105 protein-coding genes and 1 tRNA gene (2 of these 106 only partly in view) are annotated in these 113,385 nt (G+C 65.0%); 48 read left to right on the forward strand and 58 right to left on the reverse strand.

The annotated features are described in order from the left end of the window. On the reverse strand, positions 1 to 78 hold the 5' end (the start) of the coding sequence (locus tag HNE04_RS00820) for a selenium-binding protein SBP56-related protein (protein ID WP_172215864.1). The gene continues 1,329 nt to the left of window position 1, outside the view; 78 of the gene's 1,407 nt are visible here — the first part of the coding sequence; it begins with the start codon at positions 76 to 78; its stop codon lies off the left edge, out of view. 233 nt (positions 79 to 311) lie between these two features. Here HNE04_RS00820 and rimP point away from each other — a divergent pair, with 233 nt between their 5' ends. Genes rimP through HNE04_RS00860 form a run of 8 tightly spaced genes read left to right on the forward strand, consistent with a single transcriptional unit; the run spans position 312 to position 10,377 of the window. Next, positions 312 to 878, forward strand: coding sequence for a ribosome maturation factor RimP (gene rimP, locus HNE04_RS00825; protein ID WP_172215865.1), 567 nt, complete (start codon positions 312 to 314; stop codon positions 876 to 878). A 1-nt stretch (position 879) separates the two neighbouring features. Continuing rightward, the gene (gene nusA / locus HNE04_RS00830; protein ID WP_172215866.1) at positions 880 to 2,376 is read left to right on the forward strand and encodes a transcription termination factor NusA; all 1,497 of its coding nucleotides are present in this window, start codon (positions 880 to 882) and stop codon (positions 2,374 to 2,376) included. A gap of 23 nt (positions 2,377 to 2,399) precedes the next feature. Then, entirely contained in the window at positions 2,400 to 5,264 is a 2,865-nt protein-coding gene (infB, locus tag HNE04_RS00835) for a translation initiation factor IF-2 (RefSeq protein ID WP_172215868.1), read from the forward strand. Between the two features lie 18 nt (positions 5,265 to 5,282). After that, complete coding sequence (gene rbfA, locus HNE04_RS00840; protein ID WP_172215870.1) at positions 5,283 to 5,654, forward strand: 30S ribosome-binding factor RbfA; 372 nt, start codon at positions 5,283 to 5,285, stop codon at positions 5,652 to 5,654. Positions 5,655 to 5,656: 2 nt separating this feature from the next. Continuing rightward, entirely contained in the window at positions 5,657 to 6,601 is a 945-nt protein-coding gene (gene truB / locus HNE04_RS00845; RefSeq protein WP_172215872.1) for a tRNA pseudouridine(55) synthase TruB, read from the forward strand. Continuing rightward, positions 6,598 to 8,427, forward strand: coding sequence for a translational GTPase TypA (gene typA / locus HNE04_RS00850; RefSeq protein WP_172215874.1), 1,830 nt, complete (start codon positions 6,598 to 6,600; stop codon positions 8,425 to 8,427). The genes truB and typA overlap by 4 nt, the downstream gene beginning before the upstream one ends. Before the next feature lie 16 nt (positions 8,428 to 8,443). Then, a complete protein-coding gene (locus HNE04_RS00855; RefSeq protein WP_172215876.1) occupies positions 8,444 to 9,316 on the forward strand; it encodes a DMT family transporter in 873 nt (290 codons plus the stop codon). Next, a complete protein-coding gene (locus HNE04_RS00860) occupies positions 9,313 to 10,377 on the forward strand; it encodes an enoyl-CoA hydratase/isomerase family protein (RefSeq protein WP_172215878.1) in 1,065 nt (354 codons plus the stop codon). Before HNE04_RS00855 ends, HNE04_RS00860 begins: the two co-directional genes overlap by 4 nt. On the opposite strand, the gene smpB is transcribed toward HNE04_RS00860, so the two are convergent. Next, entirely contained in the window at positions 10,374 to 10,847 is a 474-nt protein-coding gene (smpB, locus tag HNE04_RS00865) for an SsrA-binding protein SmpB (RefSeq protein ID WP_172215880.1), read from the reverse strand. The two genes, HNE04_RS00860 and smpB, sit on opposite strands and share 4 nt — an antisense overlap. 59 nt (positions 10,848 to 10,906) lie before the next feature. Here smpB and HNE04_RS00870 point away from each other — a divergent pair, with 59 nt between their 5' ends. Further along, positions 10,907 to 11,347, forward strand: a complete 441-nt coding sequence (locus HNE04_RS00870; protein ID WP_172215882.1) for a type II toxin-antitoxin system RatA family toxin — start codon at positions 10,907 to 10,909, stop codon at positions 11,345 to 11,347. Then, complete coding sequence (locus HNE04_RS00875) at positions 11,340 to 11,666, forward strand: RnfH family protein (protein ID WP_172215884.1); 327 nt, start codon at positions 11,340 to 11,342, stop codon at positions 11,664 to 11,666. Before HNE04_RS00870 ends, HNE04_RS00875 begins: the two co-directional genes overlap by 8 nt. On the opposite strand, the gene HNE04_RS00880 is transcribed toward HNE04_RS00875, so the two are convergent. Further along, positions 11,663 to 12,166, reverse strand: a complete 504-nt coding sequence (locus tag HNE04_RS00880; RefSeq protein ID WP_172215886.1) for a DUF4124 domain-containing protein — start codon at positions 12,164 to 12,166, stop codon at positions 11,663 to 11,665. The two genes, HNE04_RS00875 and HNE04_RS00880, sit on opposite strands and share 4 nt — an antisense overlap. A gap of 141 nt (positions 12,167 to 12,307) precedes the next feature. On the opposite strand from HNE04_RS00880, the gene guaB reads away from it, so the two are divergent. The 6 genes from guaB to HNE04_RS00910 are packed head-to-tail and all read left to right on the forward strand — an operon-like array spanning position 12,308 to position 18,589. Further along, on the forward strand, positions 12,308 to 13,777 hold the full coding sequence (guaB, locus tag HNE04_RS00885) for an IMP dehydrogenase (RefSeq protein ID WP_172215888.1): 1,470 nt from the start codon (positions 12,308 to 12,310) through the stop codon (positions 13,775 to 13,777). Between the two features lie 13 nt (positions 13,778 to 13,790). Beyond that, positions 13,791 to 15,413 carry a glutamine-hydrolyzing GMP synthase gene (guaA, locus tag HNE04_RS00890; RefSeq protein ID WP_172215890.1) on the forward strand — a complete coding sequence of 541 codons (1,623 nt, stop codon included), beginning with the start codon at positions 13,791 to 13,793 and terminating at the stop codon, positions 15,411 to 15,413. Between the two features lie 33 nt (positions 15,414 to 15,446). Continuing rightward, a complete protein-coding gene (locus tag HNE04_RS00895; RefSeq protein ID WP_172215892.1) occupies positions 15,447 to 16,073 on the forward strand; it encodes an FMN-binding negative transcriptional regulator in 627 nt (208 codons plus the stop codon). 1 nt (position 16,074) lies between these two features. Then, on the forward strand, positions 16,075 to 16,305 hold the full coding sequence (locus tag HNE04_RS00900) for a hypothetical protein (protein ID WP_172215894.1): 231 nt from the start codon (positions 16,075 to 16,077) through the stop codon (positions 16,303 to 16,305). 14 nt (positions 16,306 to 16,319) lie between these two features. Continuing rightward, positions 16,320 to 17,675 (forward strand): tRNA adenosine(34) deaminase TadA, encoded by a 1,356-nt coding sequence (tadA, locus tag HNE04_RS00905; RefSeq protein WP_207717411.1) that lies wholly within the window; start codon positions 16,320 to 16,322, stop codon positions 17,673 to 17,675. Further along, complete coding sequence (locus tag HNE04_RS00910; RefSeq protein WP_328700237.1) at positions 17,672 to 18,589, forward strand: LD-carboxypeptidase; 918 nt, start codon at positions 17,672 to 17,674, stop codon at positions 18,587 to 18,589. Before tadA ends, HNE04_RS00910 begins: the two co-directional genes overlap by 4 nt. A gap of 13 nt (positions 18,590 to 18,602) precedes the next feature. On the opposite strand, the gene HNE04_RS00915 is transcribed toward HNE04_RS00910, so the two are convergent. The 7 genes from HNE04_RS00915 to mltG all read right to left on the reverse strand — a co-directional run bounded on the left by HNE04_RS00915 (position 18,603) and on the right by mltG (position 23,728). Then, entirely contained in the window at positions 18,603 to 18,947 is a 345-nt protein-coding gene (locus HNE04_RS00915; protein ID WP_172215898.1) for a hypothetical protein, read from the reverse strand. 227 nt (positions 18,948 to 19,174) lie between these two features. Further along, positions 19,175 to 19,834 carry an ankyrin repeat domain-containing protein gene (locus tag HNE04_RS00920; RefSeq protein ID WP_172215900.1) on the reverse strand — a complete coding sequence of 220 codons (660 nt, stop codon included), beginning with the start codon at positions 19,832 to 19,834 and terminating at the stop codon, positions 19,175 to 19,177. Continuing rightward, on the reverse strand, positions 19,831 to 20,637 hold the full coding sequence (locus HNE04_RS00925) for a TatD family hydrolase (RefSeq protein WP_172215902.1): 807 nt from the start codon (positions 20,635 to 20,637) through the stop codon (positions 19,831 to 19,833). The genes HNE04_RS00920 and HNE04_RS00925 overlap by 4 nt, the downstream gene beginning before the upstream one ends. A gap of 18 nt (positions 20,638 to 20,655) precedes the next feature. Then, positions 20,656 to 21,018 (reverse strand): PilZ domain-containing protein, encoded by a 363-nt coding sequence (locus tag HNE04_RS00930; protein ID WP_172215904.1) that lies wholly within the window; start codon positions 21,016 to 21,018, stop codon positions 20,656 to 20,658. Between the two features lie 13 nt (positions 21,019 to 21,031). Continuing rightward, entirely contained in the window at positions 21,032 to 22,027 is a 996-nt protein-coding gene (locus HNE04_RS00935; RefSeq protein ID WP_172215906.1) for a DNA polymerase III subunit delta', read from the reverse strand. Next, positions 22,024 to 22,662, reverse strand: coding sequence for a dTMP kinase (gene tmk / locus HNE04_RS00940; RefSeq protein ID WP_172215908.1), 639 nt, complete (start codon positions 22,660 to 22,662; stop codon positions 22,024 to 22,026). The genes HNE04_RS00935 and tmk overlap by 4 nt, the downstream gene beginning before the upstream one ends. Positions 22,663 to 22,732: 70 nt before the next feature. Then, positions 22,733 to 23,728: an endolytic transglycosylase MltG gene (gene mltG / locus HNE04_RS00945; protein WP_172215910.1), complete on the reverse strand. Its 996-nt coding sequence runs from the start codon at positions 23,726 to 23,728 to the stop codon at positions 22,733 to 22,735. A gap of 55 nt (positions 23,729 to 23,783) precedes the next feature. On the opposite strand from mltG, the gene ygfZ reads away from it, so the two are divergent. Then, positions 23,784 to 24,701, forward strand: coding sequence for a CAF17-like 4Fe-4S cluster assembly/insertion protein YgfZ (gene ygfZ, locus HNE04_RS00950; protein ID WP_172215912.1), 918 nt, complete (start codon positions 23,784 to 23,786; stop codon positions 24,699 to 24,701). Here ygfZ and HNE04_RS00955 read toward each other — a convergent pair. The 3 genes from HNE04_RS00955 to HNE04_RS00965 all read right to left on the reverse strand — a co-directional run bounded on the left by HNE04_RS00955 (position 24,677) and on the right by HNE04_RS00965 (position 28,725). Next, positions 24,677 to 26,875 carry an O-antigen ligase family protein gene (locus HNE04_RS00955; protein ID WP_172215914.1) on the reverse strand — a complete coding sequence of 733 codons (2,199 nt, stop codon included), beginning with the start codon at positions 26,873 to 26,875 and terminating at the stop codon, positions 24,677 to 24,679. The two genes, ygfZ and HNE04_RS00955, sit on opposite strands and share 25 nt — an antisense overlap. Positions 26,876 to 26,946: 71 nt before the next feature. Beyond that, positions 26,947 to 27,810: a YbgC/FadM family acyl-CoA thioesterase gene (locus tag HNE04_RS00960; RefSeq protein ID WP_172215916.1), complete on the reverse strand. Its 864-nt coding sequence runs from the start codon at positions 27,808 to 27,810 to the stop codon at positions 26,947 to 26,949. 3 nt (positions 27,811 to 27,813) lie between these two features. Next, positions 27,814 to 28,725, reverse strand: a complete 912-nt coding sequence (locus HNE04_RS00965; protein WP_172215918.1) for an alpha/beta hydrolase — start codon at positions 28,723 to 28,725, stop codon at positions 27,814 to 27,816. 93 nt (positions 28,726 to 28,818) lie between these two features. Here HNE04_RS00965 and HNE04_RS00970 point away from each other — a divergent pair, with 93 nt between their 5' ends. Next, positions 28,819 to 29,955: an iron-containing alcohol dehydrogenase gene (locus HNE04_RS00970; RefSeq protein ID WP_172215920.1), complete on the forward strand. Its 1,137-nt coding sequence runs from the start codon at positions 28,819 to 28,821 to the stop codon at positions 29,953 to 29,955. 33 nt (positions 29,956 to 29,988) lie between these two features. Here the strand turns inward: HNE04_RS00970 and HNE04_RS00975 are convergent, their stop codons facing one another. Continuing rightward, positions 29,989 to 32,310 (reverse strand): Tex family protein, encoded by a 2,322-nt coding sequence (locus HNE04_RS00975; RefSeq protein ID WP_172215922.1) that lies wholly within the window; start codon positions 32,308 to 32,310, stop codon positions 29,989 to 29,991. A 133-nt stretch (positions 32,311 to 32,443) separates the two neighbouring features. Here HNE04_RS00975 and HNE04_RS00980 point away from each other — a divergent pair, with 133 nt between their 5' ends. Further along, positions 32,444 to 32,989 (forward strand): LapA family protein, encoded by a 546-nt coding sequence (locus tag HNE04_RS00980; protein WP_172215924.1) that lies wholly within the window; start codon positions 32,444 to 32,446, stop codon positions 32,987 to 32,989. A 58-nt stretch (positions 32,990 to 33,047) separates the two neighbouring features. Beyond that, positions 33,048 to 33,545 carry a hypothetical protein gene (locus HNE04_RS00985; protein ID WP_172215926.1) on the forward strand — a complete coding sequence of 166 codons (498 nt, stop codon included), beginning with the start codon at positions 33,048 to 33,050 and terminating at the stop codon, positions 33,543 to 33,545. On the opposite strand, the gene HNE04_RS00990 is transcribed toward HNE04_RS00985, so the two are convergent. The 17 genes from HNE04_RS00990 to HNE04_RS01070 all read right to left on the reverse strand — a co-directional run bounded on the left by HNE04_RS00990 (position 33,542) and on the right by HNE04_RS01070 (position 53,123). Further along, complete coding sequence (locus tag HNE04_RS00990; RefSeq protein WP_172215928.1) at positions 33,542 to 34,087, reverse strand: methylated-DNA--[protein]-cysteine S-methyltransferase; 546 nt, start codon at positions 34,085 to 34,087, stop codon at positions 33,542 to 33,544. The genes HNE04_RS00985 and HNE04_RS00990 overlap by 4 nt on opposite strands. 18 nt (positions 34,088 to 34,105) lie before the next feature. Then, the gene (locus HNE04_RS00995) at positions 34,106 to 35,059 is read right to left on the reverse strand and encodes a glutathione S-transferase family protein (RefSeq protein WP_172215930.1); all 954 of its coding nucleotides are present in this window, start codon (positions 35,057 to 35,059) and stop codon (positions 34,106 to 34,108) included. An 18-nt stretch (positions 35,060 to 35,077) separates the two neighbouring features. Continuing rightward, positions 35,078 to 36,718, reverse strand: a complete 1,641-nt coding sequence (locus tag HNE04_RS01000; RefSeq protein ID WP_172215932.1) for an isovaleryl-CoA dehydrogenase — start codon at positions 36,716 to 36,718, stop codon at positions 35,078 to 35,080. Positions 36,719 to 36,738: 20 nt separating this feature from the next. Continuing rightward, positions 36,739 to 37,755: an NADP-dependent oxidoreductase gene (locus HNE04_RS01005; protein WP_172215934.1), complete on the reverse strand. Its 1,017-nt coding sequence runs from the start codon at positions 37,753 to 37,755 to the stop codon at positions 36,739 to 36,741. Positions 37,756 to 37,764: 9 nt separating this feature from the next. Further along, entirely contained in the window at positions 37,765 to 38,193 is a 429-nt protein-coding gene (locus HNE04_RS01010) for a PaaI family thioesterase (protein WP_172215936.1), read from the reverse strand. A gap of 12 nt (positions 38,194 to 38,205) precedes the next feature. Continuing rightward, positions 38,206 to 38,997: an SDR family oxidoreductase gene (locus HNE04_RS01015; protein ID WP_172215938.1), complete on the reverse strand. Its 792-nt coding sequence runs from the start codon at positions 38,995 to 38,997 to the stop codon at positions 38,206 to 38,208. A gap of 85 nt (positions 38,998 to 39,082) precedes the next feature. Beyond that, positions 39,083 to 39,286, reverse strand: coding sequence for a hypothetical protein (locus tag HNE04_RS01020; protein WP_172215940.1), 204 nt, complete (start codon positions 39,284 to 39,286; stop codon positions 39,083 to 39,085). After that, positions 39,286 to 41,109, reverse strand: coding sequence for an acyl-CoA dehydrogenase (locus tag HNE04_RS01025; protein ID WP_172215942.1), 1,824 nt, complete (start codon positions 41,107 to 41,109; stop codon positions 39,286 to 39,288). The genes HNE04_RS01020 and HNE04_RS01025 overlap by 1 nt, the downstream gene beginning before the upstream one ends. Positions 41,110 to 41,123: 14 nt before the next feature. Then, positions 41,124 to 42,299, reverse strand: a complete 1,176-nt coding sequence (locus HNE04_RS01030) for an acetyl-CoA C-acyltransferase (RefSeq protein WP_172215944.1) — start codon at positions 42,297 to 42,299, stop codon at positions 41,124 to 41,126. A gap of 24 nt (positions 42,300 to 42,323) precedes the next feature. Further along, positions 42,324 to 43,895 (reverse strand): M20 family peptidase, encoded by a 1,572-nt coding sequence (locus HNE04_RS01035; protein ID WP_328700250.1) that lies wholly within the window; start codon positions 43,893 to 43,895, stop codon positions 42,324 to 42,326. Continuing rightward, a complete protein-coding gene (locus HNE04_RS01040) occupies positions 43,891 to 45,990 on the reverse strand; it encodes a 3-hydroxyacyl-CoA dehydrogenase NAD-binding domain-containing protein (protein ID WP_172215948.1) in 2,100 nt (699 codons plus the stop codon). The genes HNE04_RS01035 and HNE04_RS01040 overlap by 5 nt, the downstream gene beginning before the upstream one ends. A gap of 148 nt (positions 45,991 to 46,138) precedes the next feature. Next, positions 46,139 to 46,834, reverse strand: a complete 696-nt coding sequence (locus tag HNE04_RS01045) for an ABC transporter ATP-binding protein (RefSeq protein WP_172215950.1) — start codon at positions 46,832 to 46,834, stop codon at positions 46,139 to 46,141. 1 nt (position 46,835) lies between these two features. Then, positions 46,836 to 47,690: an ABC transporter ATP-binding protein gene (locus tag HNE04_RS01050; RefSeq protein WP_172215952.1), complete on the reverse strand. Its 855-nt coding sequence runs from the start codon at positions 47,688 to 47,690 to the stop codon at positions 46,836 to 46,838. Next, positions 47,687 to 49,084, reverse strand: coding sequence for a branched-chain amino acid ABC transporter permease (locus HNE04_RS01055; RefSeq protein WP_407926577.1), 1,398 nt, complete (start codon positions 49,082 to 49,084; stop codon positions 47,687 to 47,689). The genes HNE04_RS01050 and HNE04_RS01055 overlap by 4 nt, the downstream gene beginning before the upstream one ends. A gap of 4 nt (positions 49,085 to 49,088) precedes the next feature. Beyond that, a complete protein-coding gene (locus HNE04_RS01060; protein WP_172215954.1) occupies positions 49,089 to 50,036 on the reverse strand; it encodes a branched-chain amino acid ABC transporter permease in 948 nt (315 codons plus the stop codon). Between the two features lie 87 nt (positions 50,037 to 50,123). Beyond that, complete coding sequence (locus HNE04_RS01065) at positions 50,124 to 51,365, reverse strand: branched-chain amino acid ABC transporter substrate-binding protein (protein ID WP_172215956.1); 1,242 nt, start codon at positions 51,363 to 51,365, stop codon at positions 50,124 to 50,126. A 129-nt stretch (positions 51,366 to 51,494) separates the two neighbouring features. Then, positions 51,495 to 53,123 carry a 3-(methylthio)propionyl-CoA ligase gene (locus HNE04_RS01070; protein WP_172215958.1) on the reverse strand — a complete coding sequence of 543 codons (1,629 nt, stop codon included), beginning with the start codon at positions 53,121 to 53,123 and terminating at the stop codon, positions 51,495 to 51,497. A 179-nt stretch (positions 53,124 to 53,302) separates the two neighbouring features. Between HNE04_RS01070 and HNE04_RS01075 the strand changes: the two genes are divergently transcribed. Further along, complete coding sequence (locus HNE04_RS01075; protein ID WP_235964697.1) at positions 53,303 to 54,328, forward strand: AraC family transcriptional regulator; 1,026 nt, start codon at positions 53,303 to 53,305, stop codon at positions 54,326 to 54,328. Positions 54,329 to 54,357: 29 nt separating this feature from the next. Then, complete coding sequence (locus HNE04_RS01080; protein ID WP_172215960.1) at positions 54,358 to 55,059, forward strand: Crp/Fnr family transcriptional regulator; 702 nt, start codon at positions 54,358 to 54,360, stop codon at positions 55,057 to 55,059. Here the strand turns inward: HNE04_RS01080 and HNE04_RS01085 are convergent. The 4 genes from HNE04_RS01085 to HNE04_RS01100 are packed head-to-tail and all read right to left on the reverse strand — an operon-like array spanning position 55,025 to position 59,413. Then, positions 55,025 to 56,200: a hybrid sensor histidine kinase/response regulator gene (locus HNE04_RS01085; protein WP_172215962.1), complete on the reverse strand. Its 1,176-nt coding sequence runs from the start codon at positions 56,198 to 56,200 to the stop codon at positions 55,025 to 55,027. The two genes, HNE04_RS01080 and HNE04_RS01085, sit on opposite strands and share 35 nt — an antisense overlap. Before the next feature lie 14 nt (positions 56,201 to 56,214). Further along, positions 56,215 to 58,710 carry a hybrid sensor histidine kinase/response regulator gene (locus HNE04_RS01090; protein ID WP_172215964.1) on the reverse strand — a complete coding sequence of 832 codons (2,496 nt, stop codon included), beginning with the start codon at positions 58,708 to 58,710 and terminating at the stop codon, positions 56,215 to 56,217. Then, a complete protein-coding gene (locus HNE04_RS01095) occupies positions 58,707 to 59,144 on the reverse strand; it encodes an N-acyl amino acid synthase FeeM domain-containing protein (RefSeq protein ID WP_407926578.1) in 438 nt (145 codons plus the stop codon). The genes HNE04_RS01090 and HNE04_RS01095 overlap by 4 nt, the downstream gene beginning before the upstream one ends. After that, on the reverse strand, positions 59,084 to 59,413 hold the full coding sequence (locus HNE04_RS01100; RefSeq protein WP_172215968.1) for a hypothetical protein: 330 nt from the start codon (positions 59,411 to 59,413) through the stop codon (positions 59,084 to 59,086). Before HNE04_RS01100 ends, HNE04_RS01095 begins: the two co-directional genes overlap by 61 nt. Positions 59,414 to 59,539: 126 nt before the next feature. Here HNE04_RS01100 and HNE04_RS01105 point away from each other — a divergent pair, with 126 nt between their 5' ends. The 5 genes from HNE04_RS01105 to HNE04_RS01125 are packed head-to-tail and all read left to right on the forward strand — an operon-like array spanning position 59,540 to position 63,086. Beyond that, on the forward strand, positions 59,540 to 61,030 hold the full coding sequence (locus HNE04_RS01105) for a protein adenylyltransferase SelO (protein WP_172215970.1): 1,491 nt from the start codon (positions 59,540 to 59,542) through the stop codon (positions 61,028 to 61,030). After that, positions 61,027 to 61,443, forward strand: a complete 417-nt coding sequence (gene msrB, locus HNE04_RS01110; protein ID WP_172215972.1) for a peptide-methionine (R)-S-oxide reductase MsrB — start codon at positions 61,027 to 61,029, stop codon at positions 61,441 to 61,443. The genes HNE04_RS01105 and msrB overlap by 4 nt, the downstream gene beginning before the upstream one ends. Positions 61,444 to 61,452: 9 nt before the next feature. Beyond that, positions 61,453 to 61,998, forward strand: coding sequence for a septation protein A (locus tag HNE04_RS01115; RefSeq protein ID WP_172215974.1), 546 nt, complete (start codon positions 61,453 to 61,455; stop codon positions 61,996 to 61,998). Between the two features lie 10 nt (positions 61,999 to 62,008). Then, positions 62,009 to 62,275, forward strand: coding sequence for a BolA family protein (locus HNE04_RS01120; RefSeq protein WP_172215976.1), 267 nt, complete (start codon positions 62,009 to 62,011; stop codon positions 62,273 to 62,275). 31 nt (positions 62,276 to 62,306) lie between these two features. Continuing rightward, the gene (locus HNE04_RS01125) at positions 62,307 to 63,086 is read left to right on the forward strand and encodes a peptidylprolyl isomerase (protein ID WP_172215978.1); all 780 of its coding nucleotides are present in this window, start codon (positions 62,307 to 62,309) and stop codon (positions 63,084 to 63,086) included. Between the two features lie 61 nt (positions 63,087 to 63,147). On the opposite strand, the gene HNE04_RS01130 is transcribed toward HNE04_RS01125, so the two are convergent. Continuing rightward, positions 63,148 to 65,577 (reverse strand): catalase, encoded by a 2,430-nt coding sequence (locus tag HNE04_RS01130; protein WP_172215980.1) that lies wholly within the window; start codon positions 65,575 to 65,577, stop codon positions 63,148 to 63,150. 111 nt (positions 65,578 to 65,688) lie between these two features. Continuing rightward, on the reverse strand, positions 65,689 to 66,414 hold the full coding sequence (locus tag HNE04_RS01135) for a heparan-alpha-glucosaminide N-acetyltransferase (RefSeq protein WP_172215982.1): 726 nt from the start codon (positions 66,412 to 66,414) through the stop codon (positions 65,689 to 65,691). 99 nt (positions 66,415 to 66,513) lie between these two features. Between HNE04_RS01135 and HNE04_RS01140 the strand changes: the two genes are divergently transcribed. After that, complete coding sequence (locus HNE04_RS01140; protein WP_235964699.1) at positions 66,514 to 67,335, forward strand: metal-dependent hydrolase; 822 nt, start codon at positions 66,514 to 66,516, stop codon at positions 67,333 to 67,335. A gap of 59 nt (positions 67,336 to 67,394) precedes the next feature. Further along, positions 67,395 to 67,778 carry a ribosomal protein L7/L12 gene (locus tag HNE04_RS01145; protein WP_172215986.1) on the forward strand — a complete coding sequence of 128 codons (384 nt, stop codon included), beginning with the start codon at positions 67,395 to 67,397 and terminating at the stop codon, positions 67,776 to 67,778. On the opposite strand, the gene purL is transcribed toward HNE04_RS01145, so the two are convergent. Beyond that, complete coding sequence (gene purL, locus HNE04_RS01150) at positions 67,775 to 71,755, reverse strand: phosphoribosylformylglycinamidine synthase (protein ID WP_172215988.1); 3,981 nt, start codon at positions 71,753 to 71,755, stop codon at positions 67,775 to 67,777. The genes HNE04_RS01145 and purL overlap by 4 nt on opposite strands. Before the next feature lie 72 nt (positions 71,756 to 71,827). On the opposite strand from purL, the gene map reads away from it, so the two are divergent. The 7 genes from map to HNE04_RS01185 all read left to right on the forward strand — a co-directional run bounded on the left by map (position 71,828) and on the right by HNE04_RS01185 (position 79,572). Further along, complete coding sequence (gene map, locus HNE04_RS01155) at positions 71,828 to 72,631, forward strand: type I methionyl aminopeptidase (RefSeq protein WP_172215990.1); 804 nt, start codon at positions 71,828 to 71,830, stop codon at positions 72,629 to 72,631. Beyond that, a complete protein-coding gene (locus HNE04_RS01160; protein ID WP_207717394.1) occupies positions 72,628 to 75,252 on the forward strand; it encodes a [protein-PII] uridylyltransferase in 2,625 nt (874 codons plus the stop codon). The genes map and HNE04_RS01160 overlap by 4 nt, the downstream gene beginning before the upstream one ends. Before the next feature lie 320 nt (positions 75,253 to 75,572). Then, a complete protein-coding gene (locus HNE04_RS01165) occupies positions 75,573 to 76,427 on the forward strand; it encodes a phosphate/phosphite/phosphonate ABC transporter substrate-binding protein (protein WP_172215992.1) in 855 nt (284 codons plus the stop codon). Between the two features lie 3 nt (positions 76,428 to 76,430). Beyond that, on the forward strand, positions 76,431 to 77,534 hold the full coding sequence (locus tag HNE04_RS01170; protein ID WP_207717395.1) for a hypothetical protein: 1,104 nt from the start codon (positions 76,431 to 76,433) through the stop codon (positions 77,532 to 77,534). A 4-nt stretch (positions 77,535 to 77,538) separates the two neighbouring features. After that, positions 77,539 to 78,390 (forward strand): phosphate/phosphite/phosphonate ABC transporter substrate-binding protein, encoded by an 852-nt coding sequence (locus HNE04_RS01175; protein ID WP_172215994.1) that lies wholly within the window; start codon positions 77,539 to 77,541, stop codon positions 78,388 to 78,390. A gap of 8 nt (positions 78,391 to 78,398) precedes the next feature. Continuing rightward, positions 78,399 to 78,842 carry a c-type cytochrome gene (locus HNE04_RS01180; protein WP_172215996.1) on the forward strand — a complete coding sequence of 148 codons (444 nt, stop codon included), beginning with the start codon at positions 78,399 to 78,401 and terminating at the stop codon, positions 78,840 to 78,842. Further along, positions 78,820 to 79,572 (forward strand): cytochrome b/b6 domain-containing protein, encoded by a 753-nt coding sequence (locus tag HNE04_RS01185; protein ID WP_328700238.1) that lies wholly within the window; start codon positions 78,820 to 78,822, stop codon positions 79,570 to 79,572. Before HNE04_RS01180 ends, HNE04_RS01185 begins: the two co-directional genes overlap by 23 nt. Before the next feature lie 15 nt (positions 79,573 to 79,587). Here HNE04_RS01185 and def read toward each other — a convergent pair whose 3' ends face one another. From def to HNE04_RS01210, 5 genes are all read right to left on the reverse strand, one after another. Next, positions 79,588 to 80,127, reverse strand: a complete 540-nt coding sequence (gene def, locus HNE04_RS01190; RefSeq protein ID WP_172215998.1) for a peptide deformylase — start codon at positions 80,125 to 80,127, stop codon at positions 79,588 to 79,590. Next, the gene (ligA, locus tag HNE04_RS01195; RefSeq protein WP_172216000.1) at positions 80,114 to 82,180 is read right to left on the reverse strand and encodes an NAD-dependent DNA ligase LigA; all 2,067 of its coding nucleotides are present in this window, start codon (positions 82,178 to 82,180) and stop codon (positions 80,114 to 80,116) included. The genes def and ligA overlap by 14 nt, the downstream gene beginning before the upstream one ends. Positions 82,181 to 82,183: 3 nt before the next feature. Beyond that, positions 82,184 to 83,209 carry a cell division protein FtsZ gene (locus HNE04_RS01200; protein ID WP_172216002.1) on the reverse strand — a complete coding sequence of 342 codons (1,026 nt, stop codon included), beginning with the start codon at positions 83,207 to 83,209 and terminating at the stop codon, positions 82,184 to 82,186. Further along, positions 83,206 to 86,721 carry a chromosome segregation protein SMC gene (gene smc, locus HNE04_RS01205; protein ID WP_172216004.1) on the reverse strand — a complete coding sequence of 1,172 codons (3,516 nt, stop codon included), beginning with the start codon at positions 86,719 to 86,721 and terminating at the stop codon, positions 83,206 to 83,208. The genes HNE04_RS01200 and smc overlap by 4 nt, the downstream gene beginning before the upstream one ends. A gap of 166 nt (positions 86,722 to 86,887) precedes the next feature. Then, entirely contained in the window at positions 86,888 to 87,343 is a 456-nt protein-coding gene (locus HNE04_RS01210; protein ID WP_172216006.1) for a hypothetical protein, read from the reverse strand. A gap of 147 nt (positions 87,344 to 87,490) precedes the next feature. Between HNE04_RS01210 and dapC the strand changes: the two genes are divergently transcribed. From dapC to HNE04_RS01255, 9 genes are read left to right on the forward strand one after another with little or no spacing between them, the layout of a single operon-like run. Beyond that, positions 87,491 to 88,684, forward strand: a complete 1,194-nt coding sequence (gene dapC / locus HNE04_RS01215) for a succinyldiaminopimelate transaminase (protein ID WP_172216008.1) — start codon at positions 87,491 to 87,493, stop codon at positions 88,682 to 88,684. Positions 88,685 to 88,688: 4 nt separating this feature from the next. Beyond that, the gene (gene dapD, locus HNE04_RS01220; RefSeq protein ID WP_172216009.1) at positions 88,689 to 89,513 is read left to right on the forward strand and encodes a 2,3,4,5-tetrahydropyridine-2,6-dicarboxylate N-succinyltransferase; all 825 of its coding nucleotides are present in this window, start codon (positions 88,689 to 88,691) and stop codon (positions 89,511 to 89,513) included. A gap of 10 nt (positions 89,514 to 89,523) precedes the next feature. After that, positions 89,524 to 90,681, forward strand: a complete 1,158-nt coding sequence (locus tag HNE04_RS01225) for a PilT/PilU family type 4a pilus ATPase (RefSeq protein WP_172216010.1) — start codon at positions 89,524 to 89,526, stop codon at positions 90,679 to 90,681. A 6-nt stretch (positions 90,682 to 90,687) separates the two neighbouring features. Then, positions 90,688 to 91,857 carry a succinyl-diaminopimelate desuccinylase gene (gene dapE / locus HNE04_RS01230; protein WP_172216011.1) on the forward strand — a complete coding sequence of 390 codons (1,170 nt, stop codon included), beginning with the start codon at positions 90,688 to 90,690 and terminating at the stop codon, positions 91,855 to 91,857. Beyond that, entirely contained in the window at positions 91,857 to 92,729 is an 873-nt protein-coding gene (gene prmB / locus HNE04_RS01235; protein WP_172216012.1) for a 50S ribosomal protein L3 N(5)-glutamine methyltransferase, read from the forward strand. The genes dapE and prmB overlap by 1 nt, the downstream gene beginning before the upstream one ends. A gap of 52 nt (positions 92,730 to 92,781) precedes the next feature. After that, positions 92,782 to 94,026: a cystathionine gamma-synthase family protein gene (locus HNE04_RS01240; RefSeq protein WP_172216013.1), complete on the forward strand. Its 1,245-nt coding sequence runs from the start codon at positions 92,782 to 92,784 to the stop codon at positions 94,024 to 94,026. A gap of 33 nt (positions 94,027 to 94,059) precedes the next feature. After that, on the forward strand, positions 94,060 to 95,178 hold the full coding sequence (locus tag HNE04_RS01245) for an AIR synthase related protein (protein ID WP_172216014.1): 1,119 nt from the start codon (positions 94,060 to 94,062) through the stop codon (positions 95,176 to 95,178). A gap of 4 nt (positions 95,179 to 95,182) precedes the next feature. After that, a complete protein-coding gene (locus HNE04_RS01250; RefSeq protein ID WP_172216015.1) occupies positions 95,183 to 97,129 on the forward strand; it encodes an ABC-F family ATP-binding cassette domain-containing protein in 1,947 nt (648 codons plus the stop codon). A 24-nt stretch (positions 97,130 to 97,153) separates the two neighbouring features. Beyond that, the gene (locus HNE04_RS01255) at positions 97,154 to 97,693 is read left to right on the forward strand and encodes a hypothetical protein (protein WP_172216016.1); all 540 of its coding nucleotides are present in this window, start codon (positions 97,154 to 97,156) and stop codon (positions 97,691 to 97,693) included. 2 nt (positions 97,694 to 97,695) lie between these two features. On the opposite strand, the gene HNE04_RS01260 is transcribed toward HNE04_RS01255, so the two are convergent. The 8 genes from HNE04_RS01260 to HNE04_RS01295 all read right to left on the reverse strand — a co-directional run bounded on the left by HNE04_RS01260 (position 97,696) and on the right by HNE04_RS01295 (position 103,525). Next, positions 97,696 to 98,346, reverse strand: coding sequence for a hypothetical protein (locus HNE04_RS01260; protein WP_172216018.1), 651 nt, complete (start codon positions 98,344 to 98,346; stop codon positions 97,696 to 97,698). Between the two features lie 52 nt (positions 98,347 to 98,398). Then, positions 98,399 to 98,474: transfer RNA gene (locus tag HNE04_RS01265), tRNA-Lys, on the reverse strand. A 13-nt stretch (positions 98,475 to 98,487) separates the two neighbouring features. Next, the gene (locus tag HNE04_RS01270; RefSeq protein WP_172216020.1) at positions 98,488 to 99,276 is read right to left on the reverse strand and encodes a tRNA threonylcarbamoyladenosine dehydratase; all 789 of its coding nucleotides are present in this window, start codon (positions 99,274 to 99,276) and stop codon (positions 98,488 to 98,490) included. Continuing rightward, a complete protein-coding gene (gene ybgF / locus HNE04_RS01275; RefSeq protein ID WP_172216021.1) occupies positions 99,277 to 100,068 on the reverse strand; it encodes a tol-pal system protein YbgF in 792 nt (263 codons plus the stop codon). It lies immediately after the preceding gene. Next, a complete protein-coding gene (gene pal, locus HNE04_RS01280; RefSeq protein WP_172216023.1) occupies positions 100,068 to 100,598 on the reverse strand; it encodes a peptidoglycan-associated lipoprotein Pal in 531 nt (176 codons plus the stop codon). The genes ybgF and pal overlap by 1 nt, the downstream gene beginning before the upstream one ends. Before the next feature lie 31 nt (positions 100,599 to 100,629). Further along, positions 100,630 to 101,880, reverse strand: coding sequence for a Tol-Pal system beta propeller repeat protein TolB (gene tolB / locus HNE04_RS01285; protein WP_235964741.1), 1,251 nt, complete (start codon positions 101,878 to 101,880; stop codon positions 100,630 to 100,632). Positions 101,881 to 101,930: 50 nt separating this feature from the next. After that, complete coding sequence (locus tag HNE04_RS01290) at positions 101,931 to 102,776, reverse strand: glycosyltransferase (RefSeq protein WP_172216027.1); 846 nt, start codon at positions 102,774 to 102,776, stop codon at positions 101,931 to 101,933. After that, positions 102,773 to 103,525, reverse strand: a complete 753-nt coding sequence (locus HNE04_RS01295; RefSeq protein ID WP_172216029.1) for a glycosyltransferase family 2 protein — start codon at positions 103,523 to 103,525, stop codon at positions 102,773 to 102,775. The genes HNE04_RS01290 and HNE04_RS01295 overlap by 4 nt, the downstream gene beginning before the upstream one ends. Before the next feature lie 60 nt (positions 103,526 to 103,585). On the opposite strand from HNE04_RS01295, the gene msbA reads away from it, so the two are divergent. Both msbA and HNE04_RS01305 read left to right on the forward strand, forming a co-directional pair. After that, positions 103,586 to 105,319 carry a lipid A export permease/ATP-binding protein MsbA gene (gene msbA / locus HNE04_RS01300; RefSeq protein WP_235964702.1) on the forward strand — a complete coding sequence of 578 codons (1,734 nt, stop codon included), beginning with the start codon at positions 103,586 to 103,588 and terminating at the stop codon, positions 105,317 to 105,319. Continuing rightward, a complete protein-coding gene (locus HNE04_RS01305) occupies positions 105,316 to 107,601 on the forward strand; it encodes a glycosyltransferase family 9 protein (protein ID WP_172216030.1) in 2,286 nt (761 codons plus the stop codon). The genes msbA and HNE04_RS01305 overlap by 4 nt, the downstream gene beginning before the upstream one ends. Here the strand turns inward: HNE04_RS01305 and rng are convergent. Together rng and HNE04_RS01315 are read right to left on the reverse strand one after the other, a co-directional pair. After that, entirely contained in the window at positions 107,598 to 109,073 is a 1,476-nt protein-coding gene (gene rng, locus HNE04_RS01310) for a ribonuclease G (RefSeq protein ID WP_172216032.1), read from the reverse strand. The genes HNE04_RS01305 and rng overlap by 4 nt on opposite strands. Before the next feature lie 7 nt (positions 109,074 to 109,080). Next, positions 109,081 to 109,683, reverse strand: coding sequence for a Maf family protein (locus tag HNE04_RS01315; RefSeq protein WP_172216744.1), 603 nt, complete (start codon positions 109,681 to 109,683; stop codon positions 109,081 to 109,083). Positions 109,684 to 109,774: 91 nt separating this feature from the next. Between HNE04_RS01315 and HNE04_RS01320 the strand changes: the two genes are divergently transcribed. Then, on the forward strand, positions 109,775 to 110,608 hold the full coding sequence (locus HNE04_RS01320; RefSeq protein WP_172216034.1) for a phosphate ABC transporter substrate-binding protein: 834 nt from the start codon (positions 109,775 to 109,777) through the stop codon (positions 110,606 to 110,608). Positions 110,609 to 110,614: 6 nt separating this feature from the next. Here HNE04_RS01320 and rlmH read toward each other — a convergent pair whose 3' ends face one another. The 5 genes in view from rlmH to purD are tightly spaced (at most 7 nt apart) and all read right to left on the reverse strand, a layout consistent with a single transcriptional unit that may run on beyond the window. Further along, the gene (gene rlmH / locus HNE04_RS01325) at positions 110,615 to 111,082 is read right to left on the reverse strand and encodes a 23S rRNA (pseudouridine(1915)-N(3))-methyltransferase RlmH (RefSeq protein WP_172216036.1); all 468 of its coding nucleotides are present in this window, start codon (positions 111,080 to 111,082) and stop codon (positions 110,615 to 110,617) included. Further along, positions 111,079 to 111,714 (reverse strand): ribosome silencing factor, encoded by a 636-nt coding sequence (gene rsfS / locus HNE04_RS01330; RefSeq protein WP_172216038.1) that lies wholly within the window; start codon positions 111,712 to 111,714, stop codon positions 111,079 to 111,081. Before rsfS ends, rlmH begins: the two co-directional genes overlap by 4 nt. Beyond that, positions 111,714 to 112,322, reverse strand: coding sequence for a nicotinate-nucleotide adenylyltransferase (gene nadD, locus HNE04_RS01335; RefSeq protein WP_235964703.1), 609 nt, complete (start codon positions 112,320 to 112,322; stop codon positions 111,714 to 111,716). Before nadD ends, rsfS begins: the two co-directional genes overlap by 1 nt. Continuing rightward, a complete protein-coding gene (gene hemF, locus HNE04_RS01340; RefSeq protein WP_172216040.1) occupies positions 112,319 to 113,233 on the reverse strand; it encodes an oxygen-dependent coproporphyrinogen oxidase in 915 nt (304 codons plus the stop codon). Before hemF ends, nadD begins: the two co-directional genes overlap by 4 nt. Positions 113,234 to 113,240: 7 nt before the next feature. After that, positions 113,241 to 113,385 carry the 3' end of a phosphoribosylamine--glycine ligase gene (purD, locus tag HNE04_RS01345; protein WP_172216042.1) on the reverse strand. The gene runs 1,151 nt beyond the window's last position, so the window shows 145 of its 1,296 coding nt (coding positions 1,152-1,296); its start codon lies off the right edge, out of view; it ends in the stop codon at positions 113,241 to 113,243.

The following is a 113,385-nucleotide window of genomic DNA, read 5'->3' on the forward strand; positions in this document are numbered from 1 at the left end:
GATATGTTCGGCTTCGGCCTCCATCGCCAAGCGTGGCGAGGGGTGGAACGTGGGATCCGGGCGCAATGTTTCCAACATGGCAGTTACCTCCCCAAGCCAGGACGCTATGGACCTTTGATAATGGTTCGAGGCCGCCCGCTGTCAAGCTTTTTTGCCCGTGCGGAGCTCGGCAGTTCTACTGCCAACAGAGGGGCGTAATGCCTTGCAGAACAATGCGTTACGCGGTACAATCCTTGCTTCACGACCAAACGGGCGGGTAATCACCGCCCGTTTTTTTTGGTCGATCGCATTTCAAGGGATACCGCACAACAGTGGCGCTGCAGGACATCGTAGAGCAAACAGTAGCCGGCCTCGGTTACGAATTGGTGGAGATCGAGCGCTCCGCCGGGGGCCTGCTGCGCATCACGATCGACCTGCCGTGGAACCCGGGCGAGGAGCAGTTTGTCAATGTAGAAGACTGCGAGAAGGTGACGCGGCAGTTGCAGTTCGCCCTGGAGGTCGAGGGCGCCGAGTACAAGCGGCTGGAAGTGTCGTCGCCGGGCATAGACCGGCCGTTACGTAGCGACAAGGATTTCGAGCGTTTTGCCGGCCAGATGGTCGACATCACGCTCAAGGCGCCGATGGGCGCCGCGGCGGACGGCCAGGTGGCCGCCAACCGCAAGAAGTTTCGCGGCACGCTGGAGCGCGCTGACGCAGGTGGCTGGCAGATCGTCTGGAGCGATGAGCCAACCGTCAAGCCGGGCCAGAAGGTGAGCAAGAAGAGGGAGCCCGCGCCCCTGCGGGCATTGGGTTTTGCGCTGGACGAGCTGAAGGAAGCCCGGCTGGCACCGGTTGTTGATTTCAAGGGCAGAAAGCCCAAGGCAGTAGGAGAGTCGTGAAATGAATCGCGAATTGTTGATGCTGGTCGAAGCGATCTCGCGCGAGAAGAACGTCGAACGCGACGTGGTTTTCGGCGCGGTGGAATCGGCGCTGGCCCAGGCTACCAAGAAGCTGTACGAAGGCGACGTGGACATCCGCGTGGCGATCGACCGCGATAGCGGCAACTACGAAACCTTCCGCCGCTGGCACGTCGTTCCGGACGAGGCCGGCCTGCAGCTGCCCGACCAGGAAATCCTGCTGTTCGAAGCCAAGGAGCAAATCGCCGACATCGACGTGGACGACTACATCGAGGAATCGGTGGATTCGGTCCCGATCGGCCGCATCGGCGCGATGGCCGCCAAGCAGGTGATCCTGCAGAAGATCCGCGACGCCGAGCGCGAGATGCTGCTCAACGACTTCATGTCGCGCGGCGACAAGATCTTCGTGGGCACCGTCAAGCGCATGGACAAGGGAGACATCATTGTCGAATCGGGCCGCGTCGAAGGGCGCCTGCGCCGCGGCGAGATGATCCCCAAGGAAAACCTGCGCAACGGCGACCGCGTCCGCGCCATGATCATGGAAGTGGACCTGACGCTGCGCGGCGCGCCCATCATCCTGTCGCGCTCCGCCCCGGAATTCATGATCGAGCTGTTCCGCCAGGAAGTGCCCGAAATCGAGCAGGGCCTGCTGGAGATCAAGAGCTGCGCCCGCGACCCCGGTTCGCGCGCCAAGATCGCCGTGCTCTCGCACGACAAGCGCGTCGACCCGATCGGCACCTGCGTCGGTGTCCGAGGCACGCGTGTCAATGCCGTCACCAATGAACTGGCCGGCGAGCGCGTCGACATCGTGCTGTGGAGCGAAGATCCGGCGCAGTTCGTGATCGGTGCGCTGGCCCCGGCCAACGTTTCTTCCATCGTCGTGGACGAAGAGAAGCACGCCATGGACGTGGTGGTCGACGAGGAAAACCTCGCGATCGCCATCGGCCGCGGCGGCCAGAACGTGCGCCTGGCCTCCGACCTGACGGGCTGGAAGATCAACATCATGGATGCGAACGAATCGGCGCAGAAGCAGGCCGAGGAGACCGACACGATCCGCAAGCTCTTCATGGAAAAGCTCGACGTCGACCAGGAAATCGCCGACATCCTGTTCTCCGAAGGCTTCACCAGCCTGGAGGAAGTGGCCTACGTGCCGATCCAGGAAATGCTGGAGATCGAATCCTTCGACGAAGACACCGTGAACGAGCTGCGTTCACGCGCCAAGGATGCGCTGCTGACGATGGAGATCGCCCGCGAAGAGAGCGTCGAGGAAGTCTCGCAGGACCTGCGCGACCTCGAAGGCCTGAGCCCGCAACTGATCGCCAAGCTGGCCGAGGCCGGCGTCCACACCCGCGACGACCTGGCCGACCTGGCCGTCGATGAACTTACCGAAATCACCGGCCAGTCCGCGGACGAGGCCAAGACCCTGATCATGAAAGCGCGCGAGCACTGGTTCACCAGCGCCACCGCCGCTCACGAGTAATGTGATGGAAGGCACCACAACACATGTCAAGTACCACCGTCGCCGAGTTTGCCGCCGAACTCAAGAAATCTCCGGACACGCTGCTTGAACAGCTTCGCAGCGCCGGCGTGGCCAAATCCGCCACGACCGATGCCCTCAGCGAAGCCGACAAGCAGAAGCTGCTGGGTTACCTGCAAGCCAGTCACGGCACTGCCGCGCCTGAACGCAAGAAGATCACCCTGGTGAAGAAATCCACCAGCGAGATCAAGCAGGCCGACTCGTCCGGCAAGGCCCGCACCATCCAGGTGGAAGTGCGCAAGAAGCGCACCTTCGTCAAGCGCGACGAGGGCGGCGACACGGCCGTGATCGAGGCGCCCGAACCCGAGGTGCAAGCCCCGGCGCCTTCGCGTGCCGAAGATGCCGAACTCGCCCGCCGCGAGGAAGAAGCACGGCGTCAGGCCGAGCTGATCCGCAGGCAGGAAGAGGACCTGGCGGAAAAGCGCCGCCAGCGCGAAGAAACCGAAAGGCGCGAACGCGAAGCCGAAGAGCGCGCCGCGAACTACGCCGCCAACGAAGACCAGAAGAAGGTCCAGGCCAGCACCGAGAAGGCCGAGGCCAACCAGGAAGCCGCTGACGCAGCTGCTGCACGCGTTGCAGCCCAGGCCGAGGCGCGTGAGAAGGCTGCCGCTGAGTCCAAGGCGCGTGCCGACGAGGAAGCCGCCCGCGCGGCCGACCTCGGCGATCGCCGCCGCAAGGCCGAGGCCGAGGCTGCCGCTATCCGTTCGATGATGTCCGCACCCAAGAAGGTGCTGGTCGCGCACAAGCCGCCCGAAAAGATCGTGGTCAAGGCCGAGCCGGCCAAGCCCGCCGCCAAAGGCACGCTGCACAAGCCGGCCGTCGGCACCGGCACCGGCCGTCCCGCCACGGGCGCTCCGGCACCGGCCGGTGGACCGGGCGCAGGCAAGGAAGTCAAATCGGCCAAGCTGTCGTCCAGCTGGGCCGGCGATCCTTCCAAGAAGAAGGCCATTCCGACCCGTGGCGACGCCACCGGCGGCGTGGGCCGCAACAGCTGGCGCGGAGGCCCGCGTGGCCGCCGTGGCAACGAGCGCGATCATCGCGACGACCATGTGCAAGCCGCACCGGTCGAAGCACGCGTGATCGAAGTGCACGTGCCCGAAACCATCACGGTCGCCGAACTGGCGCACAAGATGGCCGTCAAGGCCTCCGAGGTGATCAAGCACCTGATGAAGCTGGGCCAGATGGTCACCATCAACCAGCCGCTGGACCAGGACACGGCCATGATCGTGGTCGAGGAAATGGGCCACAAGGCCGTCACGGCCGCGCTGGACGACCCGGAAGCCTTCACCGAAGAAGACGTCGGAGCAACCGAGGGCGAAGCCCTTCCGCGCGCCCCGGTGGTCACCGTCATGGGCCACGTCGACCACGGCAAGACTTCACTGCTGGACTACATCCGCCGCGCCAAGGTGGCGGCGGGCGAAGCCGGCGGCATCACCCAGCATATCGGCGCGTATCACGTACAGACCGAGCGCGGGATGATCTCCTTCCTGGACACCCCGGGCCACGAAGCGTTCACCGCCATGCGTGCCCGTGGTGCGCAAGCCACCGACATCGTGATCCTGGTGGTCGCGGCCGACGACGGCGTGATGCCTCAGACCAAGGAAGCCATCAAGCACGCGAAGGCGGCCGGTGTGCCCATCGTGGTCGCGATCAACAAGATCGACAAGCCAGATGCCAACGCGGACCGCGTGAAGCAGGAACTGGTGACCGAAGAGGTCGTGCCGGAAGAGTACGGCGGCGAATCGCCGTTCGTGGCGGTGTCGGCCAAAACCGGCGAGGGCATCGATGCCCTGCTGGAGCAGGTTCTGCTGCAAGCCGAAGTGCTGGAACTGAAGGCGCCGGTCGAAGCCATGGCCAAGGGCCTGGTCATCGAAGCCCAGCTGGACCGGGGCCGCGGTCCCGTGGCCACCGTGCTGGTGCAGTCCGGTACGCTCAAGACCGGTGACGTGGTGCTGGCCGGCCAGACCTATGGCCGCGTGCGAGCCATGCTGGACGAGGACGGCAAGCCGATCAAGACGGCCGGTCCGTCGATCCCGGTGGAAATCCAGGGCCTGACCGAAGTGCCGCAAGCCGGCGACGAATTCATGGTGATGACCGACGAGCGGCGCGCCCGCGAAATCGCGACCTACCGTGCCGGCAAGTTCCGCAACACCAAGCTGGCCCGCCAGCAGGCCTCCAAGCTGGAGAACATGTTCACCGACATGACCGCCGGCGAAGTGAAGATGGTTCCCATCATCATCAAGGCCGACGTGCAGGGTTCGCAGGAAGCGCTGGGCCAGTCGCTGCTGAAACTTTCCACCGACGAGGTGAAGGTGCAGCTGGTGTACTCGGCTGTGGGCGCCGTCAGCGAATCGGACGTCAACCTGGCTATTGCTTCGAAGGCCGTGATCATCGGCTTCAACGTGCGCGCCGATGCGGGCGCACGCAAGCTGGCCGAAGGCAACGGCGTGGACATCCGCTACTACAGCATCATTTACGACGCGGTGGACGAGCTCAAGGTCGCCATGTCGGGCATGCTAACGCCGGACAAGAAGGAAGAAGTCATCGGTACGGCCGAGATTCGCCAGGTGTTCAAGGTCAGCAAGATCGGCTCTATCGCCGGCTGTATGGTCACCTCCGGCGTGGTTCGCCGCTCGGCGCGCCTGCGCCTGCTGCGCGACAACGTGGTGGTGTTCACCGGCGAGCTGGAGTCGCTCAAGCGCTTCAAGGACGATGCCAAGGAAGTCAAGGAAGGTTTCGAGTGCGGCCTGAACATCAAGGGCTACAACGACATCTCCGAAGGCGACCAGCTGGAGTTCTTCGAGATCAAGGAAATCGCCCGCACGCTGTAAAGCGTGTGGCCTGGTGCCATGCCCGCGAAGAAGTCATCCACGCCCAACCGCAGCTTCAAGGTTGCCGATCAGATCCAGCGCGATCTGACGGAGCTGATCGCGCGCGAGCTGAAGGATCCGCGGGTGGGCATGGTCACCATCCAGGCCGTCGAGGTGACACCCGATTACGCCCACGCGAAGATCTTCTTCAGTGTGCTGGTCGGCGACCCGAAGGAATGTGAAGAAGCGCTCAACCAGGCGGCAGGATTTCTGCGCAACGGCCTGTTCAAGCGCCTGCACATCCACACGGTGCCCACGCTGCACTTCCAGTTCGACCGCACGACCGAGCGTGCGGCGGACATGAACGCCTTGATCGCCAAGGCCGTTTCCTCGCGCGCAAAAGAAGACTAGCCATGAACGCGCCACGCACCAGGGTGCAGCGGCGCCCTGTGCATGGGGTGTTGCTGCTCGACAAACCGCTGGGTCTTTCCAGCAACAACGCTTTGCAGAAGTGCAAATGGCTGCTGCGCGCCGAAAAGGCCGGCCACACCGGCACGCTCGATCCGCTGGCCACCGGCGTCCTGCCCCTGTGCTTCGGCGCTGCGACCAAGTTCAGCCAGCTGCAACTCGATGCCGACAAGACCTATGAGGCTACCGTGCGGCTGGGGGTCAAAACCTCCACCGGCGACGCCGAAGGCGAAGTCATCGAAGAACGTCCGGTCCCGACGATCACCGCCGAGCGCCTGGCCGAGGTGGTTGCGCAGTTCACCGGCGCAATGCGCCAGATGCCTCCCATGCACAGCGCGTTGAAGAAGGACGGAAAGGCCCTGTACGAGTACGCGCGGGCGGGCGAAGAAGTCGAGCGCGAAGCGCGCGACGTAGTCGTCTGGTCGCTGGAACTGGCCTTCGGCGAGACCCCGGACACCCTCAAGCTGCTGGCCAAGGTCAGCAAGGGAACCTACATCAGAACACTCGGCGAGGACATCGGCGAAGCCCTGGGCTGCGGCGGGCATCTCACGTCGCTGCGCCGGATCGCCACCGGTCATTTCGATTTGTCGGGGTGCATCACGCTGGACCGCCTGGAAGCCTTGAGCGAACAGGAACGGCTGTCCTGCCTCAGACCCGTCGATTCCCTGTTGCCCGACCACACGCCCGTCACATTGGACGCGGACAATGCGGGCCGGTTCCTGAGCGGCTTGCGCCGGCGCGGAAACTGGCAGGACAACGAACACATCGCCGTTTTCGGCGAACAACCCCGGGCATTGCTCGGCACGGCCCACATCAAGGGCGGCGAACTCATTCCCGGTCGGCTGCTGAGCCCGCCGGAAGTCGCACAGATTTTGGAAAGCAACCTATGACCAACAAGCAAATCCGCAATATCGCCATCATCGCCCACGTTGACCACGGCAAGACGACCATGGTCGACCAATTGCTGCGCCAGTCCGGCACCTTTGCCGAGCACGAGAAAGTCGTCGACACGGTGATGGACAACAACGCGATCGAACGAGAGCGCGGCATCACGATTCTGGCCAAGAACTGCGCCGTGAGCTGGAAGGGCATGCATATCAACATCGTGGACACGCCCGGCCACGCCGACTTCGGCGGTGAAGTGGAGCGTGCCCTGTCGATGGTGGATGGCGTGGTGCTGCTGATCGATGCGCAGGAAGGCCCCATGCCCCAGACGCGCTTCGTGACCAAGAAGGCGCTGGCCCTCGGCCTGCGGCCCATCCTGGTGGTCAACAAGGTCGACAAGCCGGGCGCTCGGCCCCAGCACGTGGTCAACGCCGCCTTCGACCTGTTCGACAAGCTGGGCGCCACCGACGACCAACTGGATTTCCCCGTGGTCTACGCCTCGGGCATCAACGGATGGACCTCGATGGAAGAGGGCGAGCCGGGCGAGCAGTGGGGTCCCGACATGTCGGCCCTGTTCGATACCGTCCTGAAGCATGTGCCTCCCCATGAAGGCGACCCGGAAGCGCCGCTGCAGCTGCAGATTTCCGCTATCGACTTTTCGAGCTTCGTGGGCCGCATCGGTGTTGGCCGCATCAATGCCGGCACCGTCAAGCCCATGATGGACGTCGTGGTGATGGAAGGCCCGGACGGCAAATCCATCAAAGGCCGGGTGAACCAGGTGCTCACGTTCCAGGGCCTGGACCGCGTGCAGGTGACCGAAGCCGGCCCAGGCGACATCGTGCTGATCAACGGCATTGCCGACATCGGCATCGGCGTCACCATTACCGACCCGATCAATCCGGCGCCGCTGCCCATGCTCAAGGTCGATGAGCCGACCCTGACCATGAACTTCTGCGTGAACACCTCGCCGCTGGCCGGCCGCGAGGGCAAGTACGTCACCAGCCGCCAGATCTGGGACCGCCTGCAAAAAGAACTGCAGTCGAACGTGGCGCTGCGCGTCAAGGAAACCGACGAAGAAGGCATCTTCGAAGTCATGGGCCGCGGCGAATTGCACCTCACCATCCTGCTGGAAAACATGCGCCGTGAAGGCTATGAGCTGGCGGTGTCCAAGCCGCGCGTGGTGTTCAAGGACGTGGGTGGCGCCCGCCACGAACCCATCGAGCTGGTCACTGCCGACATCGAAGACCAGCACCAGGGCGGCGTCATGCAGGCACTGGGCGAGCGCAAGGGCGAACTGGTCAACATGGAACCGGACGGCCGCGGCCGTGTGCGCCTGGAATACCGCATCCCGGCACGTGGCCTGATCGGATTCACCAACGAATTCCTGAACTTGACGCGCGGCTCGGGCCTGATCTCGAACATCTTCGACAGCTACGAGGCCTACAAGGGCGAGATCGCGAGCCGGAAGAACGGCGTGCTGATTTCCATGGATGATGGCGAAATCTTCACCTACGCGCTGGGCAAGCTGGACGACCGCGGCCGCATGTTCGTCCGGGCGAACGACCCGGTCTACGAAGGCATGATCGTCGGCATCCACAGCCGTGACAACGATCTCGTGGTCAACGCCACGCGCACCAAGCAGCTGACCAACTTCCGCGTTTCCGGCAAGGAAGACGCGATCAAGATCACGCCGCCGATCGAGCTCACGCTGGAATACGGGGTGGAGTTCATCGAGGACGACGAACTGGTCGAAATCACGCCCAAGAGCGTGCGCCTGCGCAAGCGCTTCCTGAAGGAGCACGAGCGCAAGCGCTCGTTGCGCGCCGCCTAGGAATGCCTCGCGAGGCATGAAGCTCACCCACACCAAGGCGGTCTTCCTGATGGTGGCCGTGACCCTGATGTGGTCGATCGCTGGCGTGATCACGCGCCAGCTGGAGCATGCGCGCAGCTTCGAGATCACCTTCTGGCGCAGTTTCTTCACCGTACTGTCGCTCTTGGTGATCCTGCCGTTCTTCCAGGGACGCCAGGTCTTCGCCAAGATCCGCAGCGGCGGCCGGGCGCTCTGGATATCGGGGGTTTGCTGGAGCGTGATGTTCACCGCCTTCATGGTGGCGCTCACGCTCACCAGCGTGGCCAATGTGCTGGTCACCATGTCGGTGGGCCCCTTCCTCACGGCCCTGATGGCCCGCGTTTTCATCGGCTACCGCATTCCCATGCGCACCTGGATCGCGATCCTGGTGGCCGGCTGCGGCATCGCCTACATGTACGCGGCGCAAATGTCGGGCGGACAGCTCGCCGGCACCCTGGTGGCGCTTTGCGTGCCTCTGGCCGGCGCCGTGAACTGGACTGTGGTGCAGCGCTCCCAAGCCCGGGGGCTGAACATTGACCTGGTTCCTGCAGTGCTGGTCGGGGCGGTGATTTCGTGCCTGACCACGCTGCCGTTGGCCATGCCGTTCCAGGCCTCGGGCCACGATATCGGGCTGTTGGCCCTGCTGGGCCTGGTCCAGCTGGCGATTCCCTGCGCGTTGTCGGTGATGTGCGCCCGCGTGCTCAAGGCGCCCGAGATTGCGCTGCTGGCGTCGCTGGAAGTGATTTTCGGGATCTTGTTGGCCTGGGTCGGCGCTGACGAAGTGCCGAGCCACACGGTCCTGGCAGGCGGGGCGCTGGTGATCGGCGCCCTGGTGGTCAATGAACTGGTGAGCTGGAGATTAAGGGCATGAGCGACATCCTCTTCGAAATTCGTGCCGGCGTGGGCCTGATCACGCTGAATCGACCCAAGGCGCTGAATGCGCTGACGCTTTCCATGATCCGCGAGCTCACGGCCACGCTGCTGGCGTGGCGCGATGACGCGGCTGTCCAGGCGGTAGCGATTCGGGGCCAAGGCAAGGAAGGGCCGTTCGGCGCATTCTGCGCCGGCGGCGATATCCGCTTCTTCCACCAGGCGGCGCTGGCAGGCGATCCCCGGCTGGAGGACTTCTTCACCGAGGAATACAGCCTCAATCACCTGATCCACCAGTACCCCAAGCCCTATGTGGCCTTCCTGGATGGCATCGTGATGGGCGGTGGGATGGGGATCTCGCAGGGGGCCAGGCTGCGCGTCGTCACCGAGCGCACGAAGATGGCCATGCCGGAAACCAACATCGGCCTGTTCCCGGATGTCGGCGGCGGGTACTTCCTGTCGCGCTGTCCCGGCCGCCTGGGCGAATACCTGGCGCTGACCGGCCACATGATCAGCGGTGCCGATGCAGTGGCTGCGGGGCTCGCTGACGTCTTCGTCGCATCAAGCGACCTTCCTGGCTGGTGGGACCGGCTGGCGGCCCAGGGCGCGACGGCCGAGCCGGCTGGGCAGGCGCAAGCGGGCCAAAGCCAGTTGGCGCTGGCGCGGGGCCAGATCGATGCCGTGTTTGGCCTGGCTAGTGTGACCCAGATCGTTGCGGCACTCGAAGCCGACATGTCGCCCTGGGCGGTCGAAACGGTCGCCGCGCTGCGCAAACGCTCACCGCTGATGCTGCACGTCGTGCTGGAACAGGTGCGGCGTGGCCGCCAGATGAGCTTGGCCGACGACCTGCGCATGGAACGCGACATGGTGCGGCATTGTTTTCACCTGCGACCGGGTGCCGCGAGCGAAACGGTGGAGGGCGTCCGGGCGCTGGCCATCGACAAAGACCACAGCCCCCGATGGAATCCGGCGCGGATCGAAGAGGTCCCGCCGGAACTGGTGCAGGCCTTCTTCGACAGCCCCTGGCCGGCGCACGCGCACCCGCTGCGCGACCTGCGCTAGCGATTGCGGCTCTTCATGGCGCGCTCGACCTCGCGCTTGCCTTCCCGATCCTTGATGGTGTCGCGCTTGTCGTGCTCGGCCTTGCCCTTGGCCAGGGCGATCTCGCACTTGACCTTGCCCTCTTTCCAGTGCAGGTTGAGCGGGACCAGGGTGTAGCCCTTCTGCTCGACCTTGCCAATGAGGCGCCGGATTTCTTCCTTGTGCAGCAGCAGTTTCTTGGTCCGCACGGCATCGGGGCTCACGTGGGTGGACGCCGTCTTGAGCGGATTGATCTGGCAGCCGATCACGTACAGCTCCCCGCCCTTGACCACGACGTAACCGTCAGTCAGCTGCACCTTCCCCTCACGGAGGGCCTTGACTTCCCAGCCCTGCAGCACCATGCCGGCTTCGAACCTCTCCTCGAAGAAGTAGTTGTACGCCGCTTTCTTGTTGTCGGCGATGCGGCTTGCAGTTTCGGGTTTCTTGGCCATGGGCTTACAAATGGGGTGCGTGGCCGTATCTACAATGCCTCGCGGGCTCCGCATTCTCTATGAAAACTGTTCACAAGTCCGTTCTCATCTGGTACAGCGCCGAGGAAATGTTCTCCCTGGTCGTCGATGTCGCCCGTTATCCCGAGTTTCTGCCATGGTGCGACCATGCGGCGGTCCTGGCGCAGGACGAGCATGGCATGAAGGCCGAAATAGGGATTTCCTTCAGCGGGATCCGCCAGGTTTTCCGGACTCGCAACGAACATGTGCCGGGGCGCCAAGTGACGATGAAACTGGTCGACGGGCCGTTTTCCCGGCTGGACGGCCAGTGGAAATTCATTCCCCTGGGCGGGGATAAGCAGCGTGCCTGCAAAGTGGAGCTGGAACTGCACTACGGCTTCGAGAACGCGGCCCTGGGCGCGCTGGTGGGGCCGGTTTTCGACAAGATTGCGGGCAGCTTGGTCGATGCGTTCGTGAAGCGGGCGGAGCAGGTCTATGGCTGAAGGCGGGGTTTCGCGCGTGAGCGTGCTGTACTCGCCGGCACCGCGTGAAGTGCTCGAATGGGAAGTCGTGCTTGCCCCCGGTGCCACCGTCTTGCAGGCCCTGCAGGGCAGTGGCCTGCCGATGGCCTTTCCGGATCTGGATTTGCGCGAGGTTGCCGTGGGTATCTGGGGCCGCAAGGCCCGGCTGGAGCACCTGGTTCGCGACCGTGACCGCATCGAGGTTTACCGGCCGCTCAAGGTGGACCCGAAGCTCGCTCGCCGCGAGCGCTTCCGCCGCCAGGGTGTGCGCGCGGCGGGCCTTTTCGCCCGAAAGCCTTAGCCGCCGGCCGGTTTGCAGTCGCTGGCGACAATCCCGCCGATCCGCTTGGATTCGACAGCCCGCGCGGCGTCGTCCATGATTTCCCGCTCACCCTTGTCGTTCATCCGCGCGATGCGGATGCCGGAGTCCATTTCGGCCTTCGCACGCTTGGCGCGCGTGCAATTATCGGCACGGACCTTCGCCAGCTGTTCTTCCTCGGCCTTCTTTTTCTCGGCCTCGGCCGCGTCGGCCTGCTTTTTCTTTTCTTCCAGCTGCTTGTCCTTGCCCGTGATCTTGGGCGCGTTCGCCTGCACCTTCACGGGTTCAGCTGCCGCCTCGGCCGCAACCGGCGTGCCCTTCACGCCCGGTTGGCGCAGGATGTTCTTGGCCGGGATATCAGCGGGCGGGGACTGGTCGCTGAAGACCTTGCGGCCACCGTTGTCGATCCATTGCCACTGCGCCAGGCAGACAGCGGGGAGGGTGCATGCGAGGCCAAGCAGGGTTACGCGGAGCAGTTTCATTTCGCCAGTGTAGCGCTGCAGTATCGAGGCACGCCAGCCTCCTTTTCCTGCGCGTTGGAACTACGTCACGAACCTGTACTTGCCCCGGCACAGGGTAAGTACCGAGGGCCACGGGTACAATCCGTCTTTTGGAGCTTAGACATGCGCCTCTTAGGAAAAGCGCTCACCTTCGACGATGTGTTGCTGGTGCCGGCGTTCTCCCAGGTCCTGCCCAAGGACACCTCGCTCGCGACCCGCCTCTCCCGAAACATCACCTTGAACCTTCCACTGGTGTCCGCCGCCATGGATACGGTGACCGAGGCGCGCCTGGCGATTGCCATCGCGCAGGAGGGGGGCATGGGGATCGTCCATAAGAACCTCACGGCCAAGCAGCAGGCAGCCGAAGTAGCGCGGGTCAAGCGCTACGAGTCGGGCGTGCTGCGCGATCCGGTCGTCATCACGCCCACCCACACCGTGCGGCAGGTGATCGCCATGCAGGAGCAGCTGGGCATCTCCGGCTTTCCAGTGATCGATGGCGGCAAGGTAGTGGGGATCGTCACGGGCCGCGACCTGCGCTTCGAGACACGCTACGAAGTGCCGGTGAGCCAGATCATGACGCCTCGCGAAAAGCTGATCACGGTCAGGGAGGGCACCAGCCCTGTCGAGGCCAAGGCTCTGCTGAACAAGTACAAGCTCGAACGCTTGCTGGTGATCAACGACTCCTTCGAGCTCAAGGGCCTCATCACGGTCAAGGACATCACCAAGCAGACCAGCTTCCCGAACGCGGCGCGTGACCCCGCGGGCCGCCTGCGCGTGGGCGCGGCGGTGGGTGTCGGCGAGGGCACCGAGGAGCGTGTCGAGGCGCTGGTCAAGGCGGGCGTCGATGCGATCGTGGTCGACACCGCACACGGTCACAGCAAGGGCGTGATCGAGCGCGTGCGCTGGGTCAAGCAAAACTATCCGCAGGTCGACGTGATCGGCGGCAACATCGCCACCGGCGCGGCGGCGCTGGCGCTGGTCGAAGCGGGCGCGGACGCGGTCAAGGTCGGCATCGGCCCCGGCTCGATCTGCACGACGCGCATCGTGGCGGGCGTGGGCGTGCCCCAGATCATGGCCATCGACAATGTGGCGACGGCGCTACAAGGCACCGGCGTGCCGTTGATTGCCGACGGCGGCATCCGCTACTCGGGCGATATCTCCAAGGCCATCGCGGCCGGCGCGCACACGGTGATGATGGGCGGCATGTTCGCCGGCACCGAGGAAGCGCCGGGCGAGATCGTTCTGTACCAGGGCCGTAGCTACAAGAGCTACCGCGGCATGGGGTCGATCGGCGCGATGCAGCAGGGCAGTGCGGACCGCTATTTCCAGGAAGCCACCACTGGCAACCCGAACGCGGACAAGCTGGTGCCCGAGGGCATCGAAGGGCGTGTGCCCTACAAGGGTTCGCTGGTTTCCATCGTGTTCCAGATGGCCGGCGGCCTGCGTGCCAGCATGGGCTATTGCGGTTGCGCCACCATCGAGGAACTGCGCAGCAAGGCCGAGTTCGTGGAAATCACGGCAGCGGGCATCCGCGAAAGCCACGTCCACGACGTCCAGATCACCAAAGAAGCGCCGAACTACCGCGCAGACTGACCCTTAGCCGCCGATGCAACACGACAAGATCCTCATCCTCGATTTCGGCTCCCAGGTCACCCAGCTCATTGCGCGGCGCGTGCGCGAGGCCCATGTGTTCTGCGAGGTCCATCCTTGCGACATGTCGGACGAGTGGGTTCGCGAGTACGCCAAGGATGGCAAGCTCAAGGGCGTCATCCTCTCGGGCAGCCACGCCAGCTTGTGGGAAGACGATACGCTGCGCGCGCCTCGCGCCGTGTTCGAACTGGGCGTCCCGGTGCTGGGAATCTGCTTTGGCATGTACGCCCTGGCGGAGGCCCTGGGCGGCAAGGTGGAGGGCGGCCACAAGCGCGAATTCGGCTATGCCGAAGTGCGGGCGCGCGGCCACACCCGCCTGTTCGACGGCATCCAGGATTACGCCACGCCCGAGGGCCACGGCATGCTGCATGTCTGGATGAGCCACGGCGACAACGTCACCGAAATGCCGCCCGGCTTCAAGCTGATGGCATCCACCGAATCGTGCCCCATTGCCGGCATGGCGGATGAGGAGCGCGGCTACTACGGCGTGCAGTTCCATCCGGAAGTCACGCACACCACACAGGGTAAGGCGATCCTCGATCGCTTCGTGCTGGATATCTGCGGTGCCCGCCCCGACTGGGTGATGCGGGACCATGTGGCCGAAGCGGTGGAAGCGATTCGCAAGCAGGTGGGCGATGAAGAAGTCATCCTCGGCCTGTCCGGCGGTGTCGACTCCTCGGTAGCTGCGGCCCTGATCCATCGCGCCATCGGTGACCAGCTCACTTGCGTGTTCGTCGATCACGGCCTGCTGCGCCTGAACGAGGGCGACATGGTCATGGAGATGTTCGCCGGCAAGTTGCACGCCAAGGTGATCCGGGTGGATGCCAGCGAGGTGTTCCTGGGGAAACTTGCGGGCGTTAGCGATCCGGAAGCCAAGCGCAAGATCATCGGCCGCGAATTCGTCGAGGTGTTCAAGGCGGAAGCCGCGCGACTGAAAGCCGGGCTGGACGGAGCGCATAAAGGCGCAAAGTGGCTGGCGCAAGGCACCATCTATCCCGACGTGATCGAGTCGGGCGGCGCCAAGAGCAAGAAAGCCGTCACCATCAAGAGCCACCACAATGTCGGCGGCTTGCCCGAGCAGCTGGGGTTGAAGCTGCTGGAGCCGCTGCGCGACCTGTTCAAGGATGAAGTCAGGGAACTGGGCGTGGCCCTGGGCCTGCCGCCGGAGATGGTCTATCGCCATCCGTTCCCCGGCCCCGGCCTGGGCGTGCGGATCCTCGGCGAGGTGAAGAAGGAGTACGCGGACCTGCTGCGCCGCGCCGACGCGATCTTCATCGAGGAGCTGCGCAACTTCAAGGACCCGTCCACCGGCAAGAGCTGGTATGACCTCACCAGCCAGGCGTTCACGGTGTTCCTGCCGGTCAAGAGCGTGGGCGTGATGGGCGATGGCCGGACCTACGACTACGTGGTGGCCTTGCGGGCCGTGCAGACCAGCGACTTCATGACGGCGGACTGGGCCGAGCTGCCCTACGCCCTGCTGAAGAAAGTTTCCAGCCGCATCATCAACGAGGTGCGCGGTATCAACCGCGTGACCTACGACGTGAGCAGCAAGCCGCCCGCCACCATCGAGTGGGAATAGGGGGGAGGGCGCGGGCGGGGCACAATCTGTACTATGTACCAGCCTCCCCAATTCAGGTCGACTGACCGCGCGCTGGCGGCGCGGTTGATGCGAGAGCACCCCTTTGCCAGCCTGATCTCCAACGACGACAACGGGCTGCCGTTCGTCTCGCACCTGCCCTTGCATCTGGAGGATAGGGGCGACGCCTTCGTCCTGCTGGGCCACTGCGCGCGGCCCAACCCGCATTGGCGCTATCTGGAGGCGCGGCCCACCGCAGTGGTGACCTTCCTGGGCCCCCATGCCTACCAGTCGCCCAAGATTTATCCCGACCTCGCCCGCGTGCCCAGCTGGAACTACCTGGCGGTCCACTGCACCGTGTCTGCCACGCTGATCGAGGATCCGGTGGCCAAGGACGGGCTACTGAAGAAACTCATAGGCGACCATGAGCCGCCGTACGCGGAACAATGGCGCGGACTGGGCGAGGACTTTGCGCGCAAGCTGCTGGCGGGCATCATGGCCTTCGAGCTCGAGGTGGTGGACCTGCAGTGCAAGCTCAAGCTGAATCAGCACCGTCCCGAATCCCACGCGGCCCTCAAGGCCGGCTACGCGCAAGGCAACGAGCAAGAGCGCGAACTCGCCCGATGGATGGACAGCCTGGGAATGGGCGTAGAGGAGAAATAGGATGCGAATGGTATTGGGCGTATTGAGCCTGCTCTTCGTCGTGGCAGTCATTGGAGTTCTGGCCAAGAAGCAGCTGGGTGGGGCCGCCATCGTGGCCGCGCCTGCCACTTCGGCGGCGCCGGCAGGCACGATGGCGCCGCCCACGGGTACGCCCGCCCAGCAGGTGCAGCAGTTCAAGCAAGCGGTCGAGAGCACCATGCATCAGGCCCGGCCCATGCCCGACGAAAAGTGAACGACGCGCAATTCATGGGCCTGGCCCTGGAGCAGGCCCGCCTGGCCGCCGCGGCGGGCGAGGTGCCTGTTGGTGCCGTAGTGGTGAAAGACGGGAAGGTCGTTGGGGTCGGGCGCAATGCACCGGTCGGCAGCAGCGACCCGACCGCTCACGCCGAAATTGCCGCCTTGCGGGCAGCCGCCGAAGTGCTGGGCAATTACCGCCTGGATGGTTGTGAGCTGTTCGTGACGCTGGAGCCCTGCGCCATGTGCAGCGGCGCCATGCTGCACGCGCGGCTGGCGCGAGTGGTGTTTGGCGCAGCAGACCCCAAGACCGGCGCTGCCGGCTCCGTCGTCGATCTTTTCGGCCAGCCGCAGCTCAATCACCGCACGCAACTGCAGGGCGGCGTCCTGGCGCCGGAATGCGGGGCGCTTCTGACCGAATTCTTCAAGACCCGCAGGCAGCAGTCGCGCATGGGCAGCCATCCCTTGCGCGAGGATGCATTGCGCACCGCGGACGAGCGGTTCACCGGCTTGCCAGGCTATCCCTGGGAACCCCGCTATCTCAGCGATTTGCCGTCTCTGGACGGCTTTCGCATGCACTACCTCGACGAAGGCCCGGCCGATGCCCCGTTGACCTGGTTATGCCTGCATGGCAACCCGGCGTGGAGCTACCTGTACCGCAAGATGATCCCCATCTTCCTGGCCGCCGGCCATCGGGTGGTGGCACCCGACCTGGTGGGCTTTGGCAAGAGCGACAAGCCCAAGAAGGAAAGCGCCCACAGCTTCAGCTGGCACCGCGAGGTGCTGCTCGAATTTGTCGAACGGCTCGACTTGCGCAATGTGGTGCTGGCCGTGCAGGACTGGGGCGGCCTGCTTGGCTTGACCCTGCCCATGGCGGCGCCCGAGCGCTACCGGGGCTTGCTGGTGATGAACACCGCGCTCGCCACTGGTGATACACCCCTCAGCCCGGGTTTCCTGGCATGGCGCGAGATGTGCGCCAAGACCCCGGACTTCGATGTGGCCCGCCTTTTTGCCCGAGGCAACCCGCACATGGGCGCGGACGAGTGCGCCGCCTACAACGCCCCATTCCCGGATCGCGGCCATCGCGCGGCACTGCGGGCGTTTCCGCCCATGGTCCCCGAGACGACCGAGCAGGATGGAGCTTCGGTGTCGCGAGCGGCCCGCGATTTTTGGTCCGAGCAATGGACCGGCCAGACCTTGATGGCGGTCGGCGCACAAGACCCTGTGCTGGGCCTTCCGGTGATGCGTGGGTTACGCCAGATCATTCGCGGCTGCCCCGAGCCCATCGTGCTCGATCAAGCGGGCCACTTCGTACAGGAGCACGGCGAGTCGATAGCGCGCGCGGCGGTGGGATACTTCCGCCCGTGACAAAAAAACATATCTACATCTATTCGCCCTCCAGTGCCGTGCGCAACAAGTCCGTGATCCGGCGCGGCGTGGCCCGGCTCGAGGCCCTGGGTTACGAAGTCGAACTCGATGAAGCGGTTTTTGCCAGGCACATGCGATTCGCCGGCGACGACGAAACCCGCCTGGCGGCGATCCACCGCGCAGCGGACAGCGGCGCCGACATTGCGCTCATCACGCGCGGCGGCTATGGCTTGACGCGCCTCTTGCCTGGCATCCGCTACAAGGCGGTGGCCAAGGCGATCGGCAAGGGCATGCACTTCGTCGGCCTGAGCGATTTCACCGCCTTCCAGAATGCCGTGCTCGCGCAAACCGGCGCCGTGACCTGGTCAGGCCCGGCCCTTGAAGAGGACTTCGGCGTGAAGGGTGAGCCCGACGACATCATGCAGGCGTGCTTCGAGGATCTGGCAAGCGGGCAGGGGGAGGGGACCGGCTGGCAGTTGCCGCGGCTGGAGGGCGCCGGCGAGGCCATGGAACTCAAGGGCGAGCTGTGGGGCGGCAATCTGGCTGTCCTCACCACGCTGGTGGGTACCCCGTGGATGCCGAACATCAAGAACGGCATCCTGTTTCTTGAGGACGTGCACGAGCATCCGTACCGCGTCGAGCGGATGCTGACGCAGCTGTTGTACGCGGGCGTGCTTGGCCGGCAAAAGGCCATCCTGCTGGGGCACTTCACGAACTACAAGCCCTATCCGCATGACAAGGGCTACCGGCTGCAGACCGTCGTCGATTGGCTGAGGCGCCAGATCAAGGCGCCCGTCTTCACCAACCTGCCTTTTGGCCATGTGGCGACCAAGGTAGCGCTGCCGGTGGGCGCCAAGGTTCACCTGGCGGTGGAAGGCCGGGATGCGTTCGTGCTTTGGGGCCACCGCCACTAGGCGGCTGGCGGGGTCAGCCCACCAGGGGGCTGGGACGCGAATTGAGTCCGTTGGGCAGCAGGCCCTGGAACTGGCGCGTTATGGAAGAGACCTTCTCGCGGGCCGCCATCTCGCCATGGATGGCGGCCAAAGCTCCCATGAGGTCGCCCCGCAGGTACCACAGGGCCTGGATGTCACTCGCATAGCGGATGCGGCGGGTGACCTGCGGGAAGTGCTTGGGGCCTGTCTCGCCGAGCACGATGAGCATCGATTCCCGAATGTCCTCCGTCCCGTTCTCAAGGATGGATTCTGTCGGTTCTACGGGGTTGCCCAGCAGGCCGTAGATGCTGCTTCTGAGGTTCGGTTTAAGCCAACGCATGATGTAGTTTTGGTCCCCCTGGCGGAACAAATTTGTCTTCTTGGACGCAAGTTATAAGGAGAATGACAAAAGTGCAAGACAGAATCGTGAATTAGTTAACGAAAAGCGACAGGCGAGACCAACTGCTTCGTAACGAACCGTCAATCTTTGCTGTTCATTGCTGAGCCTAGGCCTTTGACCGGCTGTTAATGGCGGATGCTATTTGACATAATATACATCGTATCAAGTCACCATTTGCCTTTTGGCTGGGCCGCCCGTACCGATGCGGCGATCAGGTCCACTGAATCCTTGCGGTTGGCGCGATGGGCAAAGTCGATGGCCGTCAGGCCCAGCTGGTTCCTCAGCATCGGATCGGCGCCTGCCTCCAGCAGCAGCTTCACGGCGGCCGGCGTGCCGTAATGCGCCGCCATCATCAACGGCGTCGAGCCGTTCGGCGATTCGGCATCGATGTACGCATGGTTCTCGAGCAGCAACTCCATGATGGCCAGATGTCCGTTGGTGGACGCATAGTGAAGCGGCGTCCACCCGGTCTTGTTGACGTCGGCGCCACGCTCTATGAGCTTCCTGGCCAGATCCAGATGGCCCTTGAGCGCCGCCATCATCAGCGGGCTCTCGTCCTGGAGCGTGCGGACCTCCAGGTTGGTCTTGGGCCAGGTGATCAGCGCCTCGGCGGCCTTGGGCGACGGTTCGCGCAGGGCCAGGTACAGGCCGGGCAGACCTTCTGCATTGGGCGTGTTGGGATCGAATCCGCGCTTGAGCAGATTCGTGATGGCCCCGCCGTCGTCTTGCTTAATGGCTGCGAAGAAGTCCTCGTAAGAACCGGCATGCAGGAGAGAATGTCCAAGCAGGACAACAAGATAAACGAGTTTTCTAATGTGATTTCTCATGTTTGAACGGCTCGAAACAAGCGCTCGAAATTGGTGCTGGTCAGCTTGCCGACGTCTTCCACCGGTATTTTGCGCAGGTAGGCCAACTGCCGTGCAACATAAGGAACATAGGAAGGATTATTGGTCTTGCCGCGGTACGGCACAGGCGCCAGGTAGGGGCTGTCGGTCTCGATCAGCAGCCGATCCAACGGGACGAATGCGGCGACGTCACGCAAATCCTGCGCGGTCTTGAAGGTCAGGATGCCGGAAAACGAGATGTAAAAGCCCAGGTCCAGCGCGGCGCGGGCTACCTCGGCCGTTTCGGTAAAGCAGTGAAACACCCCACCGGCGGCTCCAGCGGATCCGTCTTCGCCCTCCTCCTTGAGGATGGCTATCGTGTCGGCCGAGGCGGCTCGGGTGTGGATTACCAGGGGCTTGCCGACCTGCCGGGCCGCTCGGATATGGGTGCGAAAACGCTCGCGCTGCCATTCCATGTCGGCGACCGTGCGGCCGCCCTTGCGCTCCTCCATCTGGTAATAGTCGAGCCCCGTTTCGCCGATCGCCACCACCTTGGGGAGTGCTGAACGTCCCACCAGGTCCTGGAGGCTGGGCTCGGTCACCCCTTCGTTGTCCGGGTGCACGCCGACGCTGGCCCAAAAGTTGTCGTATTGCAGGGCCAGGGCGTGTACCGCGTCGAACTCTTCCAGCGTGGTGCAGATGCACAGCGCACGGTCCACCTGCGCCTCTTCCATAGCTTGCCGGATCTCAGGCAGCCTGGACGCCAGTTCGGGGAAGGTCAGATGACAGTGGGAATCGACAAACATCGGCGCCTGCGGGCCGCTTCAGATGGTCTGGGTCGGTCGCTCGGAGGCCAGGTGGCCGCCCAGGATTTCTTCGATCTTGATCTTGAGCAGGCGTGACTTTTCGTCCGAGGGGAACCGGATGCCCACACCCTGGGTGCGATTGGCGGCGGCCCGCGCCGGTGTGACCCAGGCGACCTTGCCGGCCACCGGATAGCGCTGCGGGTCGTCGGGCAAGGACAGCAGCACGTAGACATCGTCGCCCAGCTTGTAGTCGCGCGTGGTGGGAATAAAAATGCCACCGTCCGCGAACAGCGGGATGTAGGCCGCGTACAGCGCTGCCTTTTCCTTGATGGCGAGCTGGATGACGCTGGGGCGGGGCGTGGTGGGCGAGGGATTGCTCATGGGGAAGTACTGCTCAAGGCCTAGAGTTTAGGGCCGAGCGGGCCTGGCTCACAAGGGCTTCGAGCATCAGCCCGGCGTTGAAGGGATGTTCCACGGTTCGTGCCATGCGTGTCAATTCGCGAGACCATGCGCCCAAAGCCGCAAACGACGCCGGGGCGGGCAGGTCGGCCGCCTGGAAAAAACGGGGTTCGGCGCCCGCCTTGACCACCAGCAGGTCGTGACAGAGCTTGAGCAGTGCATCGATGGCCTGGGCGGGCGTCCAGTCGGCCAGCGCAGCGTTGTCGCCGCGAGCCAGGGCCTTGGGCAGTAGCGCCCAGATCTTGGGGTCGCGGCCTGCGTTCGAAGACGACAGCGCGTCGTCGGGCCGGCCACCGGCTGCGCGCAGCAAGGCGGTGACCTCGGCGGACTTGACGCCGTGCGCCTGCAGCCATGCCGTTGCCTCATCCTCGGCGGGCCAGGCCATGGTGTGACCCAGGCAGCGGCTGCGGATGGTTGGCAGCAATTGGTGCGCGGCCTCGCTGGCCAGCACGAAGTGCAGATCGCCGGCCGGCTCTTCCAGGGTCTTGAGCAGGGCGTTGGCCGTCACGTGGTTCATGCGCTCTGCCGGATAGACCAGCACTACCTTGCCGCGCCCTCGCCCGCTGGTGCGCTGGGCAAACTCCACGGCATCGCGCATGGCCTCGATGCGGATCTCCTTGCTCGGCTTGCGGGCCTTGTCGTCGATTTCCTTCTGCGCCTTCTCACCGAGAGGCCAGCCCAGCTCCAGCATGATGGTTTCGGGCATCAGCACGCACAGGTCCGTGTGCGCACGAACCTCGATGGCGTGGCAACTGGAGCACTGGCCGCAGGCGCCCGCCGGCCCGGGTTGGTCACAGAGCCAGGCCCGTGCCAGCTCCATGGCCAAGCCATACTGGCCGAGGCCGGACGGACCCTGCAACAGCCAGGCATGGCCGCGCTGGGCCAGCAGTTGCCGGGCCTGCCTGGCGATCCAGGGCGCCTGGGCCGTCATTGGAGCCAGCCTCGGCTGCGCAGTGCAGCCAGCACGTCGTTCCAGACCGCCTCGCGCGGCTGGTCTGCATCGATGCGCGCAAAGCGCGCCGGATCCTGCTTGACGCGCAGGGCGTAGCCGGCGGCCACCCGGGTGAAGAACTCGACGGGTTGCGATTCGAACTTGTCCGGCACGCGGGCGCCCACCAGGCGGCTGGCCGCGATCGAGGGGTGGAGTTCGAACAACAGAGTGAGGTCGGGTTCGCGGAGCGGCTGGGCCGGCGTCTTCTGGACCCAAGATTCCAGCTGTTCCAGCACCTTCCAGTCGAAGCCGCGCCCTCCTCCCTGGTAGGCGAAGGTGGCGTCGGTGAAGCGGTCGCACAGCACTGCCTCGCCTCGCGCCAGCGCGGGCTCGATGACCTGCAACAGGTGGTCGCGGCGGGCCGCGAACATCAGCAGCGCTTCGGTCAGCGGGTCCATTGCTTCATTCAAGGCGAGCACGCGCAGCTTTTCCGCGAGTGGTGTGCCGCCGGGTTCGCGCGTGATGGTCACCGCCCTGCCCTGCGCCCGGAACGCGTCGGCCAGGGCCTGGACGTGGCTGGACTTGCCGGCGCCGTCTATGCCCTCGAAGCTGATGAAAAGGCCCTGTGCGTTCATGGAGCCCCCACGCTTGCTGCGCTGCCCCCCGAGGGGGCCCGAGCTTGCTTGAAGCGGTTCGGCGCTGCGATCATTGCCCGCGCTGGTACTTGTTGACGGCGCGATTGTGCTCTTCCAGGCTGGCGCTGAACTGGCTCGTTCCATCGCCACGCCCGACGAAGTACAGCGCCTTGCTCGGCGCCGGTTGCACGGCGGCGAGCAGCGAAGACTTGCCCGGCATGGCGATCGGAGTGGGCGGCAGGCCGGCGCGGAGGTAGGTATTCCACGGCGTGTCGGTCTGCAGGTCCTTCTTGCGCAAATTGCCGTCGAATGCCGCGCCCATGCCGTAGATCACGGTCGGATCGGTCTGCAGCGGCATGCCGACGCGCAACCGGTTGTTGAAGACCGCCGCGACCATGGTGCGGTCCGCTGCCTTGCCGGTTTCCTTCTCGATGATGCTGGCCAGGATCAGCGCTTCGTCGGGCGTCTTGACGGCCGCCTCGGGCGAACGCTGAGCCCAGGCTGTCGCCAGCCGCTTGTCCATGGCGCGCAAGGCCCGTTTCAGCACGGCGACGTCGCTCGTGCCCCTGGCGTAGGTGTAGGTGTCGGGGAAGAAGCGGCCCTCGGGGTGCTGGCCTGGGCGGCCTAGAAGATTCATCAGGGCATCGTCCGCCAAGCCCTTGGTATCGGGCTTGAGCACTTCCTCTTTCAAGAGCACGGCGCGGACCTGGCGGAAGTTCCAGCCTTCCACCAAGGTCACGGCACGAAGGGTTTCCTCGCCCCGCGCGAGTTTGGCCAGCAGCTTGTGGGGTGTGATCCCCTGTTCCAGCTCATAGCTGCCGGCCTTGATGGCCCGATCCTGACCGGAGACCCGGAACCACAGATAGAGCAGCTCGGGATGCACGTCCACTCCGGCGTCCTTGACGGCCTGGGCAACCCCGCGCGGCAGGGTGCCGGCCTCGATGGACAATTCCACCGTCGGCGCGGACAGGCGCAGAGGCTGGTACACCCACCACAAGCCCCAGCCGCCCGCGCCCAGAACCACAAGGGATACCAGCAGGAACACCGTCAACAGGAAACGCCGCATCGACCGCTGCCCCTATGCCATGGAGTGAATTGGAACGACGATGATAATTCACACAATGAGCCATCCATTGAACGGTGTAACCACCCTGCCCCAATTGGGCATCATCGGCGTCCAAGGCGACGACGCGGCCAGCTTCCTGCAAGGCCAGCTGACGCAGGACTTTGCGTTGCTGGGATTGTCTGAAGCGCGCCTGGCGGCCTATTGCACAGCCAAGGGCCGCATGCAAGCCAGTTTCATCGGCTTCAAGCGCGCTCACGGCGACATCCTGCTGGTCGTGAGTCGTGACGTCCTCGCGCCAACCCTCAAGCGCCTGTCGATGTTCGTACTGCGTGCCAAGGCCAAGCTGCGCGACGCGACGGCCGAGTTCGACCTCTATGGCGCGGCCGGCGACGCGGCCAAGGAGTTGGCGCCGGGCCTGTCGGGGCCCTGGAGCAAGGTGGATGTTGGAAGCGCCAGTGTCGTTTCGCTCTATCCCGCCGACGGCCAGGCGCGTGCCCTCTGGCTGGTTCCGGCAGGCGAAGCGGCGCCGCAAGGCCCGTCCCTTAGCCACGAGCTTTGGCTGTGGGGCGAAGTGCGAAGCGGCATCACCACCATCACCGCGCCCGTCGCCGAGGCGTTCGTACCCCAGATGCTGAACTACGAATCGGTGGGCGGCGTCAACTTCAAGAAAGGCTGCTATCCCGGCCAGGAAGTCGTGGCACGCAGCCAGTTCCGCGGCACGCTCAAGAAGCGGGCCTACCTCGCCCACTCGCCGGAGGCCTTGCACGCAGGGCAGGAAATCTTCCACGAATCCGACCCGGGCCAGCCCTGTGGCTTGGTGGCCCAGGCCGCCCCCGCGCCCGGCGGCGGCTGGGATGCGATCGTTTCGATCCAGATAACCGCCTCGCAAGGCGGCGGGCTGGCGGCCGGCGGCCCGGAGGGACCGGCGATCAGGGTGCAGGCGCCGCCCTATCCTTTGCTGGCCGACGTCTGAGGTGTCGCGGGCGGCTGGGTTGCGTCGGGCTCGGCGAGCCTGGCGCGATAGGTGGCAGGTATTTGGGCCAACAGGGTCGGCCGCTCGGACTCCGATGCCAGCGCGATCGCCTGCTTGAACGCGTTCAACGCCTTCTCCGGCTCCCGACCACCCGACGCATACATGTTGCCCAGTTGGACATGGCCTTCGGCGCGGCTCGCCGGCCAGCCAGCCATCCGCAATTCCATCGCCTTCGACGCCAATGCGTAGTCGCCCGCCCGCCAGGCCAGGACGAAAGTTGCGTTGGCCAGGTCGTAGTCGTAGATGTTGTCGGTGATGGCATCGCGGCCCAGTTCGAGTGCGCGCGCGGTTTGCCCTGCGCGGCTGAGCAGGATGACCTCCAGTGACCGCACCGCCGGGGCTCGGGGCTGCAGCCGCTTGGCCCGCTCCAGGTATTCCATGGCTTTGGCCGGGTTGCCCATCGTCGTATGGCCCCGGGCCACGTTCGCCAGGATCGCCACGACATACGGGCGTGAAGAGAGCACGCTTTCCCAGATCCAGGTGGCATTCCTCCAGTCGCCCCACCGCGCCAGCTCGTCCGCGACCATCGGGGTGATCTTGCGGTAGTGGGGATTGATCGCCACGCCCTCCCTGATCAGCTTGAGCATTTCTGCCTTGCTCTTGTCCCACCTTGGATGATTGGGGCTCCCGGACGCCGAGATGGTCAAGGCGATCTTGGTAGCCCTGACGATCTTCTGCTCGCTGTCGGCCGCCAGCTGGCTGACATGGATGGCCAATGCCAGGCCGGCCAGTGACAGCCCCGCGGCGACGCGTGAGAAAGCCGGCTTCCATGCCAGCCGCACGGCCGACCAGGGGGCTGCATGGCCAAGGCGCGCGTCCGAAGCGGCCAGCGCGGCCAGGCACAGAGCGAAGAGCGCACCGGTCGTGGCCATTCGCCAGGGGAAGCCGATGTTGCTGACGACGAGCAAGGTCAGCAGGGTGCACAGGAACACGGCGCGCCAAGGCGCCTCGGCCTGTGCCTCCGGCCCCTTGCCCAGCAGGGTGCGCCGGAAGGCGGCCAGCAGGTAAGCCGCCAGCGCCAGCAGGAACAGCCAGCCCACCAAACCGTACTCCGCCAGCAGCTGCAGAAACTCGTTGTGCACGTAGTAGTCGGTTTCCAGCTGGGAGCCTTCGGCCTGGTACAGCGGGATATCGCTTTCCCACGCGCCCGCCCCAACCCCTGACAGGGGCCGTTGCGCGATGACCCGGCTCGTGGCCTTCCACATGACCATCCGGATGCCCAGAGAGGAGTCGTTGGATGAAATCGAGCCTGTGCGCTTGACACCGCGCTCCAGCGCATTCACGCCGCGCCCTTCCTCGACGATCCTGGGGTCGCCAGTGGGAATCAGCCCCAGGCCGACGACGGTCGCCAGAAGCACGCCAACGGCAACCAGGCGCGTGCCGCGGTCCCAGCTGGGAAAGGCGAACTGGCGCCGGTACATCCAGGCGACATAGGGCAACAGCACGAGCAGCTGCAGCCACAGTGCGATCAGGGCAGCACGGGTGCCCGTCATCAGGATCGCCACGATGATGAGCCCTGAACTGGCCGATAGCAGCGCGACCTGCGCGCTTTGCCGTGCCCGCGCCAGCAGCAAGGCCGCGAAAGGCAGGGTGCAGACGGCGAACTCCGCAAAGAAATTGCGGTTCACGAAGGTCGAGGCCGGGTGGGGTCCCTGTGGGAAAAACTGGAAATCCACCCAGAACTGCAACGCCGCCCAGAGCGAAGCCACGACCGCCCCGGCGTGAATGCCCCAGGCCAGCGTGGGCAAGCGCTCGCGCGACAAGGTATTGACGCCCAGCCACAGCAGCAGGCTGAAGACGAACCATCGGATGGCCTCCACGCCACCCAGGTACGTGTGCGACCAGACCATGCTGCCCAGCGCATAGGCCATCAGCGCCAACGGAAGCCACATGACGGCGTGCCAGCGCAACGGCTCGCGCCGGCCGCGCTTCTGCCAGAAGAACAGCAAGGCCGCGCCCAGGGCGCAGAACGAAACGACGATGGATTTCAGTGTGTCCTGGAGCATCTCCTCATGCGGAACGCCCAGGGCGGGAGCCAGGAACATCATGAGGGCGAACATGGCCACCGTGCTGCTGCCTTCGGCTTCGGCCGGCAAGCTGCTGGGAGCAGCCATCGCAGCCGCGACTGGCCGGGTTGCGGAGCCGGCGGCTGACTCCGGCTGGTTTCTTTTCTTGCGAGCCATGGCTAGCGGGCGAGCGCCCGTGACATCTCGATATGGGCGATTCCTGCTTCCTCGAACGCTGGGCCGCGAGGCTTGAATCCCAGGCCGAGGTAGAAATCTTCGGCGCTGCGCTGTGCATGCAGAACCGCTTCCAGGTCGCCCCGCGCGGTGGCAGTGGCCAGCAATGCTTCAAGTACCTGGCGGCCCACGCCCGAGCCGCGCAACACCTTGTGAACTGCCATGCGGCCGATCTTCGCGACGCCGGGCTTGGGCTGCAGTAGCCGCCCCGTGGCCACGGGCTGGCCCAGCCGGTTGTAGGCGACCGCATGAACCGCTGCCCCATCGGCCTCGTCCCACTCCATGTCGGCCGGGATGCGCTGTTCCTCGACGAAGACTTCGGTGCGGATCTTCTTTGCGTCTTTTCCAAGGTCGGACCAACTGCCGGTCTTGACCTGCACCATGCCCTCGCCCGCCTCGAAGCCGGAGAGGATCTCGCGCAACAGCGGCGGCACCGGCTTGGATGTCTGGCTGGCAGGGTCGGCGAAGACGTAGATGAGCTCGCAGGTGATCAGCAACTCGTCGCCGCGAAAGATGGCGCCGGTGAACGCCATGGAAGTGTTGCCGATGCGGCCGCACTTCAGCGCCACGTCGAGCTGGTCATCCATTCGTGCCGAGGCGTTGAATTCAACGGTGGCCTTCTTCACGTACAGGTCACCACCCAACTGGTGCATCGCCTCCCCGTAGGGCAAGGCCAGTGCGCGCCAGTAGTCTGTCACCGCTGTATCGAAATACATCAGGTAGTGCGCGTTGAACACGATTTTCTGCATGTCCACTTCGGCCCAGCGCACGCGCAGGCGGTGGAAAAAACGGAAGTCTTGGCGTTTCATAGTTCAGGGTTTCAGGGCGCCGGCCAGGACGCGGGCCGCATCGGCATGAGCTTGTCGAGCCTCAGGGATAGCGCGCCCCATCTTGATGAATTCATGGGTCACGCCGCGGTAGATCTCCAGATCGACCGCGACGCCCGAGGCACGGAGTTTATCCGCGTACGCCAGTCCGTCGTCCACCAGCGGATCGCACTCGGCCAGTCCGAACCAGGCGGGCGCTACGTCTTCGACGTCGTCGGCGTTGAACGGGGCGAAGCGCCAGTCTTCGCGCTGGCCCCGGTCGATGTACTGGTCGAAGAACCAGTCGATGTGCGGTTTTTCCAGTACCAGGCCATGGCCGAATCGCTCGTGGGAAGGCGCATCCGGACCGGCGGCGCAGCCGGGGTAGAACAGCAACTGCAGCGCGATCGGCAATTCGGCGTCACGCGCGAGGATCGCGCAGACCGTCGCCAGAGTGCCCCCGGCACTGTCGCCGCCCAAGGCCATCCGGGTGGCGTCGATGCCCAGCTCGCTCCCATACGCGGCAAGCCACTGTGTGGCGTCCCAGGCATCGTGAACGGCGGTGGGGAAACGATGCTCGGGCGCCAGCCGGTAGTCCAGGGAAATCACGGCACAGCCGCTCAGGCGGCTGAGCTCGCGGCATAGCACGTCGTGGGAAGCGACGCTGCCGATGGTGAACCCGCCTCCGTGAAAGTAGAGCAGCACAGGCAGAGCGGCATCGCTGGGCGCGTACAGGCGAGCCGACAGCACATGCCCATCACGAGCTGGAATGCGCAAATCCTGCACACGCGGCAGCGGCGCCTTGGGCACCTCCAGTACGCCCGATCCGGCTTCGTAGGCCGCCTTGGCCTGCTGGGGCGTCTGCGTGTAAAGCGGCTGGTAGCCGGCCCGGTCCATGCGCTCGAGCACCGAACGCATGGGCGATGTGAGCTGAGGATATTGGGGCAGGAAGCTCACAGGGGGTGCGGAAGGCTTAAAGTTGGACTTTCCATCGTAATCGGAATCGCGAACATGGCCTTCATCTACTACGTCACCCAGATCCAGTTCGATTTCGGCGCCGTGAAGCTGCTCAAGCAAGAGTGCGAACGAGTCGGCATCACACGGCCGCTGATCGTCACCGATCCCGGCGTCAAGGCGGCGGGCGTCCTGCAAAAGGCGCTGGATGCCTTGCCCGGCATGCCGATCGCCGTTTTCGACCAGACGCCGTCCAACCCCACCGAGGCTGCCGTTCGAGCGGCAGTGGAGGTGTACAAGGCCAACCGCTGCGACGGCCTGATCGCCGTGGGCGGCGGATCGGCCATCGATTGCGCCAAGGGTGTGGCGATCGCGGCCACCCATGAAGGCCCGCTCACCCACTACGCCACCATCGAGGGCGGGTCCCCGCGTATCACCGAGAAGGTCGCGCCGCTGATCGCCGTGCCCACCACCAGTGGCACCGGAAGCGAAGTGGCGCGGGGCGCCATCATCATCGTGGACGACCACCGCAAGCTCGGTTTTCACTCATGGCACATCGTGCCCAAGGCCGCCATCTGCGACCCCGAGCTGACCTTCGGCCTGCCGCCCAAGCTCACTGCCGCAACCGGCATGGATGCGATCGCGCATTGCATGGAAACCTTCATGTCGGCGGCGATCAACCCGCCGGCCGACGGCATCGCGCTGGACGGGCTGGAGCGCGGCTGGGCACATATCGAGCGTGCAACGCGCGATGGCAGCGACCGCGACGCCCGCTTCAACCTGATGAGCGCCTCGATGCAGGGCGCCATGGCGTTCCAGAAAGGGCTCGGCTGCGTGCATTCGCTCAGCCACAGCCTGGGCGGCGTCGACCCGCGCCTGCACCATGGCACCCTCAATGCGATGTTCCTGCCGGCCGTGGTGCGCTTCAACGCAGAAGCTGAATCAGTGAAAAAAGACAGGCGTCTCGAACGGATGGCGCATGCGATGGGCTTGCCATCGGCCGGCGACATCCCGGAGGCGATCAAGGACATGAATGCCCGGCTGGACCTGCCTACAGGTTTGGCAGCCATGGGGGTGCAGCGCGACTGGTTCGGCAAGATCATCGAGGGCGCCCTGGCCGATCACTGCCACAAGACCAACCCGCGCATCGCCTCCGTGCAGGACTACGAGGAAATGCTGACGGCGTCGCTCTAGAGAGCTTCCACCCGCGCGTGAAGTTGGGTTCGCCTATTTTCTCAGGCCCTGCAGCTTGGCGAAGGCGCCCGCCATTGCGGTGGTATTGGCAGGCTGGTTCTGGGGCGCGCGCTGCCCTCTTGCGGCGCCTTCGAAGCGGTTGTCCCTGGGGCCGTCTCGGCGCGCAGGGGCATCGCCCAGCTTCATGGAGAGGGCGATGCGCTTGCGCGCCACGTCCACTTCCATGACCTTGACCTTGACGATGTCGCCGGTCTTGACGATCTCGCGCGCGTCGTTGACGAACTTGTGCGCCAGCTGGCTGACATGGACCAACCCGTCCTGGTGCACGCCCAGATCGACGAAAGCGCCGAAGGCGGCGACGTTGCTCACGGTGCCCTCCAGCACCATGCCTTCGCGCAGGTCGGAGATGTCTTCCACACCGTCGTTGAATCGCGCCACCTTGAAATCAGGGCGCGGATCGCGGCCAGGCTTTTCCAGCTCGCCCAGGATGTCGCGCACGGTAATGATGCCGAATTTCTCGTTGGCGAACAGCTCGGGCTTCAGCGTCTTGAGCATTTCCGCGCGGCCCATGAGTTCGGTCACCGGCTTGCCCGTGGCGGCCATCATCTTTTCCACGACGGGATAGGTTTCCGGGTGTACGCCCGTCATGTCGAGAGGGTTCTCGCCATCGCGGATGCGCAAGAACCCAGCACTCTGCTCGAAACTCTTGGCGCCCAGGCCGCTGACTTCCATCAGCTGCTGGCGGCTGCGGAAAGCACCATTCGACTCGCGCCAGCGCACCACGGCCTTGGCGACGCTGGCCGACAGGCCCGAGACGCGTGCCAGCAGCGGGACACTGGCGGTGTTCAGATCCACCCCCACCGAGTTCACGCAGTCCTCCACCACCGCTTCGAGCGTGCGGGCCAGCTCGCTCTGGTTCACGTCGTGCTGGTACTGGCCCACGCCGATGGACTTGGGATCGATCTTGACGAGTTCGGCCAACGGGTCCTGCAGGCGCCGCGCAATGCTGGCCGCGCCGCGCAGGCTCACATCGACGTCGGGCATTTCCTGCGATGCGAATTCGCTGGCCGAATAGACCGATGCGCCGGCCTCGCTGACGACGACGCGTTGCATACCTTCATGGCGCTTCATGAGATCGGCCGCCAGCTTGTCGGTCTCACGGCTGGCGGTACCGTTGCCGATGGCGATCAGGTTGACGCCGTGCTTGCGGCACAGCAGGCCCAGCTGGTGCAGTGATCCTTCCCAGTCGCGCCGCGGCTCGTGCGGATAGACGGTTGAGGTGTCGACCAGCTTGCCCGTGGCATCGACCACCGCCACTTTCACGCCGGTACGGATGCCTGGGTCGAGGCCCATCACCACGCGCGGCCCGGCGGGCGCGGCCAACAGCAGGTCACGCAGGTTGTCGGCGAAGACCTTGATGGCCACTTTCTCCGCCTCCTCACGCAGGCGTGCGAACAGGTCGCGCTCAGTCGATAGCGATAGCTTGACGCGCCAGGTCCAGGCGACGCACTTGCGTAGCAGGTCGTCTGCGGGGCGCCCCTGATGGCTCCAACCCAGATGCAGGGCGATTTTTCCCTCGGCAAGCGATGGTTTGCCCGGCTCCGGCTCGACCGGCAACACCAGCTTGGCGTCCAGGATCTCGAGCTGCCGTCCGCGAAACACCGCGAGCGCGCGATGCGATGGGACGCGGCCGATCGGCTCGTCGTAGTCGAAATAGTCGCGAAACTTCGCCACATCCGGATGGTTTTCGTCCTTGCCGGCCATGAGCTTGGACTTGAACAATCCCTCGCTCCAGAGCCACTCGCGCAATTGCTGAACCAGGGCCGGCGACTCGGCCCAGCGCTCGGACAGGATGTCGCGCACGCCATCCAGGACGGCCGCCACAGTGGTGAAGTCCTCGCCGCCCTCGCCTTTTTCCTGCTTGACGAAGGGCGCTGCGGCCTCGGCCGGGTTGAGGGAGGGGCTGGCAAACAGCATGTCGGCCAACGGCTCGATGCCCGCTTCGCGCGCAATCTGGCCCTTGGTGCGGCGCCTGGGCTTGTAGGGAAGGTACAGGTCTTCCAGTTCCTGTTTGGTCGGCGCGGCTTCGACAGCCGCCCGAAGCTCAGGCGTCAGCTTGCCTTGTTCGTCGATGCTCTTGAGGACCGCCTCGCGCCGGTCCTCGAGTTCGCGCAGATAGCCCAGCCGGTATTCCAGCTCGCGCAATTGAATGTCGTCCAGGCCACCAGTCGCCTCTTTGCGATAACGCGCCACGAACGGCACCGTGGCGCCGCCATCGAGCAGATCGACCGCGGCCTTGACCTGATTTTCCTGGACCCGGATTTCGGCAGCGATCTGCCGGATGATTTTTTGCATGCTGGTACTGCTGAGAAACTCGAGGACGCGGAAGTTTGCCACAGGCTGCGGACACAAAATCGGCGCATTCACTTACACCTACGCGGCAATGGCGCTTCGCAAAATGGGCTGATTCCATCCAAGGAGACAGAACATGCGTGCCCGACTTATCTTCATTGTCGTCGCTATCCTGCTGGTCGCAGGATTCGCGGCGCAAAACTGGTCCGAGTTCAACCACACCACGCCGCTGAGTTTCGGTTTGGTCGTGTCCGAAGCGCCGCTGGGGCTGATCATGCTGGGCCTGCTCGCGCTCACACTTGCGGTCTTCCTCGTCAGCAGCGCCACCCAGGAATCGCGATACCTCTTCGAGCACCGTCGTCACGCCAAGGCGCTGGAAGCCCAGCGCGCTCTCGCCGACAAGGCCGAGGCCTCGCGCTTCACCGACCTGCGCCAGCACCTGGACACCCACTTGCGTGAAAACCGCCAGCGCGAAGCGATCGCCGCAACCGAATTCGAGAAGGCCATGGTGCAGAGCCAGCGTGAGTTGCGCAACCAGCTGGAGCAGATGAACCAAACGCTGGCCGCGCGCCTCGGCGAGATCGAAAGCCACATCGACTCGCGGCTGGAGCGTTTCAATCCCGCGGTGGACGTCAGCCACCGGCCTGTCGACGTGCCGCCGCGCGACCGCGTGAAGGTATAAGACCCGCTGGCTAGCCTGGGCTGCTGAGCCTGCGACGCCGGGCCTTACACTGCGGCGCATGCCCTTGCTGCGGCGCGCATTGCGCCTCGCCCTCACGCCGCTGATCGCACTCGTTCTGCTGTTCGAGGAATGGGGCTGGGAGCCGCTGGCGGCCCTGTTGGCAAGGCTCGCCCGCTTGCCGTTCCTGGCGTGGGTGGAGCGTCACGTTGCGGCTCTTCCTCCGTGGGCCGCTTTGGCGGTCTTCGCGACACCGGCGCTGGCGCTGCTGCCGGTCAAGCTGTTGGCGCTGTTCCTGCTCGGCAAGGGCCACGCCCTGCTGGGTCTCGGCGTCTTGCTCGCAGCCAAGATCCTGGGAACCGCAGTGCTGGCGCGCCTCTTCACGTTGACGCAGCCGGCGTTGATGCGGCTGCCCTGGTTTGCCCGCTGGTACCCGCGCTGGAAAACCTGGAAGGACGGCGTCATTGCCCAGGTTCGGGCTTCGGCCCTATGGCGCGCAGTGGCAGGCAGGAAAGCCCAGGTGCGTGGCTGGTGGCGGGCTTTTCGGCACAGCCGCTAGTCGAACAAGCCTGGCTCGGGGCCAAGCTGGGCCTTCTCGATCTGCAGCATGCGCAATTTAGTGGCCACACCGCCTTCTGCCGAGAAGCCGCCCGCGCCACTATGGGCAGCCAGCACACGATGGCAGGGGATCACCGGCGCAAATGGATTGCGGCCCAAAGCCTGCCCCACCGCCCGCGCCGCCCCCGGTTCACCCAGTTGCTGCGCCACCTCGCCGTAGGTCATCGTGCGGCCCGGCGGAATGGCACGGGTGATCTCATAGACACGCTGGTGGAACGGCGGAATGTTTTCCATATCCAGCGGAATGTCGGCCAGGTCGTCGGGCTGCCCGGCAAGGAGCGCCTGGATTCGAACCATGGCCGCCTGCACCCAGCCGGGCGCAGCGGTTTCAGGCAGGAGCGGGAAGCGCCGGCGCATGCGCGCCCGGCAGGCGGCTTCGTCCCCTTCGGGCAATTGCACGCCCAGCAGGGCATGCACGTTCCAGGCAATGCCGCAGGCGCCGAGGGCTGTCCCGAACAGGCAGAAACCGGAATCCGGCCCCATATGCAAGCCTGGCCGCGGTCAGGCGCCTTCGGCCTTGCGCAGCACGTAGCCGATGCGCGGGAAGTGCACATGGACGGTGCCCACGCGAGGATCCTCGCGCTGCAGCGAGTAGTGGGTGCGGGTGGCCGCGATCAGCACACCTTGGGTGGGCTCCGGACCGAATGTCTCAGCGGTGATGGACACAGCGCTGCCCAGCGGGATGCCATGGTCGTCCTGGAACGCGCTGTCGATCAGCAGGTTCTGGCCCGCAGGCATGGGCTCCGCAGCCTTTGCCACCGTGATCGCATCGGCGGAGCCGAACTTGTCCATGGCCCCGTGGCCGATGGCTGCCATGCGATCCATCCATTCGCCCACAGCGGGCGTCGCATTCAGGATGTCGGCCATCAAAGGGACCTGCGCGCGTGTGTACCAGAGCCCGTGATAAGCGGCGAAGTCGGCGACGCAGGGGTCGGTTCCGAACAGGTAGTCGTGTTCTTCGGCCATGTGGGCAATGCGCCGCAGGTAGGAGCGGTAGGCTGACGTCGCGTCGCCTGGGCGTAGCCGCACCATGTTGCTGCTCATCGCCTTGCGGTCCTCGCCGAATGCCTTGGCCGCTTCCGGTGGCGCTTTGGCGAAGACGTGGGCCGCTCCCTTGGGCTGCAGGTTATACGCCATGGCCGCCCAGAAGAGGGTGGTGTCTGCCCACTGGGCGAACACGCGCGCGACGCCCTTGAGATGCGGCGGATAGAGCGGGGGCTCGGCCTGGACATGCTCCAGCACGTCGCAGATGAGGGCGCTGTCGCAGTAAATGTCGGCGCCGACCTGCAGGAAAGGCGTCTTGCGGTAGCCGCCGGTGAGCGCCAGCACATCCGGCTTGGGCATGATGGCCGGGATGATCACCGATTTCCAGGCCAGCTTCTTGTAGCCCAGGGCCAGGCGGATCTTCTCGGAGAACGGCGAACTGGGGTAGTGGTGCAGGATCAGGTCGGGCATCGTTCTTCCTTTTGTTGTTCAGCGCGGCATGGCTCGCGTGATGATGGTATCGAAATCGGTGCCCGCGCCCAACGTGCCGAAAGCCTGGCCCCAGTTGCCCGCGAGCCGGGAATCGCAGAAGGCCGCGAACACCGCGCTGGGAGCGGCCTGGTACAGCAAGGCGGCCTGCACGGCCAGCGCGACGTCCTGTGCGAGGCGGCGCGCCTCGAGCTCGCTGGCCATTTCTTCCACCCGTGCCGGCAGTGCGGCGACCAGGCGGTCCAGTGCCGGATGAGCGCCTTTCGCCGGCGCCAGCTCATGGGCCAGTGCGGCAGCCACGTCGGCCTTGCGCAGCGCGCGCAAGAGGTCCAGCGCCATGATGTTGCCGGCGCCTTCCCAGATCGAATTGAGCGGCATCTCGCGATAGATGCGGGCCATGATGCCTTCCCCGCCCTCCTCCACGTAGCCGTTGCCGCCCAGGCATTCCATCGCCTCCTGCGCGAAATGCGAGCCGCGCTTGCAGATCCAGAACTTGGCGATCGGCGTGAGCAGGCGCGCCATCACCGATTCGTGCGCATCGCCGGCACGGTCAAAAGCGCGCGCCAGGCGTATCGCGAGCATCGTCGCAGCCTCGGACTCCAGGGCCAGGTCCGCCAGCACATTGCGCATCAAGGGCTGATCGATCAGCCGCTTGCCGAAAGCCTGGCGCTGGGCCGTGTGGTTCAGGGCAATGGACAGGGCCTGGCGCATCAAGCCGCTGGTACCCAGCGCGCAGTCCAGGCGAGTCATGGTGCCCATCTCGAGGATCTGGGGAATGCCCCGCCCTTCGTCTCCCACCAGCCAGGCCTGCGCTTGATGGAACTCGACCTCGGAGCTGGCATTGGCCTTGTTGCCCAGCTTGTCCTTCAACCGCTGGATGCGGATGGCATTGAGCGAGCCGTCCGGCAACACCCGTGGCAGGAAGAAGCAGGTCAGCCCCGCGGGCGCCTGGGCCAGGATCAGGAAGCCGTCGCACATGGGTGCAGAGAAGAACCATTTGTGTCCGGTGACCAGAAAGCGCTGGCCCCAGCCGTCCTGTCCGTCAGCCGCTGCCTGCGTGGTGTTGGCACGAACGTCGGATCCGCCCTGCTTCTCCGTCATGCCCATGCCCATGGTCAAGCCGGCTTTGTCGCGCCAGAGCTTCAGCGCCGGGTCGTAGCTGCGGTTGGCGAGTTTGGGTCCCCAGTCGGCATAGATCGCCGCATTGCCGCGCAGTGCAGGGGTGACCGCGTAGGTCATGGAGATCGGGCACAGGACCGACGGCTCGAGCTCGGTGAAGAGCATGAAGGCGGCGGCGCGCGCGACGTGCGGGGACGGACCTTTGCGCGCCCAGGGTGTTCCATGCAGTCCCGCCCCGGTGGCCGCTGCCATCAGTGCGTGATAGCTGGGGTGAAATTCGACCTGGTCCACGCGCCGACCGAACCGGTCGTGGCTGTGCAGTTGCGGCGGGTGTGTGTTGGCGAGCCGCGCGTGTGTCTGCATTTCCGAACTGCCGAGGCTGGCGCCGAGCGCGGCCAGTTCAGCGGTATCCAGGTCCGGTGCGTTCAGCTTCAACGCGGCGCGCAGGCCCTGGTTGCCTTCGAACAGGTTGTAGTCCGCCAGCGGCTCCGGCTGGTTGACGACCTCGTGCGTAACGTCCATGCGGGCCCTCCATACGGAATTCAGGTCAGTTTGACCAGCTGCTTGCCGAAGTTCTTGCCCTTGAGCAGGCCCAGGAAGGCCTCGGGCGCCGATGCGATGCCCTGGGCGACGGATTCGCGGGGCTTCAGCTTGCCGGTGGCGACCAAGGTGCCCAACTCCTTCAGTGCCTCGGGCCACACTTCCATGTGTTCGCTAACGATGAAACCCTGCAGCTTGATGCGATTGGTGAGCAGCAGTTGGGGGTAGGTCATCGGCACCGGCTGGCCATCGTAGCCCGCGATCATTCCGCACAAGGCGATGCGGCCGAAGGCATTCATGCGCATCATCACGGCGTCCAGCACCATTCCGCCTACGTTCTCGAAGTAGCCGTCTACGCCATCCGGACAGGCTTCCTTGAGCGCCTTGGACAGCGACGCGGCGTCCTTGTGCTCCTTGTAGTCGATGCAGGCATCGAAGCCGAGTTCGTCCGTGACGTACTTGCATTTGTCGGCGCCGCCCGCAATCCCCACGGCACGGCAACCGCGCGCTTTTGCCAACGCGCCGAATGCGCTTCCCACTGCGCCGGCGGCAGCGCTGACCACCATGGTCTGGCCCGCCTTGGGCTCGATGATCTTGACGAGGCCATACCACGCCGTGACGCCGGGCATGCCGACCGCGCCCAGGTAGTGCGAGAGCGGGACATGCGTGGTGTCCACCTTGCGCAGCGCGCCGGGTTGATCCACGTTAACGACGCTGTATTCCTGCCAGCCGCCCATGCCCACCACCTTGTCGCCGACCTGGTACTTGGGCGAGCGGCTCTCCACCACCTCGCCGGCCGTGCCGCCGCCCATGACCTCGCCCAGCGGCTGGGGCACGGCGTAGCTCTTGGCGTCGTTCATGCGCCCGCGCATGTACGGGTCCAGGCTCAGAAAATGGTGGCGAACCAGGACCTGGCCGTCCTGAAGGGGCGGCGTTTCGCCGGTGACCAGCTTGAAGTTGGTCGCGGCGGCTTCGCCCTGCGGGCGGCTGTCCAGGTGGATCTGCTTGTTCTGTGGCATGACGGGTTCCTAATCGGTGGAAATGACATTGAGCGCGTTCGCGCTTTTCGCCCCGGCGGGCAGGCGCTTGACATACTTGAAGGTGCCGGTGGCGTGCGCACAGGCGCGGCCTTCGCTGTCGTAGATGGTGGCTTCGGTGAAAGCCATGCTCGCGGTGCGATGCATCAGGTGGCCCTTGCCGCTGAGCTTGCCGCGCGCCGGCTGCATGAAGCTGGTCTTCATTTCGATGGTGACCACGCCCATCTCCTTGTCGACGCTGCGCGCGGCCACGGCCATCGCCACGTCCAGCAAGGTCATGCAGGCGCCGCCGTGGGTCACCGCGAACGAGTTCAGATGCTCGGGCTGGGTTTCAAAGTGAATCTCAGAGTGACCGCCCTCGAACAGGATGAGTTCGAAGCCCAGGTGATGGACAAAGGGAATGTCTACGCCGAATTTCATGTGCTTCTCGGCTCAACCGCCGGTAATGACGCTCACGCCGCCGTCGACCGCCAGCCATTGGCCGGTGATGTGCTTGCCGGCGTCGGACGCGAACAGCAGCGTGATCCCCTTGAGGTCCTCGTCGTCGCCCAGGCGCTTGAGAGGCGCGTGCGCAGCCAGTTTGTCCTCGCCCAGGCGGTCGAGCGTGGACTGCGTCATCTTGCTCGGAAAGAATCCCGGGCAGATCGCGTTGACCGTGATGTTGTACTTGCCCCATTCGCAGCCCAGGGCCTCGGTGAAGCTGATCACGGCGCCCTTGGAGGTGTTGTAGGCCAGCATGGTCATCTCGGGCGGGTTGCCGCCCAGGCCGGCGATGGAAGCGATGTTGACGATGCGCCCGGACTTTTTCGGGATCATGCTGCGCTTGGCGATGTGCTGCGACAAGATGAAATAGCCGCGCACGTTCAGGTTCATCAACTTGTCCCAGGCTTCGACCGGGTGGTCTTCGGCGGGAGCACCCCAGGCAGCGCCCGCGTTGTTGACCAGGATGTCCACGTCGCCCATACGGGTCAAGGTTTCTTCGGCGAGCCGGCGGATTTCTTCTTCCTTGGCGCAGTCCGCGGCGATCCAGCGGGCGTCGATGCCCGCGGCCTGCAGCTCGGCCGTGGCTTCTTCCAGGTCGCCGGCCTTGCGCGAAGTCAGCATGATTCGCGCGCCGGCCTCGCCCAGTGCGTGGGCCATCTGCAGGCCCAGCCCACGGGAGCCACCGGTGACGAGTGCGGTCTTGCCCTTGAGGTCGAACAGTTGCGAAACGGTGCGTGTCATTCGTCTTTCCTTGTAGATTGTGCTTTGCCCATTGTGCGATTGCCGCCGGGCTTTGTGTGTCCCAACAGCGATATGCCCCTGTGCCTCAAGCGGCTTGGTCGAGCCGCGAGCGAACCCAGATCAACACGACGCCCACTGCCGCAACGCAGCCGCCCAGCACGATGAGCGACCAGGCGGTGGCGGGCGCGCGCGACAAAGTCGCCAAGCCCAGGACCAAGGTAAACAGGCCGCCGTAGATCAGGATCCAGATAAGGCGCTCGATCCGCGCCAAGGTCTTTGCCGAGGCCATCAAAAAGCCTCCTCGGGCATTTGCGCGCAGGTCGGATCGCGGTTGGCGACGACGCCCAGCCAGGCGCCGATCTTGGGCAATTCGTAGTGATAGAAGTAGCGCGTGGCGGCCAGGCGGCCGACGTGAGGCGGCTGGCGGTTCTCGGGCGGGATCGCCAGCGCCACGTCCAGCCAGATCCAGGCCAGCACCATGTGGCCGAAGGCCTGCATATAGGGCACTGCGTTGGCCAGGGCCTCGCCCGGATCGCCGGTAGCCCAGGCCGCCTTGGTCGCCGCGCCTACCTGTTGCAAGGCTTTACCCAACGCGCTGGCGTGCGCGGCAAGTTCGGGCCGCTGGATGGCGCGTTCTATGGTGGCGTTGACACGTCCGGCGAGCAGCTGCAGCCCCCGGCCGCCTTCCATCAGCACCTTACGGCCCAGCAGATCCGCCGCCTGGATGCCGTGTGTGCCCTCGTGGATCATGTTCAGGCGGTTGTCGCGCCAGTACTGCTCCACCGGAAAATCGCGGGTGTAGCCGTAGCCGCCATGGATCTGGATCGCCAGCGAGTTGGCCTCCAGGCACCACTCGCTCGGCCAGCTCTTGGCGATCGGCGTCAGTACTTCCAGCAGCAGGCGGGCCTCGTCGGCGGTCTTGGGTTCGGCGGTGTGTTGCTCATCCACCAGCCGCGCGCAGTAGAGCTCCAGCGCCAGTGCGCCTTCGCAATAGGACTTCTGCGCCAGGAGCATTCGCTTCACGTCGGCATGTTCGATGATGCGCACCTGCGGCTGGGCCGGGTCCTTGCCGGCGGGGCCCACCGGTCGGCCCTGCGGGCGGTTCTTCGCGTAGTCGAGGGACGCGTAGTAACCGGCCATGCCGAGCATCACGGCCGCCGTGCCGACGCCGATCCGCGCTTCATTCATCATGTGGAACATGCAGCGCAGGCCCTCGTGGGGACGACCCACGAGATAACCCACCGCCCCTGCTTCACCTTCGATGGGGAACTTGCCTTCACCGAAGTTGAGCAGCGTATTGGTCGTGCCGCGCCAGCCCAGCTTGTGATTCAGGCCGGCCAGCGCCACGTCGTTGCGGTGGCCAGTGAGCTCGCCCTGGGCGTTCACCAGTTTCTTGGGCACGATGAAGAGCGAGATGCCCTTGGTGCCAGGAATCAGCTTGCCGTCCGGTCCGGGGATCTTCGCGAGCACCAGGTGAATGATGTTCTCGGTGAGCTCGTGCTCGCCTGCCGAGATCCACATCTTGTTGCCCCTGATGCGGTAGCGCGCACCAAGCGGATCGCTTTCGAAGTCTTGGCCATCGGGCACCGCGCGGGTCACGACATCAGACAGCGACGAACCAGCTTGCGGCTCGGACAGGCACATGGTGCCCGACCAGCGGCCCGAGAATTCGTTGAGCGCAAACACCTTCTTCTGCATCTCGGTGCCGTGCACCATCAGCAGATTGGCATTGCCAACCGTGAGCAGGCCCGAGCCCATGCTGACCGAGGCCAGCGCAAAGAAGGAATTGGCGGCAGCCTCGATCGTGTACGGCAGTTGCATGCCGCCGATTTCATAGTCCTGCGCCGCGCTGAGCATTCCCGACTCGGCATAGGCCTTGTGGGCGTCGTGCGTGACCTGCGGCAGGATCACCTTCTCGCCGTCGAAGCGCGGCTCTTCGATGTCCAGCGTGCGGTTGTGCGGCGCGTATTTCTCGCGCGCGATCCGCTCGCAGGTGTCGAACACGGCATCGAAGGTTTCGCGCGAATGATCGGCGAAACGCTTTCGAGCCGTCAGCTCCTGCGCCTTGAGCCAGTCGTACAGCAGGAAATCAAGTGTTGGACGAAGGCTCATGGTGGAGGTTGTGATTACAAGACTTCGAAGATGCCGGCAGCGCCCATGCCGCCGCCGATGCACATGGTCACGCCCACGCGCTTGGCGCCGCGGCGCTTGCCTTCGATGAGGGCATGGCCGGTCAGGCGCTGGCCTGACACGCCGTAGGGATGGCCCAGGGCGATGGCGCCGCCATTGACGTTCAGGCGGTCGTTGGAGATGCCCAGCTTGTCGCGGCAGTAGATCACCTGCACGGCGAAGGCTTCGTTCAGTTCCCACAGGTCGATGTCGTTGACGGTCAGGCCCAGCTTCTTCAGGACCTTGGGCACGGCGAAGACCGGACCGATGCCCATTTCGTCGGGCTCGCAACCCGCTACCGCGAAGCCCAGGAAACGGCCCAGGGGCTTGAGGTTGTGCTTGCTGGCGTACTCCTCGCTCACCACCACGCAGGCGCCGGCGCCGTCGGAGAACTGGCTGGCATTGCCGGCGGCAATGACGCCACCGGGCAGCGCGGGCTTGATGCCGCTGATGCTTTCCTTGGTCGTGCCTTCGCGGGTGCCTTCGTCCTTACTGACGGTGACTTCCTTGGTGCGCAGGCCCATCACCGGGTCGGCCACGCCGGCCTTGACGGTGATCGGTGCGATCTCGGCGTCGAAGCGGCCTTCCGCTTGTGCTGCGCAGGCCTTCTGCTGGCTGGCCGCGCCGTATTCGTCCATCACGTCGCGGCCGATGTTGTAGCGCTTGGCGACTTGCTCGGCCGTTTGCAGCATCGACCAGTAGATTTCGGGCTTGATCTTGTTCAGCTCGGGGTCGACCATCATGTGGGTGTTCATTTCCTGCTGCACGCAGGAGATGCTCTCCACGCCGCCGGCCACGTACACATCGCCTTCGCCGGCGATCACGCGCTGGGCTGCCAGGGCGATGGTCTGCAGCCCGGAGGAGCAGAAACGGTTCACGGTGACGCCGGAGACGGTGACAGGCATGCCGGCCATGATGGCGATCTGGCGGGCGATGTTGGCGCCCGTGGCGCCTTCGGGGTTGGCACAGCCCATGATCACGTCTTCCACGGCAGCAGCGTCGATGCCGGCGCGCTGGATCGCGTGCCTGACGGCATGGCCGCCCAGGGTGGCGCCATGGGTCATGTTGAAAGAACCCTTCCAGCTCTTGGCCAGGGGCGTGCGGGCGGTGGAAACGATAACTGCTTTGGACATGGCATGGGCCTTTCTAGGGACAATCTACGGAGATGTGGAAGTCGTTGCCGGAGCCGCTGCGGTGTTGCGCAGCAGCTGGTGATAAAAGCGCACCAGTTCGGCGAGGTTACTGGTGGCGATGCGCTCGTTGGTGCCGTGGAAGCGCGCCAGGTCCTCGGGCTTGGCGCGCACCGGGGAGAAGCGGTAGATGTGGTCGCTGACGCCGGTGAAATGGCGCGAATCGGTCGCGGCGACCATCAGGCCCGGGGCCACGATGACGTCGGGAAACAGCGAGCGCATGGTGCGGTTGATCAGCTGGTAGGAGCTCGATTGCGTGGGTGAAACCGGAGAAGCTTCGGACGCCCCCGGCAGTGCGATCAACTCGAACCGTTCGCTGCCTGCCTTGTTCTTCACGTGTTCCGTCACGCTGGCGATGGTGTCGCCCGGCAGCATGCGGAAGTTCACCGTGGCCTCGGCCATGCCGGGGATCACGTTCTCCGCATTGCCGGCCTTCACTACCGTCAGGGCCGTGGTGGTCCGCAGCATCGCATTCGTGCTGGCGCCCTTTTCCAGCTGCGCCTGCACCAGCGGGCCGAATAGCCACAGATTCGACAGCGCCACGCGGCCGAAGCCCGACATCTCGGGCGCCGCGGTCTCGAACATTTCGCGGGCCACGCCTCGGATGCCGGCGGGCAGTTGCTCGTCGTCGAGTCGGCGCAGGGCCGCGCTCATCATGCCGATGGCGCTGGTTCCCTTGGGAGGTGGCATGGATGAATGGCCCGGTGTGGCCGGAATCTTCAGCACCACCGACAAGAAACCCTTCTCTGCGATGCCGATCAGCGCGGCCGGCTTGGCCAGGCCCGGCATGATGCCGTCGGTAATGAGCAAGCCCTCGTCGAGCACGAAGTCGAGCTTGATGTTGCGGTCCTGCAGCAGCTTGGCGATCTGCACCGCACCGCGCTGGCCGCTCACCTCTTCATCGTGGCCATAGGCAAGCATGATGGTCTGGCGCGGCTTGAAGCCGCTGGCCAGCAACATCTCGATGGCTTCCATCTGGGCGATCAGGTTGCCCTTGTCGTCCCAGGAACCGCGGCCCCAGACGTAGCCGCCTTTCACCTCGCCCGAGAACGGCCGGACTTCCCATTTGTCCTCGGTACCCGGTGAGATCGGCACCACGTCCTGGTGCGCCATCAGCAGAACCGGCTTGGCCTTTTCGTCACTGCCGGGCCAGGTGTAGAGCAGGCTGTAGCCGCCCACCACTTCGCGCTTGAGGGCTCCGTGGACCTTCGGGTAGCGCTGCTGCAGGTACTCATGCAGCTTGCGGAATTCGGCGGCGTTGGCGTCGGCATCGTCGCGGCTGGCGATGGTCTGGAAGCGGATCGCGCCCGACAAGCGTTCGGCCACGCCCTGCTCGTCCACCGCCAGCGGGGGCGCCGGCGGTACTTCGAGCTGGCGTGAGCCGTGACGAAGCGTATTGACGGCCACAGCTGCCGCGAGCAGCAGCACGATTGCGAGAACGACGAGTAAAGAGCGCTTGATCATCTGATGTCTGGATCCCGGCCTTCGCCGGGATGACGTCCGGCGGCTCCGCGTTCGCGGAGCCTTCCAGACGTCAATTGAAGGTCTTGCCTTCGGCCGCCAGGCGGGCCAGCAGCGGTGCCGGCTCCCAGAACTTGGCATCGTCGCGCGGGTTCTTCTGGAAGCGCTTCATGGCCTGGACCACGTTGAACAGGCCGACCTGGTCCGCGTAGAGCATGGGGCCGCCGCGATGGATCGGGAAGCCGTAGCCCGTGAGGTAAACCATGTCGATGTCGCTCGGGCGGGAGGCAATGCCCTCTTCCACGATGTGCGCGCCTTCGTTGACCAGGGCGAACACCAGACGCTGGACGATCTCTTCGTCGGAAATCTTGCGCGGCGTGATGCCCAGTTCCTTGCGGTGGTTCTCGATCATCTTGTTGACCAGATCCGACGGGATGGCGTCACGCTTGCCGGCCTGGTAGTCGTACCAGCCTGCGCCGGTCTTCTGGCCGAAGCGGCCCAGCTCGCACAGCTTGTCGGCGGTGCGGCTGTACAGCATGTTCGGCTTTTCTTCAGCACGGCGCTTGCGGATCGCCCAGCCGATGTCGTTGCCGGCCAGGTCACCCATGCGGAACGGGCCCATCGCGAAGCCGAATTTCTCGATCGCGCGATCCACCTGCTGCGGCGTGGCACCCTCGTCCAGCAGGAAGCCGGCCTGGCGGCTGTACTGCTCGATCATGCGGTTGCCGATGAAGCCATCGCACACGCCGGAAACCACCGAGGTCTTCTTGATCTTCTTGCCGACGGCCATGACGGTGGCCATCACGTCCTTGCCGGTCTTGGCGCCGCGCACCACTTCCAGCAGCTTCATCACGTTGGCCGGACTGAAGAAGTGCAGGCCCACGACGTCTTGCGGGCGCTTGGTGAAGGAGGCGATCTTGTTCACGTCCAGCGTGGAGGTGTTGGATGCCAGGATCGCGCCGGGCTTCATCACTTCGTCGAGCTTCTCGAACACCTTCTGCTTGACGCCCATTTCCTCGAACACGGCCTCGATCACGAGGTCGGCGTCCTTGAGGTCGGCATAGTCGAGCGTGGTGGACAGCAGGCTCATGCGCTGGTCGTACTTGTCCTGCTTGAGTTTGCCCCTCTTGACCTGCGACTCGTAGTTCTTCTTGATGGTAGCTATGCCGCGGTCCAGCGCGTCCTGCTTCATCTCGAGGATCTTGACGGGAATGCCGGCGTTCAGGAAGTTCATGGCGATGCCGCCACCCATGGTGCCCGCGCCGATCACCGCCACGGACTTGATCTCGCGCTTGGGCGTATCTTCCGGCACGTCGGGAATCTTCGATGCGGCGCGCTCGGCCATGAAGATGTGGCGCAGGGCCCGGCTCTCGGGCGTGAACATCAGGTTGGTGAAGATCTCGCGCTCGAAGGCCATGCCTTCGTCGAACTTCTTCTTGGTGGAAGCTTCCACGGCATCTACGCACTTGACGGGGGCCGGGAAATTCTTGGCCATGCCCTTGACCATGTTGCGCGCGAACTGGAAGTACGCGTCGCCCAGCGGATGCTTGGAAGGCAGGTTGCGAACCAGCGGCAGCGGACGCGCGTCGGCCACCGAGCGGGCAAAGGCCAGCGCCTCTTCGGCCAGAGCCTCGGGCGAGGAAGCCATCTTGTCGAACAGCTTCTGGCCGGGTTGCTGGGCCAGAAGTTCGCTCTTGACGGGCTCGCCGCTCACGATCATGTTCAAGGCGGTCTCGACGCCCAGTACGCGCGGCAGGCGCTGCGTGCCGCCGGCGCCGGGAATCAGGCCCAGCTTCACTTCGGGCAAGGCCACCTGCGTGCCCGGTGCGGCGATGCGGTAGTGGCATCCGAGCGCCAGCTCCAGGCCGCCACCCATGCAGACGGAATGGATCGCGGCGATCACCGGCTTGGACGAAGCTTCGAGCGCCAGGATGACGGACAGCAGGTTGGGTTCGGCGACCGCCTTGGGCGAACCGAATTCCTTGATGTCGGCGCCGCCCGAGAACGCTTTGCCGGCGCCCGTGATGACGATGGCTTTGACGGACGAATCCGCGTTGGCCTTTTCCAGGCCGGTGGTCAACCCGACGCGGGTTGCGTGACCCAGCCCGTTGACGGGCGGGTTGTTCATCGTAATCACTGCCACGTCGCCGTGGACCTTGTAATCAGCGGTCATGCTGGAGGCTCCTGGAAGAAAAAGAACGGTCGTTCGTTTTTGATTGTAGGGGGAATATGCTGCGGTGCAATGGGCTTTGTCTCGGTAGCGACAAGGGTTGCGCCGTCCGCCACTGTGGATCCCGGATCGAGTCCGGGATGACAGCCTTTCAGACTTCGAGCCATTCCTTGCGAATATAGGCGTCTGCGCGCAGGCTGTCTGGCGTTCCTTGAAACACGATGCTGCCATGGCCCATGACCAGCGCGCGATCGGAGATTGCCATGGCGATCGTGAGCTTCTGCTCGATGAGCAGGACCGAGATGCCGCGTTCCTTGAGCTTTTGCAGGTACTGGCCGACCAGCTCGACAATCTTCGGCGCCAGCCCTTCGGTCGGCTCGTCGATGATGATCAGGTCAGGGTCGCCCATCAGCGTGCGGCAGAGGGTCAGCATCTGCTGCTCACCGCCCGAGAGCACGCCGGCTTCGGTGTGCTGGCGCTCCTTGAGCCGGGGAAACATCTGGTACATGTCGTCGAACGACCAGCGCCCCGAGCTGTTCGCTCTCTTCTGGCCGAGCATGAGGTTCTGGTGCACCGTCAGCTTGGGGAAGATGTCGCGGTTCTCGGGCACATAGCCAATGCCCAGGTGAGCGATCTCGTAGGGCTTTCTGCCCAGGGTGTGCTGGCCTTTCCAGTCGACGGTGCCGGTGCAATCCACCATGCCCATGATGGCTTTGGCAGTGGTGGAGCGGCCGGAGCCGTTTCGTCCGAGCAGGGCGACGATCTCGCCCTCGCCCACCTCGAATTGGACGCCGTGCAGCACGTGGCTCTTGCCGTAGTAGGCGTGAAGGTTTTCGATCTTGAGCATGCTAGCGTCCCACCTGTGCGTCGGCCACGTGTGATCCCAGATAGGCTTCCTGCACGCGCTGGTTGGCGCGCACGGCTTCGGGCTTGTCGAAGGCGATCACCTCGCCGTACACCACCACCGCGATCTTGTCGGCCAGGCCGAACACGACGCCCATGTCGTGCTCGACGGTCAACAGCGTCTTGCCCACGGTCACTTCCTTGATCAGCTCGATGAAGCGCCGGGTTTCGCTCTTGCTCATGCCGGCCGTGGGTTCGTCCAACAGGATCACGTTGGCGCCGCCCGCAATGGTGATGCCGATCTCCAGCGCGCGCTGTTCGGCGTACGTCAGGTTGATCGCCAGCACGTCGCGCTTGCGATGCAGCTTGATCATGTCGAGCAACTGCTCCGCGCGCTCGTTGGCATCGTCCAGATCCGCCAGGAACTTCAAGAACGTGTATTTGTAGCCCAGGCTCCAGAGCACGCCGCAGCGCAGGTTCTCGAACACGCTCAGCTTGGGGAAGATGTTGGTGATCTGGAAGCTGCGCGACAGGCCCATCCGATTGATCTCATAGGGCTTCTTGCCGTCGATGCGGTGGCCATTGAGCAGCACTTCACCACTGGTGGGGGCAAAGCGGCCGCTGATCAGGTTGAACAGCGTCGATTTGCCCGCCCCGTTGGGCCCGATCACGGCGATGCGCTCACCCGGATTCACGGCCAGGCTGGCGCCGCGGATGATCTCGGTCTTGCCGAAACTTTTGCGCAGCTCTTTCAGCTCCAGCGCATAGGACGGCGCGCCGGCGGTCTTCGCCGCGGGCACATCGGTTCTCGTTGCGAACGTACTGTCGGCCGTTGCGATACTTTCCGGCACTGCGCTCATAGCGACTCCCTCCGCTTCATTTCCTTCTCGATGAACTCCTGGATGTCGCCCCATTGCCGCACGAAATGGCGGCGTGTCAGCTCGAACAATCCCAAGCCGGTGATCATGACGAAGGCGCAGCCGAACCAGCTGTTGACGCCGTGGGCATTGAGGTTCACGCCCAGGAATTTCAGCTCGGGGCCGAGTGCCGCATTGAGCTTTAGGTGATACACCATCTCGATCATTCCGGCCGCCCCCAGCAGCACGATCAGCGCCGTCACGGCCAGCGCCAGGTAACTCACCCACAGTTCCTTGAGCCTGCCGAAGGCGGCCACGCGCAGGTTCATCATGATCAGGCTGGCAATGCCGCCGGGCGCGTACATCACCATGAAGAGGAACACGAGGCCCAGGTACAACAGCCAGGCCTTGGTCAGTTCGGACAGCAGCACGAAGGCCAGCACCATCAGGATCGCGCCGATGATGGGTCCGAAGAAGAAGGTCGCGCCGCCGAGGAAGGTGAACAGCAGGTAGGCGCCCGAGCGCGGGCCGCTCACGACCTCGGATGTGACGATCTCAAAGTTCAGCGCTGCCAGACCTCCTGAGATACCGGCAAAGAAGGCCGCAATGATGAAGGCGATGTAGCGCACCTTCTGGGTGTCGTAACCCACGAACTCGACCCGCTCCGGGTTGTCGCGCACTGCATTGAGCATGCGGCCCAGCGGAGTGCGCGTGAAGGCGTACATCAGCCCGGTGCAGATGAAGGTGTACACGGCAATCAGGTAGTACAGCTGGATCTGCGGGCCGAACGTGATGCCGAACGGCTTGGGCCCGGTCACGCGATTGCCCGAGATGCCGCCCTCCCCGCCGAAGAACTCGGGGAACATCAGCGACATGGCCCACACCAGCTCGCCGATGCCCAGCGTGATCATGGCGAAGGGCGTCGCCGCCTTCTTGGTGGTCACCCAGCCGAGCAAGACCGCGAAAGCAACGCCGGCCAGGCCGCCGACGATGGGGATCAGGCTCACCGGCAGCGGCAGGCCCTTGCCGACCATGTTGAGGGTGTGGATCGCCAGGAACGAACCCAGGCCCGAATAAACGGCGTGCCCGAAGCTGAGCATGCCGCCCTGCCCCAGCAGCATGTTGTAGGAGAGGCAGACGATGATGGCAACACCCATCTGGGTGAGCATCGTCTGCGAAAGGCTGCTGGTGAACACCAGCGGCGCCACGAGCAGGATCAAGGCGAACAGGCCCCAGACGACCCACCGGCCGATATTGAACGGCCTGAACTGGTAATACCCGGCGTGCGGTATGGCCGGAATGGCTGATGGCAGGCCGGTGGGCATGGACGCAGGCGATAGCGGCGAGGCGGCCTCCCTGACGGCCGGCGTGGACTGGGTGTCGGTCAAGGTACTCATGGTTTCAGCCCTCCCGCGTGCCGAGCAGGCCCTTGGGCCGGAAAATCAGGATCAACACCAGGAACAGGTAAGGCAGGATGGGCGCGATCTGGCTGATCTTGAGCTTCCACAGCGCGTAGCCGAAGGTCTTGTCCGTGACGTCCAGGCCCACTGACGACGCTGCGCCCATGAGCGAGCTATCGACGCCGACGGCGAAGGTCTGGATGATGCCAATCAGGAGCGAGGCGACGAACGCGCCCGAAAGCGATCCCATTCCACCGACGACCACGACGACGAAGATCACGGAGCCCACCGTCGCCGCCATGCCGGGCTCCGTGACGAAGGCGTTGCCCCCGATCACGCCGGCCAGGCCGGCCAGCGCGGCGCCGCCGCCGAAGACCAGCATGAACACGCGCGGCACGTTGTGCCCGAGGGCCTCCACGGTTTCCGGGTGGGTGAGCGCAGCCTGGATTACCAGGCCGATGCGTGTGCGCGTGAGCAGCAACCAGATCGCGATGAGCATCAGCACCGCCACCAGCATCATGAAGCCGCGGTAAGCCGGGAACTGGGTGCCGTACAGCGTGAACAGCGGGCCTTCCAGGCCGACGGGAACGCGGTAATCCGCAGAACTCGTGCCCCAGACCAGCTGAACCATCTCGAGGATGATGAAGGACAGGCCAAAGGTGATGAGGAGCTCGGGAACGTGGCCAAACTTGTGCACACGGCGCAGGCAGTACTTCTCGAAGCCCGCTCCAAGCAGCGCCACCAGCAGCGGGGCGACGAACAGCGCGGGCCAGTAACCCACCAGCTGCGTGGTCGTGTATGCGAAATACGCGCCCAGCATGTAGAAGCTGGCGTGAGCGAAATTGAGCACGCCCATCATGCTGAAGATCAGCGTGAGGCCGGAACTCAGCATGAACAGCAGCAACCCGTAGCTGATGCCGTTCAGGAGCGAGATGGTGAAGAACTCCATGGCTTACCCGTTCAATTCAGGAAAAAAGCGGAAAGAAAAACGCCGGGCTGCCTTGACGCGTCACCCGGCGTTGATCGAGGCCCGCGCTCAGGAAGCGCTGGCGGGCCGCTTCATCTGGCAGCTGGTGGGGGTGCTGGACACATACGGATCCATCTGCTTGATGGGCACGAAGGTGTAGCCGGTGTTTTCCACGCTGTACGGATATTTCTTGTCGGCCTTCTGCCACTTGGTGATGAACATGCTCTGCTGCAGCTGATGGTCGGAGGCGCGCATCGTCACGTCACCGGCGAAGCTCTTGAACTGCATGTTTTCCATCGCCCTGGCCACGGCCACCGGGCTGGTGGACTTGGCCTTGGTCATGGCGGAAGACAGCAGCTGGATGCCGTTGTAGGTGGCGAAGGTGTAGTAGTCGTCGTTGAACTTCTTCTTGAAGTCGGCGGCGATCTGGCCCAACTCGCCGGTGTGGTTGGCATGGGCGTAGGCCACGACATACACCTCGCTGTCGCCGCCGGCAGCCAGCGCCGTGGGCGTTCCGGTCACGCCGGCGTAATACGTGTACATCGGGATCTTCAGGCCGGAATCGTTCAGCGCCTTCACCAGCAGCGTGAGGTCGGCGCCCCAGTTGCCGGTGACAATGGTGTCGGCACCGGACTGCTTGATCTTGGCGACGTAGGGCGAGAAGTCCTTGACCTGGCCGATGGGGTGCAGGTCTTCACCGACCACCTTCACGTCGGGGCGCTTGCGCGCGATCGCGTCCTTGAAGTACTTGGCGACCTGCTGGCCGTGCGAGTAGTTCTGGTTGAGCAGGTAGACCTTGCTCACCTTCGGCTGCTCCTTCATGAAGGAGGTCAGCGCTTCCATCTTCATGCTCGTATCGGCATCCAGGCGGAAATGCCAGAAATCGCATTTCTCGTTGGTGAGGGCCGGATCCACGGCAGCGTAATTCAGGTACAGCACTTCCTTGCCGGGGTTGCGCTCGTTGTGCTTGGCAACCGCGTCCAGGATGGCGGTGGCGGCGCCCGAGCCATTGCCCTGGGTCACGTAGCGGAAGCCCTGGTCGATGGCGGCCTTGAGGGTATTGAGGCTTTCCTGCGGAGAGCCTTTGTTGTCGAAGCCCACGACTTCGAACTTCACGCCCGCCGGGTTCTTGCCCGAATAGCGCTCGGCGATGAACTGCCAGCTCTTGAGCTGGTTCTGGCCGACATTGGCGAACGGGCCGGACAGCGGGTCCATGAACGCTATGCGGACGGTTTCGCCCTTTTGCGCAAGGGCCACGCCGGACACGGCGATCAGGGCGGAAACAGCAACTGTCTTGATGGCAAATTTCATGGACATCTCCTTGTGGATCAACAGCGCGCAGGGTACAAGTTATTGTGCAGCGCAACGCTCAGGGATTGCCCCTAAGGCAGGGGCATTTCTATCGCGGATGTGACAGGGCAAATGGGTCCCGCAATCAGCTCATGTGGTGGGCAGCTTGTAGTCCTTGAGCATTTCGCGCAGCCGGGTCTTGAGCATCTTGCCGGTGGCCCCCAGCGGGATCGCATCGACGAACACCACGTCATCCGGTATCTGCCATTTCGCGGTCTTGCCCTCGTAGAACTTGAGCAGCTCTTCGCGCGACACGTCGGCCCCGGGTTTCTTGACCACCGCGACGATGGGCCGCTCGTCCCATTTCGGATGCTTCATGCCGATGCACGCAGCCATGGCGACTGCCGGATGCGCCACGGCGATGTTCTCCACTTCGATCGAGCTGATCCATTCCCCGCCGGACTTGATCACGTCCTTGCTGCGGTCGGTGATCTGCATGTAGCCATCGGGGTCGATGCTGGCCACGTCGCCGGTCGGGAACCAGCCGTCGACCAGCGGGTCGCCGCCTTCGCCCTTGAAGTATTCGCGAACGATCCAGGGCCCCTTCACGTACAGGTCGCCAGGGGTCCTGCCGTCCCAGGGCAGCTCGCCGCCGTCCTCGCCGACTATCTTCATGTCGACACCGCAGATCGCGCGGCCCTGCTTGAGGCGGATCTTCATCTGCTCCTCGGCGGGCATGGCGAGGTGCTTGTTCTTCAGCGTGCACAAGGTGCCCAGCGGGCTCATCTCCGTCATGCCCCAGGCGTGCAGCACCTCCACGCCATATTCCTCGCGGAAGGCGTTGATCATGGCCGGCGGACAGGCCGAGCCGCCGATCACCGTGCGCTTGAGCGTGGAGAAGCGCAGCTGGTTGGGCTTCATATGGCCGAGCAGCATCTGCCAGACCGTGGGCACGCCGGCCGCATAGTTCACTTTCTCGGCCTCGATCAGCTCATACACCGACTTGCCGTCCAGCGCCGGTCCGGGGAACACCAGCTTGGCGCCCACCAGCGCCGCCGAATACGGGATGCCCCAGGCGTTGACGTGGAACATCGGCACGACTGGCAGAACCGAGTCGCGCGCCGACAGGCACATGACGTCGGGCAAGGCCGCGGCGTAAGCGTGCAGGATGGTGGAGCGATGGCTGTAAAGCGCCGCCTTGGGGTTGCCGGTCGTGCCGCTGGTGTAGCACATGCTCGAGGCCGAGTTCTCGTCGAAGCTCGGCCACTCGTACGTGGTGGGCTGTCCGCCGACCCAGGATTCATAGCTCACCAGGTTGGGGATGCCGCTGTCCGTGGGCAGCTTGTCCGCATCGCACAGCGCGACGTATTGCCGGATGGTGGGGCAGCGGGCATGCACGGCCTGCACCAGCGGCAGGAAGCTCATGTCGAAACACAGCACCTGGTCCTCGGCGTGGTTGGCGATCCAGGCGATCTGGTCCGGGTGCAGCCGCGGATTGATGGTGTGCAGCACGCGGCCCGAACTGCTCACGCCGAAGTAGATTTCCAGGTGGCGATAGCCGTTCCAGGCCAGGGTGGCGACGCGGTCGGAGAACAGCAGGTTCATCCCGTCCAGCGCATTGGCCACCTGCCGTGCCCGGGCGGCCACGCCTCGCCAGTTGTAGCGGTGGATGTCCCCCTCCACGCGGCGCGACACGATTTCGGCGTCGCCGTGATGGCGCTCGGCGAAGTCGATCAGGGAAGAAATCAACAGCGGTTGGCTTTGCATCAAACCCAGCATGGGCACTCCTTGGAAAGCATGTCTCGGTAGCTCCTTATCGTAGTGGCTTGCGCCGCCCGGCAACAGAGGGTTGCTGCGGGCGGGGAAGTTTCGGCGAACGCGGGCGCGCGCGCAACAACTGTCGCCTGGCGGACACGCATAACACTTGCGCCGCCGCTTTGGATGCATTGCAATGCGGTATGCCCGTCGCCATCAGCAGCTCATCCGCCTGGGTTCGAGCCGTCATACAGTTGTTCGCCTCGCAGGGCGTCGACCCGGCTTGGCTCTTCGAAGAGGCCGGCCTCGACATGAGCCGGCTCAAAAAGCGGCACGAACGCTTTGGCACCGCCGACATCAACCGGCTATGGGAGCTGGCCATCGCCCGGTCCGGCCAGCCCTCCCTTGGACTGGACAGCGAGCTCGCCCGCCGCTTCATCAACTTCGACATCCCGGCCGAGGCCATGTGGCCCAGTCCCAGCCTGCTGGCAGGCCTGGAAAGCCTTTCGCGCTACCTGCTTCTCATCGGCGACTCGGCGAGTTTCACCCTGCAAGCCGAGCGCACCGACTGCTGGCTGCTCCTCGCGCATGGAGGCAACGGCGCCAGCCCACGCCAGCGCGTCGAGTTCGGCATGCTGGCGCTACTGCTGCTTTGCCAGCGCGCCACCCGCCGGCAGCTGCGCCCGCTGTCCGTCGAGTTCGTCTTTCCCGAGCCCGCCGACCTGCACCCCTATCGTATGGCGTTCCAATGCCCGCTGCGGTTCGGCCAGCCCGCCAACAGGATGCGGCTGGGCCGCGAGGACCTGGCGCTTCCCATTGCGAATGCCAGCGAATCGCTGTTCGCCGTGCACGAGCGGCTGATCGAGGACCGGGTCGCGCGCCTGGGCAAGGCTCGTACCAGCTATCGCGCGAGCGAGGAGATCATCCGGCGGCTGCACCTGGGTGAGCCGCGCCGCCAGGATGTGGCGCGCCACCTGGACCTGTCCGATGCTGCCCTCGAGCAGCGCCTGCGCGCCGAGGGAAGTTCATTCGAGGAACTGCTGGACGGCGTGCGCCGGGAACTGGCCGAGCACTACCTGTCCCAAGGCACCCATACCCTGGGTCACATCGCCGGCCTGCTGGGCTGGACCACGCCATCCCCCTTCAATGCCGCGTGCAAGCGCTGGTTCGGGTTCGCGCCGACGCAGTATCGCCAGCGGCAAGCCGCCGCCGACCAAGTGACTCCCTGACCCGGCCGCGGCGGCGGCACAATACCGCCATGTTCCACGACATCAGCCGGCCATCCACACGATTCCTGCAGATGCAATCCTGGTTCGCGCAGCTGCCTGCACCCATGCAGGAGCGCCTGGTGCAGCGCGTCTTCACCCGGCGCGGGAGCAAGGGCGGCGTTCTGCTCAGGGCGGGTGACGAGGTCGATGGCTGGTACGCGGTGCTGTCGGGGCTGGTGAAGTTGCAGAGCCAGTCGGCCCAGGGCCGCCTTTCCGTTTTCCTGGGGGTGCCGGGCGGCGAATGGTTCGGCGAAGGGTCGGCCATGAAGACGGAGCCACGCCGCTACGACGTGATTGCGCTGCGCGATTCCGAGCTGCTGTGCCTGCCGCGGGCGGAGTTCGACGAGTTGCGGGCCACCAGCCTGGAGTTCAACCAGGCGCTCGTGTCGCAGATGAACATGCGCCTGGCCCAGGCCATGTCCATCATCGAGGCGGGCCGCATCCGTTCACCCGAGCAGCGCGTGGCGCTCTACTTGAGCCGGCTGTTCTGGCATGGCATGCGCAAGCTCAATCTTTCGCAGGAAGAGCTGGGCAACCTGGTCGGCCTGTCGCGCCAGACGGTCAACCGGGTCCTCAAGCTGCTCGAGCAGGAAAAGCTGGTTTCGCTCGAGTTCGGGCGCGTTGGCATCCTGGATGAGGACGGGCTGGTCGCGTTCGTCAGCCGGCAGGAGGCCCAGCCCGAAGCCCATTGAAGAACAGCGAAACGGCCGTACCCTGGCCGACAGTGGACGCTATCTCGATGGACCCGCCCATCGTCTGCACCACACGCTGGCAAAACATCAGGCCCATGCCATTGCCGCCCGATTGCGCTCGAGTCGTGATCGGCTCGCGCGTGAGCTTCGCCAGTACCTCGGAAGGAATGCCCGGTCCGTTGTCGGTAAAGCGGATCCACGGCCGCGCGCCTTCCGCCCCGGCGCCCTGCCCGACCTCGACCCGCAAACTGGGTTGGGTGGTGCCGCGCAGGGCAATGAGTGCATTCTTGGTCAGCGTGCACAGCACGAGGTAGAGCAGGTCGCGGCGGCCGGGCAAGCGGAAGTCTTCCTCCACGCTGCTAGTCACCCACGACCGTTCATTCTCTTCGAAGGGAAACTCGTCGAGCAAGGCCGCGACCAGGCTCGCCGCGCTGACCGTCTGTGCCGCGGCGCCGGGATAGGCGTCCCGGGCGGATTGCACGAACGTCGACACCAGTGACTGGCAATAAAGCGCCCTGCGCTCCGCGCGTTCCAGCGCAGCCAGCAGTTCCCCGGGATGGTGTTCGGTGAACTGGGCCACGCCCGCCCGCGCATCGGGGGCGGCGGGCTCATAGCGCGTCGCCACCAGGTGGACGCACCCCCGTACCGTGGCCAGCGGTGTATTGAGCTCGTGCGCCAGAAAACCCAGCGTCTCGCGCAGGGCCGCGACCCTGCCTTCATTCAGCGCGCGTTCGAACGCCTGTGCCCGGTGCAGGGCGGCGGCCTCGCGCAATGCTTCGCGGGTCACGGCCTCGTCCAGTGGTTTCTCCAGGATGCGCAGCACCTTACCCTGGTTCACCGCGGCTATCGCTACATCCTTCTCGGCATAGGCCGTCGCCAGCAGCCGCACCAGGTGCCGGAAATCCCGCTGCACCGCCCGCAGCAATTTCATCCCGTCGCGCTCGGGCATGCGGTAGTCGGTGACCAGCACGGCGAACTCGGGCCCGCGCTCACCCAGCACCTCCAGCGCCTCGCCGACACCGGCAGCGGTCACGACGGAAAACTCATCGCCAAATGTCCGTGCGAACCATTTCCGCGAGGTCGCTTCGTCGTCGACGAAGAGGATGGCGCCGGCTTCGCTGGCAGAAACTGGAGGCAACATGACTGGAGGGGCTTTCAATCTGTAGGCTGCATTCGGGCATACGCCCTCAGCGCCGATTGGGTCTGGGTGGTGGCTGCGCTGATCTGTTCCAGCCAGCCGGATTGCGCGGGCCAGCTTCGCGCCTCGACCATAGGCACGTAGGCCGCGCGCACCAGCCGGTACAAAGCCGACGCACCGGCCTCACCGCTCATGCCCAAAAGCGAATGGAGGGCATCGAGGCTCTGGGCCAGGTCCTCGGCAGCCACCCCGCGCTGCAACCGCTCGACCAGCCGCGCTATTTCCGGCACATAGTCATCGAGCAGTTCGTCCAGCATGCCGATGCGCCTGTAGCTTTCCAGCCGGTCGACATCGAGCAGCCTGCCCTCATGCGCCGGCGCCGAGCCTTGCGCCGCCAGCACCTTGGACGTGGGGAGTGCCACTCCGCTGAAAAAATTGCCCAGGGTTCGATAGAGCGCAGCCGCCTCCACCGGTTTGGTGATGAAGCCGTTCATGCCGGCCGCCTGCGCGGCCCCCACGGTACGCGCGTCTGAATGGGCCGTGAGGGCGACGATCGGAACGTTGCTGGAGGGCATCCCGCCGTACCGGATCGCCCGGGTGGTTTCAAGCCCGTCCATGCCTGGCATGTTGATATCCAGCAGGACGGCGTCCCACGGTCCCGGTGATTGCAGATGTTCGAGCGCGGCCCGGCCGTGGCTTACTTCGACGACCGTCGCTCCGGCATGCTTCAGGTAGGCCGCGACCGCCTTGCGATTGAAGGGGTTGTCGTCGGCAAGCAGCACGCGCCGCCCGGCCAGCACGCCGGCCGGCTGGGCTGTGGGGCGATCCAGGGCGCGGTGCAGCGCCTGCACCAGGGGCAGTTGGGCGCAGGGCTTGGCGATGAAGCCGTCCATGCCGGCCTTCTGGGTCTTGACGCTCGCCAAATGGGCCGGTTCGCTCGTGTAGGCCACGATGGCTACGTCGCGATTGGCGGGCACCTGGCCTTGCCGCACCTTGGCCGCGACCGCATAGCCGTCCAGAACCGGCATGTTCAGATCGAGCAGCACGAGGTCATAGCGCTGCCTCGCCAGCGCTTCCAGCGCGCGCTGGCCGTCGGCGGCCTGATCGATCTCGGCTTCGAGGGGTGCCAATTTGTGGCGCGTGGTCATGCGCTGGGCCGCATCGTCGTCGACGATGAGCAGGCGCTTGCCGGCGAAGGCCTCGCGGGCGCGCGTCATCACCGCAAAATGATGGGCCTGGCTTTCCTGTGCGCTTACTTGCGGGAAGCGCAAAGTGAACAGCGTGTATTGGCCCTGCACCGACTCGCATTCGATGTCCCCGCCAAATGCCCGCATGACCCGGCGGCAGTAGGCCAGGCCCAGGCCGGTGCCACCAGCCTTGCCGACCGAGCTGAACGGCTGGAACAGCTTGGCCAGCACTTCCGGCGCGATGCCCGGGCCCGTGTCGCGGACCTTCACCTTGTGATCGACGACGGTGATGGTGACTTTTGCAGACTCATCGAGCGCCAGGTAATAAAGCGCATTCTTGATGAGGTTGAACAGGACGAACAGGTAAGCGGTTTCATCGGCGCGGAACGTGAAATCCTCGATCACCTGCACGCTGACCCGGCGCCGTTCGGCGTCGCTTGCGAACGCGTATTCCTGGACGGCCTTGTCGGTCGCTTCGACGGCGGAGAGATAGGAAAACGCGCTGGTGTCGACGGGCTTGGCACTGACCTCGTCCAAGGTCATGGCGATCACCTGCAGGCCTCGCTTGACGGCCATTTCGCTCTCGGCGAGCTGCCGGTATAAGGTGTCGACCTGGAGCGCAGCCAATGTCTGGGCCCGCGCCGTAGTCGTCGGCGGCGGCAGGGCCTGCTGCATGCTCTCCAGGTTGTGCCTGATCTGGCTGAGCGGGTTTCGCATCTCGTGCGCGATGGAGCCGGCGAGGGCCTGCGTTGCGCGCAGCTTGCGCTCGGCATCGATCTGCTCGGTGGAAAATTTGAAGAGGTTCCCGCCGATGACGATCAGAGCGAACGCGGGCAACTGCGCCACCAGGTCCATGGGCAGCTTGGGATCGGGGCTGGTGGCGAGATAGAGCGCCACGGCCGCCGACGTTCCCACCCCGAGCATGACCAGCGTGTTACGCCAATCAGTCAGGAGCACGAGGAAGCACAGGATGATGAAGGCGTTCGAGATCGCAGGGATGCCCCCGCCGCGCTGCAGGCCGGTCAGGACGGTGAAGCAAGGCAGGGCATACAACAGCGCCGGGTACGAATAGGCGATGTAGTAGCGCCTGAACTTCTCCGGCCAATAGTCCTTGAGTGCCAGACCCAGGAGAAGTGCTATCGCAATCGTCCGAACCAGCAGGTCATCGAACGGCTGCGCGCCGGGCCTCGTGAATCGCAGGAAGTAAAAGAGTGAGTACGAGATCGCGCCGATGTACCCCGCGTACTTCAGCCGTGGCGGTCCGTAGGCGTGATAAGACTCGTAGTGCGCAAACAGCCTGCCCCACAGACCGCTCAGGCTGCTCATTGCGTTACTTCGTGGGGCGACGGCCCGCTCGCGCCGGGTTCGGCCAGAGCGTTCAAGACGGCTGCCACCGGCCCGTGGATCAGCGAAAAAGAGCCGGTGGAACCTTCCCAGGCGTTCTTGACGACGACGGAAAAGCCGAATCGCCGATACAGCCGGCCCAGCACCGGGTTGCATAACGCGAAGCCGTTCTTGATGTTCACGGCCTCAACGAGGTGCAGCAATGTCAGCTGCAGGCATTTTTTTACCGTCTCGTAGCCGTGCCTGTACTGCGGCCCGATCACCAGGCGGCCTATCTCCCAGCTGTTTTCATAGTAATGCCCGGGCAGCAACGACTGTCGCTCCAGCACGGCTTCGCACGGCGCGAGCCCCTGGTTCATAGGAATGATGCGGACGGTTCCGATAATCCTGCCCCGGCACTCGAACGCACCCACCACCCCCTGCTCGTCTCTTTTTTTTCGCGCACGGCAAAGCCTGGGTCCGACAGGACCGCGTCGGGGAGCTGGATGGCTTCGCGCAGGTGACTGATCTGGGCGATCTCGCGCGGTGTTCGCAATTGGCGAAAGACGAGTTCAGCGAACGGCACATCGACGTTGCCGGCTGGGGGCTCGACGCGCGGCGGGCGTGCCGCAGGCGGTATCGCGAAATTCGTGTCGGGCAGGACAAAGCCGCTGCGCGAATACGGTAAGGCCGAATGTGCATCCATATGAATCCTCCCTGGGAGCCGTGTACGTACGTATCGATCGGCTCAGCAGCATTATCGACGTTTGGCTCAACAACGCAAATGCCCTTCGGGCACTCCGGCGCCGCAGGACCAAGGACAATGCTGTCCATGGATCAAGTCGTCGACACTCCCCCCCGGCTGGAACTGGGCCTGGCCTGGCCCAACAGCTTTGCCGGGCTGGGGCCGGCGTTCTATACCGAACTGGCGCCCACACCCCTGCCTTCTCCCTATCTCGTCGGGCTGAACCAGCGTCTTGCCGCCGAGCTGGGGCTGGCCGCCAGCCTCGTTGCCGGGCCCGAGGGCGTGGAGGCGTTCACCGGCAACGCGACCCTGTCCGGCGCGCGGCCGCTGGCCAGCGTCTATAGCGGCCACCAATTCGGGGTGTGGGCGGGTCAGCTGGGCGATGGCAGAGCCATCCTGCTGGGCGAAGCGCAAACCGCCGCCGGCGCACAGGAGTTCCAGCTCAAGGGTAGCGGCCGGACCCCCTACTCGCGCATGGGCGATGGGCGCGCGGTGCTACGGTCCAGCATCCGTGAGTTCCTCGGTTCGGAGGCGATGTTCGGCCTGGGAATACCCACGACTCGCGCCCTGATGGTCACCGGCTCGGATGCGCCGGTGCGCCGCGAGGAAATCGAAACTGCGGCGGTGGTCACCCGCGTCGCGCCCAGTTTCATCCGCTTCGGGCATTTCGAGCATTTCTCGGCGCGCGAGCAGTACGACGAACTGCGCAAGCTCGCCGATTACGTCATCGACAAGTTCTATCCGGAATGCCGGAGCACCCAGGCGTTCGCCGGCAACACTTATGCGGCGTTTCTCGAACAGGTAAGTGAGCGCACCGCGGCCATGGTTGCGCAGTGGCAGGGCGTCGGCTTTTGCCACGGCGTCATGAACACCGACAACATGAGCATCCTGGGGCTGACCATCGACTACGGTCCGTTCCAGTTTCTCGATGCGTTCGACCCCGGCCACATCTGCAACCACAGCGACGAGCAGGGGCGCTACGCCTATAACAAGCAGCCGAACGTGGCCTACTGGAACCTGTTTTGCCTGGGCCAGGCGCTGCTTCCGCTAATTGGCGACCAGGAACTGGCCCTGGCCGCCCTGGAGTCGTACAAGACAGTCTTCCCGAGCGAACTGGAGGCCGCCATGCGCGCCAAGCTGGGCTTGCTCGACAACCAGCCAGGCGATCGGGAGCTGATCGAGGGCGTCCTGAAGCTGTTGGCCAAGGACCGCGTGGACTACACGATTTTCTGGCGTCGGCTGTCGCGCCATGTTGCAGGCGAGCCGGCCGAAACGGTGCGCGACCTGTTCCTCCAACGAGAGGCCTTCGATGCCTGGTTGCTACAATATTCGGAGCGGCTGGACAAGGCTGAGGTTGAGGAATCTGCCAGCCTGATGCTCAGGACCAATCCCAAATATGTGCTTCGTAATCACCTGGGAGAACTGGCCATCCGCCAGGCGAAACTTAAGGACTATTCCGAAGTCGAAGCCTTGCTCGCGCTGGTCCAGGCCCCATATGAGGAACATCCAGCGCATGATCAAAAAGCCGGATTTCCCCCGGACTGGGCCACCCACATCGAAATCAGCTGCTCCTCATGACCTACAAAATCCAGAAAACCGAAGCCGAGTGGAAAGCGTTGCTGGCGCAAAAGGGCGCTGAGCGAGGCGCCTTCGAGGTCACTCGCCACGCAGCGACCGAGCGGCCCTTCACCGGCAAGTACGAGGCGGTGTGGGACGACGGCAGCTACCACTGCATCTGCTGTGGCGCCAAGCTTTTCGACTCCACCACCAAGTTCGACGCCGGCTGCGGCTGGCCGAGCTTCTCCGAGGCGCTGCCCGGCGCCATCAAGGAGATTACCGACACCACCCACGGCATGGTGCGCACCGAAACGGTCTGCGCGCAATGCGGCGCGCACCTGGGGCATGTGTTCCCGGACGGACCGACCGACACCGGGCTGCGCTACTGCATGAATTCAGCCTCGCTGGATTTCAAAGCCGAAGAACAAGACTGACCAAGACTCATGAAACTGCTGATCGATTTCTTTCCTATCATCCTGTTCTTCGCGGCCTTCAAGCTCGCGGACATCTACGTAGCAACCGGGGTGGCGATCGTCGCCACGATCGCCCAGATCGCCTGGCTGCGCCACAGCACCGGCAAGGTCGAGCCCATGCAATGGGTCAGTCTGGGGGTGATCGTGCTCTTCGGCGGCGCGACCATCGTGGCCCAGAACGAAACCTTCATCAAATGGAAACCCACGGTGCTGTACTGGCTGATGGCCGGAGCGCTCGCGGCCGGGCAGCTCTTCTTCAAGAAGAACCTGCTCAAGTCCCTGATGGGCTCCCAGCTCGAATTGCCCGATGCCGCTTGGCGCGTCACCAACTGGAGCTGGATCGCCTTTTTTGGGGCCATGGGCGTGGTCAATCTCTGGGTGGCCTACAACTTCGACACCAATACCTGGGTCAACTTCAAGCTGTTCGGTGGCCTGGGCCTGATGGCCCTGTTCGTGATCGGCCAGGCGCTCTACCTGGGGCGCTACATGAAGGCCGACGAAGCGCCCAAGCCGTGAGGTTGCCAGCATGAGTACCGGCATCACCGCCCAAGCCCTGCACCAGCGGCTGGCGGAACTCCTGGAGCCCACAGTGCTCGAAGTACTCGACGAAAGCGCCGCCCATGCAGGCCATGCCGGGGCCGATGGCAGCGGATTTGGCACCCATTTCCGGGTGCGGATCGCCTCTCCCTTGTTCGCCGGCCGCTCGCGCGTGGCGCGTCATCGCCTTGTGTATGATGCGCTGCAAGATTTTGTCGACCAGGGGCTGCACGCCCTCGCGATTGAAACCCTCTGACCACCCTCCTGACTCTCAAGGGACTCCCCAAATGAAGCAAGTTTTCCTGTCCGCCCTGGCAGCGGCCATCCTCAGCATCGCCCTGCCCGTTGCGGCCCAGAACGTGGCCATCGTCAACGGCAAGCCGGTGCCCAAGGCGCGCGTCGATGCGCTGGCCGCCCAGCTGGCCAAGTCCGGCCGCCCCGTCTCGCCCGAGATCCAGGGCCAGCTGAAGGATGAGGTCATTGCGCGCGAGGTCTTCATGCAGGAAGCCCAAAAGCGCGGCCTGGACGCCAGCGACGACTTCAAGGCCCAGATGGAACTGGCGCGCCAAACGCTGCTGATCCGCGAGCTGTTCGCCGACTACCAGAAGAACAATCCCGTGACCGACGCCGACATCAAGGCCGAGTACGACAAGTTCGTGGCGGCGAACGGCGGCAAGGAATATCGTGCCCGCCACATCCTGGTGGAAAAGGAAGACGATGCCAAGAGCATCATCGGCTCGCTCAAGAAGGGCGGCAAGTTCGAGGACATCGCCAAGAAGCAGTCCAAGGACCCGGGCTCCGGAGCCAACGGCGGCGACCTCGACTGGGCCACTGCGGCGAGCTACGTGCCTGAGTTCTCCGGCGCGCTGATCAAGCTGAAGAAGGGCCAGACTACCGATGCGCCGGTGAAGAGCCAGTTCGGATGGCACGTGATTCGCCTGGACGACGTGCGCGACGCGCAGTTGCCCAAGCTGGACGAGGTCAAGCCCCAGATCGCCCAGCAGCTGCAGCAGCAGAAACTGGCCAAGTTCCAGGAAGACCTGCGCGGCAAGGCGAAGATCGAATAAGTCTGTCATCCCGGACTTGATCCGGGATCCAGGGCGGCCCAGGTGGCCGCTTTTTTTTGCGTCAGACCATCGGCGGGTCGGTCTCCCTGCCAAAGTGGCGGTGCTTGGCGATACCGTCGACAAACGCCTCGAGGGCCGGGCCGGCCGCGCCGTCGGACAGGATCAGCCCCGGGTCTGCCTTGCCATCCGCGGCCTTCAGCGGAATACCGGCCTTCTCCAGCAATGCTTTCGATGCGCCCAGGGCCAGGATGGTCTTGCAGTGCCGGTACTGGTCCTTGATGAATTCCATCGTGTGGCCATCGGCCGCGAGGGCCACCGCGGCCTCCTTGCCATCCGGCAGCACCAAGGCATCGAACAGGAATCCGGGCTCGTTTTCCAGGGAGGCGTCGGCGTCCAGCGTCTGCGCGTCGGCGGTCTTGACCGGCCCGATGCGGGGGCCGACCAGCCTGGCGACAGCACCCTTATCCACCAGGGCCTGCTGCACCTTCCCGATCTCGGCTCCGTTCACCCCGGGCGCCACCAGGATCGCGATCTTGCGGCCCTGGATGCTTCCGTCGCCCGGTCGCGCCAGCAGGGACAGCGCCGGCGACGAGTCGACTTCCGGTTTGGGCGGTTTCGCCAGCGCGCGCGGCATGGGCGCGGGCAGCGGCTCCATGCCGAGACCGGCGGCCACCTTGCGCGCCAGATCCTCGGAGGCGTTGCGCAGCGAGGCGACCATCCGTTCGCGGATCGCCGGAACGGTGACCTTGCTCAACTCGAAGCGAAAGGCATTGGCGATGTGGGCCTGCTCGACGGGGCTCTGGCTCTCGAAGAACAGGGTCGCCTGGGTGTAGTGATCCGCGAATTTCTCCGGTTTGGCGCGGACCTTGCCCTGCTCTTCCTTGGCCTGCAACCGCGCCGGAACCGAGACGAAGCCCTGTGCGGCCCCGGCCTGGAAAGGACAACCGCCGGCCAAGGAGTTGGGTTCATAAGAGACGCGGCCGCGCGGAATGGCCTGGCGGTGCATGCCGTCGCGCTGGTTGTTGTGCACCGGCGCCACCGGGGCATTGATCGGGATTTCGTGGAAATTGGGTCCACCCAGCCGGGTGATCTGCGTGTCCACGTAGGAATGGATCCGGCCGGCCAGCAGCGGATCGTTGGAAAAGTCGATGCCCGGCACGACGTGGGCGGTGCAGAACGCTACCTGCTCGGTCTCGGCGAAGAAGTTGTCGGGATTGCGATTGAGCACCATCTTTCCCACCGGCCGGATCGGCACCAGTTCTTCGGGAATGATCTTGGTCGCGTCGAGTATGTCGAAGCTGAATTTGTCCGCCGTCTCCTCGCTGAATACCTGCAGCCCGAGTTCGTACTCCGGATAGGCGCCCGCCTCGATCCGTTCCCACAGGTCGCGCCGGTGGTAATCCGGGTCAGCGCCGGAAATCTTCACGGCTTCGTCCCAGACCAGCGAGTGCGTCCCGGCCACCGGCGACCAGTGGAACTTGACGAAGACGGACTCGCCCGCCTCGTTGACCATGCGGAAGCTGTGTACGCCGAAGCCTTGCATGGTGGCGAAGCTGCGCGGGATGGCGCGATCGGACATGACCCACATCAGCATGTGCGTGGACTCGGGCATGAGGGACACGAAATCCCAAAAGGTGTCGTGCGCGCTCGCCGCCTGCGGCATCTGGTGGTGCGGCTCGGGCTTGACCGCATGCACCAGGTCGGGAAATTTCATCGCATCCTGGATGAAGAAGACCGGCATGTTGTTGCCGACCAGGTCCCAGTTGCCTTCGTCTGTATAAAACTTCACGGCGAAGCCCCGCACGTCGCGGGCCGTGTCCTTGGAGCCGCGCTCGCCCTGGACGGTGGAGAAGCGGACGAACACCGGCGTGACCTTGCCAGCCTCCTTGAAGGGCGCGGCCTTGGTGATATCGGTCAGCGCTTCGTAGCATTCGAAGAAGCCGTGCGCGCCGGAACCGCGTGCGTGCACGATGCGCTCCGGGATCCGCTCGTGGTCGAAGTGCGTGACCTTCTCGCGCAGGATGAAGTCTTCCAGCAGGACCGGCCCGCGCACGCCCGACTTCAGCGAGTTCTGGTTGTCGGCGATGCGCACGCCCTGGTTCGTCGTCAGCATCTGGCCCGCGGAGTCGACTCGGACGCGATCCAGCGGCTCGATGGTGGCGTTGATGCCTTCGGGCGCGACGCTGCCGGTCTTCTCGCTGCCGTTTTCCTCGGACAGGGTGCTGGCGCCCGGCAGGCGGGAGGCAGGTTCCACCGTGGCGCCGGGCTGCGGCGCGAGGCCGTTCGCGAATCCATGTTCGCCTGCCTTGTTGGGGTTGTAAGGCATCGAAGCGGCCAGCGCTTCGACCTGCGCCATTTTTTCGGCGGGCAGATCGCCCGCACCGGCGGAACGGACCCGACCTGGGCCGCTGTCGGTATTGCGCGCTGCCGACTTGGCGGCGGCTTTCTTGGGCGGGGTGATGTTTGAATTGGGCTTGGGTGTCTTGGGCATTGGACTACTGCAATAGGGTCGGCGAAATTGCCAGCGGCCACGGTAAGTCCCCTGCCCCTCGCCATCCTGTAGGACGGATTCCCCTATCGCCCATGCCGAGCAAGCCGTCAGCTATCGCAGTAGCAGCAATAAGCCCATGAGCACCGGTTGGTGCAACATGTACCACGTTAGGCTCCAGCGGCCCAGCCACGCCAATGGCGAAGCGGCACGTGGAATCGGTTGCTGGATGGAGCTGCGCCGGCGGCTCAGCAGCCACTGTCCTGCAGCCATGCCCCACCACATCACGCCCAGCCACGGGATGAGGGGCACATAGTCCTCGGTAATGGGCTTGCGCCCAATCAGGCCCAGCCAGTTCCACGCCGGATGATTGAGAAATTCCAGTTCTGGCCAATAGCCATGCGCCAATGAAGCCAGTGGCTTTGCCGCGATGGCGACTGCGCCCGCCAGCCAGAGGCCGCGGCCCCACGCCGCCGTCAATCGCACGATGATCAACATCACGGCGATGCCATGAAGCACGCCGAAGTAGATGAAGCTCTTCGGATACATCCAGTACGAGCTTGCGGTCACCAGCAATGCGCACGCGGCGATCTGGGCCCAGCGCTTCCAGAAGCGAGCCCAGCTCTGGCCCTGTTCCACGGCCACGGCCTGGCCCAGGCCCGCACAGAACAGGAACAGGCTGACGATGGCTGTGCGCTGCCAGGTCCAGAACGGGTCGGTATAGAAATCCTGCTTGATCCAGCCGAAATGGTTGAGGTCGAAGCAGAAGTGGTACACCGTCATCCAGACGATGGCGACGCCGCGAAGGGCATCAATGGAGTCGAAGCGCTGGCCGGGCATGGGCTGGGAGTTTAGACGCAGACCCGGCGCAGACCCGATTGACGCAGCGGCCGCCGGGCGCTCCAATGCGGTGGCATGCCACCCCTAAGGAGAAGCACGATGTCTTCGTTACGCGCCCTGCTCGCCACCTGCGTACTGTTTAGCGCCACCCTCGTTTCGGCCCAGACGGCTGGCAAGACCGAAGTGCTGTGGCTGGGCCAATCCGCGACGCGCATCACCACGCCGGGCGGCAAGGTCATCGTCGTCGATCCGTGGCTCACGTCCAACCCCAAGACGCCCGCCAACTTCAAGGCGCTGGAGTCCATAGGCAAGGTGGATCTGATCCTCGTGACGCACGCGCACTTCGACCACTCCGCCGACGCCGCGGCGCTGGCCAAGATGCACAACGTCCCGGTCTATAACGCGGGAGGCCTGGGTGCGACACTGATCGGGCTGGATGTGCTGCCGCCCGCATTGGTGCAGCGATTCGGCAAGGGCGGCACGGTGATGCCCTTCGGCCCCACCGGGGTGAAAATCACCGGGGTCAGGGCGGAGCACGCTTCCGAGTTTGTCTGGAAGAACCCCGCCACCAACAAGGACGAAGCGCGCTACGGCGGCGAACCCGTGGGCTATATCATCGAAATGGAGAACGGCTTCAAGATCTGGCATATGGGCGATACCAGCGTGTTCGGCGACATGCGCCTGATAGCCGATATGTACCGGCCCGATTTGGTGATCATCCCTATCGGTGGGCATTTCACGATGAACCCGGCGGACGCCGCGCTGGCGACGCGAGAGATGATTCGCCCGAAGTACGCCTTGCCTGTCCATTACGGAACCAACCCGGCGCTTCGCGGCACCCCTGCGGAATACAGGACGGCCCTCGGCAACAGCCCCGTGCAGATGCTGGTGGTCGAGCCGGGTCAGAAGGTGGAGTTTTGACGGGACCAGGGGACCGGCTTCCCACAGCCGTTCTTGACGCGCTCAGCAAAGGCAACCTGATGGAGGCCATCAAACTGCTGCGCAGCAGCGGCATGGGCCTGAAAGAAGCCAAGGATGCCCTCGACGCGCATGCGCGCGGCAAGCCCGCGCCTCACGCACCCTCTTTCTCCGCGCCCTCGATGGGCCAATCCCTTCCGCCGGACGTCGTGGACGCGCTCCAGAAAGGCCACAAGATCGAGGCGATCCGGCTCATGCGTGAACAGACCGGCCTGGGCCTGAAGGAAGCAAAGGACGCTGTGGACGGTTACCAGCAAATGCACCTGCCGGCAGCGGGCGGGCTTTCGCCCGGCCAGGTCGGCGACACGGGATCGGGCATCTGGTGGGTGATAGTCCTGGTGCTCGTCTGCCTCGTCGGCTACATGGTGCTGCGCAGGCTGGCTTAGCCCACCCACTTGCGCGCGTTGCGCCAGATTCGCATCCAGGGGCTGAACTCGCTCTTGTCGCCTGCGGTCCAGCTCATCTGGATGTTGCGGAACACCCGTTCCGCGTGCGGCATCATGGCCGTGAAGCGCCCATCGGCCGTCGTCACGGCAGTCAAGCCGCCCGGGCTGCCGTTCGGGTTGAAGGGGTAGGTTTCGGTCGGCTGGCCATGGTGGTCAGTGAAACGCATCGCGGCGATCACCTTGCTCTTGTCGCCGCGATAAGCGAAGTTGGCAAAACCTTCACCGTGGGCCACGGCGATCGGCAGGCGGCTGCCCGCCATGCCCGCGAAGAACAGGCTGGGCGACTCCAGCACTTCCACCTGCGACAGACGGGCCTCGTAGCGCTCGCTGCGGTTGGTGGTGAATCGGGGCCAAGCCTGCGCCCCGGGAATGATGTCTGCCAATTCGGCCAGCATCTGGCAACCATTGCAAACGCCCAATGCGAAAGTGTCCGGGCGGTCGAAGAAGGACTTGAACTGTTCGGCCAGCTGCGGATTGAACATGATGCTGCGGGCCCAGCCGATGCCCGCACCCAGTGTGTCGCCATAGCTGAAGCCGCCGCAGGCGACGAAACCCTTGAAGTCCTCGAGCCGCGCGCGGCCCGTTTGCAGATCGGTCATGTGGACGTCGTACGCCTCGAAGCCGGCCTCGGTGAAGGTGTAGGCCATCTCCACATGCGAGTTGACGCCCTGCTCGCGCAGGATCGCCACCCTCGGGCGGGCCAGGTTCAGGTACGGCGCCGCCACATCTTCGGCCGGATCGAAAGCCGGGGCGAACTGCAAGCCCGGGTCGGTCGGGTCGCCCGCGGCCGCATGCTCCGCACCCGCGCCCACCGGGTTGTCGCGCTGCTGGCAGATCTTCCAGCTGACGCTGTCCCAGACCTGGTGCAAGTCGGCAAGCTTGGCGGAGAACACCGCCTTGGTGTCGCGCCAGACCTGCACCTCGCCCTTGCCCATCTCGATGCCGGACGAGGCGGGCCGGGTCTTGCCGACAAAATGGCTGAACTTCGACAGGCCGTGCGCGCGCAGGACCTGCATCACATCGTTGCGCGCTTCGGTGGGCACCTGCAGCACCACCCCGAGCTCTTCGTTGAACAGCGCCTTGAGCGTGAGCTCGTCGCGGCGCGGCCCGACTTGCGATGCCCAGTTCTTGGCATCGCCGAAATCAGCGCGGCTGTCGCTGATGCCGTCGCCTTCTGTCACCAGCAGATCGACGTTGAGCGCTACCCCGACCTGGCCGGCAAAAGCCATCTCGCAGGCAGCCGCAAACAAGCCGCCATCGCTGCGATCGTGGTAGGCAAGGATCCTGCCCTGCCCCCGCAGTGTGTTCACCGCGCTGACCAGGCTCACCAAGTCCTTGGGATCGTCCAGATCGGGCACTTCGTCGCCGACCTGATCGAGCACCTGCGCCAGGATGCCGGCGCCCATGCGGTTGCGGCCCTTGCCCAGGTCGATGAGCACCAGCGTCGTGTCTTGCGTTGCTTCCAGCTGCGGCGTCAGCGTCGGCCGCACATCGCCCAGCGTCGCAAAAGCCGTGACGATCAGGCTGACCGGCGACGTGACCTTTTTCTTCGCGTCGCCTTCGCTCCACTGCGTGCGCATGGACAGGCTGTCCTTGCCCACCGGAATGGAAATCCCCAGCGCCGGGCACAGTTCCATGCCGACCGTCCGGACGGTCTCATACAAGGCGGCGTCTTCGCCCGGCTCGCCGCAGGCGGCCATCCAGTTGGCCGAGAGCTTGACCCGGGTCAGCTCGATGGGTGCTGCCAGCAGGTTGGTGATGGCTTCGGCCACCGCCATGCGGCCCGACGCCGGGGCATCGATAGCCGCCAGCGGCGTGCGCTCGCCCATGCTCATCGCCTCGCCGGCGAAACCCTTGTAGTCGGCCAGGGTCACGGCGCAATCCGCCACCGGCACCTGCCAGGGCCCGACCATCTGGTCGCGATGCGACATGCCACCCACCGTGCGGTCGCCGATGGTGATGAGGAAGCGCTTGGAGGCCACCGTCGGGTGGCTGAGCACCTTGATGGCTGCGTCCTGCAGGCCGACGCCCGTCAGATCGACCGGCTTGAACTGGCGTGCCACGCTCTTCACGTCGCGGTGCATCTTCGGCGGCTTGCCCAGCAGCACGTTCATGGGCATGTCTACCGGGGGTGGCGCGCCTTCATCGGCAACCACCAGCTGGCGCTCTTCGGTAGCTACGCCCACGACGGCGAACGGGCAACGTTCGCGCTCGCAGAAAGCCTTGAACTGCGGCAGCGATTGCGGGGCGATGGCCAGGACATAGCGCTCCTGGCTTTCATTGCACCAGATTTCCTTGGGCGCCAGGCCCGATTCCTCCAGGGGAATCTTGCGCAGGTCGAACCGGGCGCCGCGGCCGGCGTCGTTGCTCAGCTCGGGAAACGCATTCGACAGGCCGCCGGCCCCTACGTCATGGATCGCGAGGATGGGATTGGCCTCACCTTCGGCCCAGCAATGGTTGATGACTTCCTGGGCACGGCGCTCGATCTCCGGGTTGCCGCGCTGTACCGAGTCGAAGTCGAGCTCGGCTGCGTTGGCGCCCGTCGCCATCGAACTGGCCGCGCCGCCGCCCATGCCAATACGCATGCCCGGTCCGCCCAACTGGATCAGCAAGGTGCCGGCCGGGAATTCGATCTTCTGGGTCAACCCCGCGTCGATCGTGCCCAGGCCGCCGGCGATCATGATCGGCTTGTGATAGCCGCGCATGACGTCGCCCGCTCGCTGCTCGTATTCGCGGAAATAGCCCAGCAAGTTGGGCCGGCCGAACTCGTTGTTGAATGCGGCGCCGCCCAGCGGACCTTCGGTCATGATCTGCAGCGGGCTGGCGATGTGCTCGGGCTTGCCGCCTGCTTCGTCCGACCAGCCGCCCCACAGCTTGGAGACCGTGAAGCCCGTGAGGCCGGCCTTGGGCTTGGAGCCACGCCCCGTGGCGCCTTCGTCGCGAATTTCACCGCCGGCACCGGTGGAAGCGCCGGGGAAAGGTGAAATCGCCGTCGGGTGGTTGTGTGTTTCCACCTTCATCAGCACGTGATGAAGGGCATCCTGTTTCCGATAGCGCGAGGCCTGCCCCGATGTGGCGACGAAGCGCTCTACGGCCGAGCCCTCCATGATGGACGCGTTGTCGGAGTATGCGACGACCGTGTGCTGCGGGCTGACCTGGTGGGTGTGCCGGATCATGCCGAACATGCTGCGTTCCTGCGGCACGCCATCGATCGTGAACGAGGCGTTGAATATCTTGTGCCGGCAGTGTTCGCTGTTGGCCTGCGCGAACATCATCAGCTCCACGTCGCTGGGGTTGCGCCCCAGGCCCTTGAACGACTGGACCAGGTAGTCGATCTCATCGTCGGCCAAGGCCAGGCCGAACTGGACATTGGCTTTCTCCAGCGCCGCCCGGCCGCCGGCCAGAACGTCCACGTATTCCATCGGCGACGGCTCCACCTCGGCGAACAGGCCCCGGGCCGTGGCGCGGTCGAACATCGCGCTTTCCGTCATCCGGTCGTGAAGCAAGGCTGCGATGGCCTGCAATTGCGATGCGTCCAGCCCGCCCTTGCCGAACAACCCGCTTTTCACGCTGACGCGAAATTCAGTGATGCGCTCCACCCGCTTGAGCGCGATGCCGCAGTTGTGTGCGATGTCCGTCGCCTTGGAAGCCCAGGGCGAAACGGTGCCGAAGCGCGGCGATACGACGACCAGCGAACCCTCGCCCGCGGGCTGGTAAGGATCTCCGTAGGTCAGCAGTGCGGCCAACCGCTCATTCTCGGCTGCGCTGGGCGCGTTATCTGCGGCAACCAGGTGGACGAAGCGGGCGCTGAGGCCGCTGACTTTGTCGTGGATGGCCTGCAGGCGCGGAAGGAGTTGCTGGACTCTAAACTCGCTGAGGGCATTGCCGCCCTCGAACTCGGTGATGTGCAGGGTCACAATGAACGGGCTCTCGGTGTTAACCCGGCATTTTACCGGCAAGGGATTTCGCCCAATGGGATAATTGAAGCCATGAGCATTACGTACAAAGACGCTGAGGGCATCCAGGGCATGCGGGTGGCGGGAAGGCTGGCCTCCGAGGTGCTGGACTATCTCACGCCGCACATCAAGCCGGGGATCACCACCAAGGAGATCGACCGGCTGGCTGCCGAATGCATGAAAAAGCAGGGCACGATCTCCGCCACGCTGGGCTACCAGCCCGCGGGCTATCCGCCCTACCCCGCCTCCTTGTGCACCTCCGTGAACCATGTGGTGTGCCACGGCATCCCCAATGACAAGCCGCTGAAGAAGGGCGACATCGTCAACGTGGACGTCACCGTCATCAAGGACGGCTGGTATGGCGACACCAGCCGCATGTTCATGGTCGGCGAGGTCTCCATCGCCGCCAAGCGCCTGTGCGCACTGACGTTCGACGCCATGTGGCAGGGGATCATGCGCGTGCGGCCCGGCATCCACCTGGGCGACATCGGGTTCGCCATCCAGAAGTTCGCCGAAAGCAATGGCTTTTCGGTGGTGCGCGAGTTCTGCGGCCATGGCATCGGCCGCAACTTCCATGAGGAGCCCCAGGTGTTGCACTACGGCAAGCCCGGCACCCTGGAGGAGCTCAAGCCCGGCATGACCTTCACCATCGAGCCCATGATCAACGCCGGGCGCAAGGACGTGAAGGAGTTCGGCAGCGACGGCTGGACCATCGTGACCAAGGATCACTCCCTGTCGGCGCAATGGGAGCACACGGTGCTGGTCACGGAAACCGGCTACGAGGTGCTCACGCTCTCGGCCGGCAGCCCGCCTCCACCGCCGTTCGTGAACGCATGATCCTTGCGGCGCTGGCGCCAAACCCGGCAGTGCCCGACATCCAGGCACTGCGCGAAGGGCACCGGGCCCGCAAGAATGCGCTGCTGGCTTCGCTGCAAGCGCAAGGCAGTTCGACACGAGGCATTCGCGGCCTGCTCCAGCGCCTGGCCCGTGAGGCCGACGACACCCTCAAGACCCTGTGGAATGCTGCCGGCTTGCCTGCCGGTTTCGCGCTGTTGGCCGTGGGCGGCTTCGGGCGTGGCGAGCTGTTTCCCCACTCGGACGTCGATGTAGTCGTCCTGATGCCTGACGGCACCTCGGCGGAGCACGCCCCGGAACTCAAGCGCCGGCTCGAGGGATTCATCGGCAACTGCTGGGACGCAGGCCTGGAGATTGGCTCCAGCGTGCGCACTGTGTCCGAATGCGTGGCCCAGGCCGAATCCGACGTGACGGTGCAGACCTCGCTGCTGGAGTCGCGACTCATCACCGGCGACGGCAAGCTCTACGGCACTTTCCGCAAGCGCTTCGAGGTGACGATCGATCCCAAGGCCTTCTTCGTGGCCAAGACGCTGGAGATGCGCCAGCGCCACACCAAATTCGAGAACACGCCCTACTCGCTCGAGCCCAATTGCAAGGAATCGCCGGGCGGCCTGCGCGACCTGCAGGTGATCCTGTGGGTGGCCAACGCCGCGGGCTTCGGGAAGAGCTGGGATGAGCTGGCTCGCACGGGCCTGGCCACGGCATTCGAAGCGCGCCAGATCAAGCGCAACGAGGCATTGCTGAGCCTGATCCGCGCGCGGCTCCACGTGATCGCCAAACGGCGGGAAGACCGCCTGGTGTTCGACCTGCAGACCGCGGTCGCCGAATCCTTCGGCTACGAATCCGTGGTCAACGACCGCGGGCGAGTGATTTCGCGCGCCAGCGAGGCGTTGATGAAGCGCTTCTATTGGGCGGCCAAGGCCGTGACGCAGCTCAACCAGATCCTGCTGCTCAACATCGAGGAGCGGCTCAATCCCAACGAGCAAGCGCCGCAACCGATCAACGAGCGCTTCTTCAACAAGGCCGGGATGGTCGAGGTCGCCAGCGACGACCTGTACCTGAAGAATCCGCACGCCATCCTGGAAACCTTCCTGGTGTACCAGACGACCGTCGGCGTGAAAGGCTTGTCCGCGCGGACGCTGCGGGCCCTGTACAACGCCCGAGCGGTGATGGACGGGAAGTTCCGCAGCGATCCGGTCAATCACGCCACCTTCCGGGCCATGCTGATGCAGCCCGAGGGCATCACCCACGCCATGCGCCTGATGAACCAGACTTCGGTGCTGGGGCGCTATCTGTGGGTGTTCCGCAAGATCGTGGGCCAGATGCAGCACGACCTGTTCCATGTGTACACCGTGGACCAGCACATCCTGATGGTGCTGCGCAATGTCCGGCGCTTCTTCATCGCCGAACACGCGCACGAATACCCGTTCTGCTCGCAGCTGGCCGCGGGCTGGGACAAGCCATACATCCTCTACATCGCCGCACTGTTTCACGACATCGCCAAAGGCCGCGGGGGCGACCATTCCGAATTGGGCGCTCGCGAAGTGAGCCTCTTCTGCCGGCAGCATCACATCGAGCCGGAAGACTGCCGGCTGGTGGAGTTCCTGGTGAAGGAACACCTGGCCATGAGCCGCATCGCCCAGAAAGAAGACCTGAGCAACCCGGACGTCATCGCGGCCTTCGCCAAGCGAGTGGGCGACGAGCGCAACCTCACCGCCCTGTACCTGCTGACCGTGGCCGACATTCGCGGCACCAGCCCCAAGGTGTGGAACGCCTGGAAGGGCAAGCTGCTGGAAGACCTGTACCGCTACACGCTGCGCATGCTGGGCGGCCGCGCGCCCGACCGCGACGCAGAGATCGAGGCCCGCAAGCGCGAGGCCCTGGTGCAGCTGGGCTTGTATGCGCTTCCGTTCGAGGGCCACAAGAAGTTGTGGGACACGCTGGACGTGGGCTACTTCATGCGGCACGAGGCGGCCGACATCGTCTGGCATACCCGCCACCTGGCGCGCCACGCCGGCAAAGCCAAGGCGATCGTGCGCGCGCGCCTCTCGCCGGTAGGCGAAGGCCTGCAGGTGCTGGTGTACACGCCCGACCAGCCTGACCTGTTTGCCCGCATCTGCGGCTACTTCGACCAGGCCGGTTTCAGCATCCTGGATGCCAAGGTGCATACGGCGAACAACGGCTATGCCCTGGACACCTTCCAGGTGGTGAGCTCGATGCTGCCGGAACACAACCGCGAGCTGATCAGCATGGTCGAGTCGGAGCTGCAGCACACCATCGAGCAGGCGGGCCCGCTGCCGCCGCCCAGCCGCGGCCGCGTTTCACGCCGGGTCAAGAGCTTCCCGATCACTCCGCGTGTTCATCTCGCCCCCGACGAGAAAGCCCAGCGCTGGCTGCTGTCGATCTCGGCCAGCGATCGCGTCGGCTTGCTCTATTGCGTGGCCCGGGTGCTGGCCCGGCATCACATCAATCTCCAACTGGCGAAGGTGTCCACGCTGGGAGAGCGGGTTGAAGACACTTTCCTCATCGATGGCCCCGAGTTGCAGCAGAACAAGCGCCAGATCGAGATAGAGACCGAGCTGCTGGAGGCGCTAGCCGCCTGAATCAGGGCCGCGCCAAAACGCGGGCTTCGCTTAGGCATTTTCCCACTGGCAGCCTTGTCAACTAAGGGTAAGTCCCTATTCATGCGTACCAATGGGCTCAACCTCAGCCGTATGACTTACTGCAACCGTAAGGCAGCCGCCATATTCAACACAACCTGTTGCACTCGTTAGCAGTTGTTTCTGTGCCGCCATGGTGGGCGTCCCGACCCTGTCAACTCTGACAGGTGGCCGACCGCCCTCTCGTTTGACCGAAGCCGCTGAGCTTCCTAGAGTTCTCCCAAACCGCAGTGGCGGCATCAATAAAAAAGGGAGGATCGAAAATGAAAGCTCAATCGAATTCGCGGCGGCAACTGTGCCAATCCATGGCGCTTGCCGCCCTCGCCTCTGCCGTTCCGGCCTGGGCCCAGTCGACCTCGCCCCGCAAGGCCGCTCCTACCACGCCCTGGCGGTTGATGATCAACGAGGCGGTTACCGGGGACACGAACCTCTTCCTGCTCACCGCCCGCTATCGGCCTTGGGCCGAATTCATGACGGGCCAGCTCAAGGGGCGGCCGATCGGCATCGAGCCCGTGGTCGACATCAAGCGTTTCATGTCCATGGCGCAGGGCACCACGAAGCCCGAGCTGGTATTTGGCAAATCGGTCAACCAGCTGGCGAAGCTGGTCCGCGACGATGGCTACCAGCCGCTGGTGCGGCGGGCCGGGCCCTACAAGGCGGCGTTCATCGTTGCCAAGGGCTCGCCGATCAAGACGCTGGCCGAAGCCGCCAATGCCCGCATCATCATGCCCGACGAATACTCCGCCACCACCGCTGTGGCACGCGCCGAGCTGCGCCGGCACAACATCCCCAAGCCGGACGTGCTGCATGTCCGATACCAGGAGGCTGTCGCCCAGCAGATCACAAGCGGCATGGGCCAGGTCGGCGTCGTCAATCCCACCATCGCCCGCAAATGGGCCGACGAAGGCGGCCGCGTCCTCGCCGAAACCCAGCCGGTCGTGAACTGGTCCGTGCTGGCTTCGCCTGCCATGCCCGCGGATACGGTCCGCCAGCTGCAGGAAGCGCTGCTGGGCATGAACACGCAAGCGGCCCCCATTCTTGGCGCTCTGGGCGTCAAGGAATGGGCCAAGGCCGAACGCCAGGAGTACCTGGCTTTGCTGGATTACACGAAGGAGTAAGGGATGGAAAAGAAAAGTCGCGGGCCCATGTTCGACAGGCCCAGCCCCCGGCGTGCGCGGTTCGCCACGGCCGCAGCGATAGGACTGCTGGCCTTGGCCGGCATGGCGAATGCCCAGCCGACCTCGCCGATACCGCCGGCCATCGAGCAGGCGGCACGCGAGATCGCAACGGAACTGGGGCGCCATTGCCCGGTGGCACCGGCCGGCGACACGGCTGCCTACAACGCCTGCAGGCGTGCCCTGTTCGGCCCGAGTGCCTTGCGCTCGCACCTGCCGGACTTCCTGCTGTGGGGACGCCAGAGCAAGGCGGCCGGAGCGACGTTGCGGCAGACCAACCTGACCCAGTTCGCACCGGACGTCTGGACCAACATGTACGCCCCCCTGTTCATGTTCAACGGCCGCCATACGGTGGAGTGGGTCCCTGAGGAGCGCATGTTTCGCGTCCAGCTGGAAGCCGCCTTCCGCAACCGGCTGGCCCCTGGCCAATTCCCCTATCCCTTCTGGCACGAGGAATCCAAGTGGGCGATGTACGAGAACGCCAACAGCCTCATGCTGTGGATGGCCCCGAACACCGCGAAGATCCGCGCCGCCCAATTCACCGACCGCGCGCCCAATGCCATGTTGCAGCCGGTGGAGCCGGTGCGCCACGCGAAGCACGAAGGCCAATGGCTGTGGACCGACGAGAAGGGCAAGACCCAGCCCGCGGTCACGCTGTTCGATGGCGTGTACCGGCCCGAGAACCCGCACATCAAGGCCATGGACCGGCAGTACCGCGACCTGGCCCTTCAGATGCGCGAATCGCAGTGCACCCAGTGCCACGTGCCCAACAACCCCGACAAGATGAGCCGCCTGGTGCTGCTGTCCACGCCTGCGCATGCCGCCGGGGAAATCGACCGCCTGATCAAGTCCGTGCGCGAGGATCGCATGCCGGTGGACGAGTTCCGGCTCGCCACGCCGCTGGCTGCGGACAAGAGGGAATGGTTGCTGCAACGCGCGGAGGCCTTCCGCGCCGTCGTGCAAGCAGCGCAGGACTGGGAGAAGAACGCCTCCCCGGCCTCCGCCAGCGCCCCTCCCCAAACCGCGTTCCAACCAACCCAGCAAAGGTGATGACATGAATCTTCCGAATTCAGAATCGCGCCTCAATCGGCGCACCCTCCTCGTGCGTGGCGCCGCTGCCGCCGCAGTCTGTGCCGTGCCCGTGGGCTGGGCCCAGCAGTCGGGCGACCGCTGGCGGTTGCTGGTGAACGAAGCCGTCACGGCCGACCTGAGCATCTCGATGCTGGCCATGCGCTATCGCGGCTGGGCGGAGTACATGGGTTCGCAGATCCAGAATAAACAGGTGCTGGTGGACCCCATCATCGACATTCCGCGCTTCGTCCAGCAGGCGCAATCGGAACAGAAGCCGCTGCTGGTCTTCGGCAAGTCGGTCAACCAGCTATCCAAGCTGGTGCGCGACCACGGCTACCAGCCGCTGGTACGGCGCCCCGAGCCGTACAAGGCCGCCTTCATCGTGCCGAAGGACTCGCCCATCCAGAACTTCACCCAGTTGGGCGGCCGGAAGCTGCTGCTCCCGGACACGTACTCCGCCACGGCCGCCATGGCGCGGGCCGAGATTCGCCGACAGGACATCCGCGAGCCCTACATGTCGCACACGCGCTTCCAGGACAGCGTGGCCGGACAGGTGGCCGCGGGAATGGCGGAAGCCGGCGTCGTGAATCCCACCATTGCCAGGAAATGGCAGGAAGCGGGCGGGCGGATCATCGGCGAGACCCAACCGGTCGTGAACTGGTCGGTCCTGGCGTCGCCCAAGGCCTCCCCCGAGATGGTGGCACGGCTCACCAATTCGCTGCTGGCGATGAACGGCCAGGCGAGCGGCGGCTTGCTGTCCGACATCGGCGTCAAGCAGTGGGCCAAGGCCGAGCGGAAGGAATATCTCGCGTTGCTGGAGTACACGGGCGAATGACCAGGCACATGCGACTCATCGTTTCGTTCACGCTCGCCACTGCGGTCGCGGCCCCTGCTTGGGCTCAGTTCGCCCGGGCGGAGGATGCCGTGAAGTACCGGCAGGGCGCATGGTATGTGCTGTCGCAGCACTTCGCCCGTATCGGTGCCATGGTCAACGGCCGTGCGCCCTACGATGCCCGCGGTGCGCTGGAAAACGCCGAACTGGTAGCGGCCCTGGCCAAGCTGCCGGCGACGGCCTTCGGCCCGGGTACCGAGCGCCTTTCCCCGAAGGCCAAGCCGGAGATATGGACCGAGCAGGCCCGCTTCAGGGAGCACAACGACAAACTCGTCGGCGAGTCGGCCAAGCTGCTGGCGGCTGCCCGGGTCAACAACCTCGATCAACTCAAGGCCGCTTACGCCTCCACGGCCGCAACTTGCAAAGGCTGCCATGATGCCTACCGCAACAACTAAACGCCATTACGCGGGTGTCGCCATCCCGGCAGCACCCATCAGGGCTACGGTCCCGCGAGTTTGGACCGGCATGCGCCGGGTGCGGGTCTGGGACTTGCCGACCCGCCTGTTTCACTGGAGCCTGGTCGCCTGCTTCGTTGGGCTGGTGGCCACCGGTTACACCGGCGGGGCCGCGATGCATTGGCACGCGCGCTTTGGCTATGCCGTGCTGGCCCTTCTAGTATTTCGCATAGTGTGGGGATTCGTGGGCGGCCGATGGTCGCGCTTCACCTCGTTCCTGTATTCCCCGGCCCGCGTGATCGCGTACCTGCGCGGCAAGGACGATGGCAAGCCGAAAGCAGGCCACAACCCCCTCGGGGCGTTGTCGGTATTTGGCATGCTCGCGGTGCTGCTGGTGCAGGTGGGAACCGGCCTGGTCAGTGACGACGAAATTTCATTCACCGGCCCGCTCAGCAGCTTCGTTACCGCCAGCCAGTCGCTGAGCGCTACCTGGTTTCACAAGGAGGTAGGCCAGTGGACGATCGTGGCCCTGGTGGTGCTGCACATCGCCGCCATCGCCTATTACCTCGTGCGCAAGAAGAAGAACCTGATCAAGCCCATGCTCGACGGAGATGAGGCCATGGTCACTCCGGTGCCGCCCTCGCGTGACGACTCCCATTCACGCACGCTGGCCGCGGCGGTGTTCGCTGTCTGCGCAGTGGGGGTGACCTGGCTCGCGGCCCTGGGCTGACTGCCGGACGAGCCCCTAGTCGTCCTGGCCCGCGTCCAGTCCCGGGAACAGGACGTCGGTGAAGCCGAACTTGCTGAAGTCGCGCACCCGCATGGGGTAGAGCTTGCCGATCAGGTGATCGCATTCGTGCTGCACCACGCGCGCATGGAAGCCATCGACGGTGCGATCAATAGCGTCGCCGTATTGGTCGAAGCCGGTATAGCGGATGCGTGACCAGCGTGGCACGACGCCACGCAACCCTGGGACGGACAGGCACCCCTCCCAACCTTCTTCCTCCTCGTCGCCGATAGGCGTGATGACCGGGTTGAGCAGCACCGTGCGAGGGACCAGCGGCGCGTCGGGGTAGCGGGGATTCACGGCCTCGGTGCCGAAGATCACCAGTTGCAGGTCCACGGCGATCTGGGGCGCGGCCAGGCCCGCCCCATCGACGGCGCGCATGGTGTCGAACATGTCGGAGACCAGTAGGTGGATCTCGTCGGTATCGAATTCCGTCACCGGCTGGGCCACGCGCAGCAGCCGCGGGTCGCCCATCTTGATAATTTCACGCACCGCCATCAAGCAATCCCTTCAATCCTTCTTCGTCCAGCACGGCGACGCCGAGTTCCCTTGCCTTGTCCAGCTTGCTGCCCGCCTCGGCCCCTGCAACCACGTAGTCGGTCTTCTTGCTGACCGATCCGGCAACCTTGGCGCCGGCCGCTTCCAGCATGTCTTTGGCCTCGTCGCGACTGAGCGTCGGCAAGGTGCCCGTCAGCACCACGGTCTTGCCGGCCAGCGGCTTGGGCGCCCGCGCGGCCGGCTCGCCTTCTTCCCAGGTGAGGCCGCAAGCCCGCAACTGCACCACCACTTCGCGGTTGTGCGGCTGCTGGAAGAACTTATGGATGCTCTCGGCCACCACGGGGCCGACGTCGGGCACTTCGAGCAGGCGCTCCACGCTGGCGTCCATGATCGCGTCGAGCTGGCCAAAGTGGCGCGCGAGGTCCTTGGCCGTGGCCTCGCCCACATGGCGTATGCCCAAGCCGAAGAGGAACCTCGGCAAGGTCGTGTGCTTGGATTTCTCCAGTGCCGCCAGGACGTTTTGCGCCGATTTCTCGGCCATGCGGTCCAGGCTGCACAACGCAGAAAGGCCCAGGCGGTACAGGTCGGGCAGTGTCTTGATGACGTTGCCCTCCACCATCTGATCGACCAGTTTCTCTCCCAGGCCCTCGATGTCCATGGCCCGACGCTGCGCGAAATGCAGGATGGCCTGCTTGCGTTGCGCGCCGCAGAATAACCCGCCGGTGCAGCGGTAATCCGCCTCGCCTTCCTCGCGCACCGCCTCGGAGCCGCAGACCGGGCATTTGCGTGGCATGGTGAAAAGCTGGGCCTCGTGCACGCGCTTCTCAGGCACCACCGCCACCACCTCGGGGATGACGTCGCCGGCTCTCCGGACGATGACGGTGTCGCCCACCCGCACGTCCTTGCGGCGAGCCTCGTCTTCGTTGTGCAAAGTGGCATTGGTCACTGTGACCCCGCCCACGAACACCGGCGCCAGCCGCGCCACGGGGGTGAGCTTGCCGGTGCGGCCCACGTAAACGTCGATGGATTCCACCGTGGTGATCTGTTCCTGGGCCGGGTACTTGTGGGCGACGGCCCAGCGCGGTTCGCGCGATACGAAGCCCAGCTGCTTCTGCAGGGCCAGGCTGTTGACCTTGTAGACTACGCCATCGATATCGAATGGCAGGCTGTCGCGTTCCTTGCCCACAGCCTGGTGAAAGGCCACCAGCTCTTCGGAACCCGTCGCGACCTGGGTGCGCGTGGAAACCGGAAAGCCCCAGGAGCGCAGCGTCAGCAACATTTCGAAGTGCGTGGTGAATGCCGGGCCGCCCTGCTCCGGCGCCGACACTTCACCCCAGCCATATGCAAAGAAACTCAGCGGCCGCTGCCGCGCGATGCCCGGATCCAGCTGGCGCACCGCACCCGCCGCCGCATTGCGCGGATTGACGAAGGTCTTCTCGCCCTTGGCGCCCTTGGCGATCTTCTCGCGCTGCTGTTCGTTGAGTTTTTCGAAGTCGTCGCGACGTATGTAGACCTCGCCGCGCACCTCGAGCACCGGCGGCGCGTCCTTGGGCAGCCGCAGCGGGATCTGGCCGATGGTGCGGATGTTCTGCGTGACCTCTTCGCCGATTTCGCCGTCGCCGCGGGTCGCCGCCTGGACCAGCACGCCGTTTTCGTAGCGCAGGTTGAGCGCCAGCCCGTCGAACTTGAGCTCGGCGACGTACTCGATGGGCGGCGCCGATTCGGCCAGGCCCAGCTCGCGCCGCACCCGGGCGTCGAAGCTGCGGGCGCCGCTGGCCTCGATGTCGGTCTCGGTGCGGATCGACAGCATGGGTACCTTGTGGCGCACCTTGGTGAAACCTTCGAGCGGCTTCGCGCCCACCCGCTGGGTCGGCGAACCGGGGGTCAGCAGCTCGGGGTGCCGCGCCTCCAGATCCTGCAATTCCCGAAACAGCTTGTCGTACTCGGCATCCGGAATCTCGGGCTCGTCCAGCACGTAATAGCGGTGTGCATGGTGATGCAGCAGCTCGCGCAGCGCATCGACCCGTTCCTGGACTTTGGCGGTGACGGCCATACCTTAGGAAAACAGCCGGCGCGCCAACGGCGACCCCGCCGCCAGGTCGCGCGCGTCCAGCGTGTCGTAGAGCTGCTCGAGGTCCGAGCCGATCACGTCCATGCCTTCGGCGCGGATCACCTCGCCGTTGTCGTCGGTGATGATGCCTTCCATGGCGGCTGCCAGGGCGATGGCGGACTCGCGCATGCGAACGAAGGGCTGCTCGCTGCGGTGTACCTGCGGCACGTCCAGGCTGAGCGTCAACTCGCGCAGGGCCGACTGGGCGGGATCGTCGGCCAATGCAGCCTGGGTGTCGAACGACAGGCCCAGCACGGGCGGCGCGCCGGGCGAGCTGGCCGGCAACACCATCCGCCCCGGGATCGCGCCGGGCACGAAGCCCAGGCGAGCCGCGTTCTGCTGCACGTAGCCGGGGCTCCAGGCGGCGTTGGTGGCGCGCAGCGTGAAGCCGAGTTGGGCGTCGTGGCCGCTGGCGAACTGGTCCAACTCGCGCGCCCGCGCCACCTCATCAAGCATGTCGGGGAAATCGGGGGCGCCATTGATGGCATCGGCGAAGGCCTGGGCTTTCATCACGAATTCGGAGAATTCGATCTCGTTGAGTGCGCCGGTTCGGTTGGCCAGCTGCACGCCGGCCTGGAAGGCGCTGTAGCGGTGGCCTGCCTGCGGGGTTTCCCACTGCTGCGTCGCGTCGTGGAAGCCTTCAACGGCGAAAGGCTTGCTGCCGGCACGGCGCGTCGGCGGCATGGCGGCCAGCGCCGCGTCACCGGAAACCGGGCCTTCCACCACGATCGGCGTCAGCACGTCGATCAGCGCATCCAGTCCAGGTTTGCGCTCCATGGCGGGCAGCGGCGGGGCCAGGCTCGCGTCGTCGAACACCGGGTCCTCGCGTTCAGCCGGAGCCCGGGGCTCGACCACCATGGCGACTTCCGGCTGGCGCGGCGTGTTCCTGCGCGATGTCCAAGCGTTGTAGGCTACCAGCAGGGCGAGCACCAGCCCGCCCAGAATCGCCAGGCCTAGCGTGAAACTGCTCAAGCCGCCTCGGCCATGGACACGGCCGACTCCATGTCCACCGCAACGATGCGCGAAACGCCCTGCTCCTGCATGGTCACGCCGATCAGTTGCTCGGCCATTTCCATGGCGATCTTGTTGTGGCTGATGAAGAGGAACTGGGTTCCGCGGCTCATGCTGGTCACCAGCTTGGCATAGCGCTCGGTGTTGGCGTCGTCCAGCGGCGCGTCCACCTCGTCCAGCAAGCAGAAAGGCGCGGGGTTCAACTGGAAGATCGCGAACACGAGCGCAATGGCCGTCAGGGCCTTCTCACCGCCGGACAGCAGGTGGATGGTCTGGTTCTTCTTGCCGGGCGGCTGGGCCATGACCTGCACGCCTGAATCGAGAATTTCGTCGCCGGTCATCACCAGGCGAGCGTTGCCGCCGCCGAACAGCTCGGGGAACATCTTGCCGAAATGCTCGTTGACGGTGTTGAAAGTGCCGGCCAGCAGTTCGCGCGTTTCGCCGTCGATCTTCTTGATCGCGTCTTCCAGCGTGGCCATGGCTTCGTTCAGGTCGGCCGACTGCGCGTCCAGGAACTGCTTGCGCTCGCGCGCCGTGGTCAGTTCTTCCAGCGCCGCCAGGTTCACCGCGCCCAGGGCGGCAATGTCGCGGTGCAGGCGGTCGATGTCGCCCTGCATGCCGGACAGCTTGACCTTTCCTTCCTCGATCGATCTGGCCACCGCCTCGAGGTCGGCCTGCGCATCGACCAGGAGCTGCGTGTATTGCTCGAAGCCGAGCCGCGCCGCCTGCTCCTTGAGCTGGAACTCCGTGATGCGCTGGCGCAGGGGATCGAGTTCGCGCTCCAGTTGCAGCCGGCGTTCGTCGCTCGCCCGCAGCTTGGCGGTAAGGTCGTCGTATTCGCTGCGCTTGGCGCCCAGCGACTGCTCGCGCTCCAGCTTCAAGGCCAGCGCGCTTTGCAGGCCGGCCTGGGCCGCCGCATCCGTCAGGCGCGAGAGTTCTTCCTTGGCGCGCTCTTCTTCGGCGGCGATCGATTGCGCCTGCTGGGTGGCGGTTTCGATGGCGCGCTGCAGTTCGGCCTTGCGGGCCTCGACCGAGCGCTGCGAGAACTGAGCCTCCTGGGCTTGCCGCTCCAGGCTGCGCTGCTGCTCGCGGCATTCCGCCAGTTTGCGCTCGGCCTCGATGACGCGATCGCCGAGTTGCGCGTGCCGCTCCTGACTGTCGGCCAGTTGCATGTCCAGCTCTTCGAAGCGCGCCTCCGCCGTGACCCGGCGTTCCTGCAGCTCTTCGAGCAAGGCATCGAGTTCCGCCATGTCGCCGGCGATCTGCTCGCTGCGGGCACGGGTCTGCTCGGCCAGCTGCGTCAGGCGCAGCGTCTCGACTTGCAGTTCATGGGCACGGTCCTGCGTCTCCGCAGCTTCGCGCCGGGCCGATACCAGCCGCTGCGAGGCTTCGCTGTACGCGGCCTCCGCGCGAACCAGGGCCGACCGTGCCTCTTCGGCGATCAGGGCCTGCGCGCGCAGCTGCTTCTCGAGATTCTCGATTTCCTGCTGCCGTGCCAAGAGGCCGGCCTGCTCCGAATCCTGCGCGTAAAAGCTCACGCTGTGCGCTGTGACGGCATGGCCGCTCTTCACGTAGATCACTTCGCCCGCCTGCAGCATGGCGCGTGCGGCCAGCGCATCTTCGAAACTCTGCGCGGTGTAGCAGCCGTGCAGCCAGTCAACCAGCAGGGCTTTCTGTCCGGCGTCGTTCAGTCGCAGCAGGTCGGACAGGCGTGGCAAGGCGGACTCGCCATCCGGCGCGGCCGCTTGCGGCAGGTTATAGAAAGCCAGCTTGGCCGGAGGGGGATCGTTGCCGAATGCCCGCACCATGTCCAGCCGCGACACCTCGAGCGAATTCATGCGCTCGCGCAGCGCGCCTTCCAACGCGTTTTCCCAGCCCTGCTCGATATGGATTCGGCTCCACAGGCCCTGCAATCCCTCGAGGCCGTGCTTGGCCAGCCAGGGCCGAAGCTTGCCGTCGGTCTTGACCTTTTCCTGCAACGCCTTGAGGGCTTCCATGCGCGCCGACAGGTCAGCCTGTTTGTGGCTTTCGCTGTTGACGGCCTGTTGCCGGCCGCGGCGGTCTTCGTCCAGTTGCGGCACCTGTTCCTGCAACTCGTGCAGGCGGGCGTCGGCGGTTTCTGCGGCCTCCTGCGCCGTAGCCAGTTGCGCCTGGAGGTTGGTCAGGCGCGCTTCATCGGGAGCCGCGAGAGCGTTGCGGTCGACCACCAGGCGCTCACGGCGCTGGTTCAGCTGGCGGGACTGCTCTTCGATGTTGCGTTGATCGGCTGCCAGCACCTGGATCTGCTGCTGTACCTGGGCCACTCCGGTGCGTTGCTCGTTCGATTTGGCTTGCGCCTGGCGCAAAGCCTCTTCCAGATCGGGCAGCTGCTGGGCCTGCTCCTCGACCTGGGCCGCCAGGAGCATTGCCTTCTCTTCGGCGTCTACGCCCTGCGCAGCCAGGTTCTCGGTTTCGGCGGCCGCATCGTCCCTGCGTGCGGCCCACTGGGTGGTTTGCTCCTTCAGCTGGACGAGGCGCTGCTCCACGCGCTGGCGGCCCTCGACCACAAAGCGGATCTCGGCCTCCAGCCGGCCCACTTCCGCGCTGGCTTCGTACAGCTGCCCTTGAGCCTGGTTGACTTGGTCGCCGGCCGCATAGTGCGCCTGCCGGATCGTCTCGAGGTCGCTCTCGACGCGGCGCAGATCGGCCACGCGCGATTCAAGGTCGTTGACGGATTTCTCGGCGTCGGCCTTCACCTTGGCCTGGTCGGCTTCGCCCTCGGCGCGCTTCAAGAACCACAGTTGCTGTTGCTTGAGCGTGACCTCGGCTTGCAGCGTGTTGTATTTCTGCGCGACCTCGGCCTGTTTTTCCAGCTTGTCGAGGTTGGAGTTGAGTTCACGCAGGATGTCTTCGACCCGCGTCAGGTTCTCGCGCGTGTCCGTGAGCCGGTTTTCCGTCTCGCGTCGGCGTTCCTTGTACTTGGACACGCCCGCGGCTTCCTCGAGGAACAGGCGCAGCTCCTCGGGCTTGGATTCGATGATCCGGCTGATCGTGCCCTGGCCGATGATGGCGTAGGCGCGAGGCCCCAGGCCCGTGCCCAGAAACACGTCCTGTACGTCCCGCCGACGCACCGGCTGGTTGTTGATGTAGTAGCTGGACGTGCCGTCGCGCGTCAGCACGCGCTTGACGGCGATCTCGGTGAACTGGGCCCATTGGCCGCCGGCGCGGTGGTCGGCATTGTCGAACACCAGTTCGACCGACGACCGCGAGGCCGGCTTGCGGGTATTGGTGCCGTTGAAGATCACGTCCTGCATGGACTCGCCGCGCAGCTCGCTGGCCCGCGACTCGCCCAGCACCCAGCGCACGGCGTCCATGATGTTGGACTTGCCGCAACCGTTGGGGCCCACCACGCCCACCAGCTGGCCCGGCAACATGAAGTTGGTGGGTTCGGCGAAGGACTTGAACCCGGATAGCTTGATGGAATTGAGACGCACGCAAAAAGCCTGTGGTTTGAACTGTCCGCGGCGGCCTGGCCACGCGCGAAACGCACGATGTTACCCGAGCGCTCCAGGGGCGCTCCCGCCGGTCGGGCGCCCCGGCGAAGCCAGGGCCGCCTGATCCTAAGGCGGTCGGCCCCATGTAATGCTTTCTTACCGGCTCCTAGCTGCCCACGTGCATACTGAACACGGCGCCGTTGGACAGGCGGCAGGTGCCCGTACCCAGCGTCGGCGAGTTCATGGTGTAGCGGCAGTTGATGTAGCTGCCGCGTTGCCCTGCGCCATTGGCCACGCCATCGCGGGAAGAACCCGCCACCCGCGTGGCTTCGCCCGAGAAGCTCTCGCCGTTGATGTTGGTGCTGAAGTGGCCGCGGCCATTCAGGTCGTTCGTCACCGCCGCCATGACCGTGCCATACACAGCGGCTGTTTCGTTGACCGGGTACAGGCGAGCCGAGAAAGTGACGGGCCCCGGCACGGGCGCTGTGGCGGGTAAGTAAATGCCGGTCGAGGGGGCTGGCTGCGGGTGCACCGGCACCACATAGCAGCCGGTCAGCATGCCGGTCGCGGCGACGATGGCCGCCAGCGATGCCTTGCGGACAAGGCGCGAAGAAGTCTTCATTGCGATTCCAGGTGACCCAAGCACATGCTTGTGGTCCGGATTCTGTCGGCGCCGGGGCAAAAGTATCGAAATGACGCATGATGTACCGATCTTAAGTACCCGAAGCATCGAAATGAGCTACTCCTGATGGACGGGATAATCCCAGGCATGAATCCCCTTTTGTCCCGGCTGCAGCCCTACCCCTTCGAGCGGCTGCGGCAACTTTTCGTGGGCGTGAGGCCCAATTCCGCCTATCGGCCCATCAGCCTGGGCATCGGCGAGCCCAAGCACCCCACGCCGGAATTCATCAAGCAGGCCCTGGTTGGCTCGCTGAATGGCCTGGCGAGCTACCCGGGCACGGCGGGAGAACCGCATCTGCGCGAGGCGTTTCGCCATTGGCTGCAGGTCCGCTATGGGCTGATGGCGGTGGATGCCAACACGCAGATGCTGCCGGTCAACGGCTCGCGCGAGGCCTTGTTCGCGTTTGCCCAGACCGTGATCGACCCCGGCAAGAAGCCGATGGTGGTGTGCCCCAACCCGTTCTATCAAATCTACGAAGGCGCGGCGCTGCTCGCAGGGGCCGAGCCCTACTACGCACCCAGTGACCCGGCCCGCAATTTCGCCGTGGATTGGGACAGCGTGCCAATCGAGGTCTGGGCCCGCACCCAGCTGCTGTTCGTGTGCTCGCCGGGCAACCCCACCGGTGCCGTGATGCCGCTGGCCGAGTGGAAAAAACTGTTCGAACTGTCCGATCGCCACGGCTTCGTCATCGCTTCAGACGAGTGCTACAGCGAGATCTATTTCGGCAACGAGCCGCCGCTGGGGGGCCTGCAGGCCGCCACCAAGCTGGGCCGCGCCGATTTCCGCAACCTGGTGTCCTTCACCAGCCTGTCCAAGCGCAGCAACGTTCCCGGCATGCGCAGCGGCTTTGTCGCCGGCGACGCAGCCATCATCAAGCAGTTCCTGCTGTATCGCACTTACCACGGCAGCGCCATGAGCCCGGTGGTCCAGAAAGCCAGCATCGCGGCCTGGGGCGACGAGCAGCACGTCATCGAAAACCGCGCCCTCTACCAGCGCAAATTCGCTGAAGTAACCCCCATGCTGGGCGCGGTGCTGGACGTCAAGCTGCCCGACGCAGGCTTTTATCTATGGGCCGGTGTGCGTGGAAGCGACATTGAGTTCGCCCGGGATTTGCTGGCTCAATACAATGTCACGGTGTTGCCCGGTAGTTACCTTGCCCGCGAAAGCGGTGGCTCGAATCCCGGCGCCGGCCGCATCCGCATGGCCCTGGTGGCCGAAACCGCGGAATGCGTGGAAGCCGCGCAACGCATCGTCCAGTTCGTCCAGTCCAGACCGAAGTAAAGCAATGACCCAACAGCTCCAGCAAATCATCGACACCGCGTGGGAGAACCGCGCCAACATTTCCGCCAAATCCGCTTCCAAGGAAGTGGCAGACGCCGTGGAGCATGTGATCTCCGAGATGAACAAAGGTCAGCTGCGGGTTGCCACGCGCCAGGGCGTGGGCCAGTGGACGGTCCACCAGTGGATCAAGAAGGCCGTGCTGCTGTCTTTCCGCCTGCGCGACAACGAGATCATTCGGGCCGGCGACCTGGGCTTCTACGACAAGGTGCCCACCAAATTTGCTCACCTCTCGCCGGAGGACATGGCGGCCACCGGCGTGCGCGTGGTGCCGCCCGCAGTTGCCCGTCGCGGCAGCTTCATCGCCAAGGGCGCGATCCTGATGCCTAGCTACGTGAACATCGGCGCGTATGTGGACGAGAACACCATGGTCGACACCTGGGCCACCGTCGGATCTTGCGCCCAGATCGGCAAGAACGTGCACCTCTCCGGCGGCGTCGGCATCGGCGGGGTGCTGGAGCCGGTGCAGGCTGGGCCGACCATCATCGAGGACAACTGCTTCATCGGCGCCCGCTCCGAGGTGGTCGAAGGCGTGATCGTCGAAGAGAACTCCGTTATCTCCATGGGCGTGTACATCGGCCAGAGCACCAAGATCTACGACCGCGCCACCGGCACCGTGACTTATGGCCGCATCCCGGCAGGTTCGGTGGTCGTCTCCGGGAATCTGCCGAGCGCGGATGGCAAGTACAGCCTGTACTGTGCGGTGATCGTGAAGCGAGTCGACGCGCAAACCCGCGCCAAAACCAGCCTGAACGACCTGCTGCGCGACTAACGGAGGACTGATGTCCACAATGGAACGGATTCTTCGCCTGATGGGCGAAAAGAAGGCATCGGACGTGTATCTGTCGGCCCATGCGCCGGCGCTGATCAAGATCAACGGCCAGTGCCTGCCGATCAACAACCAGCTCCTGCCCCCGGATGCACCCAGGGCCCTGCTGGCCGAGGTGTTGCCTCCCAAACGGATCGAAGAACTCGAGGAAACCGGTGAGCTGAACATGGCCCACGCGATTCCCGGCGTGGGAAACTTCCGCGTTTCGGCCATGCGCCAGCGCGGCACCTACGCCGCGGTGATCCGCTACATCACCACCGACATCCCGCCCTTGGCCTCGTTGTCGGTGCCGCTGATCCTGGGCGACCTGATCATGGAAAAGCGCGGCCTGCTGCTGATGGTGGGTGCCACCGGCGCCGGCAAGAGCACGACGCTGGCTTCGATGATGGACTACCGCAATGAGCAGGTGTCGGGCCACATCCTCACCATCGAGGACCCGGTCGAGTTCCTGTTCACCAACAAGAAGTCCGTGGTCAACCAGCGCGAGGTGGGCAGTGACACCAAATCGATGCAGACCGCGCTGAAGAACGCCCTGCGCCAGGCGCCGGACGTGATCCTGGTCGGCGAGATCCGCGACCGCGAAGGCATGTCGGCCGCCATTGCTTATGCGCAGTCGGGCCACCTGTGCCTGGCCACCATGCACGCCAACAACAGCTACCAGGCACTGAACCGCATCCTGTCCTTCTACCCCGTCGAAGTGCGCCCCACGATGCTGGGCGACCTGGGCGCCGCCCTCAAGGCGGTGGTGTCGCAGCGCCTGCTGCGCACCGTGCACGGCAGCCGGACCCCGGCGGTCGAAGTGCTGCTGAACACCAAGCTGATTTCCGAGCTCATCGAAAAAGGCGACTTCTCCGGTATCAAGGAAGCGATGGAAAAATCCATGGCCGAAGGCTCGCAGACCTTCGAGCAGGACATTGCCCGGCTGATCATCGAGGGCACCGTGGACAAGAAGGAGGGCCTGGCCTACGCCGACTCTCCCACCAACCTCCAGTGGCGCCTGCAGAACGACTTCGTGGGCAAGGACAAGGCCGAAGTGGAAGACGGCGCCTCGGACGACGACATGGCCGACGAGCCGTCCTTCACCGAAATCACACTCGACGTGAAACACTAGCCCAAGATGACCCGAGCCCTGCACCTGACCGAGCAGCTGATCTCGCGCCGCTCCGTCACGCCCGACGATGCGCAGTGCCAACAGATCATCGGCAATCGGCTCACGCCCCTCGGCTTCGCGTGCGAAACCATCGAAAGCGGGCCAGCCGAATTCCGCGTGACCAATCTGTGGGCCAAGCGCCGTGGCCGGCTCGAGGGCAAAGCGGGCGCGGGCCGCACCTTGGTGTTTGCCGGACATACCGACGTGGTGCCCACCGGTCCGCTGGAGCAGTGGACCAGCGACCCTTTCACGCCTTCGCACCGCGACGGCAAGCTCTTTGGCCGTGGCGCGGCCGACATGAAAACCTCCATCGCCGCCTTCGTGGTCGCGGCCGAGGAATTTCTGGCCGCCCACCCCGATCCGGCGCTGTCTCTCGCCATGCTGATCACCAGCGACGAAGAAGGCCCGGCCGTCGATGGCACGGTGGTGGTTTGCGAGCAGCTCAAGGCGCGCGGCGAGCGGCTGGACTACTGCATCGTGGGCGAGCCGAGCAGTGTCGAGCGGGTCGGCGACATGATCAAGAACGGCCGGCGCGGCAGCATGAGCGGCAAGCTCACCGTCAAGGGCGTGCAGGGCCACATCGCTTATCCCCAGCTTGCGAAAAACCCGATCCACCTCGCGCTTCCGGCACTGGCCGAAATGGCGACCATCGAATGGGATTGGGGCAACGACTTCTTCCAGCCCACCAGCTGGCAGATCAGCAATATCCATGGCGGAACGGGCGCCGGCAACGTGATCCCCGGCACGGTGGTCGTCGATTTCAACTTCCGCTATTCAACGGAGTCCACGCCCGAAGGCCTGCAAAAGCTCACGCACGAGGTGCTGGACCGCCGCGGCCTGGACTATCAGCTCGACTGGGTGGTTGGCGGCTTGCCCTTCCTCACGACGCCGGGTGAACTGGTCGGTGCGATCCAGAATGCGATCCGTGCCGAAACCGGGATCGAGACCGAGTTGTCCACCACCGGTGGCACCAGCGACGGTCGCTTCATCTCGCGCATCTGCCCCCAGGTCATTGAGTTCGGGCCCATCAATGCCAGCATCCACAAGATCGATGAGCACGTGCGTGTCGCGGACATCGAGCCGCTGAAGAACATCTACCGCCGCACCCTCGAGAACCTCGAAGCGGCGCTGAAGTAATGCGATTGGTCGAACTCGTCGAGGCGAGCGCCGCGCAGCTCTCCGATGCCGGCGTCGCCTTCGGCCACGGCACCCACAACGCCTTCGACGAAGCAGCCTGGCTGGTGCTGTGGCAACTTGGGCTGCCCCTGGACGACCTGGACGGCGTCGCCAATATGGCCGTCTCGCCGCAGCAGGAAGACAGCGTGCGCGAGCTGGTTGCCGAGCGCATCCGCAGCCGCAAGCCCGCCGCCTACCTGACCCGCGAGGCCTGGTTGCAAGGCGTGCCCTTCTACGTGGACGAACGGGCCATCGTGCCGCGCAGCTTCATCGCCGAACTGCTGGCCGACGGCGCCATCGATTACTGGCTGGGGGAGCACACCGTCCGTGTGCTGGACCTGTGCACCGGCAACGGCAGCCTGGCCGTGCTGGCGGCGATGACCTACCCCGACGTCACTGTGGATGCGGCGGACATTTCGCCGCAGGCCCTGGAAGTCGCCCGCATCAATGTCGACAGGCACGGGTTGCAGGATCGCATCCGCCTGATCGAATCCGACGGGTTGCGATCGGTAAAAGGACCCTACGACCTGATCCTTTGCAATCCCCCCTACGTCAATGCAAAGAGCATGGCGCAGCTGCCTGCCGAATACCTGGCCGAGCCCGAACTCGCGCTGGCGGGTGGTCCCGACGGCATGGATTTCATCCGCGCGCTGTTGCGCGACGCGCCGGATCACATGAACGAGCAAGCCGTGCTGGTGCTGGAGATCGGCAATGAGCGCGTGCATTTCGAGACCGCATTTCCCAGGCTGGAGGCGGTCTGGCTGGAAACCAGCGCGGGCGAAGATCAGGTGTTGCTCGTCACGCGCGAAGAATTGCTGTCGTTACGGGCCTGACCGGCAATCCACGGCATGGATCCCGGATCGAGTCCGGGATGACAATACCGAAATGGCAAAAGACATCATTACCCGCATCCTGCATGCCGACCGGCTGGGTTCGGTCGAGCATGGCGCCGTGCTCAAACCCCTGCATATCGCCACGGCGTATGGCTATTCCACGGCCGAGGAACTCACGGCTGTGTTCCAGGGCGAGCGTTCCGGCCATGTCTATGGCCGGCAAGGCAACCCCACGACGGCGGTGCTCGAAACCAAGATCAGCCTGATGGAAGATGCCGTGGGCACCGTCTGCTTTGCCACCGGCATGGCCGCGATCTGCTCGACCATGATGGCCCTGCTGAAAAAGGGCGACCACGTAGTGGCCAGCCGCTTCCTGTTCGGCAATACCGCCAGCTGGATGAACACCCTGACGCAGATGGGCTGCGAGGTGAGCCTGGTCGATGCCACCCAAGCAGCCCACGTACAAGCGGCGTTGCGCCCGGAAACGCGCCTGGTGTTCGTGGAGACCGTGGCCAATCCACGCACCCAGGTGGCGGACCTGGAGGGCATCGGCAAGCTGTGCGCGCAGCACGGCCTGTTGTATGTGGTGGACAGCACCATGTCCACACCTCACCTGTTCCAGCCCAAGGCCGTGGGCGCCTCGCTGGTCATGCACTCGCTGAGCAAATCGATCTGCGGCCATGGCAATGCGCTGGGCGGCTCGATCTCCGATACCGGCCTGTTCGACTGGAGCCGCTATCCGCATCTGCTGCCGGCCTACCGCAAGGGCCCGCCTACGACATGGGGCTTGCTCCAGATTCGCAAGAAGGGCCTGCGCGACATGGGCGCCACGCTCAGCGCCGAACACGGTCATCGCATCGCGGCTGGCGCCGAGACGCTTTCGCTGCGCATGGAGCGAGCTTGCTCCAACGCGCGCGCTCTGGCCGAATGGCTGCAGGCCCAGCCGCTGGTGTCCAAGGTGCACTACCCGGGATTGGCCAGCCATGCACAACATGCGCGGGCCAAGGCATTGTTCAAGGATTTCGGCGCCCTGCTGAGTTTCGAGACCGTCGACGGTGTCGATCCGTCGGAGGTGCTGAACGCGCTGGAGCTGGTGATCAAGTCCAGCCATCTGGGCGACAACCGCACCTCGGCCCTGCCCGTGGCGCGCACCATCTTTTGGGAAATGGGCGCCGAGCAGCGCGCCAGCATGGAGATCGCGGACTCGCTGATTCGCGTCTCGGTGGGCATCGAATCCAGGGAGGATCTGCTGGCAGACTTCGGACAAGCGTTCGGGCGACTCGCGCAAAGGGGATAATCGAGGGTTTTCCCCCTCCGCCTTAGCATTCCCATGAGTTCACCCACGCCCGTGCCGCCCTTGACCTACGAGCAGGCCGGCGTCAATTACGACCTGATCGATCCGCTGAAGATCGCCGCCCAGCGAGCCGCCGCCCAGACCGGTGCCCACCTGGGTGGCCACGGTTTTTCCGAAGTCGCCGCCTCCCGCGGCGAGTCCGCCTATGTGGTCGACGTGGGACCGATGTACCTGGCCTCCATCGTCGAATGCCTGGGCACCAAGACGCTGGTGGCCGACGACATGGCAAGGCTCACCGGCAAGAGCTACTACGACGGCATTGCCCAGGACACGATCGCCATGGCCGTCAACGACCTCATCACCGTCGGCGCGACGCCACTGGTGGTGCAGGCGTACTGGGCGGCCGGCGGCTCCGACTGGTTCAAGGACGCCGCGCGCGCCCAAGCCCTGGTAGCCGGCTGGAAGAAGGCCTGCGACACCTGCCGCGTCGCCTGGGGCGGCGGCGAAACGCCGGCGCTGGCCGGCATCGTCGCGGACGGCCGGGTCGACCTGGCGGCCTCGTGCACCGGCATCGTCAGCCCCAAGACTCGCCTGTCGCTGGGCGACAAGCTCGGCGCCGGCGACGCCATCGTGCTGCTGGCTTCCAGCGGCATCCACGCCAACGGCTTGTCACTCGCCCGCAAGCTGGCCGAGCGGCTGCCTGAGGGCTACAACACCGACATCGGTGGCGGACTGAAGTACGGCGAGGCCCTGCTTGCGCCCACGGTGCTGTATTCACCCGTGACCGAAGCTCTGGCGGCAGCGGGCATCGTGCCGCACTACAGCGCCAACGTCACCGGCCATGGCTGGCGCAAGTTGATGCGCCACCCCAAGGCATTGACCTACCGCATCACCGCCCTCCCCCCGAAAACCGCGGTGCTCGATTTCATGCAACGCGAATGCGGCCTGGATGACCACGAAGCCTATGGCACGCTGAACATGGGCGCGGGTTTCGCGTTGTACCTGGACGCAGCCGACGCATCGAAGGCAGTCGAGATCGCCCAAGGCCTGGGCATCCCCGCCCTGATAGCCGGCCACATCGAGCAAGGCGCCAAGCGCGTCGTCATCGAGCCACTCGGCGTGGAATTCGGCGGCGACGAGCTGCAGCTGCGCTGACCCCATGATCATTCTGAAGAATCTCACCCTTCGCCGCAGCGCGAAGGTGCTGCTGGACAACGTGTCCGTCACCCTGAACCCCGGCGAAAAGGTCGGCCTGGTCGGGCGCAACGGCGCGGGCAAGTCCACGCTGTTCGGCCTCATCAACGGCACCCTGCACGAAGACAGTGGCGACTTTTCCATGCCCTCGCAATGGCGGCTGGGCCAGGTCGCCCAGAACATGCCGGGAACCGAGGAGCCGGCGACCGACTTCGTGCTGGGCGGCGATACCCGGCTGGTCGAACTGCGCGATGCCCTGGCCCGCGCTGAAGAACGCCACGACCAGGACATGGACAACGCCGAGCTCGGCATGGAGATCGCCCACTTGCACTCCGACCTGGCCGACGCGGGCGAGCACGATGCCGTGCCCCGTGCCCAGTCGCTGATCCTGGGCCTGGGCTTCACGACGGCGCAGCTGTACGAACCCGTCAACAGTTTCTCCGGCGGCTGGCGCATGCGGCTGCAACTGGCGCGCGCCCTGATGTGTCCGTCCGACTTGCTGCTGCTCGACGAACCCACCAACCACTTGGACCTGGACGCTTTGGTCTGGCTGGAGGCGTGGCTCAAGCGCTACGCCGGCACCATGATCGTGATTAGCCACGACCGCGAGTTCCTCGATGCGGTGACCAACGTCACCCTGCACATCGAACGCCAGCAGCTCACGCGCTACGGCGGCAACTACAGCGCGTTCGAAACCTTGCGCTCGCAGCAGCTGGAACTGCAGCAGTCGGCGTTTTCCAAGCAGAAGGAAAAGATCGCCCACCTGCAGAAGTTCATCGATCGCTTCAAGGCCAAGGCTTCGAAGGCCAAACAAGCGCAGAGCCGGGTCAAGGCGTTGGAGCGCATGGAGAAGATCGCGCCAGTGCTGGCCGACGCCGAGTTCACCTTCGAGTTCAAGGAGCCGGCCAACCTGCCCAACCCCATGCTGGCCATCAACGAAGGCCAGTTCGGCTACATGGTGGACGGCCAGCCCAAGCTCATCGTCGGCGGCGTGAGCCGCTCGGTGATGGCGGGCCAGCGCATCGGCATCCTGGGTGCCAACGGCCAGGGCAAGTCCACCCTGGTCAAGACTATCGCGCGCGATATCGCCGCGCTGGGCGGCACGATCACCGAAGGCAAGGGCCTGAACATCGGCTATTTCGCCCAGCAGGAACTGGATGTGCTGCGGCCGCAGGATACGCCGCTGGAGCACATGTTCCGGCTGGCGCGCGAGGCTGGGCCGAACTCCGGCGAATCCGGCCGCGAGCAGGACTTGCGCAACTTCCTGGGCACCTTCAATTTCTCGGGCGAGATGGTCAAGCAGACCGTCGGCACCATGAGCGGCGGCGAAAAAGCCCGCCTGGTATTGGCCATGATGGTCTGGCAGCGCCCCAACCTGCTGCTGCTGGACGAGCCGACCAACCACCTGGATCTGGCGACGCGCGAGGCCTTGTCGATGGCCCTGAACGAGTTCGAAGGCACGGTCATGCTGGTCAGCCACGACCGGCACCTGTTGCGGGCTGTGTGCGACGAGTTCTGGCTGGTCGGCCGGGGCAAGGTTTCGCCCTTCGACGGCGACCTGGACGACTACCAGCGCTACCTGCTGGACGAATCCAAGCGCCTGCGTGAGCTGGCACGGCAGGAGAACCTCGCTGCAGCCCCGCCCCCTCCGATGCCCGCCCCGGCGCCGGCCAAGCAGGATGCGCAGCGCGCCAAGCCACTCAAGCGTGAACTGGAACAAGCGGAAAAGCGAATGGCTGAGCTGAACGCCGAGAAAGCCGGGCTCGAGGCGCGCATGGCCACCTCCCTGCCGCCGGCCGAAATTGCCCAGGCAGGCAAGCGCTTGAAGACCCTCAGCGACGAATTGCATGAGCTGGAAGAGCGCTGGCTACTGCTTTCCGGCGACATCGAAGCGATTGAAACAGCGCGCTAGCGTCACTTGCGCCACACTGGCGTCATGGCTACCTCGCTGCAACTCGCCGAAGGCAACGCTATCCTGATGGACGCGGTGCGCCGCAGCCGCAAGCTGCTGAACCGCCGGGCCCTCGTGGGCGCCGCTGCCAGCGCGGTTCCTGTGCCTGGCCTGGACTGGGCCGTGGACGCCGCACTGCTCTCGCGGCTGGTTCCCGCCATCAACGCGCAATTCGGCCTGACCCCGGCGCAGCTCGACTCGCTGCCCGCCCACAAGCGCGAGCAGGTCCAGAAGGCGCTGGCGATGGTCGGCTCGGTCGTGGTCGGCAAGTTTGTCACTCGCGATCTGGTCATCCGCATGGCCCAGACCGTCGGCAAGCGCCTCACCGCCAGACAGGCCGCCAAGTACGTGCCGCTCGCGGGCCAGGCCGTGGCGGCGATCATGGGATACACAGCCATCCGCTACCTGGGCGAGGAGCACATCAAGGATTGCGTGCGCGTGTACCAGATGGCGCAACTGGCACTGCCGGCGCCCGCCAAGGACCCGTTGCCGGCTCTCAGCGCTCCCGAGCCGCGTGACGCATGAGTTCAGCCGCGCAGCTTGCCGGGACGCATGGAGCGAATCGACATTCCGCTCAAATAAGCATTCGCTGCGATGGACGACAACAGGATCAGGACGTATCCGAGGAGCTCAGCCATTTCCTCGAAGAAGACACGCTGGCCGATCATCTTGTTCTTCTCGATGAGTTCCCCAATGATGAGGAACACACCGCCTGCCATCAGCAGCACGCCTGGCACTGACCTGCAAAACGCAGCGGCTGCCTTTCGGTAGTGGGCCAGATCGGTCAGCACGGCATACAGGCAGATTGCCAGGATGGCCGCCGCCAGGGTCGTGTTCCGGCCCACGCCCGACCAGATCAATACAAGCGCGCGAGGGATATCAAAGGTCTCGACGTCCACTTCCCTGAGTATGAAGCCGTAGCAAAGCAGCGAACAAGCCAGAAGAAGCAGCTTGTCCGAGCGTTTTTCGAGCGCCAAAGTCGCAAGATAAATGCCGCACGCGGCCGCCAGCAGATACGCCTGCGTGGTCTCGATCAGTCCGTTCTCGGCGTAGAGCTGAACGTAACCCTCGACGAAAACCAAGTAGGTGGCCCAAATGGCGAACCCAAACCAGGAAACGATAGCGGCTGTGCTTGTGACATCCAACTCGCGGAAACCTCTGGGCATGCTGTCGCTCACGGGCAAAGAGAAAAAGGGACAGGCCATGACAGCCTGTCCCTCTTAAGAGAACTGGTAGGACGTACAAGATTCGAACTTGTGACCAACGGATTAAAAGTCCGCTGCTCTACCAACTGAGCTAACGTCCCGCAAAGCCTATGATTATATCGTCGAATTCAGCGCTTTCGAAGCTGCGAGGCGATCGAGCACCCACCCGGCCGCGCATTGCCCGAAAGTTGCCGTGACGCTGACCACTGATCCATAGCCGTGGCAGTTGAGCGAACCATCGCCCTCGATGGCGCAGGACGGATCCGGGGGCGCCACGGCCTCGCGGCTGAAGACACAGGCGACGCCGATTTTCTTGCCTTCGCGCGGCGCGCCATGGAACTTGCGCAGCCGATAACGCAGTTGGGCGAGCAGCGGGTCGTGGGTGGTGTTGGCCAGATCGTCCACATCCACCTTGTGCGCCAAGCGCTTGCCGCCGGCTGCGCCTACCGAAATGAACAGCGCACGCGCCTTCAGCGCCCACTCGGCCATGGCGACCTTGGCCTTGACCTGGTCGCACGCGTCGATCACGCCGTCCACGCCCGCAGGCAGCAACTGCGGCCAGTTCTCCGGCTCCACGAACTCTTCGACGCCGTGCACGACGCATCCGGGGTTGATCTGCGCGATGCGTTCCTGCATCGCCTGCACCTTGGCTTGGCCGAGAGTGCCTTCCAGTGCGTGGACCTGGCGATTGATATTGGATTCGGCCACGTGGTCCAGGTCGATCAGGGTCAGCTCACCGACACCGCTGCGCGCCAGGGCTTCCGCCGCCCAGGAGCCTACGCCTCCAATGCCGACAACCGCCACGTGCGCCGAACGTATGCCCGCTGCGCCCGCAACACCATAGAGGCGCTCCAGCCCGCCGAAGCGGCGCTGGAGATCGGCGGTTTCGTCGAGGTGGGTCACCTAGCGCAAGCGCGCCAGCCGTTCTTTGGCTGCAACGGCCGCTTCGGACTGCGGATAAGCCTTGACCAGCTCGTCCAACGTGCGACGCGCGCCGGCGTTGTCCTTCAGCTCGATCTGGCAGTTGGCGATGGACAGCACGGCCTCGGGTGCGCGCGGATGATCCGGGGACGCGGTCAGCAAAGCGCGGAAATTCGCGATGGCCCCGCGGTAGTCGCGGTTGGCGTACTGCGCATTGCCAAGCCAGAACAGAGCCGTGGGCCGGAAACCGCTTTGCGGATAGCGCTTGATGAAGTCGGCAAAGGCGGCCTGCGCCGCCGGGAACTCGCCCTTGCGGAAGATCGCCAGGGCCGCCTCGAAATCGCGGGACTCGGTGGGGTCGGCGATGAACTCACGCCCGTCCACCGACACCTTGGCGGGTTCGACCTTGCGCAGCCGCTCGTCCACGCCCTGGGCGATGTCCTTCTGGCGCCGCTGGATGTCGGCCAGCTCGCGCAGCAGCTGCTCGTTCTGGCCGTGCTGGCGGGCGATTTCACCGCGCAGCGCTTCGATCTGCGTCTGCAATTCCAGCAGGCTGCGGCGCAGCTGGCTGATTTCCTGGCGCTGCTCCTCGGCCACCCGCTCGGCGTTGAGGCGCTGGGCCTCGGTGCGCTGGCGCAGCTCGAGGATGGCGCGCCGGGCTTCGTCGTCCTCGAACAGGGCCGCCGACGCCAGCGAACTGGCGCCCAGGCAGAGTGCCGCAGCGACGGCCGCAGCGGTGTGGCGCCAGGGGGATGGATTGCGGTGGATGCTCATCAGCGGTAGGCGATCTCGGCGCGGCGGTTCTGCGCCCAGGAAGCTTCGTCGCTGCCCGGCGCGGCGGGTTTTTCCTTGCCGAAGCTCACGGCTTCGACCTGGCTGTCCGTCACGCCCAGCAGGCCGAGCGAACGGCGCACGGCCTCGGCGCGCCGCTGGCCCAGCGCCAGGTTGTACTCGCGCCCGCCTCTTTCGTCGGTATGGCCCTCGATCGCGATCTTGCGGCCGTTGTTGGCCTTGAGGAATCGTGCGTGCGCCTCGATCAGGTTCTGGAACTCCGGCTTGATGACGTAGCTGTCGTAGTCGAAGTAGACGATGCGCGCCACGTTGACCGGGCCGGAACGGGTAGCGGCCGCGGGATCGGTGACGACGGGCGCCACGCTGCTTTGTCCCCCGCCCGTTCCGGGCCCCGGCTGGCCGGTGACGCCACCGGCGCGCTTGTCTTCCACCGGAACGTCATCAAGCTTGACGCTGGAGCAACCCGCCAGAGCGATCACGACGGCCAAAGCCGGGAGCATGCGTTTCATCATCCAAGTTCCTTCTGCTAGTTTCATGTTGGTTTCATTTCTGGAAAGGACCCCAGTCCGGCTCGCGGATGTCGCCACCCTGGCCGGCCAGGCGAGCCTTGATCTTGCCATCGAGCGTCGTGGTCATCAGCGCTTCACGGCCATTTTGCCGTGTTGCATAGACAATCAGGCGGCCATTGGGCGCGAAACTCGGGCTCTCGTCGGCACTGGTGTCAGTGATTGAGGTCACCGTGCCGCTGCCGAGTTCCATCACCTGGAGCTTGAAGGCCCCGCTGATGCGGGAAATGTAGGCCAGCCACCGGCCGTCGGGGCTGAGGGTGGGCGATATGTTGTAACCCCCCGTAAAGGTAACGCGCTCGGGATTGCCGCCACCTGCGGGCATGCGATAGATCTGCGGCGCGCCGCCGCGGTCACTTACGAAGAAGATGCTGCGCCCATCGGGCGAATAAAGCGGTTCGGTGTCGATGCCGGCCGATTGGGTCAGGCGCCGCGGCTCGCCGCCGTTGGCGTCGATGGTGTACAGCTGCGAACCGCCATCCCGGCTGAGCGTCACTGCCAGGGTGCGGCCATCGGGCGACCAGGCCGGCGCGCTGTTGGAACCGCGGAAGTTGGCGATCAGCCGGCGCTTGCCGCTGGCGACCTCGTGCACGTAGACCACGGGCTTGCGCGATTCGAAAGAAACGTAAGCCAGTTGCGCCCCGTTGGCCGACCAGGCCGGCGAGATGATGGGCTCTCCGCTTGCCAGCGCCGACTGCGCGTTCTCGCCGTCGGAGTCGGCTACCCAAAGGTTATAGCGATTGGCGGCTTTGGTCACGTAGGCGATGCGGGTGGAGAAAACGCCTTTTTCGCCAGTGAGCTTCTCGTAGATGAAATCGGCGATGCGGTGTGCCGCAAGACGCAGATCGGCCGTGGTGACGGCGTAGCTCTGGCCGCCGAGGTCCTGGCCGCGCACCACGTCCCACAGCCGAAAGCGCACGTCGTAGCGCCCATCGGCCAGGCGGGCCACGCTGCCCACGGCCAGCGAATCGGCGCCTTTCTGGCGCCAGGGCGTCACGTCGGGACGGCTGGTTTCATCCAGGGCGGCGCCGGCGGAGTCGATGGCGCGGAACTGGCCGCTTCGCTCCAGGTCGGCCTGGACGATCGCCGCAATCTTTTGCGGTGCTTGCGCTTCGCCGCGAAATGGGGCGATGGCGATGGGCAATTGGGTCAAGCCCACGCCGGTTACTTCGACACGGAACTGGGCCAGCGCCGGCATGACCGCCGCCGCGCCCAGAAGGCCCACCATCTGGCGTCGCCGCCACTGCGCAGGATTTTTCATGCTTCTTAGTCTCTCCATCATCGATTCAGTTCAGTCACGGTGGCGGCGGGGCTGTCGGCCAGCTCTGCCACCCCCACCTCGGCGCGCACCAGCCCCCCTTGCATGCGCTGCAACACCCGTTCGCGGTTGTCCGCCTCCTGTGCCCGGCTGTGTTCCCGGTGCCAGAGGTGGAACACCTCGGTGGCCAGAAAGCCGTTCTTGCGCCGCAGCCCATGGTTATGCAGGCGCAGCACCAGGTCCGCATCCTCGTGCCCCCAGCCGTTGAAGGTCTCGTCGAAGCCGTTGACGGCCTCGAAGTCACGATACCAGACGCCGAAGTTGCAGCTGCGGATGCCTTTCCAGGAAAACCCGTCTTGTACACGGCCCGGCGCACCCGGCCAGTAAAGAAGATGCGTCAGTTTGTTAACGTCGCCGGAAAGGCGCAGGCGCAGCCAGTCCGACGGGCGCAGGTCGGCGGGTTGCACTTCGCCGCTCAGAATTCGCCGGCTCAAAGTCTCCGACAGCAGAACGCGGCTGCCGTTCAGGAAATGCCCTTCCTGCGCCAGGCGCAGGTGATGTTCGACAAAGCCCTGCCCCGGCACGCAGTCGCCATCCAGGAAAATCAGGTAGTCGGCCTGTGCGTGGTGTGCGCCCAGATTGCGCGTGCGAGCGGCAGTGAACCCGGTGTCCGGATGCCAGACATGGCGCACCGGGCAAGCGAAGGGCGGCAAGCCGCGCTGGAGGGCCTGTACATGCTTCGGCCGCGACCCATCGTCGGCGACCACCACCACCGCATCGGCGCCGCACTGGGGTGCCAAACCGCGCAGCACTGCGAGCAGGGCATCCGATCGGTTGTAGGTGAGGACGACGAACCCGACCTTCATGCGTTGCGCTGCAGCAGCCACAGCTTGAGATAGCGGTAGTACGTGCCCTCGGCGTTGGAAACGGCCAGGGCCAGGCCCAGGCGCCCGTCGAGGAACCCGCGCTTGAAGAGATAGGTTCGCAGGAACGCCCACAGGCCGTGGCCCAGGGCCTTGCCGAGGGAGCCCCTGACGCCCTTGCGATGCAGGGCCTGCGCGCCGGCCGTGGAGTAGCGGTTCATCTTGTCCAGGACGGCCTCGAAGTTGGCATAGCTCTCGTGCAACAACTCGCCTTCCAGCTGGCCCACCGCCCCTTTGACCTCCAGCGCCTCATGCACCAGCGCGTTGGAAAAACGGCCGGTCCCGCGCCGAAACAGCCGCAGCAGGCGATCCGGGTACCAGCCCGAATGCGCCATGTACTGGCCGCAGTAGCTGGAGCGCCGATTGACCATGTAGGCATCGAACTGCTGCGCGCCGATGGCGGCTTGTATCTGTTCGCGCAGCCGGGAGGTGACCCGTTCGTCGGCGTCGATGGACAGGATCCAATCGCGGGTGGCCAAGTCCAGCGCGCGGTTTTTCTGGGGGCCGAAGCCCGGCCAGTCGGCCGTCTGGGTGACCCGTGCCCCCATCTCCCGGGCGATCGCCACGGTGTCGTCGGTGCTGCCGTTATCGACCACCACCACCTCATCGGCGAAGGCGACGGACTCCAGGCAGGCGCGCAATCGCGCCGACTCATTGTGGGTGATGACGATGACGGACAGGCTCGTGGCCAAGGGACGCTCTTGCAAGTCGAAGATAATTTGAGGTTCACAAGATTATGAAGGGTTAGCCTGTTGCTTACGATCCGGCCAGACACGGCCACCCTGCGCTGGCTCCTGCCCTACTTCGGCCGGGCTCGCGGCGCCTGGGCTCTTGCCGTGCTTGCCACGGTGGTGGCATCGGCGACCGAGCCCCTGGTGCCCGCCCTGATCAAGCCGCTGCTTGACCGTGGCTTTCAACCCGGTGGCATCGCCCTTTGGATGGTGCCCGCCAGCCTGCTGCTGCTGTTCGCGGTACGGGGCGTGGCCGGCTTCGTGGCCGATCTCGCCCTGGCCAAGATCACCCAGGGCGGCCTGCTGTCGCTGCGCCAGGACATGTTCGCCCGCCTGCTCGACGCGCGCCTGTCCCTTTTTCGCGAGCAGAACGCCACAGCGCTTTCCAACACCGTCGTCTTCGAGGTGCAGAACGGCGCGACCTTGCTGGTCAACGCGGTCATCGGCTTGCTCAAGGACAGCGTTGCGCTCGTCGCCCTGCTGGCCTATCTGCTGTTCCTGAACTGGCAGCTGACCCTGATCGTTTTTCTCATCGTGCCGGGTGTCGCGTTCCTCATTCGCACCGTCTCGCGGCGCCTCTATCGCATCGCGAGGACCACCCAGACCGCCACCAACGACCTGGCCTACGTGGTCGAGGAAAACGTGCTGGCGGCTCGCGTCGTCCGCCTGCATGGCGCGCAGCCGCTGCAGGCCGGCCGCTTCGCCGCGCTGAGCACTTCGCTGCGCCGCCTGGCCATGAAAACCGCGGTCGCGTCCGCGTCGATCACTCCGCTGACCCACATGCTAGCGGCAGCAGCGCTGTCGGCGGTGATCTGCATCGCGCTATGGCAAAGCCGCGCGGGCATCACCGTGGGGACCTTCGCATCGTTCATCACGGCGATGCTGATGCTCATCGCGCCGATCAAGCGCCTTTCCGAAGTCGCCAGCCCCATCTCGCGTGGCCTGGCCGCCGTGCAGCGGGCCATGGACCTGATCGAGAAGACACCCGCCGAAGCCGGCGGTACGCACGCGCCGGGGCGCGCCCAGGGACGCATCCAGTTGCAGTCGGTCGTGGTGCGTTATCGCGACGACGGCTCGCCCGCTCTCGACGGCATCACGCTGGCCATCGAACCGGGGCAGGTCGTCGCCCTGGTGGGGCCGTCCGGTTCGGGAAAGACCACGCTGGCGAACCTGTTGCCTCGCTTCGTGCAGCCGACCGAAGGGCGCGTGTTGCTGGATGGGCATGACGTCGCCGACTGGCGCCTGGACGCATTGCGCAGCCAATTCGCGTTGGTCAGCCAGGACGTCGTCATGTTCAACGACACCTTGGCGGCCAACATCGTGTTGGGCAGCCCTCGCGACGCCGGTCGCCTGGCTGCCTGCGTCGACGCGGCGAACCTGGGTGGACTCGTGGCAAGCTTGCCCCAGGGTATCGAGACCGTGGTCGGCCACAACGCCGTGACGCTATCGGGTGGGCAGCGCCAGCGGCTGGCGATCGCCCGCGCCCTGTACAAGGATGCGCCAGTTCTGATCCTGGACGAAGCCACCTCGGCCCTGGACAGCGAATCGGAGCGCCTGGTCCAGGAGGCGCTGCAGCGCTTGATGGCGGGGCGCACCACGCTCATCGTGGCTCACCGCCTCTCTACCATCGAGCACGCGGACGTCGTCGTCGTGCTGGACCACGGCAAGCTGGTCGAAAGCGGAAGCCACGCGCAACTGCTTGTCCGGGATGGGCTCTACGCGCGGCTGCACGCATTGCAATTCGGGACGACATGACCATGCCGGTCTGGCAAGCTGTACTGGCGGTGGCCCTGGGAGCGCTGGGCTTCTTCCTGCCGTTCTCCCCCGCCGGGGTTGCAATGTCACTGGGCGTCCTGTTGGTTCTGGGACTCGCGCGCGCCCACGCCATCTGGCGCCTGGCTCCCTGGAAGGAACCGGTGATGGCCGCAGGGCTGGTGCTGCTGGCCTACATCGTGGCGCATACCCTGTGGACTACGGGCGCGACAGCGGCCTCCTGGGAAGCGATCAACCGGTATCACGAGTTGCTGTTCGCTCCGCTGCTGCTCGCACTGATGCAGGATGGTCGGCACCGCCTGATTTTCATGCGTGCCCTATTGGCAGGTGCCGTGTTGCTGGCCCTTGCGCATTGGGTGGCATTGCTCGTACCCAGCCTGGCGCCGATACTGGAGAGCCGGCGTATTTCGGCCGGTTTCGCGCTGGCCGTCTGCGCATTCCTGGTGCTGATGCGCGCACGCGGCCAAGCGCGGCCCTGGCCGGCGCGGGCGCTGGCTGCCTTCATGGCCCTGACGGTGCTGCTGGCCATCGAGGGACGAACCGGCCACGTTGTAGTGATAGTGCTGGTGTCGTGTGCCGCGTGGCTCCACAGCCCGCCACGTTGGCGTTGGGCGGCTGCCGTGGCAGGCCCGCTGCTGGTATTGGCGCTCGCCATGGGCTCCGCCGCGATGCAGACCCGCATCCAGGAGACGCTCGCCGGGACGCAGCCCGTCGGGCCGGGCGGGACGCTGAGCTCCACGGGCATTCGTATTGAACTCCTGCGGGTGGCCGGGGACCTGGTCCGCCGGCACGCGGTCACGGGCGCGGGATTCGCAAACTACTCTGCCGCGCACGAGCAGGCCGCTCGCGCCATGAACAGCCCCAAAGGCAGCGCGGCGGCTTACGTGCAGACCCACTGGCCGGAGGTTTCGAATCCGCACAACGAGTACCTGATGCAGCTGATTGGTGGGGGCGCCGTCTCGCTCTCGCTGTTTCTGGCATGGCTGGGCCTCACTTTCCGACAAGCCCTCCACGCGCGGCCGCAAGTGAGCGGACCGCTTGGCGGCGTGGCCCTTGCCTTCGCCGTGGGCTGCCTCTTCAACTCCCTCCTGATGGACTTCGTCGAGGCGCACCTCTACATCGCCCTGCTCGCCTTGCTTCTGGCGGAGAACCGCTATGCAGCCCAAAACGATGAGCACGCAGGCGGCGTGGACCGCATCCTGGTCATCGCGACGCGGCAGATCGGCGACGTGCTGCTCACCACGCCGCTGATCCGCGCCGCGCGCCGGCGCTGGCCACGAGCCCATATCGAGGTGCTCGGCTTCCAGGGCACGCTGGGCATGTTGCGCGGCAACCCCGACGTGAACGGCCTGATCGAGTCGCCGTCGCGGTTCGGGTGGCGCGGCCTGCGGGCCTTTGTCCCCAAGGTCTGGCGGCGCTACGACCTGGCTCTTGTCACGGATCCCGGCGACCGGGCCCACCTGCTGGGCTGGCTCGCGGCGAGCCGGCGCAGCGGAATCATTCCGGCGGCCGGTGGCAGCAACTGGTGGAAGAAGCAGCTGCTGGACCATGTCGTCGTCGCCGGCGGTGATCGCGGGGCCGTGCACGTCACGACGGAGAAGCAGTCCTTGCTTGCGCCCTGGCTCGACGTGTACGGTGCCGTGCCCGAGGTCGTTGGTCCGGCGTCCGCCCCGCTACCACCGAATGTGCAGGCGCAAGTCATGCCCGGCGCCGTGGTGGTCCACGCACCGTCCATGTGGCCATACAAGCAGTGGCCGATCGCCCACTTCGAGGTGCTGCTGAACGATTTGCTGGCGCAGGGGCGGCAAGTGATCCTGACCGGCAGCGCCGGCGAGCGCGACCGGGAGTGCATCGCGCCCTTGCGCATCCTGGCATCGCCACCGCAACTGTTGGACCTTTCGGGCCAGCTCGATTTCAACCAACTGGTGACCCTCTTGCAGGGCGCGGCGCTGTACATCGGGCCGGATACCTCGGTTTCGCACCTCGCCGCGGCCACCGGGGTACCGGTGATCGCCATCTTCGGTCCCACGAATCCGATGCGCTGGGCACCCTGGCCGGCGCGTGCAAGTACCCGGGAATTGTTCGTCCGTTCGGCGAGCGTTCAGCGGGCGGGCAATGTGACGTTGCTGCAGGGCAGCCTGGCCTGTGTGCCCTGTGGCCGTGCCGGCTGCGAGGACCACCGGCAAAGCCGCAGCGACTGCCTGGTGGACATCAAACCCGAACGGGTGCTCGAAGAGGCAAGAGCGATCCTGGCGAACGCCTAGAGCAGCACGATGTCGTACTGCTCCTGGCCCATCGCGCTTTCGCTTTGCAGCGAGATCGGCTTGCCGATGAAGTCCGACAGGCCCGCCAGGTGCTGGCTTTCCTCGTCCAGGAACAGCTCGATCACCTTGGGCGAGGCCACGACGCGATACTCGCGCGGATTGAACTGCCGCGCTTCGCGCAGGATCTCGCGCAGGATGTCGTAGGCCACACTGCGCGCTGTCTTGACGGTGCCCTTGCCCTGGCAGGCCGAGCAGGGCTCGCACAGCATGTGGGCCAGCGATTCGCGGGTGCGCTTGCGCGTCATCTCCACCAGGCCCAGCTGCGAGAAGCCGCCCGACATGGTCTTGACGCGGTCGCGTGCCAGCTGCTTGCGAAATTCCGCCAGCACCGCCTCGCGGTGGTCCTCGCGCCCCATATCGATGAAGTCCACGATGATGATGCCGCCCAGGTTGCGCAGCCGCAGCTGCCGCGCTATGGCCTGCGCCGCTTCCAGGTTGGTCTTGAAGATGGTGTCGTCGAAGTTGCGCGCGCCGACGAAACCGCCGGTGTTGACGTCCACCGTGGTCAGGGCCTCGGTCTGGTCGACGATGAGGTAGCCGCCGGATTTCAGCTCCACCCGGCGGCCCAGCGCCTTGGCGATTTCGTCGTCAATCGAGTACAGATCGAAGATCGGCCGCTCGCCCTTGTAGAGCTGCAAGCGTTCGGCGGCCGCGGGCATGAACTCGCGCCCGAAGGCCTGCAGGTGTGTGAACTGCTCGTGCGAGTCGATGCGGATGGTCTGGGTTCCCTCGCTGACCAGGTCGCGCAGGACCCGCTGCAGCAGGCTCAGGTCCTGGTGCAGCAGCGAGGTCGCCGGCAGGCGGGTGGCGGCCTCGCGCACGCGGGCCCAGGTCTTGCGCAGATAGGCGATGTCCTCGGCCAATTCGGCGTCGGTGGCGTCCTCGCCGTTGGTGCGCAGGATGAAGCCGCCACCCTGCGCTCCGACCAGGGCCTGCAGGCGGGCGCGCAGCGCATCGCGCTGGTCAGCCGGGATCTTCTGCGAAACACCGAGGTGGTCGTCTTGCGGCAGGAACACCAGCAGCCGGCCGGCAATGCTGATCTGCGTGGACAGCCGCGCGCCCTTGGTGCCTATGGGATCCTTGATCACCTGCACCATCAGCGACTGGCCTTCGAACACCTGCTTTTCGATGGGCACCTGGGGCTGGCTGTTGCGTACGAATCCGGGCGGCTCGCCCTCTGGCTGGCGGTGCCAGACGTCGGCCACGTGCAGGAACGCCGCGCGTTCCAGGCCGATGTCGATGAATGCGGATTGCATGCCCGGAAGCACCCGCGCCACCTTGCCGAGGTAGACGTTGCCCACCAGGCCGCGTTCGAGCGTGCGTTCGACGTGCAACTCCTGCACGGCCCCGTTTTCGACGACGGCGACGCGCGTCTCCTGCGGCGACCAGTTGATCAGGATGTCCTGCTGCATGTCTTTTTTATAGCTTGAAGCCGAATGCGCGCAAGAGCTGCGCCGTCTCGTGCATCGGCAAGCCCATGATGCCAGAGTAGCTGCCACTGATGTGCGAAATGTAAGCCGCCGCCCTGCCCTGCACCGCGTAGGCACCCGCCTTTCCCAGGGGCTCGCCGCTGTCCACATAGCTGCGGATCTGGGGCGCCGTGAGTGCGGCAAAGGTCACCCGCGAATCGCTCAGCACGTCCCGCCGTTTTTTGCCGTGCTGTACGGCCACTGCCGTCAGCACGCGGTGTGTCGCGCCCGAAAGTTCGCGCAGCATGCGGGCGGCGTCGCGTTCATTCTGCGGCTTGCCATAGATCACGCGGCCCAGAGCGACGGTGGTGTCGGAGCACAGTACCGGCGCAGGCGGCAGCCCGCGCCGCTGCAGACGCGCCAGCGCAGCGTCCAGTTTCAGAGCGGTGACCCGCTTGACGTAAGGCGCCGGCGCCTCGCCCGGCAGCAAAGCCTCTAGGGACTCGGTGTCTTCTCCGTCGTCGGGCAGCAGCAGCTCGTGTTGAACGCCAAGCTGTTCCAGCAGTTGCCGCCGGCGCGGGCTTTGAGATGCGAGATAGATAAATGCGGTCATCAAGACGCGATGGTAGCTGGGCCTTGCACCTCCTTGCCGTGCGTGGTCCGCTGGTGCATCATGGCCGACTACAACGGGAAAGGAGTCGTCCATGACATCCCTCCGGATGCGCTCATCCTTATCGCGCGCAGCCCCGGCCATCCTGGCAGCCCTGTGTGCGCTGCCCTGCTGGGGCCAGAACAAGATCGTGCTGGACGGCTCGACCGGGATGATTCCCCTCGCCAAGGCCATCGGCATCGCCTACCAGCAGGTGTCCGCTGATCCCCAGATTGAAATCGGACAGGGCCTGGGAACCGGTGCGCGTTTGAAAGCCCTGGCGGACGGCAAGATCCAGGTCGCACTGGCAAGTCACGGAATAAAGGCCGAAGACCTCGCGAAAGACAATCTGCGCGCGATTGAAATCGCGAAAGGCGCGATCGTGTTCGCGGTGAACGCTTCAGTACCCCTTTCCGAAGTGACCGAGGCGCAGCTGTGTGACCTCTACAGCGGCAGGGCCGGCAACTGGAAGGCGCTGAATGGGCCGGATGCGGCCGTGGTCGTGATGACGAGGCCTCCCACGGAGGTTGACCCGGAGGTGATTCGCGCAAAGATCGGCTGTTTCAAGGAGCTGAAGGAGGTAGAGTCTGCCCGGGTCATGGCGCGAGGCACCGATATGGCCAAGGGTCTCGCCGAAACAATGCATTCGATAGGGATGACCAGCATGACGGTGGTCGAGCAAAGTGGCGGCAAGCTCAAGGCTTTGGCCGTGAACGGAATCGCTCCTACCGCCGACAACGTGAAGACCGGCCGCTACTTCCTGACCCGTGATTTTCTTTTCGTCGTCAAGGCGCCGCCCTCGCCTCCGGTCGCGAGGTTCCTGGAATTTGCCCTGAGCGCGGACGGCGACCGGGTGATTCTGGCCAACGGAGCAATCCCGGTGAGATAGTCCCGGCTACTCCCGGTGGTACGGATGATTGGCGTTGATCGACCAAGCGCGGTACAGCTGTTCGATCAGGAGCACGCGCACCATGGCGTGCGGCAAGGTCAGGTCGGACAGGCGGACGCGTTCGTGGGCGGCACGCTTGAAACCAGGGTCGAGCCCGTCGGGGCCGCCTATGACCAGGGCCACGTCGCAACCCTGCATCTGCCAGGCCTTCAGCCGCTCCGCGAGCGCGACGGTGGTCAGGGCCGTGCCGCGCTCGTCGAGCGCGACCACATGCGCGCCTTTGGGGATGGCGCCTTCGATGCGCTGACGCTCCGCCGCGTACAGGGTTTCCAACGTCTTGGACGCACGCGGCTCGGTCTTGACGGCCTTCAGTTCCACCCGAAGTTCGGGCGGAAAGCGCTTGGCATAGTCGTCCCAGGCGGTCTGGGCCCAGTCGGGCACCCGCTGGCCCACCGCCACCACGCAGAGTTTCATCCCCTGCGCGTGGGACTCTTCTTGGCCGCCGGTTTGCGTGCCGGGCTGGCTTTCTTGGCGGGCGCTTTTTTCGCAGGCGCCTTTGCCACCGGTTTCACAGGGGCTCGGGCCGTACCGGCAGATGCTGCCTTACTTGCCGTACCCGTCCTCTTCGCAGTTGCCTTTGCTGCAGTCTTGCCCGATGGGCTGTTCTTCGCGGACGCCTTTTTGGCGGGGGCTTTCTTCGCCGCGGGTTTTTCAGGCTGGGGCATCGCCGGCTTGGGTGCGCCGAACTTCAGGCGAACCGGCTTGTCGCCCCAGATTTCCTCGAGATGATAGTACTGCCGGATGGCCGGCTGCATGATGTGGGCGACAGCGGCCCCGCAATCCACGATGATCCACTCGCCGTTTTCCTCGCCCTCGATGCGTGGCTTGGGGAAGCCGGCCTCGCGCACCGAGTCGCGCACGCTGGCGGCCAGCGCCTTGGTTTGCCGGTTCGAGGTGCCCGAGGCAACGATCACGCGCTCGAACAGGGGCGACAGATGTTCGGTGTTGAAAACAGTGATGTCCTGCGCTTTCACATCCTCCAGGCCGTCCACGATGGCTCTCTGGAGTTTTTGCGTATCTTTTCTTGCGGCGGCTTCTTGGGTCATCAGGCAGGTTGGTAAAGGTTATGTAGCTCAATATAACTTGCAACGCCCGGCGGGACCAGATGGGCGATGCCCTGACCCTGTGCCACGCGTCCACGTACTTCGGTGGCGCTCTCGGTCATGCTCGGCAGGCGCAGCAGCCGTAATTCGGCCTGGGCAGGCAAACCCGGAGGCCGCAATCCTGCATGCGCTTGGGCCGACGGGCGGCCCGCCACGCAAATGATCGCAAGCTGCACGATGGCCTCCCACTCGCGCCAGCGGGTCAGCGAAATCGCCTGGTCTTCGCCCATGACCAGGAAAAGCTGGGCCGCCGGGTGCTCGGCCTTGAGTTCGCGCAAGGTGTCGATGGTGTAGGTCGGCCCGGGACGCCGCAGCTCGCGGTCGTCGATGACGGTTTGCGGCAGGCCGCCGAAGGCAACCTCGGCGAGCGCCAGCCGATGCTCAGGCGGGGTGAGCGACTGTGCTTTGTGCCAAGCCTGTCCGGTGGGGAATATTCGCAATTCGTCCAGCTGCAACTGTTCGACGGCGGCCTGGGCGAGCGCCACATGGGCCACATGTGGCGGATCGAAGGCTCCACCGAAGACCCCGAGGCGCATCGCGACTGCCGTCAAAGCCAGTCCCTTCGCACCAGAAACTTCTTGTAAAGGTCGTCCTCGGGCGAGCCGGGGCGGGTTTGCCGTTGGTAGGCCCAACTGGCAAGGGGCGGCATCGACATCAGGATGGATTCGGTGCGACCGCCGGACTGCAATCCGAAATGCGTGCCACGGTCCCACACCAGGTTGAATTCAACGTAACGGCCGCGCCGGTACAGCTGAAAATCCCGTTCGCGCTCGCCGTAGGGCGTGTCCTTGCGAATTTTCAAAATCGGAAGATAGGCGTCCAGGAACGCGTCGCCCACCGAACTCATGAGCGCGAAGCTGTTCGTGAAGCCGCCGTCGGCAAAATCGTCGAAGAAGATGCCGCCTATGCCGCGCTGTTCGTCGCGATGCTTCAGGTGGAAATAGTCATCGCACCAGGTCTTGAAGCGCCCGTATTTGTCGGCGCCGAAGGGCTCCAGCGCCTTCTTGCACACGCTGTGGAAATGCACTGCGTCCTGCTCGAAGCCGTAGCACGGCGTCAGGTCCATCCCGCCGCCGAACCAGAACACCGATTCGCCGCCGTTCAGCGGCGCCGCCGTGATCATGCGCACGTTCATGTGGACCGTGGGCGCGTAAGGATTGCGCGGGTGGAACACCAGCGAAACGCCGAGCGCCTCGAACGGAGCGCCGGCCAACTCGGGGCGATTCTGCGTGGCCGAGGCCGGCAGGCGCGGGCCGACCACGTGCGAGAACCCGCAACCCGCCCGCTCGAACACCTGGCCGCCTTCCAGGATGGCCGTGATGCCATCACCCTGCAGCGGCTCGTCCTTGGCCTTGTTCCACTTGTCCTGCACGAAGCTGGCGCCGTCGACCTGTGCGCAAGCCGTGGTGATGCGATCCTGCAAGTCCAGCAGGTATTCGCGCACCATGTCGACGTTGGTCATGCCCACCTCAGCTGCGCACGGCCCGATGCCCGATGTCGCGCCGGTACTGGGCGCCATCGAAATGGATGCCTTGGGCGACCTCATAGGCGCGGTGCTGCGCCTCCTTCACGCTGCCGGCCAGCACCGTCACGCATAGCACGCGGCCACCCGCA

The sequence above is a fragment of the Caenimonas soli genome, assembly GCF_013155545.1.
Taxonomy (GTDB): Bacteria; Pseudomonadota; Gammaproteobacteria; order Burkholderiales; family Burkholderiaceae_C; genus Ramlibacter; species Ramlibacter soli.

Coding starts and splice junctions, on each gene's coding strand:
- HNE04_RS01090 (WP_172215964.1), bottom strand. CDS start 58,710: ATGAGCAGCCTGAGCGGTCTGTGGGGCAGGCTGTTTGCGCACTACGAG.
- HNE04_RS01070 (WP_172215958.1), bottom strand. CDS start 53,123: ATGCTGGGTTTGATGCAAAGCCAACCGCTGTTGATTTCTTCCCTGATC.
- rbfA (WP_172215870.1), top strand. CDS start 5,283: ATGCCCGCGAAGAAGTCATCCACGCCCAACCGCAGCTTCAAGGTTGCC.
- ybgF (WP_172216021.1), bottom strand. CDS start 100,068: ATGAGCATCCACCGCAATCCATCCCCCTGGCGCCACACCGCTGCGGCC.
- HNE04_RS01255 (WP_172216016.1), top strand. CDS start 97,154: ATGGCTACCTCGCTGCAACTCGCCGAAGGCAACGCTATCCTGATGGAC.
- HNE04_RS01320 (WP_172216034.1), top strand. CDS start 109,775: ATGACATCCCTCCGGATGCGCTCATCCTTATCGCGCGCAGCCCCGGCC.
- HNE04_RS00880 (WP_172215886.1), bottom strand. CDS start 12,166: ATGAAACTGCTCCGCGTAACCCTGCTTGGCCTCGCATGCACCCTCCCC.
- HNE04_RS00915 (WP_172215898.1), bottom strand. CDS start 18,947: ATGCGTTGGCTTAAACCGAACCTCAGAAGCAGCATCTACGGCCTGCTG.
- msrB (WP_172215972.1), top strand. CDS start 61,027: ATGACCTACAAAATCCAGAAAACCGAAGCCGAGTGGAAAGCGTTGCTG.
- HNE04_RS01040 (WP_172215948.1), bottom strand. CDS start 45,990: ATGACCGCTGATTACAAGGTCCACGGCGACGTGGCAGTGATTACGATG.
- typA (WP_172215874.1), top strand. CDS start 6,598: ATGACCAACAAGCAAATCCGCAATATCGCCATCATCGCCCACGTTGAC.
- HNE04_RS00955 (WP_172215914.1), bottom strand. CDS start 26,875: ATGGCTGCTCCCAGCAGCTTGCCGGCCGAAGCCGAAGGCAGCAGCACG.
- HNE04_RS01210 (WP_172216006.1), bottom strand. CDS start 87,343: ATGAAGACTTCTTCGCGCCTTGTCCGCAAGGCATCGCTGGCGGCCATC.
- HNE04_RS01165 (WP_172215992.1), top strand. CDS start 75,573: ATGAAAGCTCAATCGAATTCGCGGCGGCAACTGTGCCAATCCATGGCG.
- tadA (WP_207717411.1), top strand. CDS start 16,320: ATGGGCCTGGCCCTGGAGCAGGCCCGCCTGGCCGCCGCGGCGGGCGAG.
- rng (WP_172216032.1), bottom strand. CDS start 109,073: ATGCAGCAGGACATCCTGATCAACTGGTCGCCGCAGGAGACGCGCGTC.
- dapE (WP_172216011.1), top strand. CDS start 90,688: ATGACCCGAGCCCTGCACCTGACCGAGCAGCTGATCTCGCGCCGCTCC.
- HNE04_RS00970 (WP_172215920.1), top strand. CDS start 28,819: ATGGCCTTCATCTACTACGTCACCCAGATCCAGTTCGATTTCGGCGCC.
- HNE04_RS01080 (WP_172215960.1), top strand. CDS start 54,358: ATGTTCCACGACATCAGCCGGCCATCCACACGATTCCTGCAGATGCAA.
- HNE04_RS01055 (WP_407926577.1), bottom strand. CDS start 49,084: ATGAGTACCTTGACCGACACCCAGTCCACGCCGGCCGTCAGGGAGGCC.
- HNE04_RS01185 (WP_328700238.1), top strand. CDS start 78,820: ATGATGCCTACCGCAACAACTAAACGCCATTACGCGGGTGTCGCCATC.
- HNE04_RS01125 (WP_172215978.1), top strand. CDS start 62,307: ATGAAGCAAGTTTTCCTGTCCGCCCTGGCAGCGGCCATCCTCAGCATC.
- HNE04_RS00875 (WP_172215884.1), top strand. CDS start 11,340: ATGGCTGAAGGCGGGGTTTCGCGCGTGAGCGTGCTGTACTCGCCGGCA.
- HNE04_RS01160 (WP_207717394.1), top strand. CDS start 72,628: ATGATCCTTGCGGCGCTGGCGCCAAACCCGGCAGTGCCCGACATCCAG.
- HNE04_RS01105 (WP_172215970.1), top strand. CDS start 59,540: ATGGATCAAGTCGTCGACACTCCCCCCCGGCTGGAACTGGGCCTGGCC.
- HNE04_RS00965 (WP_172215918.1), bottom strand. CDS start 28,725: ATGCGTTCGGTGCTCGAGCGCATGGACCGGGCCGGCTACCAGCCGCTT.
- rsfS (WP_172216038.1), bottom strand. CDS start 111,714: ATGACCCAAGAAGCCGCCGCAAGAAAAGATACGCAAAAACTCCAGAGA.
- HNE04_RS00870 (WP_172215882.1), top strand. CDS start 10,907: ATGAAAACTGTTCACAAGTCCGTTCTCATCTGGTACAGCGCCGAGGAA.
- nusA (WP_172215866.1), top strand. CDS start 880: ATGAATCGCGAATTGTTGATGCTGGTCGAAGCGATCTCGCGCGAGAAG.
- HNE04_RS01100 (WP_172215968.1), bottom strand. CDS start 59,413: ATGGATGCACATTCGGCCTTACCGTATTCGCGCAGCGGCTTTGTCCTG.
- HNE04_RS01240 (WP_172216013.1), top strand. CDS start 92,782: ATGGCAAAAGACATCATTACCCGCATCCTGCATGCCGACCGGCTGGGT.
- HNE04_RS01060 (WP_172215954.1), bottom strand. CDS start 50,036: ATGGAGTTCTTCACCATCTCGCTCCTGAACGGCATCAGCTACGGGTTG.
- HNE04_RS01140 (WP_235964699.1), top strand. CDS start 66,514: ATGTCTTCGTTACGCGCCCTGCTCGCCACCTGCGTACTGTTTAGCGCC.
- HNE04_RS01000 (WP_172215932.1), bottom strand. CDS start 36,718: ATGGACGTTACGCACGAGGTCGTCAACCAGCCGGAGCCGCTGGCGGAC.
- def (WP_172215998.1), bottom strand. CDS start 80,127: ATGGCGGTGCGTGAAATTATCAAGATGGGCGACCCGCGGCTGCTGCGC.
- dapD (WP_172216009.1), top strand. CDS start 88,689: ATGACCCAACAGCTCCAGCAAATCATCGACACCGCGTGGGAGAACCGC.
- dapC (WP_172216008.1), top strand. CDS start 87,491: ATGAATCCCCTTTTGTCCCGGCTGCAGCCCTACCCCTTCGAGCGGCTG.
- tmk (WP_172215908.1), bottom strand. CDS start 22,662: ATGAACGCACAGGGCCTTTTCATCAGCTTCGAGGGCATAGACGGCGCC.
- HNE04_RS01145 (WP_172215986.1), top strand. CDS start 67,395: ATGGAGGCCATCAAACTGCTGCGCAGCAGCGGCATGGGCCTGAAAGAA.
- HNE04_RS01290 (WP_172216027.1), bottom strand. CDS start 102,776: ATGAAGGTCGGGTTCGTCGTCCTCACCTACAACCGATCGGATGCCCTG.
- HNE04_RS01135 (WP_172215982.1), bottom strand. CDS start 66,414: ATGCCCGGCCAGCGCTTCGACTCCATTGATGCCCTTCGCGGCGTCGCC.
- HNE04_RS01075 (WP_235964697.1), top strand. CDS start 53,303: ATGCCCGTCGCCATCAGCAGCTCATCCGCCTGGGTTCGAGCCGTCATA.
- HNE04_RS00975 (WP_172215922.1), bottom strand. CDS start 32,310: ATGCAAAAAATCATCCGGCAGATCGCTGCCGAAATCCGGGTCCAGGAA.
- HNE04_RS01030 (WP_172215944.1), bottom strand. CDS start 42,299: ATGTCCAAAGCAGTTATCGTTTCCACCGCCCGCACGCCCCTGGCCAAG.
- HNE04_RS01005 (WP_172215934.1), bottom strand. CDS start 37,755: ATGCCACAGAACAAGCAGATCCACCTGGACAGCCGCCCGCAGGGCGAA.
- HNE04_RS01250 (WP_172216015.1), top strand. CDS start 95,183: ATGATCATTCTGAAGAATCTCACCCTTCGCCGCAGCGCGAAGGTGCTG.
- guaB (WP_172215888.1), top strand. CDS start 12,308: ATGCGCCTCTTAGGAAAAGCGCTCACCTTCGACGATGTGTTGCTGGTG.
- HNE04_RS00960 (WP_172215916.1), bottom strand. CDS start 27,810: ATGAAACGCCAAGACTTCCGTTTTTTCCACCGCCTGCGCGTGCGCTGG.
- HNE04_RS01170 (WP_207717395.1), top strand. CDS start 76,431: ATGGAAAAGAAAAGTCGCGGGCCCATGTTCGACAGGCCCAGCCCCCGG.
- HNE04_RS00980 (WP_172215924.1), top strand. CDS start 32,444: ATGCGTGCCCGACTTATCTTCATTGTCGTCGCTATCCTGCTGGTCGCA.
- HNE04_RS01085 (WP_172215962.1), bottom strand. CDS start 56,200: ATGTTGCCTCCAGTTTCTGCCAGCGAAGCCGGCGCCATCCTCTTCGTC.
- guaA (WP_172215890.1), top strand. CDS start 13,791: ATGCAACACGACAAGATCCTCATCCTCGATTTCGGCTCCCAGGTCACC.
- HNE04_RS00900 (WP_172215894.1), top strand. CDS start 16,075: ATGCGAATGGTATTGGGCGTATTGAGCCTGCTCTTCGTCGTGGCAGTC.
- HNE04_RS00990 (WP_172215928.1), bottom strand. CDS start 34,087: ATGGGGCCGGATTCCGGTTTCTGCCTGTTCGGGACAGCCCTCGGCGCC.
- HNE04_RS01315 (WP_172216744.1), bottom strand. CDS start 109,683: ATGACCGCATTTATCTATCTCGCATCTCAAAGCCCGCGCCGGCGGCAA.
- HNE04_RS01050 (WP_172215952.1), bottom strand. CDS start 47,690: ATGAGCGCAGTGCCGGAAAGTATCGCAACGGCCGACAGTACGTTCGCA.
- HNE04_RS01045 (WP_172215950.1), bottom strand. CDS start 46,834: ATGCTCAAGATCGAAAACCTTCACGCCTACTACGGCAAGAGCCACGTG.
- HNE04_RS01015 (WP_172215938.1), bottom strand. CDS start 38,997: ATGACACGCACCGTTTCGCAACTGTTCGACCTCAAGGGCAAGACCGCA.
- HNE04_RS01020 (WP_172215940.1), bottom strand. CDS start 39,286: ATGGCCTCGGCAAAGACCTTGGCGCGGATCGAGCGCCTTATCTGGATC.
- tolB (WP_235964741.1), bottom strand. CDS start 101,880: ATGGTGGGCCTTCTGGGCGCGGCGGCGGTCATGCCGGCGCTGGCCCAG.
- HNE04_RS01180 (WP_172215996.1), top strand. CDS start 78,399: ATGCGACTCATCGTTTCGTTCACGCTCGCCACTGCGGTCGCGGCCCCT.
- HNE04_RS01065 (WP_172215956.1), bottom strand. CDS start 51,365: ATGAAATTTGCCATCAAGACAGTTGCTGTTTCCGCCCTGATCGCCGTG.
- HNE04_RS00925 (WP_172215902.1), bottom strand. CDS start 20,637: ATGTTTGTCGATTCCCACTGTCATCTGACCTTCCCCGAACTGGCGTCC.
- truB (WP_172215872.1), top strand. CDS start 5,657: ATGAACGCGCCACGCACCAGGGTGCAGCGGCGCCCTGTGCATGGGGTG.
- HNE04_RS00935 (WP_172215906.1), bottom strand. CDS start 22,027: ATGACGGCCCAGGCGCCCTGGATCGCCAGGCAGGCCCGGCAACTGCTG.
- HNE04_RS01120 (WP_172215976.1), top strand. CDS start 62,009: ATGAGTACCGGCATCACCGCCCAAGCCCTGCACCAGCGGCTGGCGGAA.
- HNE04_RS01245 (WP_172216014.1), top strand. CDS start 94,060: ATGAGTTCACCCACGCCCGTGCCGCCCTTGACCTACGAGCAGGCCGGC.
- hemF (WP_172216040.1), bottom strand. CDS start 113,233: ATGACCAACGTCGACATGGTGCGCGAATACCTGCTGGACTTGCAGGAT.
- HNE04_RS00930 (WP_172215904.1), bottom strand. CDS start 21,018: ATGAGCAATCCCTCGCCCACCACGCCCCGCCCCAGCGTCATCCAGCTC.
- HNE04_RS01130 (WP_172215980.1), bottom strand. CDS start 65,577: ATGCCCAAGACACCCAAGCCCAATTCAAACATCACCCCGCCCAAGAAA.
- HNE04_RS00860 (WP_172215878.1), top strand. CDS start 9,313: ATGAGCGACATCCTCTTCGAAATTCGTGCCGGCGTGGGCCTGATCACG.
- HNE04_RS00920 (WP_172215900.1), bottom strand. CDS start 19,834: ATGAGAAATCACATTAGAAAACTCGTTTATCTTGTTGTCCTGCTTGGA.
- HNE04_RS01025 (WP_172215942.1), bottom strand. CDS start 41,109: ATGAGCCTTCGTCCAACACTTGATTTCCTGCTGTACGACTGGCTCAAG.
- HNE04_RS01175 (WP_172215994.1), top strand. CDS start 77,539: ATGAATCTTCCGAATTCAGAATCGCGCCTCAATCGGCGCACCCTCCTC.
- rlmH (WP_172216036.1), bottom strand. CDS start 111,082: ATGAAACTCTGCGTGGTGGCGGTGGGCCAGCGGGTGCCCGACTGGGCC.
- HNE04_RS00985 (WP_172215926.1), top strand. CDS start 33,048: ATGCCCTTGCTGCGGCGCGCATTGCGCCTCGCCCTCACGCCGCTGATC.
- HNE04_RS01305 (WP_172216030.1), top strand. CDS start 105,316: ATGACCATGCCGGTCTGGCAAGCTGTACTGGCGGTGGCCCTGGGAGCG.
- pal (WP_172216023.1), bottom strand. CDS start 100,598: ATGATGAAACGCATGCTCCCGGCTTTGGCCGTCGTGATCGCTCTGGCG.
- smpB (WP_172215880.1), bottom strand. CDS start 10,847: ATGGCCAAGAAACCCGAAACTGCAAGCCGCATCGCCGACAACAAGAAA.
- ygfZ (WP_172215912.1), top strand. CDS start 23,784: ATGAGCCATCCATTGAACGGTGTAACCACCCTGCCCCAATTGGGCATC.
- mltG (WP_172215910.1), bottom strand. CDS start 23,728: ATGCGGCGTTTCCTGTTGACGGTGTTCCTGCTGGTATCCCTTGTGGTT.
- HNE04_RS01010 (WP_172215936.1), bottom strand. CDS start 38,193: ATGAAATTCGGCGTAGACATTCCCTTTGTCCATCACCTGGGCTTCGAA.
- HNE04_RS01225 (WP_172216010.1), top strand. CDS start 89,524: ATGTCCACAATGGAACGGATTCTTCGCCTGATGGGCGAAAAGAAGGCA.
- HNE04_RS00855 (WP_172215876.1), top strand. CDS start 8,444: ATGAAGCTCACCCACACCAAGGCGGTCTTCCTGATGGTGGCCGTGACC.
- map (WP_172215990.1), top strand. CDS start 71,828: ATGAGCATTACGTACAAAGACGCTGAGGGCATCCAGGGCATGCGGGTG.
- HNE04_RS01115 (WP_172215974.1), top strand. CDS start 61,453: ATGAAACTGCTGATCGATTTCTTTCCTATCATCCTGTTCTTCGCGGCC.
- prmB (WP_172216012.1), top strand. CDS start 91,857: ATGCGATTGGTCGAACTCGTCGAGGCGAGCGCCGCGCAGCTCTCCGAT.
- HNE04_RS00995 (WP_172215930.1), bottom strand. CDS start 35,059: ATGCCCGACCTGATCCTGCACCACTACCCCAGTTCGCCGTTCTCCGAG.
- HNE04_RS00895 (WP_172215892.1), top strand. CDS start 15,447: ATGTACCAGCCTCCCCAATTCAGGTCGACTGACCGCGCGCTGGCGGCG.
- infB (WP_172215868.1), top strand. CDS start 2,400: ATGTCAAGTACCACCGTCGCCGAGTTTGCCGCCGAACTCAAGAAATCT.
- ligA (WP_172216000.1), bottom strand. CDS start 82,180: ATGGCCGTCACCGCCAAAGTCCAGGAACGGGTCGATGCGCTGCGCGAG.